General features: G+C 68.8%; 97 protein-coding genes, 2 tRNA genes, 2 rRNA genes and 1 pseudogene (1 of these 102 running past the window's edge). 66 read left to right on the top strand and 36 right to left on the bottom strand.

Features of this window, described 5'->3' with window-relative positions:
- From BMZ38_RS11335 to BMZ38_RS11350, 4 genes are all read right to left on the bottom strand, one after another.
- Nucleotides 1-641 (bottom strand): 23S ribosomal RNA (locus tag BMZ38_RS11335); the annotation flags it as partial.
- Nucleotides 642-874: 233 nt separating this feature from the next.
- A tRNA-Ala gene (locus BMZ38_RS11340) sits at nucleotides 875-950 on the bottom strand.
- A 12-nt stretch (nucleotides 951-962) separates the two neighbouring features.
- Nucleotides 963-1039, bottom strand: a tRNA-Ile gene (locus BMZ38_RS11345).
- Between the two features lie 111 nt (nucleotides 1040-1150).
- A 16S ribosomal RNA gene (locus BMZ38_RS11350) occupies nucleotides 1151-2689 on the bottom strand.
- Nucleotides 2690-3127: 438 nt separating this feature from the next.
- Here BMZ38_RS11350 and BMZ38_RS11355 point away from each other — a divergent pair.
- A complete protein-coding gene (locus BMZ38_RS11355) occupies nucleotides 3128-3577 on the top strand; it encodes a DUF192 domain-containing protein (RefSeq protein WP_091337513.1) in 450 nt (149 codons plus the stop codon).
- 207 nt (nucleotides 3578-3784) lie between these two features.
- Here BMZ38_RS11355 and BMZ38_RS11360 read toward each other — a convergent pair whose 3' ends face one another.
- Complete coding sequence (locus BMZ38_RS11360) at nucleotides 3785-3979, bottom strand: rubredoxin (protein ID WP_091337515.1); 195 nt, start codon at nucleotides 3977-3979, stop codon at nucleotides 3785-3787.
- A gap of 92 nt (nucleotides 3980-4071) precedes the next feature.
- Here BMZ38_RS11360 and thiE point away from each other — a divergent pair, with 92 nt between their 5' ends.
- Genes thiE through BMZ38_RS11375 form a run of 3 tightly spaced genes read left to right on the top strand, consistent with a single transcriptional unit; the run spans nucleotide 4072 to nucleotide 6610 of the window.
- Nucleotides 4072-4707: a thiamine phosphate synthase gene (gene thiE / locus BMZ38_RS11365; protein WP_091337517.1), complete on the top strand. Its 636-nt coding sequence runs from the start codon at nucleotides 4072-4074 to the stop codon at nucleotides 4705-4707.
- Complete coding sequence (gene hemL / locus BMZ38_RS11370; RefSeq protein ID WP_091337519.1) at nucleotides 4707-5996, top strand: glutamate-1-semialdehyde 2,1-aminomutase; 1290 nt, start codon at nucleotides 4707-4709, stop codon at nucleotides 5994-5996. The genes thiE and hemL overlap by 1 nt, the downstream gene beginning before the upstream one ends.
- Nucleotides 5993-6610 (top strand): HAD family hydrolase, encoded by a 618-nt coding sequence (locus tag BMZ38_RS11375; RefSeq protein WP_175483764.1) that lies wholly within the window; start codon nucleotides 5993-5995, stop codon nucleotides 6608-6610. Before hemL ends, BMZ38_RS11375 begins: the two co-directional genes overlap by 4 nt.
- A gap of 9 nt (nucleotides 6611-6619) precedes the next feature.
- On the opposite strand, the gene BMZ38_RS11380 is transcribed toward BMZ38_RS11375, so the two are convergent.
- Nucleotides 6620-7039, bottom strand: a complete 420-nt coding sequence (locus BMZ38_RS11380) for a VOC family protein (protein ID WP_091337524.1) — start codon at nucleotides 7037-7039, stop codon at nucleotides 6620-6622.
- Nucleotides 7036-8280 carry an acetylornithine/succinylornithine family transaminase gene (locus tag BMZ38_RS11385; RefSeq protein WP_091337526.1) on the bottom strand — a complete coding sequence of 415 codons (1245 nt, stop codon included), beginning with the start codon at nucleotides 8278-8280 and terminating at the stop codon, nucleotides 7036-7038. The genes BMZ38_RS11380 and BMZ38_RS11385 overlap by 4 nt, the downstream gene beginning before the upstream one ends.
- A 330-nt stretch (nucleotides 8281-8610) precedes the next feature.
- Between BMZ38_RS11385 and BMZ38_RS11390 the strand changes: the two genes are divergently transcribed.
- The 6 genes from BMZ38_RS11390 to BMZ38_RS11415 all read left to right on the top strand — a co-directional run bounded on the left by BMZ38_RS11390 (nucleotide 8611) and on the right by BMZ38_RS11415 (nucleotide 13751).
- On the top strand, nucleotides 8611-9111 hold the full coding sequence (locus BMZ38_RS11390) for a hypothetical protein (RefSeq protein WP_091337527.1): 501 nt from the start codon (nucleotides 8611-8613) through the stop codon (nucleotides 9109-9111).
- A 5-nt stretch (nucleotides 9112-9116) separates the two neighbouring features.
- Nucleotides 9117-9752: a hypothetical protein gene (locus BMZ38_RS11395; protein ID WP_091337529.1), complete on the top strand. Its 636-nt coding sequence runs from the start codon at nucleotides 9117-9119 to the stop codon at nucleotides 9750-9752.
- 28 nt (nucleotides 9753-9780) lie between these two features.
- Nucleotides 9781-10779 carry a hypothetical protein gene (locus BMZ38_RS11400; protein WP_139202441.1) on the top strand — a complete coding sequence of 333 codons (999 nt, stop codon included), beginning with the start codon at nucleotides 9781-9783 and terminating at the stop codon, nucleotides 10777-10779.
- A gap of 120 nt (nucleotides 10780-10899) precedes the next feature.
- On the top strand, nucleotides 10900-11601 hold the full coding sequence (locus BMZ38_RS11405) for a C39 family peptidase (RefSeq protein WP_091337532.1): 702 nt from the start codon (nucleotides 10900-10902) through the stop codon (nucleotides 11599-11601).
- A gap of 12 nt (nucleotides 11602-11613) precedes the next feature.
- Nucleotides 11614-12384, top strand: coding sequence for a hypothetical protein (locus BMZ38_RS11410; protein ID WP_091337534.1), 771 nt, complete (start codon nucleotides 11614-11616; stop codon nucleotides 12382-12384).
- Nucleotides 12385-12428: 44 nt separating this feature from the next.
- Nucleotides 12429-13751, top strand: a complete 1323-nt coding sequence (locus BMZ38_RS11415; protein WP_175483765.1) for a hypothetical protein — start codon at nucleotides 12429-12431, stop codon at nucleotides 13749-13751.
- A 166-nt stretch (nucleotides 13752-13917) separates the two neighbouring features.
- On the opposite strand, the gene BMZ38_RS11420 is transcribed toward BMZ38_RS11415, so the two are convergent.
- Together BMZ38_RS11420 and BMZ38_RS11425 are read right to left on the bottom strand one after the other, a co-directional pair.
- Complete coding sequence (locus BMZ38_RS11420) at nucleotides 13918-15255, bottom strand: sigma-54 dependent transcriptional regulator (RefSeq protein WP_245747263.1); 1338 nt, start codon at nucleotides 15253-15255, stop codon at nucleotides 13918-13920.
- A 152-nt stretch (nucleotides 15256-15407) separates the two neighbouring features.
- Entirely contained in the window at nucleotides 15408-16229 is an 822-nt protein-coding gene (locus tag BMZ38_RS11425) for an SDR family oxidoreductase (RefSeq protein ID WP_091337538.1), read from the bottom strand.
- A gap of 113 nt (nucleotides 16230-16342) precedes the next feature.
- Here BMZ38_RS11425 and BMZ38_RS11430 point away from each other — a divergent pair, with 113 nt between their 5' ends.
- Together BMZ38_RS11430 and BMZ38_RS11435 are read left to right on the top strand one after the other, a co-directional pair.
- Entirely contained in the window at nucleotides 16343-17266 is a 924-nt protein-coding gene (locus BMZ38_RS11430) for an ABC transporter ATP-binding protein (protein WP_091337540.1), read from the top strand.
- Nucleotides 17263-18666, top strand: coding sequence for a hypothetical protein (locus BMZ38_RS11435; RefSeq protein WP_091337542.1), 1404 nt, complete (start codon nucleotides 17263-17265; stop codon nucleotides 18664-18666). Before BMZ38_RS11430 ends, BMZ38_RS11435 begins: the two co-directional genes overlap by 4 nt.
- Nucleotides 18667-18698: 32 nt before the next feature.
- Here the strand turns inward: BMZ38_RS11435 and mpl are convergent, their stop codons facing one another.
- Nucleotides 18699-20069: a UDP-N-acetylmuramate:L-alanyl-gamma-D-glutamyl-meso-diaminopimelate ligase gene (gene mpl, locus BMZ38_RS11440; RefSeq protein WP_091337544.1), complete on the bottom strand. Its 1371-nt coding sequence runs from the start codon at nucleotides 20067-20069 to the stop codon at nucleotides 18699-18701.
- A gap of 164 nt (nucleotides 20070-20233) precedes the next feature.
- Complete coding sequence (locus tag BMZ38_RS11445) at nucleotides 20234-20818, bottom strand: adenylate kinase (RefSeq protein WP_091337546.1); 585 nt, start codon at nucleotides 20816-20818, stop codon at nucleotides 20234-20236.
- A 149-nt stretch (nucleotides 20819-20967) separates the two neighbouring features.
- Here BMZ38_RS11445 and BMZ38_RS11450 point away from each other — a divergent pair, with 149 nt between their 5' ends.
- The 6 genes from BMZ38_RS11450 (at nucleotide 20968) to ppa (ending at nucleotide 29128) form a co-directional block, all read left to right on the top strand.
- Nucleotides 20968-22224 (top strand): 6-phosphofructokinase, encoded by a 1257-nt coding sequence (locus BMZ38_RS11450; RefSeq protein WP_091337548.1) that lies wholly within the window; start codon nucleotides 20968-20970, stop codon nucleotides 22222-22224.
- 128 nt (nucleotides 22225-22352) lie between these two features.
- Nucleotides 22353-22742 carry an RcnB family protein gene (locus BMZ38_RS11455; protein WP_091337549.1) on the top strand — a complete coding sequence of 130 codons (390 nt, stop codon included), beginning with the start codon at nucleotides 22353-22355 and terminating at the stop codon, nucleotides 22740-22742.
- Between the two features lie 194 nt (nucleotides 22743-22936).
- A complete protein-coding gene (locus tag BMZ38_RS11460) occupies nucleotides 22937-24961 on the top strand; it encodes a sodium-translocating pyrophosphatase (RefSeq protein ID WP_245747283.1) in 2025 nt (674 codons plus the stop codon).
- Nucleotides 24962-25258: 297 nt separating this feature from the next.
- A complete protein-coding gene (locus tag BMZ38_RS11465; protein ID WP_091337553.1) occupies nucleotides 25259-27376 on the top strand; it encodes a prolyl oligopeptidase family serine peptidase in 2118 nt (705 codons plus the stop codon).
- A gap of 45 nt (nucleotides 27377-27421) precedes the next feature.
- Nucleotides 27422-28252, top strand: a complete 831-nt coding sequence (locus BMZ38_RS11470; protein WP_091337555.1) for a 2OG-Fe(II) oxygenase — start codon at nucleotides 27422-27424, stop codon at nucleotides 28250-28252.
- A 342-nt stretch (nucleotides 28253-28594) separates the two neighbouring features.
- Nucleotides 28595-29128 carry an inorganic diphosphatase gene (gene ppa, locus BMZ38_RS11475; RefSeq protein ID WP_091337556.1) on the top strand — a complete coding sequence of 178 codons (534 nt, stop codon included), beginning with the start codon at nucleotides 28595-28597 and terminating at the stop codon, nucleotides 29126-29128.
- A 48-nt stretch (nucleotides 29129-29176) separates the two neighbouring features.
- On the opposite strand, the gene BMZ38_RS11480 is transcribed toward ppa, so the two are convergent.
- Entirely contained in the window at nucleotides 29177-30097 is a 921-nt protein-coding gene (locus BMZ38_RS11480; protein WP_091337558.1) for a LysR family transcriptional regulator, read from the bottom strand.
- Between the two features lie 120 nt (nucleotides 30098-30217).
- Here BMZ38_RS11480 and BMZ38_RS11485 point away from each other — a divergent pair, with 120 nt between their 5' ends.
- From BMZ38_RS11485 to BMZ38_RS11495, 3 genes are read left to right on the top strand one after another with little or no spacing between them, the layout of a single operon-like run.
- Entirely contained in the window at nucleotides 30218-31393 is a 1176-nt protein-coding gene (locus BMZ38_RS11485; RefSeq protein ID WP_091337560.1) for an MFS transporter, read from the top strand.
- A gap of 28 nt (nucleotides 31394-31421) precedes the next feature.
- Nucleotides 31422-32486, top strand: a complete 1065-nt coding sequence (locus BMZ38_RS11490; protein WP_091337562.1) for an aldo/keto reductase — start codon at nucleotides 31422-31424, stop codon at nucleotides 32484-32486.
- Nucleotides 32483-33499: a zinc-binding alcohol dehydrogenase family protein gene (locus BMZ38_RS11495; RefSeq protein WP_091337564.1), complete on the top strand. Its 1017-nt coding sequence runs from the start codon at nucleotides 32483-32485 to the stop codon at nucleotides 33497-33499. Before BMZ38_RS11490 ends, BMZ38_RS11495 begins: the two co-directional genes overlap by 4 nt.
- Here the strand turns inward: BMZ38_RS11495 and BMZ38_RS11500 are convergent, their stop codons facing one another.
- Nucleotides 33500-34117, bottom strand: coding sequence for a ferritin-like domain-containing protein (locus tag BMZ38_RS11500; RefSeq protein WP_091337566.1), 618 nt, complete (start codon nucleotides 34115-34117; stop codon nucleotides 33500-33502). It abuts the gene before it with no gap.
- Nucleotides 34118-34257: 140 nt separating this feature from the next.
- Entirely contained in the window at nucleotides 34258-34908 is a 651-nt protein-coding gene (locus tag BMZ38_RS11505) for a TetR/AcrR family transcriptional regulator (RefSeq protein ID WP_091337568.1), read from the bottom strand.
- Nucleotides 34909-35285: 377 nt separating this feature from the next.
- Here BMZ38_RS11505 and BMZ38_RS11510 point away from each other — a divergent pair, with 377 nt between their 5' ends.
- The gene (locus BMZ38_RS11510) at nucleotides 35286-35945 is read left to right on the top strand and encodes a protein-L-isoaspartate O-methyltransferase family protein (protein ID WP_091337570.1); all 660 of its coding nucleotides are present in this window, start codon (nucleotides 35286-35288) and stop codon (nucleotides 35943-35945) included.
- A gap of 30 nt (nucleotides 35946-35975) precedes the next feature.
- Complete coding sequence (locus BMZ38_RS11515) at nucleotides 35976-37316, top strand: TolC family outer membrane protein (RefSeq protein WP_091337572.1); 1341 nt, start codon at nucleotides 35976-35978, stop codon at nucleotides 37314-37316.
- 41 nt (nucleotides 37317-37357) lie between these two features.
- Here BMZ38_RS11515 and waaA read toward each other — a convergent pair whose 3' ends face one another.
- Entirely contained in the window at nucleotides 37358-38620 is a 1263-nt protein-coding gene (gene waaA / locus BMZ38_RS11520) for a lipid IV(A) 3-deoxy-D-manno-octulosonic acid transferase (protein ID WP_091337574.1), read from the bottom strand.
- A gap of 208 nt (nucleotides 38621-38828) precedes the next feature.
- On the opposite strand from waaA, the gene lpxL reads away from it, so the two are divergent.
- On the top strand, nucleotides 38829-39740 hold the full coding sequence (lpxL, locus tag BMZ38_RS11525) for an LpxL/LpxP family Kdo(2)-lipid IV(A) lauroyl/palmitoleoyl acyltransferase (protein ID WP_091337576.1): 912 nt from the start codon (nucleotides 38829-38831) through the stop codon (nucleotides 39738-39740).
- Here the strand turns inward: lpxL and BMZ38_RS11530 are convergent.
- The 4 genes from BMZ38_RS11530 to BMZ38_RS11545 all read right to left on the bottom strand — a co-directional run bounded on the left by BMZ38_RS11530 (nucleotide 39731) and on the right by BMZ38_RS11545 (nucleotide 43306).
- Complete coding sequence (locus BMZ38_RS11530; protein WP_091337578.1) at nucleotides 39731-40510, bottom strand: glycosyltransferase family 2 protein; 780 nt, start codon at nucleotides 40508-40510, stop codon at nucleotides 39731-39733. The genes lpxL and BMZ38_RS11530 overlap by 10 nt on opposite strands.
- Nucleotides 40503-41759: an O-antigen ligase family protein gene (locus BMZ38_RS11535; RefSeq protein WP_091337580.1), complete on the bottom strand. Its 1257-nt coding sequence runs from the start codon at nucleotides 41757-41759 to the stop codon at nucleotides 40503-40505. Before BMZ38_RS11535 ends, BMZ38_RS11530 begins: the two co-directional genes overlap by 8 nt.
- A gap of 127 nt (nucleotides 41760-41886) precedes the next feature.
- A complete protein-coding gene (locus BMZ38_RS11540; protein WP_091338354.1) occupies nucleotides 41887-43011 on the bottom strand; it encodes a glycosyltransferase in 1125 nt (374 codons plus the stop codon).
- Nucleotides 43012-43099: 88 nt separating this feature from the next.
- Nucleotides 43100-43306, bottom strand: a complete 207-nt coding sequence (locus tag BMZ38_RS11545) for a zinc-finger domain-containing protein (protein ID WP_091337582.1) — start codon at nucleotides 43304-43306, stop codon at nucleotides 43100-43102.
- A 258-nt stretch (nucleotides 43307-43564) separates the two neighbouring features.
- Here BMZ38_RS11545 and BMZ38_RS11550 point away from each other — a divergent pair, with 258 nt between their 5' ends.
- Complete coding sequence (locus tag BMZ38_RS11550) at nucleotides 43565-44830, top strand: Yip1 family protein (RefSeq protein WP_091337584.1); 1266 nt, start codon at nucleotides 43565-43567, stop codon at nucleotides 44828-44830.
- Nucleotides 44831-44927: 97 nt separating this feature from the next.
- Here BMZ38_RS11550 and BMZ38_RS11555 read toward each other — a convergent pair whose 3' ends face one another.
- Together BMZ38_RS11555 and BMZ38_RS11560 are read right to left on the bottom strand one after the other, a co-directional pair.
- On the bottom strand, nucleotides 44928-45506 hold the full coding sequence (locus BMZ38_RS11555; protein WP_091337586.1) for a YceI family protein: 579 nt from the start codon (nucleotides 45504-45506) through the stop codon (nucleotides 44928-44930).
- A 19-nt stretch (nucleotides 45507-45525) separates the two neighbouring features.
- Nucleotides 45526-46131, bottom strand: a complete 606-nt coding sequence (locus tag BMZ38_RS11560; protein ID WP_091337588.1) for a malonic semialdehyde reductase — start codon at nucleotides 46129-46131, stop codon at nucleotides 45526-45528.
- Nucleotides 46132-46267: 136 nt separating this feature from the next.
- On the opposite strand from BMZ38_RS11560, the gene BMZ38_RS11565 reads away from it, so the two are divergent.
- A complete protein-coding gene (locus BMZ38_RS11565; RefSeq protein ID WP_091337590.1) occupies nucleotides 46268-47233 on the top strand; it encodes a mitochondrial fission ELM1 family protein in 966 nt (321 codons plus the stop codon).
- 29 nt (nucleotides 47234-47262) lie between these two features.
- Here BMZ38_RS11565 and glnE read toward each other — a convergent pair whose 3' ends face one another.
- Nucleotides 47263-50106 carry a bifunctional [glutamate--ammonia ligase]-adenylyl-L-tyrosine phosphorylase/[glutamate--ammonia-ligase] adenylyltransferase gene (gene glnE / locus BMZ38_RS11570; protein ID WP_091337592.1) on the bottom strand — a complete coding sequence of 948 codons (2844 nt, stop codon included), beginning with the start codon at nucleotides 50104-50106 and terminating at the stop codon, nucleotides 47263-47265.
- Between the two features lie 119 nt (nucleotides 50107-50225).
- Between glnE and BMZ38_RS11575 the strand changes: the two genes are divergently transcribed.
- The 5 genes from BMZ38_RS11575 to BMZ38_RS11595 all read left to right on the top strand — a co-directional run bounded on the left by BMZ38_RS11575 (nucleotide 50226) and on the right by BMZ38_RS11595 (nucleotide 59697).
- The gene (locus BMZ38_RS11575) at nucleotides 50226-52121 is read left to right on the top strand and encodes an LTA synthase family protein (protein WP_091337594.1); all 1896 of its coding nucleotides are present in this window, start codon (nucleotides 50226-50228) and stop codon (nucleotides 52119-52121) included.
- A gap of 169 nt (nucleotides 52122-52290) precedes the next feature.
- Complete coding sequence (locus tag BMZ38_RS11580; RefSeq protein ID WP_091337596.1) at nucleotides 52291-52815, top strand: hypothetical protein; 525 nt, start codon at nucleotides 52291-52293, stop codon at nucleotides 52813-52815.
- A gap of 331 nt (nucleotides 52816-53146) precedes the next feature.
- The gene (gene gltB, locus BMZ38_RS11585; RefSeq protein WP_091337598.1) at nucleotides 53147-57580 is read left to right on the top strand and encodes a glutamate synthase large subunit; all 4434 of its coding nucleotides are present in this window, start codon (nucleotides 53147-53149) and stop codon (nucleotides 57578-57580) included.
- A 181-nt stretch (nucleotides 57581-57761) separates the two neighbouring features.
- Nucleotides 57762-59192: an FAD-dependent oxidoreductase gene (locus BMZ38_RS11590; protein WP_091337600.1), complete on the top strand. Its 1431-nt coding sequence runs from the start codon at nucleotides 57762-57764 to the stop codon at nucleotides 59190-59192.
- A 163-nt stretch (nucleotides 59193-59355) separates the two neighbouring features.
- On the top strand, nucleotides 59356-59697 hold the full coding sequence (locus BMZ38_RS11595) for a hypothetical protein (RefSeq protein ID WP_091337601.1): 342 nt from the start codon (nucleotides 59356-59358) through the stop codon (nucleotides 59695-59697).
- A 92-nt stretch (nucleotides 59698-59789) separates the two neighbouring features.
- Here BMZ38_RS11595 and BMZ38_RS11600 read toward each other — a convergent pair whose 3' ends face one another.
- The 3 genes from BMZ38_RS11600 to groES all read right to left on the bottom strand — a co-directional run bounded on the left by BMZ38_RS11600 (nucleotide 59790) and on the right by groES (nucleotide 64254).
- The gene (locus BMZ38_RS11600; RefSeq protein WP_091337603.1) at nucleotides 59790-61634 is read right to left on the bottom strand and encodes an ABC transporter ATP-binding protein; all 1845 of its coding nucleotides are present in this window, start codon (nucleotides 61632-61634) and stop codon (nucleotides 59790-59792) included.
- A gap of 563 nt (nucleotides 61635-62197) precedes the next feature.
- Nucleotides 62198-63841: a chaperonin GroEL gene (gene groL / locus BMZ38_RS11605; protein ID WP_091337605.1), complete on the bottom strand. Its 1644-nt coding sequence runs from the start codon at nucleotides 63839-63841 to the stop codon at nucleotides 62198-62200.
- 119 nt (nucleotides 63842-63960) lie between these two features.
- Nucleotides 63961-64254, bottom strand: coding sequence for a co-chaperone GroES (gene groES / locus BMZ38_RS11610; RefSeq protein WP_049623107.1), 294 nt, complete (start codon nucleotides 64252-64254; stop codon nucleotides 63961-63963).
- 456 nt (nucleotides 64255-64710) lie between these two features.
- Here groES and cutA point away from each other — a divergent pair, with 456 nt between their 5' ends.
- From cutA to purH, 11 genes are all read left to right on the top strand, one after another.
- Complete coding sequence (cutA, locus tag BMZ38_RS11615) at nucleotides 64711-65055, top strand: divalent-cation tolerance protein CutA (protein ID WP_091337607.1); 345 nt, start codon at nucleotides 64711-64713, stop codon at nucleotides 65053-65055.
- Between the two features lie 57 nt (nucleotides 65056-65112).
- Entirely contained in the window at nucleotides 65113-66009 is an 897-nt protein-coding gene (locus BMZ38_RS11620) for a DMT family transporter (protein WP_091337609.1), read from the top strand.
- 72 nt (nucleotides 66010-66081) lie between these two features.
- Nucleotides 66082-68271, top strand: a complete 2190-nt coding sequence (locus tag BMZ38_RS11625) for a protein-disulfide reductase DsbD family protein (RefSeq protein ID WP_091337611.1) — start codon at nucleotides 66082-66084, stop codon at nucleotides 68269-68271.
- Nucleotide 68272: 1 nt separating this feature from the next.
- Nucleotides 68273-68800, top strand: coding sequence for a TlpA family protein disulfide reductase (locus BMZ38_RS11630; RefSeq protein WP_091337613.1), 528 nt, complete (start codon nucleotides 68273-68275; stop codon nucleotides 68798-68800).
- Nucleotides 68801-69014: 214 nt separating this feature from the next.
- Entirely contained in the window at nucleotides 69015-69452 is a 438-nt protein-coding gene (gene aroQ, locus BMZ38_RS11635; protein WP_091337615.1) for a type II 3-dehydroquinate dehydratase, read from the top strand.
- 50 nt (nucleotides 69453-69502) lie between these two features.
- On the top strand, nucleotides 69503-69967 hold the full coding sequence (gene accB / locus BMZ38_RS11640) for an acetyl-CoA carboxylase biotin carboxyl carrier protein (RefSeq protein ID WP_091337617.1): 465 nt from the start codon (nucleotides 69503-69505) through the stop codon (nucleotides 69965-69967).
- Between the two features lie 18 nt (nucleotides 69968-69985).
- On the top strand, nucleotides 69986-71353 hold the full coding sequence (accC, locus tag BMZ38_RS11645; protein WP_091337619.1) for an acetyl-CoA carboxylase biotin carboxylase subunit: 1368 nt from the start codon (nucleotides 69986-69988) through the stop codon (nucleotides 71351-71353).
- Nucleotides 71354-71439: 86 nt separating this feature from the next.
- Complete coding sequence (gene prmA, locus BMZ38_RS11650; RefSeq protein WP_091337622.1) at nucleotides 71440-72339, top strand: 50S ribosomal protein L11 methyltransferase; 900 nt, start codon at nucleotides 71440-71442, stop codon at nucleotides 72337-72339.
- Between the two features lie 236 nt (nucleotides 72340-72575).
- Nucleotides 72576-73352, top strand: a complete 777-nt coding sequence (locus BMZ38_RS11655; RefSeq protein WP_091337624.1) for a zinc-ribbon and DUF3426 domain-containing protein — start codon at nucleotides 72576-72578, stop codon at nucleotides 73350-73352.
- A gap of 152 nt (nucleotides 73353-73504) precedes the next feature.
- Nucleotides 73505-73795, top strand: coding sequence for a helix-turn-helix domain-containing protein (locus BMZ38_RS11660; protein WP_091337626.1), 291 nt, complete (start codon nucleotides 73505-73507; stop codon nucleotides 73793-73795).
- Nucleotides 73796-73897: 102 nt separating this feature from the next.
- The gene (gene purH, locus BMZ38_RS11665) at nucleotides 73898-75505 is read left to right on the top strand and encodes a bifunctional phosphoribosylaminoimidazolecarboxamide formyltransferase/IMP cyclohydrolase (RefSeq protein WP_091337628.1); all 1608 of its coding nucleotides are present in this window, start codon (nucleotides 73898-73900) and stop codon (nucleotides 75503-75505) included.
- Nucleotides 75506-75631: 126 nt separating this feature from the next.
- Here purH and BMZ38_RS11670 read toward each other — a convergent pair whose 3' ends face one another.
- Nucleotides 75632-75919, bottom strand: a complete 288-nt coding sequence (locus BMZ38_RS11670; protein WP_091337631.1) for a hypothetical protein — start codon at nucleotides 75917-75919, stop codon at nucleotides 75632-75634.
- Nucleotides 75920-75997: 78 nt separating this feature from the next.
- On the opposite strand from BMZ38_RS11670, the gene BMZ38_RS11675 reads away from it, so the two are divergent.
- A complete protein-coding gene (locus BMZ38_RS11675; protein ID WP_091337635.1) occupies nucleotides 75998-76711 on the top strand; it encodes a glutathione S-transferase in 714 nt (237 codons plus the stop codon).
- A 39-nt stretch (nucleotides 76712-76750) separates the two neighbouring features.
- Here BMZ38_RS11675 and BMZ38_RS11680 read toward each other — a convergent pair whose 3' ends face one another.
- Nucleotides 76751-77182 carry an EamA family transporter gene (locus tag BMZ38_RS11680; protein WP_091337637.1) on the bottom strand — a complete coding sequence of 144 codons (432 nt, stop codon included), beginning with the start codon at nucleotides 77180-77182 and terminating at the stop codon, nucleotides 76751-76753.
- 7 nt (nucleotides 77183-77189) lie between these two features.
- Complete coding sequence (locus BMZ38_RS11685; RefSeq protein WP_091337639.1) at nucleotides 77190-77654, bottom strand: DUF2782 domain-containing protein; 465 nt, start codon at nucleotides 77652-77654, stop codon at nucleotides 77190-77192.
- 94 nt (nucleotides 77655-77748) lie between these two features.
- Between BMZ38_RS11685 and polA the strand changes: the two genes are divergently transcribed.
- From polA to BMZ38_RS11700, 3 genes are all read left to right on the top strand, one after another.
- The gene (polA, locus tag BMZ38_RS11690) at nucleotides 77749-80475 is read left to right on the top strand and encodes a DNA polymerase I (protein WP_091337641.1); all 2727 of its coding nucleotides are present in this window, start codon (nucleotides 77749-77751) and stop codon (nucleotides 80473-80475) included.
- 320 nt (nucleotides 80476-80795) lie between these two features.
- On the top strand, nucleotides 80796-81014 hold the full coding sequence (locus BMZ38_RS11695; RefSeq protein WP_091337643.1) for a hypothetical protein: 219 nt from the start codon (nucleotides 80796-80798) through the stop codon (nucleotides 81012-81014).
- A 57-nt stretch (nucleotides 81015-81071) separates the two neighbouring features.
- Complete coding sequence (locus BMZ38_RS11700; protein WP_091337646.1) at nucleotides 81072-83357, top strand: DNA helicase II; 2286 nt, start codon at nucleotides 81072-81074, stop codon at nucleotides 83355-83357.
- 31 nt (nucleotides 83358-83388) lie between these two features.
- On the opposite strand, the gene BMZ38_RS11705 is transcribed toward BMZ38_RS11700, so the two are convergent.
- From BMZ38_RS11705 to BMZ38_RS11720, 4 genes are all read right to left on the bottom strand, one after another.
- Nucleotides 83389-84684, bottom strand: a complete 1296-nt coding sequence (locus tag BMZ38_RS11705) for a S8 family serine peptidase (protein ID WP_091337648.1) — start codon at nucleotides 84682-84684, stop codon at nucleotides 83389-83391.
- A 7-nt stretch (nucleotides 84685-84691) separates the two neighbouring features.
- A complete protein-coding gene (locus BMZ38_RS11710; RefSeq protein ID WP_091337650.1) occupies nucleotides 84692-85306 on the bottom strand; it encodes an anti-sigma factor family protein in 615 nt (204 codons plus the stop codon).
- Complete coding sequence (locus BMZ38_RS11715; protein WP_091337652.1) at nucleotides 85303-85887, bottom strand: RNA polymerase sigma factor; 585 nt, start codon at nucleotides 85885-85887, stop codon at nucleotides 85303-85305. The genes BMZ38_RS11710 and BMZ38_RS11715 overlap by 4 nt, the downstream gene beginning before the upstream one ends.
- Before the next feature lie 69 nt (nucleotides 85888-85956).
- A complete protein-coding gene (locus BMZ38_RS11720; protein WP_091337656.1) occupies nucleotides 85957-86781 on the bottom strand; it encodes a TorF family putative porin in 825 nt (274 codons plus the stop codon).
- A gap of 279 nt (nucleotides 86782-87060) precedes the next feature.
- On the opposite strand from BMZ38_RS11720, the gene BMZ38_RS11725 reads away from it, so the two are divergent.
- The 17 genes from BMZ38_RS11725 (at nucleotide 87061) to BMZ38_RS18225 (ending at nucleotide 104162) form a co-directional block, all read left to right on the top strand.
- Complete coding sequence (locus BMZ38_RS11725) at nucleotides 87061-87498, top strand: sugar 3,4-ketoisomerase (protein ID WP_091337658.1); 438 nt, start codon at nucleotides 87061-87063, stop codon at nucleotides 87496-87498.
- The gene (locus BMZ38_RS11730) at nucleotides 87483-88148 is read left to right on the top strand and encodes an acetyltransferase (protein ID WP_091337661.1); all 666 of its coding nucleotides are present in this window, start codon (nucleotides 87483-87485) and stop codon (nucleotides 88146-88148) included. Before BMZ38_RS11725 ends, BMZ38_RS11730 begins: the two co-directional genes overlap by 16 nt.
- A gap of 6 nt (nucleotides 88149-88154) precedes the next feature.
- Complete coding sequence (locus tag BMZ38_RS11735; protein ID WP_091337662.1) at nucleotides 88155-89108, top strand: glycoside hydrolase family protein; 954 nt, start codon at nucleotides 88155-88157, stop codon at nucleotides 89106-89108.
- Complete coding sequence (locus BMZ38_RS11740; RefSeq protein ID WP_091338356.1) at nucleotides 89095-90027, top strand: GNAT family N-acetyltransferase; 933 nt, start codon at nucleotides 89095-89097, stop codon at nucleotides 90025-90027. The genes BMZ38_RS11735 and BMZ38_RS11740 overlap by 14 nt, the downstream gene beginning before the upstream one ends.
- A 5-nt stretch (nucleotides 90028-90032) precedes the next feature.
- Complete coding sequence (locus tag BMZ38_RS11745; protein ID WP_281243901.1) at nucleotides 90033-91154, top strand: DegT/DnrJ/EryC1/StrS family aminotransferase; 1122 nt, start codon at nucleotides 90033-90035, stop codon at nucleotides 91152-91154.
- On the top strand, nucleotides 91151-92401 hold the full coding sequence (locus BMZ38_RS11750) for an O-antigen translocase (RefSeq protein WP_091337666.1): 1251 nt from the start codon (nucleotides 91151-91153) through the stop codon (nucleotides 92399-92401). Before BMZ38_RS11745 ends, BMZ38_RS11750 begins: the two co-directional genes overlap by 4 nt.
- Complete coding sequence (locus BMZ38_RS11755; RefSeq protein WP_091337668.1) at nucleotides 92398-93318, top strand: glycosyltransferase; 921 nt, start codon at nucleotides 92398-92400, stop codon at nucleotides 93316-93318. The genes BMZ38_RS11750 and BMZ38_RS11755 overlap by 4 nt, the downstream gene beginning before the upstream one ends.
- Nucleotides 93315-94448, top strand: a complete 1134-nt coding sequence (locus tag BMZ38_RS11760; protein WP_091337671.1) for a hypothetical protein — start codon at nucleotides 93315-93317, stop codon at nucleotides 94446-94448. The genes BMZ38_RS11755 and BMZ38_RS11760 overlap by 4 nt, the downstream gene beginning before the upstream one ends.
- 4 nt (nucleotides 94449-94452) lie before the next feature.
- On the top strand, nucleotides 94453-95379 hold the full coding sequence (locus BMZ38_RS11765) for a Wzz/FepE/Etk N-terminal domain-containing protein (protein WP_245747264.1): 927 nt from the start codon (nucleotides 94453-94455) through the stop codon (nucleotides 95377-95379).
- A 325-nt stretch (nucleotides 95380-95704) separates the two neighbouring features.
- On the top strand, nucleotides 95705-96508 hold the full coding sequence (locus tag BMZ38_RS11770; RefSeq protein WP_245747285.1) for a class I SAM-dependent methyltransferase: 804 nt from the start codon (nucleotides 95705-95707) through the stop codon (nucleotides 96506-96508).
- 3 nt (nucleotides 96509-96511) lie between these two features.
- Nucleotides 96512-97723, top strand: a complete 1212-nt coding sequence (locus BMZ38_RS11775) for an amidohydrolase family protein (protein ID WP_091337677.1) — start codon at nucleotides 96512-96514, stop codon at nucleotides 97721-97723.
- Nucleotides 97723-98424: a class I SAM-dependent methyltransferase gene (locus tag BMZ38_RS11780; RefSeq protein WP_091337678.1), complete on the top strand. Its 702-nt coding sequence runs from the start codon at nucleotides 97723-97725 to the stop codon at nucleotides 98422-98424. The genes BMZ38_RS11775 and BMZ38_RS11780 overlap by 1 nt, the downstream gene beginning before the upstream one ends.
- A 7-nt stretch (nucleotides 98425-98431) precedes the next feature.
- Entirely contained in the window at nucleotides 98432-99943 is a 1512-nt protein-coding gene (locus tag BMZ38_RS11785; protein ID WP_091337680.1) for a B12-binding domain-containing radical SAM protein, read from the top strand.
- Between the two features lie 3 nt (nucleotides 99944-99946).
- Nucleotides 99947-101113, top strand: coding sequence for a glycosyltransferase family 4 protein (locus tag BMZ38_RS11790; protein WP_091337682.1), 1167 nt, complete (start codon nucleotides 99947-99949; stop codon nucleotides 101111-101113).
- Nucleotides 101110-102237, top strand: coding sequence for a glycosyltransferase family 4 protein (locus tag BMZ38_RS11795; RefSeq protein WP_091337685.1), 1128 nt, complete (start codon nucleotides 101110-101112; stop codon nucleotides 102235-102237). The genes BMZ38_RS11790 and BMZ38_RS11795 overlap by 4 nt, the downstream gene beginning before the upstream one ends.
- Nucleotides 102238-102882: 645 nt before the next feature.
- Entirely contained in the window at nucleotides 102883-103704 is an 822-nt protein-coding gene (locus tag BMZ38_RS11800; protein WP_091337688.1) for a hypothetical protein, read from the top strand.
- 77 nt (nucleotides 103705-103781) lie between these two features.
- Nucleotides 103782-104162 carry a GFA family protein gene (locus BMZ38_RS18225; protein ID WP_091337691.1) on the top strand — a complete coding sequence of 127 codons (381 nt, stop codon included), beginning with the start codon at nucleotides 103782-103784 and terminating at the stop codon, nucleotides 104160-104162.
- A 220-nt stretch (nucleotides 104163-104382) separates the two neighbouring features.
- Here the strand turns inward: BMZ38_RS18225 and BMZ38_RS11810 are convergent, their stop codons facing one another.
- A complete protein-coding gene (locus tag BMZ38_RS11810; RefSeq protein ID WP_091337694.1) occupies nucleotides 104383-105606 on the bottom strand; it encodes a nucleotidyltransferase family protein in 1224 nt (407 codons plus the stop codon).
- Nucleotides 105599-107140, bottom strand: a complete 1542-nt coding sequence (locus BMZ38_RS11815) for a B12-binding domain-containing radical SAM protein (RefSeq protein ID WP_425431880.1) — start codon at nucleotides 107138-107140, stop codon at nucleotides 105599-105601. Before BMZ38_RS11815 ends, BMZ38_RS11810 begins: the two co-directional genes overlap by 8 nt.
- A gap of 234 nt (nucleotides 107141-107374) precedes the next feature.
- On the opposite strand from BMZ38_RS11815, the pseudogene BMZ38_RS11820 reads away from it, so the two are divergent.
- From BMZ38_RS11820 to BMZ38_RS11830, 3 genes and pseudogenes are all read left to right on the top strand, one after another.
- Nucleotides 107375-108385 (top strand): annotated as a pseudogene (locus BMZ38_RS11820) (serine kinase); the annotation flags it as partial.
- Between the two features lie 176 nt (nucleotides 108386-108561).
- Nucleotides 108562-110277 carry an ATP-binding cassette domain-containing protein gene (locus BMZ38_RS11825; protein WP_091338358.1) on the top strand — a complete coding sequence of 572 codons (1716 nt, stop codon included), beginning with the start codon at nucleotides 108562-108564 and terminating at the stop codon, nucleotides 110275-110277.
- Nucleotides 110278-110384: 107 nt separating this feature from the next.
- Nucleotides 110385-110720, top strand: coding sequence for a hypothetical protein (locus tag BMZ38_RS11830; protein WP_091337700.1), 336 nt, complete (start codon nucleotides 110385-110387; stop codon nucleotides 110718-110720).
- A 327-nt stretch (nucleotides 110721-111047) separates the two neighbouring features.
- On the opposite strand, the gene BMZ38_RS11840 is transcribed toward BMZ38_RS11830, so the two are convergent.
- Both BMZ38_RS11840 and BMZ38_RS11845 read right to left on the bottom strand, forming a co-directional pair.
- Nucleotides 111048-112304 (bottom strand): heme biosynthesis HemY N-terminal domain-containing protein, encoded by a 1257-nt coding sequence (locus BMZ38_RS11840; protein WP_091337706.1) that lies wholly within the window; start codon nucleotides 112302-112304, stop codon nucleotides 111048-111050.
- Nucleotides 112301-113165, bottom strand: partial view of a uroporphyrinogen-III C-methyltransferase gene (locus BMZ38_RS11845; protein ID WP_091338360.1) — the 3' portion only. Its footprint extends 230 nt past the window's final position; 865 of the gene's 1095 nt are visible here — the last part of the coding sequence; its start codon lies off the right edge, out of view; its stop codon occupies nucleotides 112301-112303. The genes BMZ38_RS11840 and BMZ38_RS11845 overlap by 4 nt, the downstream gene beginning before the upstream one ends.

Genomic DNA, 113165 nt, shown 5'->3' on the forward strand with positions numbered 1-113165 from the left:
GACTATGCGCCCTATTCAGACTCGGTTTCCCTTCGCCTCCCCTAGACGGTTAAGCTCGCCACTGACAGTAAGTCGCTGACCCATTATACAAAAGGTACGCAGTCACCCTTGCGGGCTTCCACTGCTTGTACGTATACGGTTTCAGGGTCTATTTCACTCCCCTCTCCGGGGTTCTTTTCGCCTTTCCCTCACGGTACTTGTTCGCTATCGGTCAGTCAGGAGTATTTAGCCTTGGAGGATGGTCCCCCCCATGTTCAGACAGGGTTTCTCGTGCCCCGCCCTACTCAATTTCACGCACGGTGCCCTTTCGCCTACCGGGCTATCACCGTCTATGGCGGACCTTTCCAGATCCTTTAGCTAAAACACTGTGCGCTTTTGGGCTGCTCCGCGTTCGCTCGTCGCTACTTACGGAATCTCGGTTGATTTCTTTTCCTCCGGGTACTTAGATATTTCAGTTCCCCGGGTTCGCTCCGTACACCTATGTATTCAGTGCACGGTACCGCCTAAGCGGTGGGTTTCCCCATTCGGACATTGCCGGATCAAAGCTTGTTGCCAGCTCCCCGACACTTTTCGCAGGCTGCCACGTCCTTCATCGCCTCTGACTGCCAAGGCATCCACCGTATACGCTTGGTCGCTTGACCATATAACCCCAAGTCGCCTCGGGGCATACTCCCTTTCCTCCTCAGGAACGGGATTCCGCCAAACAACGCTCGCTACCATTGCCTCAACGACACATCTCGGTTCGGTTTCGAACCAAAACGCTTGTCACTCGTTTACGTTTTCAAAGAACACCACGCCGGCCTCAGCGCCGGTTGGCTTCAATCAATCTTTGTGTGCGCGTGTTCTACACATCCGAAGCGGTCGTGCCAGGTACTGGTGGAGCCAGTCGGGATCGAACCGACGACCCCCTGCTTGCAAAGCAGGTGCTCTCCCAGCTGAGCTATGGCCCCGTAAAACCGTGGTGGTGGGTCTGGGAGGACTCGAACCACCGGCCTCACCCTTATCAGGGGTGCGCTCTAACCACCTGAGCTACAGACCCATAAGCTTCCCGGTCTAACGACCAAACACGCCTTGCGATCTGTCGATCGAAGCGTGTGGATGTGCAGGTGCCTTGTGTGGACGTCTTGCGGCAGCGGTGCTGCCTTTCTCGAAAGGAGGTGATCCAGCCGCACCTTCCGATACGGCTACCTTGTTACGACTTCACCCCAGTCATGAACCACTCCGTGGTCGTCGTCCCCCTTGCGGTTAGACTAACGGCTTCTGGAGCAACTCACTCCCATGGTGTGACGGGCGGTGTGTACAAGGCCCGGGAACGTATTCACCGCGGCATAGCTGATCCGCGATTACTAGCGATTCCGACTTCACGAAGTCGAGTTGCAGACTTCGATCCGGACTGGGATCGGCTTTCTGGGATTGGCTCCACCTCGCGGTATTGCAACCCTCTGTACCGACCATTGTAGTACGTGTGTAGCCCTGGCCGTAAGGGCCATGATGACTTGACGTCATCCCCACCTTCCTCCGGTTTGTCACCGGCAGTCTCCTTAGAGTTCCCACCATTACGTGCTGGCAACTAAGGACAAGGGTTGCGCTCGTTGCGGGACTTAACCCAACATCTCACGACACGAGCTGACGACAGCCATGCAGCACCTGTGTTCTGGTTCCCGAAGGCACTCCTCGATCTCTCAAGGATTCCAGACATGTCAAGGCCAGGTAAGGTTCTTCGCGTTGCATCGAATTAAACCACATACTCCACCGCTTGTGCGGGCCCCCGTCAATTCCTTTGAGTTTCAGTCTTGCGACCGTACTCCCCAGGCGGCGAACTTAACGCGTTAGCTTCGACACTGATCTCCGAGTTGAGACCAACATCCAGTTCGCATCGTTTAGGGCGTGGACTACCAGGGTATCTAATCCTGTTTGCTCCCCACGCTTTCGTGCCTCAGCGTCAGTGTTGTCCCAGATGGCCGCCTTCGCCACTGATGTTCCTCCCGATCTCTACGCATTTCACCGCTACACCGGGAATTCCACCATCCTCTGACACACTCTAGCCTCCCAGTATCCACTGCCATTCCCAGGTTGAGCCCGGGGATTTCACAGCAGACTTAAGAAACCGCCTACGCACGCTTTACGCCCAGTAATTCCGATTAACGCTTGCACCCTTCGTATTACCGCGGCTGCTGGCACGAAGTTAGCCGGTGCTTATTCCTCAGGTACCGTCAGTCCCGCCGGGTATTAACCGACAGTGTTTCGTTCCTGATAAAAGTGCTTTACAACCCGAAGGCCTTCTTCACACACGCGGCATTGCTGGATCAGGCTTGCGCCCATTGTCCAATATTCCCCACTGCTGCCTCCCGTAGGAGTCTGGGCCGTGTCTCAGTCCCAGTGTGGCTGATCATCCTCTCAGACCAGCTAGCGATCGTCGCCTTGGTGGGCCATTACCCCGCCAACTAGCTAATCGCACATCGGTCCATCCAACCGCGCAAGGCCCGAAGGTCCCCTGCTTTCTCCCGTAGGACGTATGCGGTATTAGCGTAAGTTTCCCTACGTTATCCCCCACGTCTGGGCAGGTCCCGATGCATTACTCACCCGTCCGCCACTCGCCGGCATCCCGAAGGACCCGCTGCCGTTCGACTTGCATGTGTTAGGCATGCCGCCAGCGTTCAATCTGAGCCAGGATCAAACTCTTCACTTAAGTTTTCGACCTGCCGAAGCAGATCTATCTTTCTGAAGCGTTGTCCTAACCGTAAAACGTCAAGCTTTTGAATTGACTCTTAGGTTAGACGCTTGCATTTGTGGACAGTCATCCATCCACCGCAAGGCGCCCACACAAGTCACCTGCGCACACTGTCAAAGATCAATCACTTGCGACCCGTTCTTCAGATCGCCCCGAGACGTTTCGTCCCGGGTGAGCCGCCCATTCTACATTCCCTTCCCGGTTCGTCAACACCCTTTTGCGAAGATCTTTGCTCGGGGGAAGAGAACCGCTTCGCGAGGGGCGCCTCGTCGAAGGGGGCGAGAATCATAGCGCCGACCGGGCATCCTGTGAAGGGGGCGTAGAGCTTTTTTCGGCGCCGTTCGGAGGCGGTTCAACCGCTACACTCGCTGGCCGACTCCCATGAGGACCCTCGCGATGAAACGACTGCTGCTCGCTTCGTTGTTGCTCACCGTTGCCGGCTGCGCCACGGCCACGCCACAGGCAACCTCGGCAGTGAGCCTGCACGGGCAGCGTTTCTCCGCCGAGCTGGCCACGGACGACGCCAGCCGCGAGCACGGCTTGATGATGCGCACGGAATTGGCGCCGGACCACAGCATGTTGTTCGTCTTCCCGGATACCCAGCCGCGCTGGTTCTGGATGAAGAACACGCTGATCCCGCTGGACATCCTCTACTTCGGCGCCGACCGCAAGCTGGTGTCCATGCAACTGGATGTCCCGCCCTGCAAGGCCGACCCGTGTCCAAGCTACCCCAGCGACGCGCCGGCCCGCTATGTCCTGGAGCTGCCTGCCGGCACGGCACGGCGCATCGGTGCAGAGGCCGGGGACGAGCTCACGGTCGAGGGCGAGATCGGCACGGTGCGCTGAGCAGCGCCGCGCTCACAGGGCAGGTCCACCTGGTAGGGCACCAGCCGTGACGCATCGAGCCGCTCCAAGACATCCCAATCGTCCTCGAAAGGAATGAACTGTTTCATGGCGTGCCTCCTGTGGCTCTGGTACGCAGATAGATAAACAAACGGCCCGGTCCGCACGATGACGGAACCGGGCCGTTTTATGACGACAGCAAGGCGCGCCTCAGTCGATCTCGACCATCTCGAAGTCGTCCTTGGTCGCACCGCAGTCAGGACAGGTCCACGTGTCGGGCACGTCCTCCCAGCGCGTGCCCGGCTCGATCTCCTCTTCGGGCAGGCCGAGCGCTTCGTCGTAGATGAAGCCGCACACCACGCACATCCATTTGCGGGTTGCAGGGGGTCGTGCATCGGTGCTCATCGGTTCTTGTCTTCGTCAGCAGTTGAATGGGGCATTCTCGCAACTCCCTCGCCCGAGCGAAAGCGCAAGGGACAATAGATGAAGGATTCTCCATGCCCGACTTCCCATCGCGCGGCCTTTACGCGATCACCGACGGCCCGCGCACCGACCTGCAGCACGTCGTGCAGGAGGCACTGGCAGGCGGTGTGCGATTGCTGCAGTACCGCGACCTGGGTGACGACCATCCGCGCCGCCGCGCCGAAGCCGAGGCGATCAAGCGCCTGTGTGACGAACGCGGCGTGCCACTGCTGATCAACGGCGATGCGGCGCTGGCACAGGCAGTGGGCGCAGCCGGCGTGCACCTGGGCGAGACCGCTGAAGACCTGGCGAGCGCGCGCGGTCGCCTTGGCCCACAGGCGATCATCGGCGTGTCCTGCTTCGCTTCCCTGGAGCGTGCCCGCGCGATGGTGGTCGCCGGCGCCACTTACGTTTCGTTCGGGGCGTTCTTTCCATCGCCAACGCTGCCGGATGCTGGACTTGCGTCGATCGACCTGCTGAGGCAGAGCGCCGCACTGGGGGTACCCCGGGTGGCGATCGGCGGCATCACGCCCGAGAATGGCGCGGCGCTGGTCGATGCTGGCGCCGATTACCTGGCCGCCATCTCGGCCGTCTTCGGTAACGCAGCCGTGCGCGCGGCCGCCCGGCGCTTGGCCGACCTCTACCGTTTTCCTATGAGCGAGTCCCCTTGATGAGCACCAATCACGAACTCTTTCAGCGCGCGCTGCAGCTGATGCCGGGCGGCGTCAATTCGCCCGTGCGCGCCTTCAAGTCGGTTGGCGGCGAGCCGTTCTTTACCGCACGCGCCGACGGCGCCTACCTGTGGGACGTGGAGGATACGCGTTACATCGACTACGTGGGTTCCTGGGGCCCGATGATCGTCGGCCACAACCACCCGCGCGTGCGCGAAGCGGTGGAGCGCGCGGTGCGCGACGGCCTCTCCTTTGGCACCCCTTCGCCTGCCGAGGTGACCATGGCCGAAACGATCACGCGACTGGTGCCCTCGGTTGAAATGGTGCGCATGGTCAACTCGGGCACCGAGGCGACCATGTCGGCGATCCGGCTGGCGCGCGGCGCCACCGGTCGAGACAAGATCGTCAAGTTCGAAGGTTGCTACCACGGCCACGGCGACAGCTTCCTGGTCAAGGCGGGTTCCGGCGCACTGACGTTCGGCGTGCCGACGTCGCCAGGCGTGCCCAAGGCGGCCGCCGACCTCACCCTGACGCTTCCCTACAACGACCTGGCCGCAGCCAAAACGCTATTTGCGAAGCATGGTGCAGAGATCGCCGGGCTGATCATCGAGCCAGTCGCCGGCAACATGAATTGCATCCCGCCAAAGGACGGCTACCTGCAGGGCTTGCGCGACCTGTGCACGCGCCACGGCGCGGTGTTGATCTTCGATGAGGTGATGACCGGGTTCCGCGTATCGCTGGGCGGCGCACAGGCGCACTACGGCGTAGTACCTGACCTGACCACCTTCGGCAAGGTGATCGGTGGCGGCATGCCGGTCGGTGCCTATGGCGGACGGCGCGAGCTGATGGAACAGGTCGCACCGTCAGGCCCGATCTACCAGGCCGGCACGCTTTCGGGCAATCCGGTGGCGATGGCGGCGGGCCTGGCCATGCTGGAACTGGTCCAGGCACCGGGATTCCACGATGCGCTCGGCGCACGCACGCGGTTGCTATGCGATGGCCTGCAGGCGGTGGCCGACGGCGAAGGCGTACCGTTGAGCACCAACCGCGTGGGCGGCATGTTCGGTCTGTTCTTTACTAGTGAGAAGGTACAGAGCTACGCACAGGCCACCGCAGCCGACACCGCCCTGTTCAACCGGTTTTTCCATGGCATGTTGAAGCGCGGCGTGTACCTGGCACCCAGTGCATTCGAGGCTGGGTTCCTCTCCAGCGCGCACAGCGAGCAGGACATCGCAGACACGCTGGAAGCCGCTCGCGGCGCCTTGCGCGAGGCCAGGCAGCACGCGTGACGGCAGCCATCCGCTGCGTGCTGTTCGACTTCGACGGGGTGCTCGCCGACTACGACCGCGACGTGCGCATCGGCCACCTTGCGCACTTCCTTGGTCGCCCTTCCCACGCAGTCCGCGCAGCGATCTATGCTTCCGGCGTCGAAGATGCGGCGGATGCCGGCCTGCTCGACGCAGACGCCTATCTGGAGGCACTGGGCCGCGAACTGGACTGCACGGTTCCTGCTGACGCTTGGGTCGATGCGCGACGCGCGGCGACCCATGAGAAACCGCCAATGCTGTCGCTTGCCAGCAAGCTACGTGCACGCGGGATCACGGTGGCCATGCTGAGCAACAACGGCCTATTGATGGCCCAATCGTGGCCCGCAATCGTGCCGGCGTTGTTCCCTTTGTTCAGTGGCCGCGCGTTCTGCTCCGCACAGTTGGGCGCCGCCAAGCCTTCTCCAGCCGCCTACCTTCGGTGCCTGGAAGCGCTGGCAATGCCGCCGCCGGCCACGCTGTTCGTCGATGACAACCCCGCCAACGTCGCCGGCGCGCGCGCGGCGGGCCTGGTGGGCCATTGCTTCGCCGGCATCACAGAACTGCAGCGCGCGCTGGAAGAGCACGGCCTGGCCTGAAGGTGAGTGCTACCAGCTACCGGTGTTGGGCATCGATGCCCACGGCTCCTGCGGCGGCAGGTGCCCGTCCTGCAAGAGCTCGATCGAGATCAGGTCGGGTGAGCGCACGAACGCCATGTGCCCGTCGCGCGGCGGGCGATAGATGGTGTAACCCATGTCCTTCAGCCGCTGGCAGGTGGAGTAGATGTCTTCCACGCGGAAGGCCAGGTGGCCGAAGTTGCGTGCCGAACCGTAGTCCTCGTCCGAGCCCCAGTTCCAGGTGAGCTCGATCTCCGCCTCCGGGCTGCCCGGCGCGGCCAGGAACACCAGGGTGTACTTGCCCTCGGGCACCTCCTTGCGGCGCATCTCGCGCAAACCCAGGCCTTCGCAATAGAACCGCAGCGAGGCGGGCAGATCGCGCACCCGGACCATCGTGTGCAGATATTTCATGGCATGTCTCCGGCAGAGTCGTCGAGGAAGGCCGCCAGCGCCGCGCGCAAACGGCCCAGGCCCTCAGCCACTTCCTCGTCGGTAATCGTCAACGGCGGCAACAGGCGCAGGACGTCGGGGCCGGCCTGTAGCAACAGCACGCCATGCGCGGCGGCAACGTCAAGCATGGCACCGGCCTTGCCACGGTGCGGCTCGGCCAGCGCCGCACCGAGCATCAGGCCGCGCCCGCGCACTTCGTCGAATAGCCCCAGTTCGCGGTCGATGGCCGCCAGGCCGGCACGCAGCTCGTTGGCCTGGCGCTCCACGTTCATCAGCACGGCTGCCGAGCCGAGCTTGGCCAGCGCCACGCGCGCCACCGCAGCTGCCAGCGGGTTGCCGCCGAACGTCGAGCCGTGCGCGCCCACCTGCATGACTTCGGCCACCTTCGCCCCGGCCAGCATGGCGCCGATCGGAAAGCCCGCACCAAGTGCCTTGGCCAGGGTCACGATGTCCGGCGTCACACCGTCCTGCGCATGCGCGAACAGCGTGCCGGTGCGCCCCATGCCGCACTGGATCTCGTCCAGGACCAGCAATGCACCGTGCCGATCGCATAGCTCGCGCGCATGTGCGAGGAAGCCCGCTGCGGCCGGACGTACGCCGCCTTCGCCCTGCACCGGCTCGACCATGACGGCGGCAACGTCGCCGTGGGCGAACGCTGCCTCCAATGCGGCAACGTCGTTGAAGTCGATGTAGCGGAAGCCGCCCGGAAGCGGCTCGTAGCCTTCCTGATACTTCGGCTGCGCCGTCGCCGTCACCGTGGCCAGGGTGCGGCCATGGAAGGACCCATGGAAGGTCACGATGGTGCGCCGGTCGGGCGCACGCCCCTGCGCCGCGGCCCAGCGGCGCACCAGCTTGATGGCTGCTTCGTTCGCCTCGGCGCCGGAATTGCACAGGAACACGCGCTCGGCAAAGCCCGAGGCCTCGACCAACTCCTGCGCCAGCTTCAATGGCGGCTCGGTATAAAAGACGTTGCTGCTGTGCCAGAGCTTGTGCGCCTGTGCAGTAAGAGCGGCAAGCAGGTCCGGATCCTGGTGGCCCAGGCCGTTCACCGCGATGCCGGCGCCGAAATCCACGTAGTCGCGGCCCTGTGTATCCCACAGCCGTGCGCCGCGGCCATGGTCGAGCACCAGCTCGCGCGGCCGGTACACCGGCAGCCAATAGCGCCGGGCCAGGTCGATCAGGGAAGCGTCTTGCGTGGACATGACCTCTCCGGCGGCGTTTGGCGCCGTCGCAACATGCAGGGGGACGACCGGGGCGTCGTCCGCACATGCTAGCACCGGCCACCTGGTCCGATGGCGGCAGCTGTAACAGCGACACAGGCTGTATCGCCCCTGTAACACCTTCGCGCCAGGCACGGTCCCATGCGGGTTGCGCCGGCCCGCACGCCGTCGGCCATCGCCGGCTGTAACACCGCCGGCCCGAGAGCCAGTTCGACCCATGCGGCGCGGACCGCGCCAGAGAGCGCTCCGGTGGGCATCGGGCGGCTTGGCACGGTGATTGCCATCAGGCACTCACCACGGAATCCACGGCCCATGCAATCCACAGTCGCCCAACTTCTGCACCGCTTTGCGTTCTGGCCGCTCTCGGCCGCGCTTGCCCTGGTGTTGGCCTCACCCGGACACGCGGCGGATGCGCATCGTGCGGTCCAGGCCCAGCCGGGCGACATCGTAGTGCTGCGCAACGTATCCACGCGCCCAGCCTATCGCTCGGCGCCGCCGGGCATGGCACTTATGGTGTCGCCCTCGCCGCGCCCCGAAATCACCGCTTCGCTCGGCACGCGCGAGTTGTCGGACGAAGACTTCGCGCGGCTGGATGCCGCGCCGTCGCAGGCCGCGCAACTACAGTCCACCGCCGTCGGCCGCACGCTCGACGCCGTGCTGCTGCGCGGTTCCGGCAGCGGCCCCACGGTGGCCGGCAATGGCGTCAGCAACACCGTTGCCGCACCGATCGGAGCGCTGGGCGATGCGACCCGCGGCATCGGCAACCAGGTGCAGGGCGCCCTCTCGCAACTGCCCTTCGGCGGCGGGCACTGAACGCCATGCGGCACGCCGCCTCCCTTGTCCTGATGCTTGCCACGCTGGCCATGCTCAGCCCCAGCGCCAGCGCGGGCGACGACGACTACGCCGCCATGCTCGGCTATCTCACCAGCAGCCGCCTGGACGACAACGTACTGCAGGGCGCCCAGGGCAACGTGGCGGTGAACCTGGCGGCAGGCGACCTCAACAGCCAGGCCAACCTGCGCGCCTTCGCCAGTGGAACGGCCGCGCAGGCGCGGATCGACGTCCGCCAGCGGCTGCAGGCAAACCGGGTGGACGCCCCACTGGAAGCCAGCGCCGTCATTGCCGGACACGTCCTTTCCGGCGCGCACGGACTCGTATCGATCAATCAGGTCAGCGGCAGCGCGAACACGCAGCTCAATGCGGTCGCCGCGGCGCTGGCCGACCAGGGCATACGCGAGACGACGGACGGATCCCTGTCCGCCGCCGTTTCGGCGTCGGCAGAAGTGCAGCCGGGAACGGAACCCGGTGTGCGGGGGGAAGGCACGCGAAGCGTAGCCGTCGCCGCGAACGCCATGCAGGGTTTCCGCGGTGTGCTGCAGCTCAACCAGACCGCGGGATCGGGCAACGCCACAGGCAACATCCTGTCGCTGTCCGTATCGGAGCTTCCGCGTTGACCACCATAAGAATCGGAGTGAGGACACCATGAACGCATCCATGAAGAAGACCCTGATCGCCCTGGCGGTCGCCACGCTGTTCGGCAGTTCGATGGCCTATGCCAACGACCATGGCCATGACCGTCCGAAAGTCGACTCGGCCGCGACTGCCTCGGTGGACAACGACCAGTCCATCTCGCGCAACTTCGCGACCAACGACAAGCTCACCAACAGCAGCTCGATCAGCGACAACACCGCCAGCCAGGCCTCCGGCAACATCGGCATGAACGTGGCCGCCGGCGACAACAACGCCCAGGACAACGCGGCGGCACTCGCTGCCACCGACGCGAGCTTCGCCTTCGGCGTGGCCGATTCGGACGTGGACGTCAACCAGGGAGGCTGGGGCAACCTGACCTTCAACCGGGGCGTGACCAACGATGCCAGCATCGGCGACAACGCCTTCCAGTATGCCTCCGGCAACATCGGCGCGAACGTCGCCTCAGGCAACAACAACGAGCAGAAGAACGCGCTGGCGGCCTCGGTTGCCACCACGGAATTCGCCCACGCCAACGTCGACGTCGACCAGAACTCGTCGCACAACGCCGTGAGCAACGCCGGCTTCGTGCAGAAGTACTACGACACTACCCGCGTGCACCTGAGCGGCACGGTACAGGGCTACAGCCTCGGCCTCGGCCTGGGCGGTTATGCCGGCAGCACCAGCAGCACCTCGCAGGGTACCGAGTCCGGTGGCGTGAGCGTGTTCGGCTATCCGATCGCCAGCTACGGCGGCACCACCAGCAGCACCTCGCAGGGCAGCGAGCAAGGCGGCCTGGGCTTTGTCGAGCTCTCCGCCAGTGACCTGTACGCCGACCTGTGCGGCACCGTGCAGACCGCGCGTTGGGTAGTGGTCGATGCGACCAACGACGCCAGCCTGTCGGGCAATGCGTTCCAGCATGCGACCGGCAACATCGGCGTGAACGTGGCCTCGGGCACCGGCAACCTGCAGGCCAACACCCTGTCGATGGCGGTGGCGCAACCCACCCCGTAACGGCTTCGGCCAAGGCAGGCCAACGAGGGCGGTACCCGGCTGCGTGCAGCCGGGTTCCTATGGACCCCCCCGGCCCGTCCCCTGCGGGCCGGGGGGTACTCCTTCCGATCAGGGACACCGATGCGAGCGATCCTCCCGACTCTTCTGCTCTGCTGCCTGGCACTGTGCGCCGTGCGGCCGGCGCATGCCGGCGAGGTGCGCTTCGGCGGCGTGCTGCCCAATGGCGGGCTGTACGTTCATCCGGTGGAGAGCATGCAGGAGGCGCGCTTCCGCAACCTGGTGCGTCAGCACACCGACTACAGCTGCGGCGCCGCCGCGCTGGCTACCATCCTTCGCTACGCCTACCACCTGGACGTGGACGAGGCAGTGGTGATCCAGGGCATGCTCGGTGTGGCCGACGAGAACCTGGTGAAACAGCGTGGCTTCTCGCTGCTGGACATCAAGCATTACGTGGAAGCGTTGGGCATGCGCGGCCGCGGTTACCGCATCGACGAGGCGCGCCTGCGCAGCCTGCGCGTGCCCGGACTGGTGTTGATGGACGTGCACGGCTTCCGCCATTTCGTGGTGCTCAAGCAGGTCCAGGGCGGCACCGTGGAACTGGCCGACCCGATGCTGGGCAACCGCAGCCTGTCGATTCCCGAATTCCTCCAGGCCTGGCCTTCGCGCGCCGTGTTCGTGGTGATCGGCAACGACTTCGATCGCCGCACCGTGCTGCTGCAGCCTACCGAGAAGGCCAGCGCCCGTGCCCTGTACGCCCGGCAGGGGCCGGTCACCGACGCCGAACTGCTGGATTTCGGCTTCAGCAATGCCGATCTTTTCTGAGGGACCTGCGCCATGTTCCGCCGTACATGCCTCTTCCTTGCCACTGCGCTGCTGCTGGTCCCCGCGCTGCAGGCACGCGCGGCCGAGGCCACCTCTGGGACCGGCATGCGGGAGCTTGACGACACCGAGCTCAACGCAATGCGCGGTCGCTTCACCATCGATGACCACACCGTCGCCTGGTTCGGCGTGCGCATGATCTCTACCTGGCAAACCTCCGCCGGTCAGCTGCTACAGGGCACGCTGGCGTTCGGCATGGATTTCCACAGCGGGAAAGGGCAGCCGACGCTGACCTTCACCCCCAGCGTGAGCATCACCAGCGCCGATGCGCCGATACCGATGCCCGCAAGCGGCGGCATCCGCCGCGTCGACGGCAGCGGCCTGGCCAACGTGGGTGGTTTGCTGCAGAGCGTGCAGGTCGCCGGCGACGGCAACCTGGCGAACAACGTGGCCCGGCTGTCCATCCGCAACGGCGATGCACCGCCTGCCCATGGCGCGGACGCCAGCACGGGCGGCGCCAGCCTCAGCAATGGCGCCGCCGACGTATCGGTCGGCTTCGACGGCCAGTCCGCCGGCGTGCGGCTGTCCATCGCAGGCCAGGGCGTGGTGCAGCAATGGATCCGTAACGGCAGCCTCGGCCAGAGCGTGCAGCTAGCCGCGGACGACCAGAGCGTGAGCAACCGGCTGGAGATCGACCTGGTACGCCAGGCGGCCTCGGCCAATGCACCGCTTGCGCAAAACGTGGCGCAGGCGATTGGCCTCACCCGAGGCATGGCAGGAAACTGAGGCACGCCACCGCCCGGTGTGCCCGGTTCAGGGGAAACGACATCATGCAAAAGACTCTGTTAGCCACCGCGGTGGCATGCGGGCTGCTCATTGGCCTGCCCTTCGACCTTGCCGCCCAGACGGCGCCCAGCCCGCAGGACCAGGCGCAGGTGCAGACCCTGCTGGCCCAGCTGCAGGCGTTGAAAGCCAGCTACGCGCAGCAGGTGCGCCAGCTACGCGAACTGGACATGCAGGTGCAGGCCCTGCAAGCGCGCCTGGCGGGCAAGACCGCGCCGGGGCCCCTGCCGGCACCGGCTAACGTGCCGCCGGCCCCGGAGCCCCAGGTGGCCCAGGCCGCCCCGCGCACGGACGAGGGTGGCCACGCCGGCAGCGTGGCGGAGGCGCAGGCGGCGCGCCAGGAGGCGCCCACGCGCAGCCTCAAGGACGCGCTGCAGCAGGAGCACGCCTTGTTCGACCGCCGATTCACGCTGGAAAACAGCATCAACTACGCCCGCTACGACCGCAGCCAGATCACGCTCAATGGCTTTCTGGCGCTGGATGCGATCTTCCTCGGCAACATCGCCATCGAAGACGTCAAGTCCGACTCGCTCACCTACGACCTGGCCGCGCGCTACGGAGTCAGCCCGCGCCTGACGCTGAACCTGGACGTGCCCTACCTCGGCCGCAAGACGGTCTACCAAAAGGGCGGCGCCGGCGGGTCGGCCGCGGCGATCGCCGAAGAGCAAACCACCGGCTCGGGCCTTGGCGACATCGCCCTGAGCGCCAACTACAAGCTGTTCGCCGAGACCGACACGCGGCCGGACACCGTGCTCACGCTGGGCATCACCGCACCGACCGGACAGGCGCCCTACGGCATCGACTGGAAGGTGATCGAGCGCGACGATGACCAGTACATCCGCTTCGCCGTGCCCGAAAAGCAGCCGACCGGCAACGGTGTCTGGCAGGCCAACCTGGGGCTGTCCGCGGTCAAGACGATGGATCCGGCGATCGTATTTGCCAACATCGGCTATATCTACTCGCGTCCGCGCGACTTCGGCGACATCAATACCGACCCGCAAACGGTCAACCCCGGGTCGGTGAAGCTGGGCAACACCTATTACTTCGGTGCCGGTGTGGCCTTCGCATTCAACGAGCGCACCAGCCTGAGCCTGTCCTTCAGCGACAAGCTGAGCGCAAAGGCCGCGCTCCGCTACAAGGGCTCGCCCTGGACCAAGGTGATCGGCTCGGATGCGAACGCAGCGACCTTCAACATGGGCGTGACCCATGCCCTGAGCCAGCACACCACGCTGGTTTCGATGCTCGGCATCGGCCTGACCCAGGATGCACCGGACTTCACGCTGAGCTTCAAGGTCCCTTACATGTTCTAGGAGCCCGGGCGGTAGAAACTTTCGAGGCGAAAAGGTCGCTGCGCAAGTCCAGCTTTTCGACGGTTCGCCGGCCCATAGTGGTTCTATGGGCCAAGAAATGGCGGAAAGACGGGCTTGTGCAGCGGGCTTTGCCCGGAAGATTTCTGCCGCCCCGGCTCCTAGCGGGTCAGCGCGCGGCCTGGGCCAGCTCGTCCAGCGCCAGGCCGTGCTTCTTGCACAGGCGATAGACGGTGACCCTCGCGATGCCCAGCCGGCGCGCGCATTCGCTGACGTTGAAGCGCGTCTCGCGCAGGCAGGCGACCAGCGCATCGCGTTCGGCCGATACGCGCGCGCGGTCCAGCCCGGCGACCGGCGACCGGCCGGGGCGCACGGGCAGGTCCAGGTCGCCCACGCCGATCAGCGTATCGTCCGCCACCACCGCGGCGCGCTGCACGCGGTTGACCAGCTCGCGTACGTTGCCCGGCCAGGGAAACTCGCGCAGCGCCCGTCGCGCCGCCACGTTGAAGGCACGCGCGTGGCAATCGTGATGCTCGCGAAACCCGTCCAGGAAATGCTGCGCCAGCAGCTCGACGTCGCCCTCGCGTTCGCGCAGCGCGGGTATCTGCACGCGCAGGACGTTGAGCCGGTAGTACAGATCCTGCCGGAAGCGGCCGGCAGCGACCGCCTTTTCCATGTCGACATGGGTGGCGGCCAGGACACGCACGTCCGCACGCAGGCTCTGGCTGCTGCCCACGCGCACGATGGTGCCTTCCTGCAGGAAACGCAGCAGGTTGGTCTGTGCGTCCAGCGGCAGGTCGCCGATCTCATCCAGGAATACGGTGCCGCCGCAGGCGCTTTCGATGTGCCCGATGCGCCGCGTGGTGGCCCCGGTGAAGGCGCCACGCTCGTGGCCGAACAGTTCGGACTGCACCAGGTTGCTCGGCAGGGCGCCGCAATTGATCGCCACGAACGGGCGTCCGGCCCGGGGCGAGAGCTGGTGTACCGCACGCGCCGCGACTTCCTTGCCGGTGCCGGTTTCGCCGGTGATCAGCACCGGCAGGTCGACCGGCGCGTATTTGCGTAGGCTGGTGCGAAGCGCCTGCATCGCCTGGCTGCTGCCGACCAGGCCGGGCATGTCCGGTTTGCTGCGCGCAGGCACGCCGCCCTGGCCCAGTCGGTCGAGGGCATCGCGCAGGCGCGGCAGGTCGATCGGACTGGTAAATACCGCCATGCAGTCGCGCAGGATCGAGGTCACCCGCGGTTCGTGTGCGGGTGTCTCGGGCGATACCAGCGCAATCCAGGGCACGCCCGGATGCTCGGCAACCATGCCCTCCATCGCCTGCAAGGTGGCGTCGTCCCCCTGGCGCAGGTCGGCCAGCGCAACGACCACGTCGCCGTTGCGCGCGCCCACACCGCTGGCCTGCACGTCGGCCACGCGGACGGGCCAACCCGAATGTTCCAGCTCGTCGCGTTCCGCGCCGGCAGGCCTGCCAAACCAGACGACGCAGCGCCTGGGTAATGCCATTGCCACAACCATCGCCACCTCCGCCCCTGAACGGATGCCCTGTGCCGATCAGCCGTCTTTTCCAGCCGATGCCGCCCGATCCCGGGGCGGCGGACTGTGATGAATATCACAAAAACGGGTGCAGGTCCTAATCACGGCCGCGCGGCCGCCGGTCAATCGAGGAACAGGTCCGGCAGCAGCGGCGCGCCCGGCTGGACGGCGTAACCATCGAAATCCTCCACGCCCTGCTCGCGCAGGATGTCCTCGTCCAAAGCAAAATGCCCGCTCCATGCCCGCGCCGGACGGGTCAGGATGGCATGGGCGGCATCGGCCACGATGCCGGGGCGCCGGCACTGTTCGGGTCGGACACCTTCGATCATCCCGATCGCCGCGGTGGCGATCACGGTCCGCGGCCAAAGCGCATTGACCGCTATGCCCAGAGGAGCGAACTCCGCGCTCATCCCCAGCACACACAGGCTCATGCCCATCTTGGCGATGGTGTAAGCGGTGTGCGGTGCGAACCACTTGGGATCCAGGCTGGGCGGCGGCGCCAGCATCAATACGTGCGGGTTGGCCGCGCGCTTGAGGTAGGGCAGGCACGCCTGGGTGACCAGGAAGGTACCGCGCGTATTCACCTGCTGCATGAGATCGAAACGCTTCGCTGGTGTCGCTTCCACCCCCGCCAGCCAGATCGCGCTGGCGTTGTTGACCACGATGTCGATGCCGCCGAAGTGCTCGACGGTCTGTGCGACCGCTGCCTGGATTTGCGCCTCCTCGCGGATATCGACCTTCAGCGCGAGCGCCCTGCCGCCGGCTTCCTCCACCGCGGCGGCCGCCGTATGGATGGTGCCCGGCAGCTTGGGATTGGGCACACCGCTTTTGGCGGCGATCGCCACGTTGGCGCCGTCACGCGCGGCGCGCATGGCGATCGCCAGGCCGATGCCGCGCGAGGCGCCGGTGATGAAGAGGGTCTTGCCGGCCAGCGTGTTGTCCATGGCGGTATCGGGCGTTCGGGGGGAAAAGGCAGCATACCGGCCCGGATGACAAGCATCACTGGACGCACGGCACGGTGGCCTCCACAGTGCGTCGTCAGCACCGGATCTCGCCGATGACCACGCTACTGTCGTTTCCCGCCCAGCCCGCCGCTCCAGTGAGCGAACCCGCGCCGGTCCTGCGTGTGCAGGGGCTGCGCAAGGCGTTCGAGGGACGCCAGGTGCTGTGCGGTGTCGACTGGACGGTTCCGGCCGGGCGCGTGATCGGCCTGCTCGGTCGCAACGGCGCCGGCAAGACCACGCTGCTGCGCTGCCTGCTCGGGCTCGCGCCGGTGGATGCCGGATCGATCGAGTTGTTCGGGGCGCCGATGACCGAGCCGGGTGGAGAGCGCCTGCACCGCGTCGGTTTCGTGCCGCAGGGCTTCGACCTGTTCCCGTGGATGAAGGTGCGCGCCTATCTGGACTTTACCGCCGCGTTCTACGCCCACTGGAACCACGCCCTCGCCGCGCGCCTGCTGGACGAGTGGCAGCTCGACTCGAAGCAGAAGATCGGCCGGCTCTCCCAAGGCCAACGGCAGAAGCTCGCGATCGTGCGCGCCATCGCGCCGGAGCCTGACCTGCTGGTGCTGGACGAGCCGGTGGCCAGTCTCGATCCGCAGGCGCGTCGCGCCTTCATGGGCGAGTTGCTGGCGCTGATGGGCGCACCGGGCAAGACGGTGATCTTCTCCACTCACATCACTGCGGACCTGGAGCGCGCCGACGCCGACATCGCGTTGCTGCGCGATGGCCGAATCCAGTTTGTCCGGCCGCTGGCAGAGCTGAAGTCCCGGCTTTGCCACGCGGTGCTGAGCCGTCCCGCCGGTTGGACCACTCCGCCGGCGATGCCCGGCGTGCTCAAGGCTCGCGTCGCCGGCGCCAGCCTGCACCTGCTGGTGGAGGACGTACCGACCGAACGGCTGCACCAGTTGGCCAAGGATGAGGAGGCCAGCCTGCGCATCGAGATGCCCACGCTGGAAGACCTGTTCGTGGAATTGGCGTGAGGGCGATCGCCCAGCTGTGGTTGCTGCCGAGCCGGCAGATGCCGCTGCTCGGTGCGCTGGTGCATCTGCTGTGGCTGGCCGCGCTGGCCTGCCTGGCACTGATCACCCCGCATGCCGAGGGCGCCGCGATCGGCGCCGGCCTGCTCGCGGTGGGCAGCTGGTTCTGGCACCTGGGCCTGGCGACCACGCTGCGCGGTGCATGCCAGCCCGAAACCTTCCTGCTGCCGGCGTTCCGCCGCCGCCTCGCTGCCTTCGGACTGGCCGACGCAGTGACCTGGGTCGGCCTGCCTGCGTTGCTGGCGCTGGCCATCGGCGTGCCCCATGCCGCACTGGGAGGCACGTTGCTGCTACTCGCTGCGGCGATGGGCTTCGCAATGGGCGTGGAACGTTGGATCAGCCTGCTGTTCTGGCCGCTGCTGGTGCTGGCCGGGTGGATGCCAGGACTGGCCAGCGCGGTCGTGCATAACGCCATTGAGTCACCATTGACGCTGCCGCTGCTCCTGCTCGTCGCGGTGTTGCTGCTGCGGCTTTCGCTGCACCCCATGTTGCAAATCACCGACAGGCCGCCGGATACCTCGCCGCTGGAAGGGCTGAGCGTGGGACGTGGCGCGACCACCGATGCGGCACCTCGGCGCAGCGCGCTGGGCCGCCGCTTGGAAGGCTGGTTCGACACGATCGCCCAGCGCGCGCTGGAGCAGGCCCTGACACGCTACCGCCAGCAGCCCACGGCCGCGCGCCGGCGGACGCTGGTGCGCCGCCTGTTGCTGCCGCACGACAATGCGCTGGCGATCCTGCTGCGCATGGCCATCATGGCCGTCTTCGCCACGCTGTACGTGGTAGTGGCGCTGCACCGCAGGCCCTTCCACGCCAGCGTCGTCGGCGCCTACGCGGTGCTGATCGCGCTGGCGCGCTTCCCGCAGATCGGCCGCGGCATGCAACGCATGCGCCCCAACCTGGCCGACCTCTATCTCACCCTCGCGCCCACCACCCGCACCCAGTACCAGCAGACCCTTGCCGACGCCCTGCTGGTGCTGGTGCCGACCGGCACTGCCAGCGCGCTGGCCTACACGGTGCTCGGCATCGTGCTCACCCATGCCACCCAGCCATGGCTGATGCTGCTGGTCACGCTGATCGTGGCTACCGGCGGCGGACTGGTGGCGCTGGCCGTGCACCTGATCGGTCCGCAGAACGCGGTCGGCCGACAATGGGTCAACGCGGCGGTGCTGACGGGCACGATGGCGATGTACTGGGCAGGCGTGGGGCTGGTCGATGCGCTCGGCTACGTGTTCGGCGGCGGCCTGCTGGCGCTGGTCGTGCTGGGCTTCGGGCTCGGCGTGTGGTTCGCTGCGCAGCGCGAATACCGGCGGCGCGAGCCGTGCTTCGACGCACCGTTGACCTAACCCGCCGTTCGCTCCACGGCGGGCCGGCAGCGTCAGCCCAGCGCCTCGGCGAAGCGCCTGGGCGCGTCCTCGAAACCGCCGTTGGACATGAACACCACATGGTCGCCCGGGCGGGCTTCGCTTCGCAGCGCCTCGATCAGCGCTGCCACGGTCGGCGCCGTGCGCCCGCGCCCTTGCAACGCCCCGGTGACGCGCCCGGCGTCCCACGGCAGCTCCGGCCGATGCAGGAATACCACCGCGTCGGCATCGGCCAGGGATGGCGCGAGTGCTGCCGCGTGCGCACCCAGCCGCATCGAATTCGAACGCGGCTCCAGCGCGACCAGGATGCGCGCCTCGCCTACCTTGGCGCGCAGGCCGGCCAGGGTGGTGGCGATCGCGGTCGGATGATGGGCGAAATCGTCATACACGCGCACGCCGTTGACTTCGCCGACCAGTTCCATGCGGCGCTTGACGCTGTTGAAGCTGGCGAACGCCGGCAGCAGCGCGCGTGGATCGGCGCCAGCGGCGGCAGCGGCCGCCAGCGCGGCCAGCGCGTTGAGTACGCTGTGGTTGCCCAGCAGCGACCAGCGCACCTCGCCGATCGCCTCGCCGTGACGCTGTACGGCAAACGCCGAGCCGTCCGCCTCGATCAGCCGCGCCTGCCAGTCGCCCTCGCCGATGCCGAAGGTTTCCACCGGCGTCCAGCAACCCATCGCCAGCACGTCGGCCAGGTTGGCATCGTGCGCGTTGACGATCAGCCGCCCATTGCCCGGCACGGTGCGCACCAGGTGGTGGAACTGGCGCTGGATCGCGGCCAGGTCCGGGAAGATGTCCGCGTGGTCGTACTCGAGGTTGTTGAGAATCGCGACGCGCGGCCGGTAGTGCACGAACTTCGAGCGCTTGTCGAAAAAGGCGGTGTCGTACTCGTCCGCCTCGATCACGAACGGCGAGGCCGCGTCGCCCAGCCGGGCGGACACGCCGAAGTTGCCGGGCACGCCGCCGACCAGGAAACCGGGCGCCAATCCCGCCTGACCTTCGGATGCATGGTCCAGCAGGTGCGCCAGCAGGCTGGTGGTGGTGGTCTTGCCGTGCGTGCCGGCCACTGCCAGCACCTCGCGTCCCGCCAACACGGTCTCCCCCAGCCATTGGGGGCCGGAGACGTAGCGAAGCTGCGCATCGAGCATGTATTCGATGGCCGGGTTGCCGCGTGTCATGGCATTGCCGACCACGACCAGATCCGGCGCAGGCTGCAGGTGTCCAGCCGCATAGCCGTCCATCAGGCGGATGCCGAGCGCCTCGAGCTGGGAGCTCATCGGCGGGTAGACGGCGGCGTCGGAGCCTTCCACGGTCAGTCCAAGCTCGCGCGCGAGCGCGGCGACGCCGCCCATGAAGGTGCCGCAGATGCCGAGGATGTGCAGACGCATGTTTTCGAAACCCTCCCTCTCGCCGTGGGACTCCCCTCTCCCGCCGGGAGAGGGGCTGGGGGTGAGGGTACGGGGATTTGCGGGACGGCGGCGGGTGGCTATCTTCGCCCTACCGACCGGTCACCCCAGCCCTCTCACCGCAGGGGAGAGGACGCACGTTGGTCTCAGCCGTTGGCCGCGGCCGACTCGCGCTCGAGCGCGCGCTTGATGCGGGCAGTGACCTCGTCCAGCTCGCCCACGCCATCGACCACCTGCAGCTTGCCGCGCTTGGCGTAGAAGTCGGCCACCGGGGCGGTCTGCTCGGCGTAGATGCCCAGGCGCCGGCGCACGGTATCGGGGTTGTCGTCGGCGCGGTTTTCGGCCTGAAAGCGGATCTGGCAGCGCCCGACGATCGCCTCGTTGGGTACTTCGAGCTTGACCACGGCGTCGAGCGGCTGGCCGATGCGGGCCAGCAGGTGATCCAGCGCGTCGGCCTGGGCCAGGTTGCGCGGATAGCCGTCGAGGATGAAGCCGTTGCGGGCATCGTCCTGCGCCAGGCGCTCTTCCAGCATGCCGAGCAGGATGTCGTCGGAGACGAGCTGGCCGGCGTCCATCACCGCCTTGGCCTTCAGCCCAAGCGGCGTGCCGGCCGCCACCGCGGCGCGCAGCATATCGCCGGTGGAGATGTGCGGTACGTTGAGGTCGGCCTTCAGCCGCGCCGCCTGCGTGCCTTTGCCCGAGCCGGGCGCACCGAGTAGGACGAGTCGCATAATGCTCCGGGGCGTAAGGTCCGCGCGCACGCTGCGGCGGTTCGCCAGATTTCACCCAAGGGGCGTCAAATTAGCGTCTGGGCCTTGCCCCGTCAAACCAAGGCGCCGTCAGATCGTCGCCAAACTACTGTTCCACAAGGAGATCACGCATGCCCTCACAGCCAGGTCGCCTGCTCTACGCGCAATCCGGTGGCGTCACCGCGGTGATCAACGCAACCGCTGCCGGCGTGATCGAGGCCGCGCGTGCAAAGGGGGTGCAGGTCTATGCGGCGCGCAACGGCATCCTCGGTGCATTGCGCGAGGACCTGATCGATACGTCCAGGGAATCGAAGGCCGCGATCGCCGCACTGCGCCACACGCCCGGCGGCGCCTTCGGGTCCTGTCGCTACAAGCTGAAGTCACTGGAAGCCAACCGTGCCGAATACGAGCGCCTGATCGAGGTGTTGCGCGCGCACGACATCCGCTGGTTCCTCTACAACGGCGGCAACGATTCGGCGGATACCGCGCTGAAGATCTCCCAGCTCGGCAAGGCGATGGGCTACGACATCCGCTGCATCGGCGTGCCCAAGACGGTGGACAACGACCTGGCGGTCACCGACTGCTGCCCCGGCTTCGGCTCGGTGGCCAAGTACACCGCCGTATCCGTGCTGGAGGCCAGCCTGGACGTCGCCTCGATGGCCGACACCTCGACCAAGGTATTCATCCTCGAGGTGATGGGACGCCACGCCGGCTGGATCGCGGCGGCCGCGGGTCTGGCTGGCGACGGCCCGGACGCGCCGCCGCACGTGATCCTGTTCCCCGAGAACGCGTTCGACGAAGGTGCATTCCTGGCCAAGGTGAAGGCGACGGTCGAGCGCGTCGGCTGGTGCACGGTGGTCGCCTCCGAGGGCGTGCGCGACGCGGCCGGACACTTCCTGGCCGAGGGAGGCACGCGCGACGCCTTCGGCCACGCACAGCTGGGCGGCGCGGCGGCGGTGCTGGCCCAACTGGTCAAGGACAGGCTCGACTACAAGGTGCACTGGGCGCTGCCCGATTACCTGCAACGATCGGCGCGGCACCTGGCCTCGGCCACCGACGTGCTGCAGGCATACGCGGTGGGCCGCGCGGCGGTGGAGTTCGCCCTGGCTGGCATGAATGCGGTGATGCCGGTCATCGTGCGCACCTCTGAATCGCCCTATCGCTGGAAGATCGAACCGGCGGAGCTGAGGAAGATCGCCAATCGCGAAAAGAAACTGCCCAAGGGGTTCATCCGCCGCGACGGTTTCGGCATCACGGCTGCCGCCCGGCGCTACCTGTCGCCACTGGTCCGCGGCGAGGCGCCTCCGCCCTATGGCAAGGATGGCCTGCCGGCCTACGCCAGCCTGCGCAACATGGCGGTAGCCAGGCGCTTGCCTGCCTTTCCCTGAGCCGACAGGCGCCGGTTTTCTTGCTGAGCGTCACGTGAAGGCCGAGTACACATCGCTACCATGCGTTCAGTCGCCGCTTCCTAGGCTGCGACCATCCGGGCCATGCGCCCGGCCAAGGGAGAGAGACGATGAAATTTCTGCTGAGCGCCCTGATCGCCCTGCCCCTGCTCGCCGCCAGCGGCGCAGCGCTGGCCGATCACGATCACGACCATCATGGTCACGGCAATGGTCATGCCTATGGCCACGACCACGACCGGCATGACGATGACGACCGTGGCTGGCGCGCCGACCACCGCGACTGGCGCGATGATGACGACCACGACCGGGGCTGGCATGGCCATGGCCGTCACTGGGAACGCGGCCGCCGCTACGACGGTCCGATCGTGATCGTGCGCGACTACGACCATTACCGCCTGCGCCCACCGCCGCGTGGCTACCACTGGGTGCGCGACGACGACGACAACTACGTGCTGGTCGCCGTTGCCACCGGCATCATCCTGGACGCGGTCTTCCACTAGGACCGCTTCCGCCGCTGGCCGCAACGGCCAGCGGCGCGGTTGGCGCTGCGGCGCACAACAATCAATCACATCTTCCCTGCCTATACTCGCCGAGGCCGCTGTTGCGGCGGCCAAGGGCGAGCTGCCCGTGAGGCAACCCGCCATCCGCGGTATCCACTCACCTGGGGAGGCACCGAATGCAGCAGCAGGACGGTATGTGGTTGTGGATCGCGCTGGGGTGCGCGGTCCTGGCGATACTCTATGGCCTGGTCTCGGTACGCTGGGTGCTCAGCCGCCCGGCGGGCAACGAGCGCATGCAGGCGATCGCCGCGGCCATCCAGGAAGGCGCACGCGCCTACCTCAATCGCCAGTACGGCACCATCGCGCTGGCGGGCATCGTCCTGCTGGTGCTCATCGGATTTTTTCTCAGCTGGTACACCGCCGTCGGCTTCCTGATCGGCGCGGTGCTGTCCGGCGCCACCGGCTACATCGGCATGAACGTTTCGGTGCGCGCCAACGTACGCACCGCCGAGGCGGCGCGCAGCGGCATGCGCGCGGCAATGGACGTGGCCTTCCGGGGCGGCGCCATCACCGGCATGCTGGTGGTCGGCCTGGCGTTGCTGGGCGTGACCGGCTACTGGCTGGTCCTGAACCACCTGGGCGTGCCCGATCCTCTGCACCCGCTGGTGGGCCTGGCCTTCGGCAGTTCGCTGATCTCCATTTTCGCGCGCCTGGGCGGCGGCATCTTCACCAAGGGTGCGGACGTCGGCGCCGACCTGGTCGGCAAGGTCGAGGCCGGCATTCCCGAAGACGACCCGCGCAACCCGGCGGTGATCGCCGACAACGTCGGCGACAACGTCGGCGACTGCGCCGGCATGGCGGCCGACCTGTTCGAGACCTACGCCGTGACGGTGATCGCCACCATGCTGCTGGGCGGGCTGATGTTCGCCGCCGACCCGCACGCTGTGCTCTACCCGCTGGTGCTCGGCGGTGTCTCGATCATCGCCTCGATCATCGCCACCTTCTTCGTCAAGGTGCGCGAAGGCGGCTCGATCATGGGCGCGCTGTACAAGGGCGTGATCGTCTCTGCGGTGCTTTCGGCGGTGGGCTTCTGGTTCGTCACCCGCGAACTGCTGCCGCAGGGCCTGGCGGGAGCCGACGGCGCCGTCGGCAGCATGGCGATCTTCTGGTGCGCACTGATCGGCCTGGTACTGACCGGCCTGATCGTATGGATCACCGAGTATTACACCGGCACGCAGTACAAGCCGGTGCAGCACATCGCGCAGGCGTCCACCACCGGCCACGGCACCAACATCATCGCAGGCCTAGGTGTCTCGATGAAGGCCACGGCGTGGCCGGTGATCGTGGTGTGCCTGGCGATCTGGGGCGCCTACCACCTGGGCGGCCTGTACGGCATCGCCATCGCCGCTACCGCCATGCTGTCGATGGCCGGCATGATCGTGGCGCTAGACGCCTACGGCCCGATCACCGACAACGCCGGCGGCATCGCCGAGATGGCCGACCTGCCGCCCGAAGTGCGCGGCATCACCGACCCGCTGGACGCGGTAGGCAACACCACCAAGGCGGTGACCAAGGGTTATGCGATCGGCTCGGCAGCGCTGGCAGCGCTGGTGTTGTTCGCCGACTACACGCACAACCTGGCGGCCAACAACGCGGGGCAAACCTTCGCTTTCGATCTTTCCGACCACATGGTGATCATCGGCCTGCTGCTGGGCGGCCTGATCCCCTATCTGTTCAGCGCGATGGCCATGGAAGCGGTCGGCCGTGCGGCCGGCGCGGTGGTGGAGGAAGTGCGCCGCCAGTTCCGCGACATCCCCGGGATCATGCAGGGCACCGGCAAGCCCCAGTACGACAAGGCGGTGGACATGCTCACCCGCTCGGCGATCCGCGAGATGATCGTGCCTTCGCTGCTGCCGGTGGCGGTGCCGATCGTGGTCGGCCTGCTGCTGGGACCGAAAGCGCTCGGCGGCGTGCTGATCGGCACCATCGTCACCGGCCTGTTCGTGGCCATCTCCATGACCACCGGCGGCGGCGCCTGGGACAACGCCAAAAAGTACATCGAGGACGGTCACCACGGCGGCAAGGGTTCGGAGGCGCACAAGGCTGCGGTCACCGGCGACACCGTGGGCGATCCCTACAAGGACACGGCCGGCCCGGCAGTCAATCCGCTGATCAAGATCATCAACATCGTGGCGCTCTTAATGATTCCGTTGTTGTAATCGTGGGGAGCAAACGGTTACGGCAGACCCGAGCAGGCGAACCGGCACAGCGCGATCGCCCCCTCTCCCTCCAGGGAGAGGGTTCGGGGTGAGGACCACACTTGCAACACACCGACCGAAGGCCCCTCGTGGGCCTTCGCTCTTGTTGGGCGCACGAGCGACAGTCCCGCCAGCCCCGACCCGTTACCCCAGCCCTCTCCCCAAGGTTGAGAAGAAGCAGAGCGCGCCCTGACTTCAGTCACAGGCACTCCACCACCCGACCGGCCACACTCGGCCGTTCCACAGGGGAACAACGGCATGAACCACAACGCACGCTGGCTCGCGCTCGCGCTGGGCCTCACACTGGCAGGCATGACACACGCACACAGCTTCGCACCAGCCACCGGCGCACGCGCCCCGGATGACACCTATCTCTGGCTCGAGGACATCGACGGCAACCGCGCGATGGACTGGGTCAAGCAGCAGGACGCCACCACGGTCGGCGACTACGCGCAGTCGCCCGCGTTCAAGCAGCTCGACGCGCGCCTGCTCGAGGTACTCGACTCCAACGCACGCATCCCCTTCGTGCAGAAGCTGGGCGACTACTACTACAACTTCTGGCGCGACAAGGCCCATCCCAAGGGCCTGTGGCGGCGCACTACCCTGGCCGAGTACCGCAAGCCCGAGCCAGCCTGGGAGACGGTGCTGGACATCGACGCTCTGGCCGCGGCCGAACACGAGAACTGGGTCTGGCACGGCGCACAATGCCTCAAGCCCGAGTACCGCCGGTGCCTGGTCTCGCTGTCGCGCGGCGGCGCCGACGCCGACGTGGTGCGCGAGTTCGATCTTGCCGACAAGGCCTTCGTCAAGGGCGGCTTCGAACTGCCGGAAGCCAAGAGCCAGGTCGCCTGGGCCGACCAGGACCACATCTTCGTCGGCACCGATTTCGGCCCGGGCTCGATGACCGAATCGAGCTATCCGCGGATCGCCAAGCTATGGACCCGCGACACGCCGCTCGCCGACGCGACGACGGTCTACGAAGGCAAGCCCAAGGACCTCGCGATCAGCGCCTACCGCGACCTCACGCCCGGCTATGAGCGCAGCTTCGTGCAGCGCGCGCTGGCCTTCTACGACAGCGAAAGCTACCTGCTGGGCAAGGACGGCAAGCTGACCCGCATCGACGTGCCCGACGACGCCGAGAGCAGCGTCGAGCGCGAATGGTTGCTGGTCGAGCCCCGCAGCGATTGGCAGGTCGGCGGCAAGACCTATAAGGCCGGTTCGCTGCTGGCGGCCAACTTCGACGACTACATGGCGGGCAAGCGCGAAATCACCGTGCTGTTCGAGCCCACCGAAAGCACCGCCCTGGCAGGCTATTCCTGGACGCGCCAGCACCTGATCCTCAACGTGATGGACGACGTGGTGAACAAGCTGGAGGTGCTCACCCCCACCCCGGGCGCGTGGAAGCGCCAGCCGCTCGGCGGCGCACCGGCACTGTCCTCGATCGACGCCGGCGGTATCGACGAGGACGACAGCGACGACTACTTCCTTACCGTCACCGGCTTCCTGCAGCCGACCACGCTGTACTACGGCACGCTCGGCAAGGGCGATGCCGAGGCGATCAAGCACAGCCCTGCTTTCTTCGACGCGTCGAAGTACCAGGTCAGCCAGCACTTCGTGCGCTCGAAGGACGGCACCCGCGTGCCGTATTTCGAGATCGCCCCGAAGCAGCTGACGCTCGATGGAACGAACCCGACCCTGCAGTATGGCTACGGCGGCTTCGAGATCGCCCTGCTCCCCAGCTACAGCGGCAGCATCGGCCGGGCCTGGCTGGAGCAGGGCGGCGTCTACGTGATCGCCAACATCCGCGGCGGTGGCGAGTATGGCCCGCGCTGGCACAAGGCCGCGCTCAAGGCCCACCGCCTGCGCGCGTACGAGGATTTCGCCGCGGTCTCGGAGGACCTGGTCAGGCGCAGGGTCACGTCACCCAAGCACCTGGCCGCGATGGGCGGCAGCAACGGCGGCCTGCTGATGGGCAACATGCTCACGCTCTATCCGCATCTCTACGGCGCGATAGTGAGCCAGGTGCCGCTCCTGGACATGAAGCGCTACACGCACCTGTCCGCCGGTGCCTCGTGGATGGCCGAGTACGGCGATCCGGACAAGCCGGCCGAATGGGCCTGGATCAGGAGCTTCTCGCCCTACCAGAACGTGCAGCCCGGCGAGCACTATCCGCCGGTGCTTTTTACCACCTCCACCCGCGATGACCGCGTCGGCCCGGCGCACGCACGCAAGATGGCGGCGAAGATGCAGGCGATGGGCTACGACGCCGACTTCTATGAAAACATCGAGGGCGGCCATGGCGGCGCGGCGGACAACAAGCAGTCGGCCTTCATGCACGCGCTCGAATACACCTGGCTTTGGCAGCACGTAAAATGAGGCCTCCGGCGGCCACCCGGCCGCCCTCGCCACCGCATCCGACGCATGAGAGCTTCTTCCGGCAGCATCAACCCGCAGTTGCGCGAGTGGATCCTCGCCACCGCGCGCGCCGGCCACGGCGTGCCGGAGGTGCTCAAGCTGCTCAAGGATGCCGGCTACCCGCCGGCACAATGCCGCAGCGCGGTGGCCGAAGTGCTGAAGATCCCGCTGAGCTCGATCAACGCCAACACGCCCAGCGGCCGGCGCACCCGCGCGCCGGTGGCGCCACGCACGATCGTCGACGGCCGCGAGGTGCGCGTGAGCGCGGGCATGGAAGCGCCGATCGTGCGCGTGCTCGACGGGTTGCTTGATAAGGGCGAATGTGCCGCGCTGATCGACGCCGCGCGGCCGCGGCTGGATCGTGCCATGACCGTGGCCGAAGACGGCAAGCACCAGGTGGACGAACGGCGCACCAGCGCCGGGATGTTCTTCAAGCTGGGCGAGACACCGCTGGTGCGCACGATCGAACAACGGCTGGCCACGCTGCTCGACGTGCCGGTCGAGCACGGCGAGGGCCTGCAGGTGCTGCACTACCTGCCCGGCCAGGAATACGAGCCGCACTACGACTGGTTCGATCCCACCCAGCCGGGCTTCGCCGCGGTGACCGCCCGCGGCGGCCAGCGCATCGCCAGCGTGGTGATGTATCTCAACACGCCCGAAGAGGGCGGCGGCACCGGCTTTCCGAACGTCGGCCTGACGGTTACGGCTCTTGCCGGTTCGGCCGTCTATTTCGCCTACGAGGGTGGCGACACCAGCTCGCTGCACGCAGGCCTGCCGGTGGTCCGCGGCGAGAAGTGGATCGCCACGAAGTGGTTGCGCGAGCGGCCGTTGCGCTGACCGCACTCTCCTCCCGACACTGTTCGCACCGAGCGTGGGCGCATGGCGCCGAAGTCGAGGCGCCTTCCTCAAGCCACACGACCGAGCCCCTCTCCCTCCGGGCGAGGGTGCCGACAGGCGGGTGGGGGTTCGGGCGGAGCGAGGCATCCGGCGGTACCGGACCCTCACCCCAACCCTCTCCGGGGGGGGAAAGGGGCTCAAGCCCGCATCTCTGCGGCGACCGATTTTGTCCATGCCCAGATAGCCGCCGGCTAAACATCCACCCGCGATCTACGCTGCATTGCAGCAGCGTTTGCCGTATCCTTTCGCGCCTCGCTTTTTCGTTTCCCCCGAAGGATTCCCATGGGTCTGCATCACGTCTCCGCCGGCCGCAACGTGCCGGACGAAATCAACGTCGTCATCGAAATTCCCAAGGATGCCGAGCCGGTCAAGTACGAAGTGGACAAGGAAAGCGACGCGATCTTCGTCGACCGCATCCTGTCCACGCCGATGCGCTATCCGTGCAACTACGGCTACGTGCCCGGCACCCTCGGCGGCGACGGCGATCCGCTGGACGCGCTGGTCATCCTGCCGCTGCCGCTGATTCCCGCCTCGGTCATTCGCTGCATTCCCGTGGGCATGCTCAAGATGACCGACGAGGCCGGCAGCGACGAGAAGCTGATCGTGATCCCTGCGCCCAAGATCTTCCCGGGCTACGCACACATCAGCGACATCAAGGGCGTCTCGCCCCATTGGCTCGAGCGCATCGGCCACTTCTTCGAGCACTACAAGGATCTGGAGAAGGGCAAGTGGGTCAAGGTCGAGGGCTGGGTCGGCGCCGACGAGGCCAAGGCCGAGATCCTGGCCGGCGTCGAGCGCTACAAGGTTTCCAAGTAGCCAGCGTTCCTGCCCGGGCGCGCCGCCGGCGATGGCGGCGCGCCTTTTTCATGCCCGCGCGCCGCGCTCCCACGGCGGTACCCCGCCCAGTCGCTCGCCGAGGAAGTCGATGAACGCGCGCACCCGTGGCGGCACCAGCCGGCGTTGCGGCATGACCGCGTAGATGCCGCTTTCGGGCAGCGAGTAGTCGGGCAACACCACTTCCAGCCGCCCCGTGCGCAGCTCCTCGTGGGTGTGCCAGTGCGAATGCATTGCGATGCCCTGGCCGGCCAGTGCCGCATCCCGGACCAGCTCGCCCAGTGTGGTTTCGAAGCGGCCCTGCACACGCACGACGTGTTCGCGACCACGGCGGTCGGTGAGCCGCCAGGTGTCCTGGCGTCCGTCGCGGCCGGTCAGCAACACGCACTCGTGGTGTGCCAGCTCGGCCGGCGTATGCGGGTGACCATGCCGGCGCAGGTAGTCCGGCGAGGCGCACAACATCCGTCGGTTCGCAGCGAGCCGGCGGGCGACCAGCGTGGAATCACCCAGCGTGCCGATGCGGATGGCCAGGTCGTAGCCCTCGCCGACCAGATCTTGCCGTTCGTCGCTCAGGTGCGCGAAGAGGCGCAGCTTCGGATAGCGCGCCAGGAACTCAGGCAGCAACGGCGAGATGTACTGGCGGCCGAACGCCGCCGACAGCGTCATGCGCAGCGTGCCTGACACGCTGTCGGCGCTCTGGCGCAGATCGGTGGTCAGCGCATCGAGATCCTCGACCAGCACGCGGCCCTGCTCGGCCAGCAGGCGCCCCTCCGGCGTCGGGTGCAGGCGCCGCGTGGTCCGTTGCAGCAGGCGCACGCCCAGGCCGCGTTCGAGCCGCTTCAGGCGCTGGCTGGCCACCGCGACGGAAAGGTCCAGGCTGCGCGCAGCGGCGCTGATCGAGCCCAGGTCCAGCACGCGCAGGAACAGGGCGAGGTCGTCGAGGCGGTCCATGATTATCAATAGTTCGTTGAAACCGATTCGTCATCCTGATGGTTTCCGACGAAAGTGCAAGCGCCTAGCCTGCGTGTTTTCCGAGCCGGAATCCCAGCCGTGGCATCTCCTTCCTCCCGCATGCCCCTGGCGCTCTACGCGCTGGCCGCCGGCGCCTTCGGCATCGGCACGACCGAATTCGTGATCATGGGCCTGCTGCTCCAGGTCGGCCGCGACCTGCACGTGGATATCGCCGCCGCCGGCCTGCTGATTTCCGGCTACGCGCTGGGTGTGTTCGTCGGTGCACCACTACTCACCGTGGCCAGCGGGCGACTGCCGCGCAAGACCGTGCTGCTGGGGCTGATGGCCATCTTCACGCTCGGCAACCTGGCCTGTGCACTGGCGCCGGACTACGGGTGGCTGATGGCAGCGCGGGTGGTCACCTCGCTCGCGCACGGCACCTTCTTCGGCGTGAGTTCGGTGGTGGCCGCCGGACTGGTCGCGCCCGACCGGCGCGCCTCGGCGATCTCGCTGATGTTCACCGGCCTGACGTTGGCCACGTTGCTGGGCGTGCCTGTCGGCACCTGGCTGGGGCACCTCGCCGGCTGGCGCGCGACGTTCTTGGCAGTGGCCGCCATCGGCGTGGCGGCGCTCATCGTGATCGCGGCGCTTGTGCCGGCCCACGACGCCCGCCACGAGGCGCTGCCGCTGCGCACGGAGTTGCGCGCCGTCGCCCAGCCGGCAGTGCTGCTCGGCCTGGCCACGACCGTGCTCGGCTTTGCCGGCGTATTCACCGTGTTCACCTACGTCCAGCCGTTGCTCACCCGAGTGAGCGGCTACGCGGATGCGGCGGTATCGCCGATCCTGCTGCTGGTCGGCGTGGGCCTGGTGCTCGGCAACCTGCTCGGCGGACGGGCCGCCGACCGGCGGTTGGCGCCGGCGCTGGTGGGTACGCTGCTGGCGCTCGCCGCCACGCTGGTGTTCACCGGCGTGGCGCTGCACGCCCGCCTGCCGGCCGTGCTGGCGATGCTGCTGTTCGGCATCGCGGCCTTCGCCACCGTCGCGCCGCTGCAGCTGTGGGTGCTGCAGAAGGCCGCCGGCGCACCCAATCTCGCCTCGAGCCTGAACATCGGCGCATTCAACCTCGGCAATGCGCTCGGCGCATGGCTCGGCGGCACGGTAATCGAGCGCGGCGCCGGCCTGGCCGTCGTGCCGTATGCCGGCGCACTGGTCACCCTGGCCGGTGCGGCGGTGGCGATGGCCGGCCTGCGCGCGGCACGCCCCGCGCCGGCGCGACTCGCTGCCTGCGAGCGTTGATCGTTTTCCCACCCCAAGGACCCACATCATGGAATACCGCTTCCTCGGCGCCGCCGGCTTCAAGGTGCCCGCGCTCGGCTTCGGCGCCGGCACTTTCGGCGGCAAGGGCCCGCTGTTCAGCGCCTGGGGCGCGACCGGCACCGCCGAGGCGCGGCGCCTGGTCGACCTTTGCCTGGAGGCCGGCGCCCACCTGTTCGACACCGCGGACGTCTATTCCGACGGTGCCTCGGAAACCATCCTCGGCGCCGCACTGAAAGGCCGGCGCGAGCAGGCGATCCTTTCGACCAAGCTGACGCTGCGCGCCGGCGACGGACCGAACGACGTCGGCGCTTCACGTCACCACCTGGTCGGCGGTGTGGAACGCGCGCTCAGGCGGCTGGGCACCGACTACATCGACCTGTTGCAGCTGCATCACTTCGATGCGATGACGCCGGTGGACGAGGTCATGGGTACGCTCGACGACCTGGTGCGCGCAGGCAAGGTGCGCTACCTGGGCGCGTCCAATTTCTCCGGCTGGCAGTTGATGAAATCGCAGGCGGCGGCCGACCGCCACGGTCGCGTGCGCTTCGTGGCCAACCAGGCCTACTACTCGCTGATCGGCCGCGACTACGAATGGGAGCTGATGCCGCTGGGCATGGACCAGGGCCTGGGCGCGGTGGTGTGGAGCCCTCTGGGCTGGGGCCGGCTCACCGGCAGGATTCGCCGCGGCCAGCCATTGCCGCCGGGCAGCCGGCTGCACGAGACCGCGCAGTTCGCGCCGCCGGTGGACGAGGAGCGCCTGTACCGTGTGGTCGACGCGCTCGATGCGGTCGCCGCCGAGACCGGCCGCAGCGTCCCGCAGGTCGCCATCCGCTGGCTGCTGCAGCGCCCGACGGTCGCGACCGTGCTGATCGGCGCGCGCAACGAAGCGCAGCTGCAGGACAACCTCGGCGCGGTCGGCTGGTCGCTGGATGCCTCCCAGATGGCACGGCTGGATGCCGCCAGCGCGGTGATGCCGCCCTACCCCTACTACCCGTACTGGAACGGCATGTTCGCCGAGCGTAACCCGCCGCCGGTGCCAGCCAGCCTGCCCGCCGAAGGCGGCGTCGCATGAAAGCCGTCGCGCTGACCCGCCATCTGCCGATCGACGACCCGCAGTCGCTCGTCGACCTCGACCTGCCGCTACCCGCCCATGGCGAATGCGACCTGCGCGTACGCGTGGAAGCGGTGTCGGTCAATCCCGTGGACACCAAGCTGCGGGCGTCGGGAGCGGCGGCGGAAATGGCTCCGCGTGTGCTCGGTTTCGATGCGGCCGGCGTAGTGGACGCGGTCGGCGCCCGCGTGGCCGCTTTTACGCCGGGCGACCGCGTGTACTACGCCGGCGATGCCACCCGCCCAGGCAGCAACGCGCAGTTTCAGGCAGTCGATGCACGCCTGGTCGCGCCTGCACCGCGCACGCTCGACGCGGCGCAGGCGGCCGCCCTCCCGCTGGTCTCGCTCACCGCCTGGGAACTGCTGTTCGAGCGCATGCCGTTCGACAGCGAGCACGGCGGTGGCGGCCGCACGCTGCTGGTGATCGGCGGCGCCGGCGGCGTGGGCTCGATGGCGATCCAGCTCGCCCGGCGTGCCGGCTTCCGCGTCATCGCCACCGCCTCGCGCCCGGAAACTGCCGCGTGGTGCCGCGACCTCGGTGCCGCCGAGGTGGTCGACCACCGCCAGCCACTGGCCGCGCAACTGGCGGCGATAGGCGTGAACCAGCTGGACGCAGCGGTCAACCTGGCCGACACCGACCGCTACTGGGAGGTGCTGGGCGACCTGCTCGCGCCACAGGGCCATGTCGGCCTGATCGTCGAGCCGCGTGGCCCGCTGCCGCTGGGCGGCACGTACAAGGCCAAGTCGATCGGCATCCACTGGGAATCGATGTTCACCCGCTCGCGCGCCGGCACCGCCGACCTTGACGAGCAAGGTCGCATCCTGGCGCGCGTGGCCGAGCTGGTCGATGCGGGCGAACTGCGCGGGATCGTCCGCGAAGCGCTTGTGCCGATCAACGCCGCCAACCTGCGCGAAGCGCACCGGCGCATCGAGGCCGGAAGCAGCATCGGCAAGCTGGTGCTCGCCGGCTGGTAATCAGTGCTGCCAGCCGGACCCGGCGTTCGGCGACGGCTTCGCGGCCGGCTGGGCCCGCGCAGGCTGCGCGGGCTCGCCCTGCTGGCCCAGTTGCGCCAGCAGCGTCGACATGTCCTCGGCGTGCTCCTCCTCCTGCGCCAGCACCTCTTCCATGATGCGGCGGGTGGTCGGGTCGTCGGCACCGATGTATTCGATGATCGCGCGGTAGGTGTCGATCGCGATGCGCTCGGCGATCAGGTCTTCCTTGATCATGTCGACCAGGTCGGCGCCTTCGGCGTAATCGGCGTGCGCGCGGCTGAGCAGGCCGTCCGGATTGAAGTTCGGCTTGCCGTCCAGCTGCGTGATGCGCTCGGCGATGCGATCGGCATGTTCCTGCTCCTGCTGCGCGTGCTCGAGGAACTCGGCCTTGACCGCCTGCGAGTGGATCCCCGAGGCCATGTAGTAGTGGTACTTGTAGCGCAGCGTGCAGACGATCTCGGTGGCCAGCGCTTCGTTGAGCAGCTTGATCACGGTCTCGCGGTCGGCGCTGTAGCCGGCCGTGATCGCGCCCTGGTCGATGTGCTCGCGGGCGCGCTTGCGGATGGCTTCGATGTCGGTCAGGAACGGCTTGCTTGCCATGTCTGTCCCTCGGTGTGGGTATCGAGGGAACGCTAGTGGAGGCAGCGCGAAACCGTGGTGAAGCGCGGGCGGCGGGGCGACTCAGGCCACCGAACCGCTTTGCTGGAAAGACCTGTGGCAGGCTGAAGCCCGCCCGTGGTTCAGCGCGGCAGGTAGGCGCGCAGGAACATCTTCACGCCGGCGCGGGCGGTGGCCTCGATCTCGGCGGCGTAGCTGTCCGGGCATTCGCAGCAGCCGAACATCTGCCGCATCATCAGGTTGCCCTTGATCAGCGTGAGGAACTGCACGCAGGCGCGCGGCACGTCGTCGATCTGAAGCTTGCCGGCGTCAACGGCCTGCTGCAGCAGGCGTTCCATCAACCCATGCGTGCGCGTGGCGCCCTCCTCCCACATCAGCCGGCCGTAGCGGGGATTGCCCTGGCGGCAGTCGGAGAGGATCGCGCGGAAGGTGCCCACGGTCTCGGCGTTGCAGTCCAGCCGCGCGTGGGTCAGCGCCACGCGAAGGAGCGTGTCGGCGATGTTCTCGCGCGGGTCGAAGTGATAGGTCTCCTCCGGCAGCAGGTCCTGCACCCGGGCCCGGATCACTTCGCGGAAAAGATTGTCCTTGTCGCCGAAGTGGCTGTAGACGGTCAGCTTGGACACGCCCGCCTCGGCTGCCACGGCGTCCATGCTGGTGCCGGCGAACGCGTTGCGGATGAACAGCGCCTTGGCCGCCTCCAGGATCGCCGCACGCTTCTCCATGTCCTTCGGACGACCGGGACCGGGAGCCTTGGCATGGGCGGGACAATTCATGGTGACACCTTGAGCGGGAGCAGCTTCACAAGAGGACGGAAGAAATTTATTATACGGATCGGTTTACTTATTTCCAGTTCCCTTGGAAGCGAGCATGTCTTCGACCGCCTCGCGGCATTCCTTGAGCGCAGTGTACCGCCACGGACGCCCCTTGCCGGGCGCGGCTGGCCGAAACAGGCGCGGACCGGCGCCTGCGAAGCCTGCCTCGCAATGCAAGTGTCCGCGGACAGCGCGCCACGCATGACTTCCGTCAATCCGGCGCGATGACTTCCGGCACTTCGGGTGCCCGCCTCCAGGCCGCAGGCTAAACGCACTGTCGCGACGGCCTCCGAACGCTTATCCTTTTGATCTTTTTTGATTCTTGCGGACGTAAGACCATGGCGATGAATTTCGAACAGGCACGGCAGAACATGGTCGAGAACCAGGTACGCCCCTGGGATGTGCTCGATGTACGCGTGCTCGATGCGCTGGCGCAGGTGCGCCGCGAGGATTTCGTGGCGCCGGCGCACCGCCGGCTGGCGTTCGCCGACGTGTGCCTGCCGATGGGCCATGGCCAGGTCATGATGAAACCGGTGATCGAAGGCCGCGTGCTGCAGGCGCTGGACCTGAAGCCGACCGATCGCGTGCTGCAGATCGGTACCGGCTCCGGGTTCCTCGCCGCCTGCATGGCCAAGCTGGCCGCGCACGTGACCAGCGTGGACGTGCATGGCGACTTCACCGCCGCCGCGCAGTCGCGCCTGGAGGCAGCCGGCATCGCGAACGCAAGCCTGGTCACCGCCGACGCGGTGCAGGATTGGCAGCCGCAGGACAGGTTCGACGCCATCGTGGTGACCGGCGCGGTGTGGCAGGTTCCGCAGCGCTTCCTCGGCTGGCTCAAGCCGTGTGGCCGCTTGCTGGCGATCCGCGGCGAGTCGCCCGCGCAGCAGGCCGTGCTGCTGACCCAGACCGGCGCTGGCGGTTTTCGCGAGGAATACCTGTTCGAGACCGACCTGCCGTACCTGGCCCACGCCGAGCCGCCCCGCCGTTTCGTTTTCTAATCTTCCAATCGATTGCATGAGGCAACCCCGATGCGCTTGAAGCTTCTGACCCTGGCCCTGGCCCTGTCGGCGACCTCGCTGCCCGGCCACGGCGAGGACCTGATGGATGCCTATCGCCAAGCGCGCGCCAACGACCCGGTGCTGGCGCAGGCCGAGGCGACACGCCTGTCGGTCGGCGAAGGCGTGACCCAGACCCGTGCGCTGCTGCTGCCGCAGCTGTCCGGCCGCGCCACCTTCAGCCAGTCCAGCGGATCCAGCGCGCAGACGACCACGCTCGGTGGCGCGCCGATCAACGCCGGCCACCTGCGCAGCCGCGACGAATCGCTGGAACTGAGCCAGACCATCCTGGACCTCAGCAAGATCGCCGACCTGCACGCGGCCGAATCGCAATCCGACTCGCAGAACGCGCAGTACAACGCGTCGTTGCAGGAGCTGTTCGTGCGCGTGACGGCCGCCTACTTCGGCGTGCTTACCAGCCAGGACGAGCTGGCCTACGCCAAGGCCAACGAAGACGCTTTCCGGCAGTCCTACGAGCAGGCCGAGCAGCGCTTCAACGTGGGCCTGTCGGCGGTGACCGACGTCTACCAGGCGAAGTCCTATTACGAGCTGGCCAAGGCGCAGACCGTCGCCGCCAACAATGCGCTCAACGACGCCCGCGAAGCGCTGGCGCAGATCACCGGCAAGCCGGTCGGCAACCTCAAGCAGCTGCGGGACGACCTGCCGATGGTGGCGCCCAAGCCGGCCGACCCGAACGCCTGGGTGAGCGAAGCGCTCAAGAACAATCCCAACGTGGCCGCCCAGCAGTACAACGTGGAAGCGGCTTCGCACAGCGTCAACTCCGCGCGTGCCGGTCACCTGCCGACGATCAACGCCTCGGTCAGCCGCGGCACCTCGGCCAACTGGCTGGAAAACATGGGCGGTGCTTTCGCCGACCGCAACGGACGCTACGGCACCACCGTGGGCATTACGCTGACGGTGCCGATCTTCTCCGGCTTCGCCACGCAATCGCGCGTGCGCCAGTCGATCTACCAGCGCGACGCGGCTGAGGATTCGCTCGAGGCCCAGCGCCGCCAGGTCACCCGCGACACGCTGAACTTCTACCGCTCGGTGATCGCCGGCATCAGCCAGGTGGAGGCCAACAAGGCCTCGGTCGAGTCCGGCCAGAAGGCGCTGGAAGCGACCCGCGCCGGCTTCGACGTGGGCACGCAGACCATGCTCAACGTGCTCAACGCGATCCAGACCCTGACGCAGGCCGAGAGCAGCTACTCGCAGTCGCGTCACGCGCTGATCCTGGACCAGCTGCAGCTCAAGCAGGCGGCCGGCACGATCGACATCAAGGACATCGAGGCAGTCAACTCGCTGCTCGAATAAGCGGGCACCTCCATCCCCCGGCACAGCCGGGGGATGGACGGCTACTCCTCCAGTACCCGGTCGACCAGATCCATCACCCGTCCCACGGCGCCGCGCTCGCTGTCGAACACGCGCCGCGCCTGCCGCCCCATCCGTTCGCGCTGTCGTTCATCGCGCAACAGGCCGAGCACGTCATGGCCGAGTTGGTCCACGTGCGCCACGCGGCTGGCACCGCCCTCGCGGATCAGCGTGAGGGTGATCTCTTCGAAGTTGAACGTATGCGGTCCTACCAGGACCGGCCGCGCCAGCGCCGCCGGCTCCAGCACGTTGTGCCCACCGATCGGCACCAGGCTGCCGCCGACGAAGGCCAGGTCCGCGGACGCGTAGAACGGCATCAATTCGCCCATTGCGTCGATCACGAATACCTGGTGCGCGCCCGGCACCCGCTCGACGCTGCGCGTGGCCACGGAAAAGCCCAGGCTGCGCGCCGAATGCTCCACCAGCTTGAAGCGCTCCGGGTGGCGCGGCGCGATCAGCAACAGCGCATCGGGCAGGCGCCGCAGTACGTCGAGGTGGGCTTCGAGTACGGCCAGCTCCTCACCCTCGTGCGTACTGGCGGCGATCCAGACGGGTCGGCGCGGCCCCCACTGCGCGCGCAACGCGGCGCCCTTGTCCACCGCACCATCGGGCACCGGCATGTCGAACTTCAAGTTGCCGCTGACGACCAGCTGCGAAGGTTCGGCGCCGAGCAACCGGTAACGGGCCGCGTCGGTGCGCGATTGCGCGGCGATCTGGCGCACGCTGCGCAGCGCCGCGCGCACCATGGAACGCAGCGGGCGATAGCCGCGCATCGAGCGCTCGGACAGCCGCGCGTTGACGATCATCAGCGGAATACCGCGGCGCCGGCAGGCGAAATACAGGTTCGGCCAGATTTCCGTTTCCACGATCAGCGCCAGCCGCGGTCGCACCCGCTTGAGGAATCGGTGCACCGCGAACGGCAGGTCGTAGGGCAGGTAGACGTGGAACACGCTGTCGCCGAACAACTGGTGCACGCGCGCCGAACCGGTCGGCGTCACCGTGGTGACCACCAGCGGCGCATTGGGGTAGTCGCTCTTGAGCGCCTTGATCAGCGGCTCGGCCGCGTTGACCTCGCCCACCGATACCGCGTGCACCCACAGGCTGCCGCTGAACTGCGGTTTCTGGAACAGCCCGAAACGCTCCGGCCAGCGTCGGTGGTAGTTGCCATAGCGCGCGCCACGGATCAGCAGGCGCAGCACGATCAGCGGCGTCGCCAGGTACATCACGAAGGTGTAGAGGTAGCGCAACGGGAGGCCAGCCGGAAGTGATGGCGGGAATTATAGGCCGTGCCGTTACTCCCTCTCCCCTCAGGGGGAAGGGGCGGGTTGAGGGATCAAGGCTTGCGGGGGAATGCCCATGCAGCTTGGCTCTGATGGCATTTCCGGCAAGCGGCCCGCCCGCTCAGAGAAGGACGCATCAACCCCGCATCCCCGTACAATCGCCCGGATGCCCGGCATGCCCCGCCCTTCCTTCGATCCCTCGCTCCTTGCCCCGCGCCACTGGCCGGCCTGGCTGGGCGTGGCCGTCATCTGGCTGATCGCGCGCCTGCCCTATCCGCTGCTGATGAGCCTGGGCCGGCTGCTCGGCACGCTGATCCGCCACGTGCCCTCGCGCCGGCGCCGCGTCGCCGAGGCGAACATCGCGCTGTGCTTTCCCGAACTCGATGCGCAGGAACAGGCCGCACTGGTCGACGCGCACCTGACCGACATCGGCCTGATGCTGGTGGAGTTCGCGCTGGGCTGGATGGGCTCCGACCGCGCCATCGCGCGCATCCCCACGCGCGTCGAAGGCCTGGAGCACCTGGAGGCCGCGCGCGCGCAGGGCCAGGGCGTGCTGCTGGTCGGTGGGCACTTTTCGCACCTCGAGTTGTGCGCGCGGCTGATCTCGCGGCGCATCCCGATCGCCGGGATGTACCGGCGCATGGACTCGCCGGTGTTCGAGTGGACCGTGCTGCGCGCGCGGCTGCACTACGCGGCGGCGATGTTCGAGAAGGACGACATCCGCGGCACCGTGAAATACCTGCGCAGCGGCGGCACCGTGTGGTACGCGCCCGACCAGGACATGCGCAGCAAGGACAGCGTATTCGTGCCGTTCTTCGGTGTGCCTGCAGCGACCATCACCGCCACCCACCACCTGGCGCGCATGGGCCAGGCGCAGGTAATCCCCTTCTTCCACCACCGGCTGGCGGAGGGTGGCTACGCGATGCGCCTGGGCGCGCCGCTTCCCATGGGCGGCGACGCGGCGGCCGACACCGCGGTGGTCAACGCCAGCGTCGAGCAGATGGTGCGCGCGGCGCCGGCGCAGTACCTGTGGGTGCACAAGCGCTTCAAGAGCCGCCCGCCCGGCGCGCCGGAGGTCTACCGCTGACGCGGATGGCGCGGCGTGCCCTGCGCGGCGCGCACCCGTGCCTCATGCAGCTTGGCGTACTTGAGGAAGGCGTAGAACGCGTGCACGCGCGCGGCGATGAAGCCCGCCCAGCCGGCGCGCCAGTGCCCGCGCAACAGGTAGTAGCGCAGGAAGGCGATCGTCGGGTAGGCCACCAGCCGCCAGCCCAGCCAGGCGCGCTGCCGGCGCGCATCTTCGGCCCCCTGCAGCGAGGAGTAGCGGTTGGCCTTGTCCACCCGACCGGCGATGTCCGGTTCGCCGTAGTGATCCAGCACCACGTCCAGGCGGCCGACCGGTCCATCCACCTGCACCGTTTCGTGCACGCTGTGACCGCTCATGCGGGCACGCTCGCGGTCGAACAGCCGCACGTAGTGGTTGAGCCGCGCGCGCGGCGACTGCCAGCGCCAGAAAACCCATTCGCGCCGCCAGAGCTGGTAGCCCGCGCAGCAGGGTGACTCGAGCACCCGCTGCACGGCAGCGGCAGCATCGGCCGGCAGTGCCTCATCCGAATCCAGCAGCAGCACCCAGCGATGCCGGGCCAGGTCGATCGCCGCCTGCTTCTGTGCGCTGTAACCGGCAAATGGCTGCGTGTGCAGACTCGCGCCGTGGCGTTGCGCGATGTCGATGGTGGCGTCGGAGGAGCCGGAGTCCAGCACTACGATCTCGTCGGCCCAAGCCGCCGACGCCAGGCAGGCTCCGAGCGTGTCCTCGCTGTTGTACGTGGTGACCACCACCGAGAGCGATTCACGCATCGCCATCCTCCACCAGGTTCAGGGCCGCGCACCACAGCCCCAGCAGCCAGGCGAACAGCAGGCCCCACCAGGCCGAGTAGAAGGCCAGATGGGTGTTGAGCGGAAACAGCATCACGACCAGCGCCACCGTCACCGGGAAGGCATGCGCGCGTGCCGGTGGCCGCTGTCGATGCCATGCCCAGAAGGCCAGCACGGTCCCGGCCAGCCACAGCAACAGACCGATCAGGCCGGTCTCGCTCAACACTTCCAGCACAAGTTGGTGCGCATGGCAGGCCCCCTCGCCCACGCCACAGGCTTCCGCGACCAGGAAGTGGTCGTTGGCCGGGGCGTAGTCGGGATAGGCGTAGCGGAAGCCGCGCACGCCGACGCCGTTCCACGGATGGTCGGCAACCATCCGCACACTGGCGCGCCAGATGGCCGGCCGCCCGGTCAGTGCCTCGTTCAGGCCCTGGGGGCTATCGGTGAACACGGCAAGGGTGCGTTCCATCCTGTCGTGGAAACGGTCCGAGGTTCGCCAGGCCAGCGCGCCGGCCAGTGCCACCAGCACCGCACCCAGGCCGCACCAGAGCAGCAAGCGACGGGCCGAGCCGGCTTCGCGCCAGGCAAAGGCGAGCCCGGCCAGGCCATAACAGAGCCAGCCCGCCCGCGAGCCCGCCAGCAGCACCGGACCCAGCATCGCCGCGAAGGCGAGCACCAGGCCGATGCGCCCCCAGCGCTCGCGCGCCGCCCACAACGGAAACGCCGCCAGCACGGCCAGGGTGGGGCCGAGCTTGAGGTTGTCCGCGCCGAAGATGCCGGAGATACGCTCGGCCTGTGCATGACCGCCCAGGCTCCAGCCGGTGAGCGCCTGCAGCCAGGCGTCGATGGACCAGATCGCCACTACGGCCGCCACGGCGACGTACAGCGCGCGCAGCCTGCCCTCGCGACGGATCGCAAAACAGGCATACAGACCCAGCGGTGCGTAGCGGAGCAAGCCCGCGGTCGTGCTCCAGCTCTTGCCCGGCGCCACCGCATCGACGGCCGACAGCAGCGCCGCTCCAACGTAGCACGCCAGCAACGCCAGCAGCAGGCGCGCGCCGGCATGCTCGCGCAGCGCGCCCGGGTGGCGTACGAACAACAGAACCGTGCCGATCAGGCACAGCAGCGTGCCCAGTTCCGAGCTGCGCCCGAACGGCAGCAGCGCGATCACCAGCCAGAACGGCAGCAGCGGTGAGCGCAGGGCATTGGCCAGCGGGCGGATGAGGCGCATCCGGGCATTGTAGGGGACGGCCACGGCAGTCCCGGCATCCCTGCGAGGGCAGCCCTCAACCGGATTCCCCAGGGAGAAAAGCCCGCAGGCACGCGCCCAACGAACGCGAGCGGCTAGGACCAGCTGCTCAGCCCGCGACTTCGGCGTACAGCGCCAGCACCGCCTGCTGCATGTCCGACAGCCGGTAGCTCTGCAGCATCGGGATGGGCGGAGCCACCCGCAGCAGCTCGGCCGCGCGTTCGACCAGCTTCTCGCGATCGCCAAGCGGCACACGGCCTGCCGGGTACAGTTCGGCCAGCAGTTCGCCGACGCCGCCGTGCGCATAGCCGAGCACCGGGCGGCACAGCGAAAGCGCCTCCACTACCGTGCGCCCGAACGACTCGGGCCGGGTCGACAACTGCAGGACCAGCGCCGAAACGGCGTAGATGTCGCGCATGTCGTTGCGCGGCGCAGTCAACACCACCTGCGCATCCAGGCCGCGCTCGCGGATCAGCCGGCGGAGTTCCTCCACGTAGGCCTCGCGGCCCGGTTCGATTACGCCCAGCAGCAGCAACCGGGCTTCGATGCCGCGGCGCTTGAGCTCGGCGATCAGTTCGATCGCCTCGTGGTGGCCCTTCAATCGCGTGCCGCGGGCCGGCAGGGTCAGCAACGGCGCCCCGACCAGCTGCGGGTATTCGGCGAAGAAGGCCTTCTGCCAGGAATCGTCCGGGCGATGGCCATAGGGGAACGCGTCCGGGTCGATACCGCGCGGAATCACCCGTACGCGCGCCGGGTCAAGCCACTTGTAGTGGCTGAGCACGTAGTCGCGCATGGTCTGCGACACGGCGATCACCCGCTCCCCGCGCAGCATGATGCCGCTGTAGAGGCCGGGCGAGTTGAGCCCGTGCACGGTGGTGATGAAATGCGGCCGCGGCGAAAGCCCCCGCAACGCCCACCAGCCCAGCCACGCCGGCAGCCGCGAACGGGCGTGCACGATGTCTGGCTGCAGCTCGCGCAACCGCCGGTGCAAGGCGCCCAGGCGCAACAGCGTGCGCGGCGACTTGCTGCCGATATCCAGGCTGATGTGCTCGCTGCCCTCGGCCTCCAGTTGGGCCACCAGGCGGCCGCCGGCGGAGACCACGACCGAGCGGTGACCCGCCGCCACCAGCGCGCGGGCAACCTCCAGCGTGGAACGCTCCGCCCCTCCCGTATGCAGCGCCGGGATCAGCTGGACGACGACCAGACGCCGGGGGGAGGTGACGACGGCAGACATGAGGGGTTGCTGGGTGGCCTTCATCCACAGAACCAAGCAGCGATCGTGCCGATCGCCGCTCGTTCAGGGCCCGCTGGCAGGCCGCCGGCTAGTCGCGCAGGACGTAATGCGCGCCGCAGTAGGGACAGACGGACTCGCCGCCGTCCTCGACGATTGGCAGATAGACCTTCGGATGCGAATTCCACAGCGACATGGCCGGCATCGGACAGGACAAGGGCAGGTCCCTGCGCGTCACTTCGTAACGATTTTCGGCATTCGCCGGGATCGGCGCGGCCTCGGACAGGGGGCGCGACATGGCAGGCTCCAGGAAGGGCATCGAAACCGTGCATGGTAGCAGGGCGCCCCACCGGAACGTGCCCGGGCGGCCCCGGCGAACCCGGCGGGACGCACTGGACTTCCCCGCGCAGTTGGCCTCAACTGTACGCCGGCGGCGTCCGAAGGGGCGGGCGGCGCCATGGGGGGACGACCGTGGATGGGCAGGCCGCCAGGCTGACGGCCGTGGCCTGGCCGACGGCATCCGTCGCCAATTCATCCTGTCGCAAGGGGAATTTCAATGGACTTCGGAAAAACCATCGCGCGCGCCAAAGCCATCCTCGTCACGCCGCGGACCGAATGGCCGATCGCCGCCGCCGAGCCGGCCAGCGTCGGCAGCCTGTATGCCGGCTACATCATCTGGATCGCCGCGCTTCCCGCCATCGCCACGTTCATCAAGCAGAGCCTGATCGGCACGGGCTTCCTCGGCGTGGTCGTGCGCATGCCGATCGCCACCGGCCTCGGCGCCATGGTGCTCAGGTACGTGCTGTCGCTGGCGGTGGCTTACGTGGTGGCGCTGATCATCAACGTGCTGGCCGGTACCTTCAACGGCCAGAAGGACATGGTGCAGGCGCTCAAGACCGTGGCCTACGCGTGGACCGCGGCATGGATCGCCGGCATCGCCGTGATCATCCCGTGGATCGGCTGGCTGATCGCCATCGCCGGCGCCGTCTATGGCATCTACCTGCTGTACCTGGGCCTGCCCTTCACCATGAAGTGTCCGTCCGAGAAAGCCGGCGGCTACACCGCGCTGACCGTGATCATCGCCATCGTGCTGAGCTGGATCGTCAGCTTGATCGTCGTCGGCGTGATCGGCACCGCCGCGTATACCGGCGCCGCCATGACCGGCACGCACCTGGGCAGCACCAGCGGCGACAACGTCACCGTCGACCCCAACAGTGCCTTGGGCAGGCTGGCGGCGATGGGCGAGCGTGCCGAGCAGGCCAGCAAGGAAATGGAAGCCGCGCAGAAGTCCGGCGACAGCGCCGCCCAGCAGGCCGCGATGGGCAGGATGATGGGTGCGGCGATGGGCAACGACGGCAGCGTGCAGGCGCTGTCCACCGAGCAGGTCAAGGCGTTCCTGCCCGAGACCCTGCTCGGCCTCAAGCGCACCAGCAGCTCGGCCCAGCGCAGTAACGCGATGGGCATGCAGGTGACCGAGGCACACGCCGAGTACGGCGACGGCAGCGGCCGCAACGTCACCCTGGAGGTCACCGACATGGGCACGGCCAAGGGCCTGATGGCGATGGCCGGTGCCATGGCGCCCGAGGAGGAACGCAGCACCGATCATGGCTACGACAAGACCTACACCGCCGGCGGCCGGCTGACCCATGAAGCGTGGGACGACCAGTCCAAGAGCGGTGAATACAGCGTCGTGGTCGGTCAGCGTTTCACGGTCAAGGCGCAGGGAGGGGCCGCCAGCATCGACGACCTCAAGCAGGCCGTGGCGAGCGTCGACCTGGGCAAGCTGGAGTCGATGCGCGAGGAAGGCGTGACACGGCACTGACAGCCCCGCACGCCCGTACCGATGGGGCCGGCATCCCCGAATGACGAAGCCCGCGCCATGGTGGCGCGGGCTTCCCTTTCCATCCGAACAGTGAGCCCTACTTCACCACCGAACCTTCGGTGGTGATGTGCAGGCTGATCTCGTCGCTTACGTTGGGCACGTATGCCGAGACGCCGAAATCCGAGCGCTTGAGCGTGCCGGTGGCGTCGAAGCCGATCGACGGCGTGCCGCTCATCGGATGCTTGCCGATCCTGTTGAGCATGGCGTCGAGCACGACCGGCCTGGTCACCCCGTGCACGGTGAGGTCGCCAGTGATGCGGAAATGGTCACTGCCCAGCGGCTCGACCTTGGTGCTCTTGTAGGTGACCTGCGGGTACCTGGCCACATCGAAGAAATCCGGCTTGGCCAGGTGCTCGTTGAGCGCCGGCACGTGCGTGTCCAGCCCGGACATCGGCAAGGTCACCTCCACCCGCGCCTGCTCCGGATGCTGTGGATCGAACACCAGCGTGCCCTGTCCCAGGCCCAGTTCGGCGGTGGGATGGGAGAAGCCGAAATGGCTCCAGCTGAACAGCACCATCGTGTGGTGCGGGTCGAGCGTGTAGGTGGCCGGCGCAGCCTGGGCGAGCGCCGCGGCGCCGAGCAGGCCGGTCAAGAGAAGTGCTTTGAACGTACGCATGCGTAACTCCTGTGGGGATTCAGACGATGCGGCAGGCTTCGTCGAACGTGAAGCGGTCCTCGCGCGGACGCAGCACGGCAGGGTTGCCGTAGCCGATGTTGATGAGGAAGTTGGAGCGCACCTGCGAGCCGGGGAAGAAGGTCTCGTCCAGCAGCACGTTGTTGAAGCCGGACATCGGGCCGCAGTCCAGTCCCAGCGCGCGCGCGGCCATGATCAGATAGGCGCCCTGCAGACTGGAGTTGCGGAAGGCGGTCGCCTCGATGGCGGCCGGCTTGCCGGCGAACCAGCCGATCGCATCCGGCGACTCCTTGTACAGTCGCGGCAGATGTTCGTAGAAGGCGTGGTCGGCGGCGACGATCACCGTCACCGGCGCGGCCATCGTCTGCGCGAGGTTGCCCCGGTCCAGCGCCGGCTCCAGCCTTGCCTTCCCCTCGGGCGAGCGCACGAACACGAAGCGCGCCGGCGAGGAATTGGCGCTGGTCGGCGCGAGCCTGGCCAGGTCGTAGATCGCACGCAGCTGGGCGTCGCTGACCGGCTTGTCCAGCCAGGCCTCGGCCGAGCGGCGATAGGTGCGCGCATCGCGGAACAGCTGGTCGAGGGCGGCCTCGGAAAGCACTTCGCTCATGGGTATCCTTTGCGGTCATGGCGCGCCGTCCGGCGCGGGCGATCTGCAAGTGTAAGCCCAAGGGCGTGGATGGTCGGGTGTGGAACGGGGAACCCAGCGTGCAGAAATCGCCAACAATCGCCAAGGGTCGCGTCACGTGAACGCACTGCGCGAGGAATGCTGGGCGATCACCGACCAGGCTGCCGGCAACCAGCGCCAAGCCCTGGCGCTGGCCGAGCGACTGGGCCTGCCGGTGCGACCGCTGCTGCTCGAGCCGCGCGGACCGTGGGCATGGCTGGCGCCGCGGCTGGTGCTCGGCGGCGAAATGGCGCTGGTGCGAGCCGACCGCACGCGGCTCGCGGCGCCGTGGCCGCGCGTGGCGATCGGCTGCGGACGCGCCGCGGCGCTGTTCACGCGAATGCTGCGGACGTGGTCGGACGGCGTCACCCGTACCGTGCAGATTCTCGATCCGCGCATCGATCCGAAGCACTGGGACGTCGTGGTCGCGCCGCGCCATGACGGGCTGGCCGGGGCCAATGTGCTCACGCCACTGGGCTCGCTCAACCCGGTCGACGAGGAATGGCTCTCCGACGCGCGCGATGCCTGGCCGCAGCTGGCCGAACTACCGGCGCCGCGCATCGGCGTGCTGCTCGGCGGCCCGCGCCGTGGCCTCGCGATGGACAATGCCTGGACGCAGGCTTTCGTCAACGGCCTGCGCGCGATGCACCGGCGCCGCGGTGGCAGCCTGCTCGTGCTGGCCTCGCGCCGCACGCCACCCCGGTTGGCCGGCGCACTCCGCAACGCCACGGACGACATTCCCGGCCTGCGCTGGGCAGGACCCGCCGACGGCCCCAATCCCTACCCCGGCGTGCTCGCCTGGGCCGACCGCCTGGTCGTCACCGCCGATTCGGTCAACATGCTTTCCGAAGCCTGCGCCGTCGGCTGCGCGGTACATACCTTCGCCCCCGACCCGCTGCCGGGCAAACACGCCCGCTTCCACCACACCCTGCGCGAGGCCGGCCTGCTGCATCCGCTGGACGCGGATGCACCCGACCGGCAGCCGCCCTTGCGCGAAACCGAGCGCATCGCGGCGACCGTGCGGCAACGGCTCGGACTGCGGTAACGCGGGGCGGGCCGCTCTTCCCGGAGACCCTAGGCGAAGTCGAAACCGAGGGCGGTGGTCACTTCGCGCACCTCGGCGCACATCGCTTCCAGCGCCGGTTCGCGTGGTGCAATGCGCGGGCGCAGGTCGAGCGTGCAGGCCAGCGCGCGCTTCAGCAGTTCGGCGTGGACGCGGGCCAGGATATTGGCCTGGCCTTCGTCGAGCAGGGCGAAGCGATGGCACGCGTCGATCAGGGATGCATTGGCAGTCTGGGCCAGCAACCCAGGATGGGCCGCGGCATGCGCAAGCACGAGCCCCTGCAGCGCGAATTCGATATCCAGCAAACCACCCTGCCCCTGCTTGAGGTCGAACCGCGCCGCGTCCGAACGATCCCGTTCGGCCCGCCAGCGCTGGCGCATCTGGCTGACCTCGGCGAGCACCGCCGCGCGTGCGCGCGGCACTGCGAGGACCTCGCGGCGCACCTCGCCCAACGCCTGGCCGAGCGCTGCGTCGCCGGCCACCGTGCGTGCGCGCAACAGCGCCTGGTGTTCCCAGGTCCAGGCACGGCTGCGCTGGTAGGCATCGAACGCTTCCAGGCTGCTCACCAGAAGGCCCTTGGAGCCATCCGGACGCAGTCGCGTATCGACCTCGTACAGTCGCCCCGCACGGGTGAGGATGGTCAGCCAGTTCATCACGCGCTGGGCCAGGCGCTGGTACCAGCGCGCGCCATCGATCGACCGCGCGCCGTCGCTGCCCAGCTGCGTGCGCGCGCCATCGAACACGAACACCAGGTCCAGATCAGAAGCGAAGCCCAGCTCCTCGCCGCCGAGGCTGCCGTAACCGAGCACGGCGAAACCCGAACCTTCGCCAGGCAGGCGGCCGTGTTGCGCGATGAGTTCGCGCTCGGCCAGCGCAGTGACCGCCTCGACCACCGAGCCGGCCAGTGCGGCCAGGCGTCGCGCGGTGGCCACCGCGTCGGCGCGCCCATCGTTGAAGGCCAGGCCCAGGCGAAAGGCGATGCTCGCCTTGAACTCGTTGATGCGCTCGAGCTCGGCCTCCGCCTCGCGTTCGTCCAGCGTGGCCAGCACGCGGCTGATCTCGGCGCTGATGTCGGCGCGCTTGAGCGGCAGCTGGTCGATGCGCGGGTCGAGCACGTCGTCCAGCAGCAACGGCTGGGCGATCACCCGCTCGGCCAGGAAGGCGCTGTCGGCGAACAGTCGCGCGAGTCGCCCGCGTGCGGCGGGCTGTTCCTCCAGCAGCGCGAGGTAGGCCGAACGGCGCGCCACCGCCTGCACCAGCCGGCACAGGCGCAGCAGGCACGGCAGCGGCGCGGCGCTGGCACGGGCGGCGGCGATCAGGTGCGGCATCAGGTGATCCAGCCGCTCACGCGAGCGCGGCGACATGGCACGCACCGAGGCCGCCTGCGGCAGCTTGGCGAGCGCCTCGGCGGCCTCGATGCCGGGCACGAAGCCGGCTGCCTCCAGCCCCTCGGCCTCCGGGGTGCCGTTGCAGGCCTGTTGCCACAGCGTCGTGTCGGCCACGGCCACGCGCGAGGCGCGGCCCCCGGCGGGCATCAGCACGCTGGCGAATTCCTCGCTGACGATGCCGCGGTGGCGCACCAGCTCGCCTTCCAGCGCCTCCCAGTGTTCATGCCCCAGGCCGCGGGCGATGCGTTCGCGGCTGAGCGCGTCGTCGGGTATGTCGTGGGTCTGTGCGTCGCGCAGCATCTGCACGCGGTTCTCGACACGGCGCAGGCAACGGTAGGCCTCGCGCAGGGCCTTGGCGCGCGCGGCGCCGATGTGGCCACGCGCCTCGCAGGCGGCCAGCGCCGGCAGCAGGCCGCGCACGCGCAAGCTGGGCTCGCGCCCGCCGCGGATCAGCTGCTCCAGCTGCACGATGAACTCGATTTCGCGGATGCCCCCCGGACCGAGCTTGAGGTTGTCGGCCAGGTCCTTGCGCGCGACCTCCGCGTCGATCAGTGCCTTCATCTCGCGCAGGCCGGCGAAGGCCGTGTAGTCGAGGTACCTCCGGTAGACGAACGGGCGCAGCAGTTCCTGCAGCTGCTTGCCTGCGGCGCGGTCGCCGGCCACCGGTCGCGCCTTGATCCAGGCGTAGCGTTCCCAGTCACGGCCCTCCACCTGGTAGTACTGCTCCATCGCCGCGAAGGAGAGCGCCAGGCGCCCGGCATTGCCGAACGGGCGCAGCCGCAGGTCCACCCGCGCACAGATGCCCTCGTCGGTCGGTTCGTTGAGCAGGCGCACGAGCTGGCGGCCCAGGCGCACGAAGTACTCGCTGTTGTCCAGCGGTCGCGCGCCGTCGCTGTGACCACCGTGCGGGTAGGCCAACACCAGGTCGATGTCGGAGGAAAAGTTGAGCTCGGCGCCACCGAGCTTGCCGAAGCCGATGACCACCAGCCGCTGCAGCGCGCCCTCGTCGTTGCGCGCCTGCCCATAGCGCGCGGCCAGCGCGCGCTCGGACCAGCCCAGCGCTGCGCCCAGCAAAGCCTCGTAGAGCACGCTGGTGGCCGATAGGGTCTCGGCCAGGTCGTCCAGCCCATTGACGTCGCGGAATACCAGCCGCAGCGCCTCGGCCTGGCGGAACCGGCGCAGCGTGGCCAACGTCGCGCCTTCATCGTCCGGCAACGCCAGCGCGCCGACGCGTGCGCCGGCGTCGCCGGCCGCGCGCAGACGCTCCAGCCCGGCCGGTGCGAGCAGTTGCGGCTGGCGCCGCCAGGCCTCGAATGCGAAATCGCTGGCAGCGAGCGTGCGGCGGATGCGCTCGGCCACGCCGGCGTCGTCGTGCAGCGCGATGCCGGCGGCGCGGCAGCGAGCGGCCAGCTCGGCGTAGCGGTCGTCGATCAGCGCACGTAGCGCGGGGCTTTCAGGGGCACTCATCCGGCCATTGTGCCGCAGCCCGGCGGCGCATGAACCGCCAGCTACCGCCATCGGCCGGCCCAACACACGATTCATTTCCGGCCGATTACAGTGGCTTCCCCTCCCCAGCCAGACATCCCATGCGTTACTCGGACCGCTCCTCGACACCGCACTGGCGCCCGTTCGCCGCGCGCGCGGCAGCCGTCGTGCTGATGAGCCTGGCTTTCGTGCTGTTGACCGGGCTGATCGACGGCGGCGTGGGCGTGACGCCGCTGCGCTTTTTCGACCAGGCGCGCTATCCCCTTGCCAACGCCCTGCCGGGCCTGCTGGCCGCCTGGCTGCTGCTCGCGCTGACGCGCCGGCTGGTGTTCTCCTTCGGCCTGGTGTTGCTCTTCGAGGGGCTGCTCTACCAGATCAATGCGCTGAAGGTGGCCAATCTGGGCAATCCGCTGATGCCGGCGGATTTCCAGATGGTCGACCAGCTGCGCAAGGGCGGCGCGCACCTGCTGGTGGGCTACCTGCCGCATAGTCCCTGGCCGTACCTCGGATTGCTGGCAGGCATGGCGCTGATCGTCGCCTTGTGGCGGCTGGAGCCGCCGCTGTTCGCCCGCCGCACGCGCGGCAAGCGCCTGGTTGCCGGCACCGTCACGCTGGTGCTGCTGGCCAGCCTGCTCGCCGGGATGGGCGCATGGGCCAAGCTGTACAACGCGCGCGTGCTGTGGCTGGAGCCGTGGTCGGCCTCCACCACGGCCAACCATTCGGGCCTGGTCAGCTCGCTGATGCTGTACCACCTGCAATACGGGCACGGCCAGCACAAGGCAGACCCCGCCGCCGCCAAGACACTGATCGCGCAGAGCCGCGACGCGCTGCGCCAGCACCTGGCGGCCTCCTCGCCCGACGGCGAACGGCCCGACATCGTGGTCGTGCAGAGCGAATCGTTCTTCGATCCCCGCATCATGCGCGGCTACCAGGACAGCCATTTCACGCCGAACCTCGACCGGCTTGCCACGCATGGCGTGAGCGGCCCGCTGCACGTACCGACCTTTGGCGGCGGCACCATCCGCACCGAGTTCGAGGTGCTCACCGGACTGTCGCTGCGCTATTTCGACGAACTGCAGTTTCCCTACCTCACGCTCAACCAGAAGGTGGTGCCGAGCCTGGTGCGCACGTTGCGCACGCATGGCTACGCGACGACCGCGATCCACGGCAACGACCCGGCCTTCTGGAACCGCACGGCCGCGTTCAAGGCCATCGGCTTCGACCGTTTCGTATCGCAATCGTCCTTCCCGAAGAACGCGCCCAACGACGGCAAGTACATGGCCGACAGCGCGATGACCGACGAGATCATGGCGCAGCTGAAGGACGCCGGCCCGCCGCAGTTCCTGTTCGCGATCAGCATCGAGGCGCACGGGCCCTACGACGTGCCGCCGGCGGACGTCGCCGCGCGCGACGCTATTCCGGTGCCCGCCGGCATCACCGGCAGGGACCGGCAGGAGCTGCAGACCTACCTCTACCACGCCGAACATGCTGACGCCGAACTCGGCCGCCTGGCAAAGCTGCTCGCCGCGCGCGGACGGCCGACGCTGCTGCTTTTCTACGGCGACCACCTGCCTGCGCTGACCAACAGTTTCAACGTCACCGGTTTCGTCGACGGCGGCGACATGCTCAGCGAACCCGGCGTGTGGCTGCTGCTCGATCCGCGCAATCCGAGTCCGGCCAAGCGCGAAAGCCTTGCCGCGTGGATGCTGCCGGGCAAGCTGCTGGAGACGGCCGGCATCCATGGCGATCCCTACTTCGCACTGACCCAGGTCCTGGCACCGCAACTGGCCGAACTCACCCTTGCGCCCGGCGCTCCGCAGCCGGAACTGACCGCCGAACAGCAGACTATCGACCACGACATGGCCAGCGTGGCCGTGTTGCGCATGAAGGGCAAGCTGGACGCCTTGATGCCTCCGCCGCTGGTGGCAGCGAACCATGCCGACCCGCACGGTCGGCCACCGCAGGCGACGGCCGGCGCCTACGGTGCGCATCCCTGACGCCCAGGGCGTCCACGAGGCATTCACCCCGCCTGGACAGATCGGCATTCAGCCATCTGTCCGTCCGCTTAAGCGGACACCGGCGTATTCAGATTGGGGTCGGCAAGGCCTCCTTAGGGTCGGGTTGACCGCGAACGCGTTTGCGGTTTCCCAAGACTGGAGGCATTCCATGCATAAGACTCTGCTTGCTGCTCTGATTGGCGCCAGCGTGTTCGCCGTCCTGCCTGCACTGGCCCAGGTCAGCCTTGGCGGTGCAGGCCAGGTCGGCGCGGGTCTGGCTGCCGGCGCGAACGGGACCCTGCCCGCGCCGGGCCAGCTTACCCGGCACGCGGACCAGGCACTGCCACGCACCGAGCGTCACGCGCGCCACGCCACCGGCCACGCCCGCGACACGTTCGACCGCCACGGCAGAACCGACGCAGAAGTCGGCGCGAAGGGCTCGGCCGATGCGCAGGGGAGCAACCGCACCCATGCGGACACCGGCGTCCGCGCAGGCGCCAGCGTCGATGCAGGAACGGCTGTCGACCGCGCCGCCGGCACCGCGCAAGGCGTTGGCGACCGGGTCGACGATAGTGCGCACGCAGCCATTGATCGCACTGGACACGCGAGCGACGCTGCCGGACGCACGGCCACGGAAACCTCGGTCGGCGCTGACGCGAACGTCCGAGCCCGGGCGGACGCACACGGCCACTGACGCTTACCGCTCAAGCGAGCAAACGAAGAGCCCCGCCCAGGGGCTCTTTTTTTGTGCACCTGCACAGCACCATCCACCGACCCAAAAAAGTTCTTCACCTCTTTGCCGCACACGATGATAAGCGCACGGGCAGGTGCTTGCCGTTCCTGCTTCTTGGCCCTCAATGCACGGGATGGCTCCTCCCTTTCACTCGACCTGCTCATCGAGCCACTTGGCCGTCTATCCGTCCGCGTTTGACGCATCGCATCATTTATGCTCAAGTGGAGTCGTTCGCGCATGCCCACGAGTTTGACCACGCATGCGTGCCCTATTGCCGGGCCGAGCAGGTGCCATGCCAGGGTCTCGCGTCACCTCCCTTTACGATCCCTCCTTCGAGCACGACAGCTGTGGCTTTGGCCTGGTCGCGCAGATCGACGGCCGCGCCAGCGCCACCCTGGTCGACACCGCCTTCACCGCGCTGGCGCGGCTTTCGCATCGCGGTGGGGTCAATGCCGACGGCATCAGCGGCGACGGTTGCGGCGTGCTCATCCGTCAACCGGCCGCCTGGCTGCGCGCCTTGGCGGCGGAAGCGGGACTCGCGCCGACCACGCTCTTCGCCGCTGGCCTGGTGTTCCTCGACCCGGCTGACGCACAGGGTGCGGACGTGCTGGAAGCGCATGTGACCGCCGAGGGGCTGCACGTCGCCGGATGGCGCGAAGTGCCGGTTGAACCGGGGGCCTGCGGCCCGCTCGCCGCTGCAGCGCAGCCGCGGGTGCGCCAGCTGTTCGTGGATGCCGCGCCGGAGATGGCCGCAGACGCGTTCGAACGCGCCCTGTTCCGCGCACGCCGACGCGCCGAGCTGGTCCTGGCTGGCGACCCGCATTTCTACGTGGTCAGCCTGTCCGCACAGGTGATCGGCTACAAGGCGATGGCTGCGCCAGGGCGCTTGCGCGAGGTGTACGCCGATCTTCGCCATCCGGCGTTGGCCAGCGATGCGGTGGTCTTCCACCAGCGCTTCTCCACCAACACCATGCCGCAGTGGCGGCTCGCCCAGCCGTTCCGCCTGCTCGCGCACAACGGCGAGATCAACACGATCCGCGGCAACCGCCGCTGGATGCAGGCGCGCGCGGCGGTGCTGCGCTCGCCGTTGCTCGATCTGTCGGACCTCGGCCCGCTGGTGCGCCAGGACGGCTCGGACTCCGAAAGCCTGGACAACGCGCTGGAGGTGCTGCTGGCCGGCGGGCTGGATCTGCTGGCCGCGATGCGCGTGCTGGTGCCGCCGGCATTCGCCGCGCGCGAGAACCTGGACGAGGACCTGGCCGGCTTCTACGAGTACTACGCGTTGCACAGCGAGCCCTGGGACGGCCCCGCCGGCCTGGTCATGTGCGATGGCCGCCATGCCGCCTGCACGCTGGACCGCAACGGCCTGCGGCCCGCGCGCTGGGCGCTGTCGGACGACAACCACCTGATCGTCGCCTCCGAGGCCGGGCTGTGGGATCTGCCCGCCTCGCGCATCGTGGCCAAGGGGCGCCTGGGTCCGGGCGAGATGCTCGCGGTGGACTTTGTGGAGCGCCGCCTGCTGCGCGATGCCGACATAGATGCCATCAACCGCTCACGCGCGCCGTTCCGCGACTGGCTGCGCGCCAGGGTGAGCTACCTCGAATCGGACCTGATCGACCCCTCGCTCGCCGCCGAGCCACTGCCGCCAGAGGAGCTGCATCGCTATCAGAAGCTCTACGGCCTGACCCGCGAAGAGCGCGAAAGCGTGCTCAAGGTGATCGCCGAACTGGAAGCCGAAGCCACCGGTTCGATGGGCGACGACACGCCGATCGCCGCCATGTCGCATCAGGTGCGTCCGCTGTTCGACCGCTTCCGCCAGGCCTTCGCGCAGGTCACCAATCCGCCGATCGACTCGTTGCGCGAGAAGCTGGTGATGTCGCTGGTGACCCAGTTCGGGCCCGAGGGCAACGTGCTGGAACTCAAGCCCGGGAATGCGCGACAGGTGCTGGTCAACTCGCCGATCCTCTCGCAGCGCAAGCTGCGCCAGTTGCTGGCGCTGCCGCAGTACGAAGGCACGCCACGCTTCGACCTCATGTACGCGCCCGGGGAAGGCCTGGAAGCGGCGCTGCGCCGGCTCTGCCGCGAGACCGCCGCGTCGGTGCGCGTCGGACACGCGCTGGTATTCCTGAGCGACCGTTATCCTGCCCGCGACACGCTGCCGATCCACGCCCTGCTCGCCGTCGGCGCGGTGCACGCGTACCTGGTCGAACACGGCCTGCGCTGCCAGTGCAACCTGCTGGTGGAAACCGCCACGCCGCGGGACCCGCACCAGTTCGCCTGCCTGGTCGGGTTCGGCGCCACCGCGATCTACCCGTGGCTCGCCTACCAGAGCCTGTTCGAACTGGGCCACGAGGGCCGCATCGGCGCCGACCGGCAGGAGATCGGCCGCAGCTACCGCCGCGGCATCCGCAAGGGACTTTTGAAGATCCTCTCCAAGATGGGCATCTCCACCATCGCCGGCTATCGCGGCGCGCAGCTGTTCGAAATCGTGGGCCTGTCGCGCGAGGTGGTGGACCTGTGCTTTCCCGGCACGGCCTCGCGCATCGGCGGCGCCGGCTTCGCCGAGCTGGAGGCCGACCAGCGGGTACTCGCCGCCGAGGCGTGGGAACAGGCGCGCCCGCTGCGCATGGGCGGGCTGTACAAGTTCGTCCACGGCGGCGAGTACCACATGTACAACCCGGACGTGATCGGCACGCTGCAGAAGGCGGTGCGCAGCGGCCGAACGGAGCACTGGCGCGCGTATGCCGACGCGGTCGACCACCGCCCGCCCTCGGCATTGCGCGACCTGCTCGCGCCGCAGCCACTGGGCACGCCGCTTCCGCTCGACGAGGTCGAGCCGGCCGCGGTCATCCTCAAGCGCTTCGACTCGGCCGGCATGTCGCTGGGCGCGCTCTCGCCGGAGGCGCACGAAGCGCTGGCGATCGCGATGAACCGGCTCGGAGCGCGCAGCAACTCCGGCGAAGGGGGCGAGGATCCCGCGCGCTACGGCACCGAGAAGATGTCCAAGATCAAGCAGGTCGCCTCCGGCCGCTTCGGGGTGACGCCGGCGTACCTGGTCAATGCCGAGGTGCTGCAGATCAAGATCGCCCAGGGCGCCAAGCCCGGCGAGGGCGGCCAGCTGCCCGGCCACAAGGTCGACGCCACCATCGCGCGGCTGCGCTACGCCAAGCCGGGCATCGGCCTTATCTCGCCGCCGCCGCACCACGACATCTATTCGATCGAGGACCTTGCGCAGCTGATCCACGACCTGAAGGAGGTCAATCCGCACGCGCTGGTCTCGGTGAAACTGGTCAGCCATGCGGGCGTGGGCACGGTGGCGGCCGGGGTGGTCAAGGCCGGCGCGGACCTGATCACCGTCAGCGGGCATGACGGTGGCACCGGTGCCAGCCCGCTCAGCTCGATCAAGTACGCCGGCACGCCGTGGGAGCTGGGCCTGGCCGAGACGCAGCAGACCTTGCGCCGCAATGACCTGCGCGGCCGCGTGCGCCTGCAGACCGACGGCGGCCTGAAGACCGGGCTGGACGTCGTCAAGGCGGCGCTGCTCGGCGCCGAAAGCTTCGGCTTCGGCACCGGGCCGATGGTGGCTCTGGGCTGCAGGTACCTGCGCCTGTGCCACCTCAACAACTGCGCCACCGGCGTGGCCACGCAGCATCCGGTGCTGCGGGCGGAACACTTCACCGGGCTGCCGGAGATGGTGGCGAACTACTTCCGGCTGCTCGCCGAGGACGTGCGTGCGCACCTGGCGCGGCTCGGTGCGCGGTCCTTGAGCGAGATCGTCGGGCGAACCGACCTGCTCGCACAGCTGGAAGGCCATACGCCGGTGCAGCGGCGACTGGATCTCGCGCCCTTGCTCGGTGAACTGGGTGCCGGCGTGGACAGCGCCTGCGTGCTGCCGCGCAATCCGCAGCGCGGCGACGCCACGCTCGCGCGACAGATCGAGGCCGACACCGCGCCGCTGGTCGAACTGGGTGCGGGCGGCTGCTTCAGGTATGCCATCGCCAACACCGACCGCGCCGTCGGCGCACGCCTGTCCGGTGCCATCGCGCGGCGCTGGGGCGATGCGGGGCTTGCCGAACCCATCACACTGGAACTGGAGGGCAGCGCCGGGCAGAGCCTGGGCGCATGGAACGCCCACGGCCTGCACCTCGCGCTGACCGGCGAGGCCAACGACGGCGTCGGCAAGGGCATGGCCGGTGGGCGCATCGTGGTGCGGCCACCGGCCGATGCGGCGTTCGCCAGCCAGGACGCGGTGATCATCGGCAACACCTGCCTGTACGGCGCCACCGACGGCGAGCTGTTCGCCGCCGGCCGCGCCGGTGAGCGCTTCGCCGTGCGCAACTCCGGCGCGCTGGCGGTGGTGGAAGGCGCCGGTGACCACTGCTGCGAGTACATGACCGGCGGCGTGGTCGTGGTGCTGGGCAAGGCCGGCCTCAACTTCGGAGCTGGCATGACCGGCGGCTTCGCCTATGTGCTGGACATCGAGCGCGATTTCGTCGACTGCTACAACCATGAACTGGTGGACCTGCTGCGCATCTCGCCCGAAGGCATGGAGCACCATATGCAGCACCTGCGCCGGCTGATCGAACGGCACGTGACGCATACCGGCAGCGCCTGGGGCGAACGCATCCTGCGCGACTTCCGCGGGCTGCAGTACAAGTTCTGGCTGGTCAAGCCCAAGGCCGCGACCCTGGCCGCGCTGGCCGACGAACTACGGAGCGCGGCATGAGCCCGCTCTGGTCGAATGGCGGCTCTCTGCGTTCGCCTCCTCTCACTCGTCACTCATCAAGGATGGGGGAGAGGATTGAGGTGAGGGGCCGGGGCTCGCCACGATGCTCCCCGGCCCTTCATCACCATCGTCGGCCTGCGCGAGTCGGCAACACCGGTACCGGCACAAAGTCGAGCATCGCATGACCGACAAGCTCTTCCAGTTCCTCGATCTCCCCCGCGAGCCGCCGCGCACCCTGCCGGTGACCATCCGCGTGCTCGGCTATGGCGAGATCGCCGGCGATTTCGCGCCGCCCGGGGCGGCCGGCCAGGCCGGCCGCTGCATCGACTGCGGCAACCCGTACTGCGCGCACGCCTGTCCGGTGCACAACCACATCCCGCAGTGGCTCAAGCTGGTACAGGAAGGCCGCATCCTCGATGCGGCCACGCTGATGTACGAGACCAACCCGCTGCCGGAGATCTGCGGCCGCGTCTGCCCGCAGGATCGCCTGTGCGAAGGCGCCTGCACGCTGGAGCAGACCGCCTTCGGCGCGGTGACCATCGGCGGCGTGGAACGCTGGGTCACCGACGAGGCCTTGCGCCTGGGTTGGCGGCCCGATCTTTCGCACGTGCGAGAGCGCGGCCATCGGGTGGCGGTAGTCGGCGCCGGACCGGCCGGACTTGCCTGCGCCGACCGACTGCGCCGCAGCGGCGTGGCCGTGGACGTGTTCGATCGCCAGCGCGAGATCGGCGGCCTGCTCACCTTCGGCATTCCGCCGTTCAAGCTGGACAAGGAAGTCGTGCGCAAGCGACGCGCACTACTCGAAGGCATGGGCGTGCGCTTCCACCTCGGCGTGGAGATCGGCGCCGGTATTCCCTTCGGCGAACTGCTGGCGGACTACGACGCGGTGTTCCTCGGCACCGGCGCCTACGCGTTCGTCGACGGCGCGCTGCCCGGCCGCGAACTGGTCGGCGTGCACGACGCGCTGCCGTTCCTGGTCGCCAACGTCGAACGCCTGCTCGACGACGCCCCGCCGCCCGCCGCGCTGGACCTGTCCGGCAAGCACGTGGTGGTGCTCGGCGGCGGCGATACCGGCATGGACTGCAACCGCACTGCGCTGCGCCTGGGCGCGGCCTCGGTCAGCTGCATCTACCGGCGCGACGAGGCCAGCATGCCCGGCTCCGCGCGCGAGGTCGGCTACAGCCGCGAGGAGGGCGTCCGCTTTCTGTTCCAGCGCCAGCCGGTAGCGCTGCTGGGCGAAGCCGGGCGCGTGCGTGCGGTGCGAGTGATCGCCACCGAACTGGCCGACGATGGCCGCGGGCGGCTGTCACCGCGCAACCTGCCGGGCACGGAAACCGAGCTGCGCGCCGATGTGGTGATCCAGGCCTTCGGCTTTCGCCCCAGCCCGCCTGCGTGGACCGCGGCACACGGGCTGCAGTTGCATGGCGACGGCCGGCTGGCGGTCGGCGGCGAAGGGCGGCTGCCGTTCCAGTGCACGCACCCGCGCGTGTTCGCTGGCGGCGACAACGTGCGAGGGGCTGATCTGGTGGTGCGTGCAGTGCATGACGGCCGGGAAGCGGCGGCGGCCATCGTGCAGGCGCTGACTGCCGAGGCGGCATGCGCCATCGCCTGAGCACGAACCTCAGACCAGGAAACTCGCGGATGCCACTTCACCTCCCGTCGACATCCGCAGGTTCAGTGATCTGTCCGCCCGCTTAAGCGGTGCCGGGCGGATTCAGAATGCGCTCGGGCACCGCGGCCTAGTGTCGGGCATCCCCCATTCGCCGGAGCCTCCCATGCGCACGATCCCGTTTGCCGCTATTGCAGCCGCCTGCGTATTTGCCTTCCCGGCCTTCGCCCAGGTCACCCCGACCGGCGCCGGCAACGGCGTCCGGGGCTGGGCACAGGCCGGCGTGTCCACCACGGGCGCACCCTCGAACACAGGCATGGGCATGGGCACGACCGCCGATGCCGCCACCGCCGGCGATGCCAGCAGCACGTCGAACCTCGGCCTCGGTGGCCTGCTCAAGCAGACCCAAGCCGGCGACTCTGCGGCCAGCCTGGACGGCAGCGCCAGCCTGACCGGCTCGTCCGATGCCAGGGCGCTTGTGAAGAAGGCCCGCGCGCACGGGCACTGAGCTTTCGAGGCAGGTACCCAACCACCGGTGCCGGCACCTTCCGGTCGGCGGAAGCCGGCCGGCCAGGCTCCCGGGAGCTGCGCGCGACGCGCTCAGGCCAGCGCGTCCTCCGCCGCCACGAAACCGCCCGTCTGGCGCTCCCACAACCGCGCGTACAGACCGCCGTGTGCGATCAGCTGCGCATGGGTCCCACTCTCCACGATGCGGCCCCGGTCCAGCACCACCAGCCGGTCCATCCTCGCGATGGTCGATAGGCGGTGCGCGATGGCGATCACCGTCTTGCCCTGCATCAGCAGGTCCAGGCTTTCCTGAATCGCCGCCTCGGCTTCCGAATCGAGCGCGCTGGTCGCCTCGTCCAGCACCAGGATCGGCGCATCCTTGAGCAGCACGCGGGCGATGGCGATGCGCTGGCGCTGGCCGCCAGAGAGCTTGACCCCGCGCTCGCCCACGTAGGCGTCATACCCCTGCCGGCCCTCGCCATCGGAGAGCGTGGGGATGAATTCGTCCGCGCGCGCCTTGCGCACCGCTTCGGCGATCTGCGCTTCGGTCGCGTCCGGGCGACCATAGAGCAGGTTGTCACGGATCGAGCGGTGCAGCAGCGAGGTGTCCTGGGTGACCACGCCGATCTGCGAGCGCAGGCTTTCCTGGGTAACGCGGGCGATGTCTTGCCCGTCGATCAGGATGCGCCCGCCCTCCAGGTCGTACAGCCGTAGCAGCACGTTGACCAGCGTGGATTTGCCCGCACCGGAAGGTCCGACCAGGCCGATCTTCTCGCCCGCATGCACGGTGAGGTCGAGCCCCGCGATCACACCCCCCGCCTTGCCGTAGTGGAAGTGGATGTCCTGGAAGCGCACGTCACCTCGCGTGACGGCCAGCGGCATGGCATCGGGCGCATCCTGCACCGTGCGCGGCTGCGCAATGGTTTCCATACCGTCCTGCACCGTGCCGATGTTCTCGAAGATGCCGTTGACCACCCACATGATCCAGCCGGACATGTTGTTGATGCGGATCACCAGCCCGGTCGACAGGGCGATCGCGCCGACCGTGACCTGCCCATGGCTCCACAGCCATAACGCCAGGCCCGAGGTGCCCACGATCAGGAAGCCGTTGAGCGTGGTGATGGTGGCGTCCATCGCAGTGGTCTGGCGGGTCATCGCGCGCGTCTTGTCGACCTGCTCGTGCAGTGCTTCGGCCACGTAAATTTCCTCGCGCCGCGTGTGCGCGAACAGCTTGAGCGTGAGCACGTTGCTGTAGCCGTCGACGATGCGCCCCATCAGCTTCGAACGCGCCTCGGAGGCCTTCCACGAACGCTGCCGCGTGCGCGGGATGAAGAACGCCAGCGTGGCGACGTAGAGCAGCAGCCACAGCACCAGCGGCGCGGCCAGCCAGGCGTCGGCCTTGGCGAACATCACGATGGCGCTGCCGGTGTAGATCGCCACGTACCAGATCGCATCGACGATCTGCACTGCCGATTCGCGCAGCGAGCTGCCGGTCTGCATGATGCGGTTGGCAATGCGCCCGGCGAAATCGTTCTGGAAGAACGAAAGGCTCTGGCGGATCACGTAACGGTGGTTCTGCCAGCGGATGCGCGCCGTCACGTTCGGCACGATCGCCTGGTTGACCAGCAGGTCGTGCAGCGAGTTGAACACCGGCCGCGCGATCAGCGCCACGAACGCCATCCACATGAGCTCGCGGCCGTGCTGACGAAAGAACGCTGCGCCCTCGGCGACCTTGGCCATATCCACCAGGCGGCCGATGAAGGCGAACAGCGACACCTCGATGATCGAGACGAAAAAGCCGACCACCAGCACCGCCACGAACATCGGCCACACCTGTCGCAGGTAGAACAGGTAGAAGCGCCCGACCGGCCGCGGCGGCATGGTATCGGCCGGCTCCTTGAACGGGTCGATCAGCGATTCGAACCAGCGAAAGAGCATGGGAGAGCGTCGCCTTCGGGGAGCGGGCATTGTGGACCAGCCACCGGCACGGTTGCAGTGAATAGCCGTTTCTCGCAGGCATCTCCGCGAGCCCCGGTCCCTCACCCCAACCCTTTCCCTGGCGGGGAGAGGGAGCGCACACCCCGCGTTTCCAGCGCGCGCGGCTCGCCCATATAAACGAACACTCCCTTGCCTCAGCTCCCGAGCGCCCGCGGTATAGCCGCTGCAGCTCCTCCAAGAGCAACAGACCGACCCATCAAGGCGCAGAGGCGCCTAGCTCTTTTCCCGCCCCGGGCTGAAGACAGGCCATTTCTTTGGGTACTTTCTTTGGTCCAGCAAAGAAAAGTGACCCGAGCGCCGGCAGGCGATCGGAAGCCCGCCGCAGGCGAGCCAAGTCGCGCGGAGCCCACGCCAGAGCAATTCCGTAACCATCGACGGAGCCAATCATCCCCAGCGCGGGAAGCTTCCGGTCGCCCACAAGATGCGCTCCTGCGTTTCCTGACGCAAAAAAGAAAACCCCGCGCAAGGCGGGGTTTTCTTGGTACTGCGGGGGAAGCGGGGACTTAGAAGTCCATGCCGCCCATGCCACCCATGCCGCCGGGGGCGCCGCCGTGGTTGTGCTCTTCCTTCTTCGGAAGCTCGGCCACGATCGCCTCGGTGGTGATCGCCAGGCCGGCGACCGACGCAGCGTGCTGCAGCGCGGTGCGGGTGACCTTGGTCGGGTCCAGGATGCCCATGCCGACCATGTCGCCGAACTCGCCGGTGGCCGCGTTGTAGCCGAAGTTGCCCTGGCCGTCCTTGACCTTGTTGAGAATGACCGAGGGCTCCTCGCCGGCATTGGCGACGATCGCGCGCAGCGGCGCTTCCAGCGCGCGGCGGGTGATCGCGATGCCGAGATTCTGGTCCTCGTTGTCACCCTTGAGGCCTTCGACGGCCTTGAGCGCACGGATCAGGGCGACGCCGCCGCCCGGCACCACGCCTTCCTCGACGGCCGCACGGGTCGCGTGCAGGGCGTCTTCGACGCGGGCCTTCTTCTCCTTCATCTCGACCTCGGTGGCGGCGCCGACCTTGATGACGGCCACGCCGCCGGCCAGCTTGGCCACGCGCTCCTGCAGCTTCTCGCGGTCGTAGTCGGAGGAGGTCTCCTCGATCTGCGCCTTGATCTGGCTGATGCGCGACTGGATGCGCTCGGCTTCGCCTGCGCCGTCGATGATGGTGGTGTTTTCCTTGGTGATCACCACGCGCTTGGCGCGGCCCAGGTCGTTGATGGTGGCCTTCTCCAGCTGCAGGCCCACTTCCTCGGAGATCACCTGGCCGTTGGTCAGGATCGCGATGTCCTCGAGGATCGCCTTGCGGCGGTCACCGAAGCCCGGCGCCTTGACGGCGGCGACCTTGACGATGCCACGGATGGTGTTGACCACCAGCGTGGCCAGCGCCTCGCCCTCGACTTCCTCGGCAACGATCAGCAGCGGCTTGCCGGCCTTGGCGACGGCCTCCAGCACGGGCAGCAGCTCGCGGACGTTCGACACCTTCTTGTCGTGGATCAGGATGTACGGATCGTCCAGCTCGACCTGCTGGCTGGCCTGGTTGTTGATGAAGTACGGCGACAGGTAGCCGCGATCGAACTGCATGCCCTCGACCACGTCGAGCTCGTTCTCCAGGCCCGAGCCTTCCTCGACCGTGATCACGCCTTCCTTGCCGACCTTCTTCATCGCGGTGGCGATGATGTCGCCGATGTTCGAATCGGAGTTGGCCGAGATGGTGCCGACCTGCGCGATCGCCTTGTCGTCGGCGGTCGGGTTGGAGAGCTTCTTCAGCTCGCCCACGGCCGCGATCACGGCCTTGTCGATGCCGCGCTTCAGGTCCATCGGGTTCATGCCGGCGGCGACCGCCTTGAGGCCTTCCTGGATGAACGCCTGCGCCAGCACGGTGGCGGTGGTGGTGCCGTCACCGGCGACGTCGGAGGTCTTGGAGGCGGCTTCCTTGACGATCTGCGCGCCAAGGTTCTCGTACTTGTCGGCCAGCTCGATCTCCTTGGCCACGGACACGCCGTCCTTGGTGATCGTCGGGGCGCCGAAGCTCTTCTCGAGCACGACGTTGCGGCCCTTCGGGCCGAGGGTGACCTTGACCGCGTTGGCCAGGGTGTTCACGCCCTTGAGGATGCGCGAGCGGGCGTCTTCGCCGAAGCGGACTTCTTTGGCTGCCATAAAATTTTTGCCTCAAAAATTTTGAATAGGTACGGAAAATTCCGCGGGATGCTGCAAGAAGGAGCCGAAGGCGACTGGCGTGCGCGCTTTGCTTCCGCGCTCACCAATCAGAGCCAGACTCAGCCCTCGATCACGGCCACGATGTCGTCTTCCTTCAGGAAGACCAGCTCTTCGCCGTCGATCTTGATTTCCTGGCCGGCGTACTTGCCGAACAGCACCACGTCGCCTTCCTTCAGGCTCATCGGACGGACGTTGCCGTCTTCCAGGATGCGGCCGGTGCCGGCGGCGATGACCTTGCCGCGGGTCGGCTTCTCGGTGGCGCTGTCGGGGATGACGATGCCGCCGGCGGAGACGCGCTCCTCTTCCAGGCGCTTGACGATGACGCGATCGTGCAGCGGACGCAGTTTGCTCATGGACGGAACTCCATCTAGTTCGGGTTGAAAGAAGGTGAGGATCGCCGAGACGTTGTTAGCACTCGGTGACGGTGAGTGCCAATTCTAGCGCCGCGATCAGCCCCTGCAAGAGGCTGGAACGCGAATGGCTCAGCAGGTGGGGTGGTGCGGACGTGGTTTCAAGGGCTGCGGGCGCGGATGGCGGCCCTTCGACTCCGCCCTGCGGGCTACGCTCAGGAAGAACGCCTTTTGGGGCGGGCCCGCAGCGTTTTTCCAGCCGTCCTCCACTCGATATCCGGCCGCGTTGGGGAGCCCCCCGGAGGGCGGGCGGAGTGCCGCCAAGATCGGATCGGACCCTCTCCCTTCATCACAAGGTGCCGACAGGCGGATGAGGTTCGGCGGAACGCGCCGTCCGGCCATCCCGAACCCTATCCCCAACCCCTCTTCCGGGAGGCAGAGGGGCTACCATCCCGCCGCATGGCCGACACCGACCCCGTCCTCCTTTGCTACTGCACCTGCCCTGATGAGGGCAGCGCCCGGCACATTGCCGAGACACTGGTGGCCGACCGCCTGGCGGCCTGCGTGAACCGCCTGCCAGGCATCGCATCGACCTACCGCTGGCGGGGTGACGTCACCACCGACAGCGAGCACCTGCTCCTCATCAAGACCACTGCCACCCGCTTCGAGGCGCTGCGCACGCGCCTGCTGGCGCTGCATCCGTACGACCTGCCCGAGCTCATCGCCGTGCCCGTCGAGCACGCCCACGCGCCCTACCTGGCCTGGGTCCGCGAGGCCACGGACGACGCGCCGCAAGACTGCTGACAGCCTTTGTCAGTGGCGCTGCCTCAAGCTTGTACCTCCCTCCCCGCCCCTCCCGAAATGAAAAAGATCGACTACGCCGTCCTGCTCTCGCTGGGCGCCCTGTGGGGCGGCTCATTCCTGTTCATGCGCATGGGCGCGGGCGCCTTCGGTGCGCTGCCGCTGGCTGGCCTGCGCGCGATCGGCGCGGCGCTGTGCTTCCTGCCCCTGCTGGCTTCGCGCAAGCGGCTGGCCGAATGGCGCGCGCACTGGTGGCCGATCGCCGTGGTCGGGCTGACCAATTCGGCGCTGCCGTTCCTGTTGTTCACCTTCGCCACACGCAGCCTGCCGGCGGGGCTGGCCTCGATCATCGACGGCATGACGCCCATGTTCGCCGCGCTGATCGGCTGGTTGTGGTTGGGCCAGCGACTGGACATCTGGCGCGGCGCCGGACTCGCCGCCGGTTTTGCCGGCATCGTCTGGCTGGCCGAGGGCAGCCTGGCGCTGGGATCGGGTGCCGGCCTCGCGCTGCTCGCCTGCGTGGCCGCCACCGTGCTGTACGGTTATGCGGTGCATTACACGCACCTGCGCCTGGCAGACGTGACGCCGCTGGTGGTGACCGTCGGCAGCCACATGGTCGCCGCGCTGCTGCTGCTGCCGACGACGCTGCTGGCCTGGCCGGCCAAGGCGCCGCCGCTGCAGGCGTGGCTGGCCGCGGCCGGACTGGCCGTGCTGTGCACCGCGCTCGCCTATGTGCTGTTCTTCTGGGTGCTCGCACGGGTCGGTGCGGTGCGGATCATGGTGATTCCCTACCTGATCCCGGCCTTCGGCGTGCTGTGGGGCGCGCTACTGCTCCATGAGCCGGTGACCGGCCGCATGCTTGGCGGCTGCGCGGTGATCCTGCTGGGCACGGCGCTTACCACCGGGCTGGTCCGCCCACGGCGCGCCGCACCGGCGCTGGCCGTCGGAAAGACATAAGGCCGCAACGAACCGGGCTCCGGTCCGCGTGGTCCATAATGGCTTTCCCGCCACGGTGCCGCTGGAGTCGCGATGTGCCCGATCACCGGCCGCCTGGCCGCCCGCCTGCCGTTCCTGATGCTGGTGTTGCTATGCCTGGCCGCACTGGCACAACCGCTGTGCGCACAGGAAGACGACGGCCTGCTGCCGGTCACCGCGGCCTACAGGCTTTCCGCTGACGCCTCCACTCCCGGCGTGCTCAAGTTGCACTGGGAAATCGCACCGGACTACTACCTCTATCGCGGGCGCATGAAGTTCAAGCCGGCCGAAGGCGTGACGCTCGGCGAGGCGGCGTTCCCCGACGGCGAGAGACACCACGACGAATACCTCGGCGACGTGGAGATCTACCACCACGCGATCGATGCCAGCGTGCCCTACACGGTGGCGCCGGGAACCACGCGGCTGCGCCTGGGCGTGCAGTTCCAAGGCTGCCACGAGGTCGACCCGAAGATCTGCTACCCGCCGCATACCGAGCAGCTCGACCTGCCGCTGCCACCGACCGGCACGGTCGGGGCCCGCCCCGGTTCGCTCGGCGCCGCCTTGCAGCAACTCGGCAGCAGTAGCCGCACCGGGGGCAGCGACGTGCCGCTTCCCGCGGAGCAGGCCTTCCGGCTCGATGCGCTGGCGCAGGATCCGCACCACCTGCTGTTGCGCTGGACGATGCCGCCTGGCTATTACCTCTATCGCGACCAGACGAAGCTGCACCTGCGCGATGGCCGGGGACTCACGCTCACGCCGCGGTGGCCAGCCGGTACGCGCAAGGATGATCCGCATTTCGGCAGCGTCACTGTGTACTTCAACGAGTTGGATCTGCCGGTAGCGGTCGGAGGCGACCTTGCCGGGCGCACCCGCCTGACGCTGGAGACGAGCTTCCAGGGCTGCGAAGACGGCGGCCTGTGCTATCCGGTGATGACGCGCGCACTGGACGTGGACCTGGCCAACGCGACGCCGGCAACCGGCACTCCCGCCATGGCCGCACCCGAGGCACCACCGGTCTCCGCGCAGGGGCCGCTGCAGACCAGCCTGTGGGCTGCGCTGCTGCTCGCGCTCGGCGGCGGCCTGGTGCTCAACCTGATGCCGTGCGTGCTGCCGGTGCTGTCGATCAAGGCGGTCGGCCTGCTGGAAAGCGGCGAGAGCCCGGCCCGGGCGCGTGCCCATGCGCTGGCTTACACCGCGGGCGTGCTGGCGAGTTTCGTGGCGCTGGGGCTGGGCATCCTCGCCCTGCGCTCGGCCGGCCATGCGCTGGGCTGGGGTACGCAGCTGCAGCAGCCGCTGCTGGTCGGGGGGCTGGCGCTGGTGATGCTGGCCGTGGGCCTGTCGATGTCCGGGCTGGTTCAATTCGGCGCGTCGCTGGGCAACACCGGCGCAGGACTGGCCGCACGTGGCGGCGCGGCCGGCGACTTCTTCACCGGCGTGCTGGCAGTCGTGGTGGCCAGCCCCTGCACGGCGCCGTTCATGGGCAGCGCGCTGGCTTACGCCTTCGCCGCGCCCGCGGCATCGGCATTGATGGTGTTCGTGGCGCTCGGACTTGGGCTGGCGTTGCCGTTCCTGATGGTGGGTTTCGTGCCGGCGCTGGCGCGGCGCTTGCCCCGGCCCGGCCGCTGGATGGAAACGCTCAAACAGCTGCTGGCCTTCCCGATGTACCTCAGCGCCGCGTGGCTGGCCTGGGTGCTGGCCAACCAGCGTGGCGCCGACGCCATCGGCCTGCTGCTGGTCTCTGCAGTGTTCCTGGCGCTGACCCTGTGGTGGTTCGAACGCAGCCGCGGCCGCGCCGGCCTGGTGCGCGCACCGGTGCTGCTGGCCTTGCTGGCGACCGCGGTGCCGCTGTACGGGCTGGCTCAACTGCCGACGCCGGTGCGCGCGGCGCAGGCGGACACTGGCGTGGTCGCCTACAGCCCGGAGAAGCTCGCCGAGCTGCGCGCCTCGGGCACGCCCGTGTTCGTCGACATGACCGCCGACTGGTGCGTCACCTGCAAGGCCAACGAGCACACGGTGCTGGACACGGCCGCCTTCCGCGCCCTGCTGCTGCGCACCGGTGCGGTCTACATGAAAGGCGACTGGACCGACGTGAACCCCACCATCGCCGCCTTCCTGGAGCAGTACCACTCGCCGGGCGTGCCGCTGTACGTGGTGTTTCCGCGCGGCGGCGGCGCCGGCCGCAAGCTGCCGACCGTGCTCACCTCGAGCCTGGTCGCGCGGGCGCTGACCGAAGCGGCGCGCTGACATGATGACCCGTGCGAGCTGGCTGATCCTCGCCCTGGCGGTGCTCGCCGCCGCCGCGGGCGGCTGGCTGCAGCATGCCTCGCGCGAGCGGCACGGGCAGGACCTGGTCGGGCGGCCGGCGCCGGTGATGCAGCTGTCCGACCTCGACGAGCACGCGCATGTGCTGTCCGACTACGCCGGCCGCCGTGTACTGGTCAACCTGTGGGCCAGCTGGTGCGGGCCATGCAGGAAGGAAATGCCGGCGCTGGTAGCGGCGCAGGCGCGGTTCGGCGGTGACCGCCCGGCGGTCATCGGCATCGCCATGGATACACCGGAGAACGTGCGCGCCTACCTGAAGGCGCACCCGGTGAACTACCCGATCCTGCTCGGCCGGCTGGACGACCCCGACAGCGCGCGACAGCTGGGTGACGGCGCCGGCGTGCTGCCGTACAGCGTGCTGCTCGATGCCGACGGCAAGGTGCTGGCCAGCCACGTCGGAACGCTGCATGCGGCCACGCTGGAACGCTGGCTCGACAAGGATTCCCCGTAGCGCACATGGCAAGGGGCGGAGGCCCGCGCGCCGTAAATTCCGCGGTCACGCGCAGGCTGGACTTTCCCAGAGCCTGGCCACATACGCCTACGCACGGTTTGTGTCGCGGTTCTCCGCCAAACATCGCCGAACTGCGCCGAAGTGGACAACATCGACCGGGGCGCGCACACTTCGCTCCCTTGCCGGACCGCTCCGGCTGGCTGCATGGTGTCGCGTGGCGAAACTGCTGGTCCTGCACGGGCCCAACCTCAACCTGCTGGGCTCGCGCGAGCCGGAGGTCTACGGGCGTGACACGCTCGCGGACATCGACGCGCGGCTGACCTCGCAGGCGCAGGCCGCCGGGCACCAGCTGTCGAGCTTCCAGTCCAACGCCGAGCACGCCCTTGTCGACCGCGTGCAGCAGGCGCGCGCCGAGGGCATCGACTGGATACTGATCAACCCGGCTGCCTTCACCCATACCAGCATCGCCCTGCGCGACGCTCTGGCGGCGGTGGCGATCCCGTTCATCGAGGTGCACCTGTCCAACGTGCACGCACGCGAGCCCTTCCGCCGGCATTCCTACCTGTCCGACCTGGCGGTGGGCGTGGTCTGCGGCTTCGGCGCCGAGAGCTACGCGCTGGCGCTGGATGCGGCGCTGCACCGGCTGACCTGATTCCCTTGAACCCGTGCCGCCTTGGCGGCCCCTGAAACAAAGGCACTCCCATGGATCTGCGCAAGATCAAGAAGCTGATCGACCTGCTCGAGGAATCCAACCTCGCGGAACTGGAAATCAAGGAAGGCGAGGAAGTGGTACGCCTGTCGCGCGTGCCCAAGGGTGGCGTGACGATGGCCGCACCGGTCGCCCTGCAGGCAGCGCCGGTCGCGCCCGCCGCTGCCGCACCGGCCGTGGCGCCGGCTGCCGACGCCGCACCCGCGGCCAATGCGCTGCCCGCTGGCCACGTGGTCAAGGCGCCGATGGTCGGCACCTTCTACGCCTCGGCCACGCCGGGCGCGGCCGCCTTCGTCAAGGTCGGCCAGCAGGTCAAGGCCGGCGAGACGCTGGGCATCATCGAGGCGATGAAGATGTTCAACCAGATCGAGGCCGACGTCGCCGGCACCGTGCAGGCGATCCTGGTCGAGAACGGCCAGCCGGTCGAATTCGACCAGCCGATGTTCGTGATTGCCTGATCCGGCGGGACTTATCCGATGCTAGAAAAAGTCGTCATTGCCAACCGCGGTGAAATTGCGCTGCGCGTGCTGCGCGCGTGCCACAGCCTTGGCATCAAGACGGTCGCGGTGCACTCCACCGCCGACCGCAACCTCAAGCACGTAGGCCTGGCCGACGAGGCAATCTGCATCGGCCCGGCACCGTCGGTCGACAGCTACCTCAACATCCCGCGCATCATCGCGGCGGCCGAGATCACCGACGCGCAGGCGATCCACCCGGGCTACGGCTTCCTTTCGGAGCGTGCCGACTTCGCCGAGCAGGTCGAGCAGTCCGGCTTCATCTTCATCGGCCCGACCGCCGACGTGATCCGCCTGATGGGCGACAAGGTCGAGGCGATCCGCGCGATGAAGGCTGCCGGCGTGCCTTGCGTGCCCGGTTCCGGCGGGCCGCTCGGCGACGACATCGAGGCCAACCTGAAGATCGCCCGCGAGATCGGCTATCCGGTGATCATCAAGGCCGCCGGCGGCGGGGGTGGCCGTGGCATGCGCGTGGTGCGCACCGAGGCGCACCTGGCCAACGCCATCACCATGACCAAGCAGGAGGCCAAGGCGGCCTTCGGCAACGATCAGGTGTACATGGAGAAGTTCCTGGAGAACCCGCGCCACGTGGAGATCCAGGTACTCGCCGACGGCCAGGGCAACGCGATCCACCTGGGCGAGCGCGACTGCTCGATGCAGCGCCGCCACCAGAAGGTGGTCGAGGAAGCGCCCGCGCCGGGCATCACGCCCGAGCAGCGCGCGCAGATCGGCAAGGTCTGCGTGGATGCCTGCATCCGCATCGGCTACCGCGGCGCCGGCACGTTCGAGTTCCTCTACGAGAACGGCCGCTTCTACTTCATCGAGATGAACACCCGCATCCAGGTAGAGCATCCCGTGACCGAGCTGATCACTGGCATCGACCTGGTGCGCGAGCAGCTGCTGATCGCCGGCGGCGAGAAGCTCTCGATCAGGCAGGATGACGTGCAGATCCGCGGCCACGCCATCGAGTGCCGCATCAACGCCGAGGATCCGGACACCTTCATGCCGAGCCCGGGCGTAGTGAAGCGCTTCGAGGCGCCGGGCGGCCCGGGCGTGCGCGTGGACACGCACCTGTACGACGGCTACCGCATCCCGCCCAACTATGACTCGATGATCGGCAAGCTGATCGTCTACGGGCCCGACCGCGAGACGGCGATCTGCCGCATGCGCCTGGCCCTGGCCGAGACGGTGATCGAAGGCGTCAAGTGCAACGTCCCGCTGCAGCAGCGCATCATGGCCGACGCCGGCTTCCAGCACGGCGGCCAGAACATCCATTACCTGGAAAAGCGCATGGCCGAGCAGAAGGAACAGAAGGCCAGCGGCGAATAACCGCCCACCGCGCGCGCCACAGGGGCCGCAGGCGATGCCGTTGCAGCAGCGCCTGCGGCTCCACGTCGAACGGATGACCGAACGCTATGCCCTGGCTTGAACTCGCCCTCACCCTCCGCGCCGAGCAGCAGCCTCGCGTGGAGGAAGCCCTCGACGACCTGGGCGCCCTGTCGATCACCCTGCGCGACGCCGACGCCGAGACGCCTGACGAACAGGCGATCTTCGAGCCGGGCGTGGGCGAGCTGCCGCTGTGGCCGACGATCACGCTCGATGCGCTGTTCGAGGCCGGCACCGACCGCCGCGGCCTGGTCGAAGCGCTGGGCGAACTGCTGCCCTGGCTGGAGCCGGACCAGCTCGCCTTCCGCGACATCGCCGACGAGGACTGGGAGCGCGCTTGGATGGACCAGTTCAAGCCGATGCCGTTCGGCCGGCGGTTGTGGATCTATCCGTGGAACATCGAGCCGCCCGGCGGCGAGGACCTCGTGGTCGTTCGGCTGGACCCCGGGCTGGCCTTTGGCAGCGGCACCCATCCGACCACCGCGCTGTGCCTGGAGTGGCTCGACGGGCTGGACCTCGCCGGCAAGCGTGTGACCGACTACGGCTGCGGTTCGGGCATCCTCGCCATCGCCGCGCTCAAGCTCGGCGCCGCGAGCGCAACCGGCGTGGATAACGATCCGCAGGCGTTGATCGCCACCGGTGACAACGCCGAACGCAACGGCGTGGCCGATCGGCTCGAGGTGTTCCTGCCGGGCGCAGAACCGAAGGCTCCCGCCGACGTATTCGTCGCCAACATCCTGGCCGGCCCGCTGGCTGAACTCGCGCCCACCTTCGCCGCTGCCTGCAAGGGCGGCGCGCCCTTCGCCATCTCCGGCATCCTGGCCGGCCAGCAGGACGAACTGCTCGCGCGCTACGCCGAATGGTTCGACGACCTGCGCGTCGACACGCGCGAGGACTGGGTGCGCATCAGCGGACACCGCCGCGCCTGATCCTTGCGGGGTGTGTGTGATCCCTCCCCGCCAGGGGGGAAGGAGCCCGAAGCGCGGATTGGGCAAAACCTTGCGACGGTCCCGCCCAGGCCTTGCGCCCAGGAGCGCCCGCGGGGGAAGGCCTGGGATCGGGGCATTGCGGCGACACATGAGGGAAAGGCGTTCACAGGACACCGCGTCGGGCAACGTGCGCCGGCGCTCCGACAAACGCCGGCTTTCGCTTTACTCTTGCGCCCATGTACGCCCAATGCCCCGACTGCCGCACCGTCTTCTCGCTCGACGCGAGCGTGCTGGCGCAGGCGCGCGGGGCAGTGATCTGCGGCAACTGCGAAACCCTGTTCGACGCGCTGGATACCCTGTCCGAGCAGTTGCCGCCGGAACCGTTCCGGCTGTTGCCCGGCAACGCCCGTTCGGAGGAGGCGCCCAGGCTCGAGCTGGCGGTCTATCGTCCGCGCGAGGACGTGCCGGCCATCGCCGAGACGGCGCCCGCCTCGCCCGCTTTCACCCCACGCTTCGCGCACGACCGCCGTGCACCGCGCCAACGGCCGCGGCGCTGGCCCTGGGTGGCGACCTGTGCGCTGCTGGCGCTGCTGCTGGCGGCGCAGGTCGCCTGGGCCAAGCGCGACCTGCTGGTCGCCGACCCGACCACCGGCGCCTGGCTGCGCCAGGCCTGCGCTTCGCTGGGTTGCCGCCTGCCACTGGTGCGCGACGTACACCAGCTGCATCTGGTCGCGCGCGACGTGCAGGCGCATCCAAGCGTGCCCGGCGCGTTGATGATCAGCGCCACCGTGCGCAACGATGCCCCGTTCGCCCAACCCTACCCGGTGGTCTCGCTGATCCTGGCCGACGCCGACGGCCATCGTGTGGCGATGCGCCGGCTGCATCCGTCCGAATACCTCGACGACAATGCCGCACTGCATGCCGGGCTGGCGCCAGGCGCCAGCGCCGCCGTGCTGATCGAGGTGGCCGATCCCGGCAATCGCGCGGTGGCCTTCGAATTCGGTTTCGAGTGAAACAAAACGCCAGCACTTAATTTTGTCGGCGCGCGCCGGTACACTCGCCCTCTCGCGCATGCGCCTCATCGCATGCCAAGCGCGCCAAGCCGGCGCACATCTGCCATAACCATTGCAGCGGCCCACGCAGCCGCCGCGTCGCTCGTGAGGTACTGCCTGTGAACGCCGTCCGATTGCCTGTCACCGAGGCCGTCCGGGAGACCCAGTCGTCGCAGAGCGCGCTGGGCGAGTGCGTCGGCCGTACCGTGCGCCGCTATCTCGCCGACATCGGCGATACCGAGTGCGCCGAGGGCCTGCACGCGCTGGTGATCCGCGAGGTCGAAGGCCCGCTGCTGCGCGAGGTGCTGGCGTTCCACGACGGCAATCAGAGCCGCGCGGCGGCTGTGCTCGGCATCAACCGCGCCACGCTGCGCAAGAAACTGGCTACGCACGGCCTGCTGTAGCCGTCGCTCTCGGCAACTTCCGCACTTGGCCGTCTGGCCGTCCAAACGATCGGGCTCCGGGCTCGGGTTATAATCGTCGGCTTCCCCACCCTGGAAGCTGCCATGTCCGCCGCCCTCACGCCCATCCGCCGCGCCCTGCTCAGCGTCTCCGACAAGACCGGGCTGATCGACCTGGGCCGGCGTCTTGCTGCCAGGGGCGTGGGGCTGCTTTCCACCGGCGGCAGCGCCAAAGCGCTGCGCGAGGCTGGCATCGCGGTGACCGACGTCAGCGAACTCACCGGCTTTCCCGAGATCATGGACGGCCGCGTCAAGACGCTGCACCCGAAAGTGCACGGCGGCCTGCTCGGCCGGCGCGGTACCGACGACCCGATCATGGCCGAGCTCGGCATAGCGCCGATCGACCTGCTGGTGCTCAACCTGTACCCGTTCGAACAGACCGTCGCCAGGCCCGACTGCACGCTGGAACAGGCAATCGAGAACATCGACATCGGTGGCCCGGCGATGTTGCGCTCGGCGGCGAAGAACTGGGCGGACGTGGCGGTGCTCACCTCGCCGGACCAGTACGAAGACGCGCTCGCCGAGATCGAACGTGACGGCGGCATCGCGCGCGCCACCCGCTTCAGGCTCGCGGTGGCAGCGTTCAACCGTGTGTCCGACTACGACGGCGCGATCAGCGACTATCTGTCGGGCCTCAAGCTCAACGAGGCGCATGACGCCATCGCCGGCCACGAAACCTTCGGCGGCCAGGCCAACGGCCGCTTCGTCAAGCTGATGGACCTGCGCTACGGCGAGAACCCGCACCAGCAGGCCGCGTTCTACCGCGACCTGCACCCGGCGCCGGGCACGCTGGCGACCTTCCGCCAGTTGCAGGGCAAGGAGCTGTCCTTCAACAACATCGCCGATGCCGACGCGGCGTGGGAATGCGTGCGCAGCTTCGTCAAGCCGGCCTGCGTGATCGTCAAGCACGCCAATCCCTGCGGCGTGGCGGTGAGTCTCGAAGGCATCGCCAAGGCGTACGACCTGGCCTTCCAGACTGACCCCACGTCGGCCTTCGGCGGCATCATCGCGTTCAACCGCCCGGTCGACGGCGCCACCGCGCGCGCCATCGTCGAGCGCCAGTTCGTCGAGGTCGTGCTCGCGCCGGGCTACGCCGACGATGCGCTGAAGGCCTTCGACAGGAAGGGCAACGTGCGCGTGCTGGAAATCCCGCCGCCGCCGGACGGCGACCTGCGCTCACCGCACCCGGGGATGAACGTCAAGCGCGTGGGCTCCGGCCTGCTGATCCAGACCGCCGACACCGGCATGATCAGTGCCGCCGACCTCAAGGTGGTCACCAGGCGCGCACCCACGCCCGAGCAGATCGACGACCTGATCTTCGCCTGGAAGGTGGCCAAGTTCGTCAAGTCCAACGCCATCGTCTACGCGAAGCATCGCCAGACCATCGGCATCGGCGCGGGCCAGATGAGTCGCGTCTACAGCGCGAAGGTCGCGGGCATCAAGGCGGCCGACGAGAAGCTGGAAGTTCGCGGCTCGGTGATGGCCAGCGACGCCTTTTTCCCGTTCCGCGACGGCATCGATGCCGCGGCCGAGGCGGGCATCGCGGCAGTGATCCAGCCAGGCGGCTCGATGCGCGATGCCGAGGTGATCGCCGCCGCCGACGAGCACGACATGGCGATGGTGTTCACCGGCATGCGCCACTTCCGCCATTGAACCGGAGGCCGCTCTCCCTCCAGGAGAGCGGTTGGAGTGAGGGTTCGTAGCGTGCAGCCTTCCGGCCGGACCGGCCCCTCATCCGTCGCCGCGCGCCACCTTCTCCGGAGCGAAAAGGAACGAGCGCTATACGAAGCGTTCCAGCAGCTGCCGCCATTCGGCCTCGATGGACTCGTGGCAGAACGGCACGCCGGCACGCCGATACCAGTACCGGGCGTTGTCCAGGTCGCCTTCGAGCCGGTGCACGTGCGCATGGATTGCGGCCGCGCCGGCATCGTCCAGCAGCTGGACCAGGTGGTGCGCCCGTTCGGGCTGGCCGTGGCGCAGCCACCACAACGCCTGCAGGTGGTCGGACAACCCGTCCGGCGGCCGCGTGCCGGCGAGCGACGTTTCGAACTGGGCGAATCGGTCCATACGGCAGCCGATTCTGCGCCCTCACGGCGCCTTGTGGTGTCGATTGCGAGGCTTGGTGGGTCACGCGGAGCGCGAGCCATGACCTACGAGCTTTACTACTGGACCGGCATCCAGGGGCGCGGCGAATTCGTGCGCCTGGCGCTGGAGGATGCCGGCGCCGACTACGTGGATGTCGCCCGCAATCGCGGCGACGCGGTGCTGGACCCCTTCCTGGCCGGCGACAGCAGCGAGGACGCGCTGCCGTTCGCCCCGCCCATCCTGCGCGCCGGCCACCTGCTGATCGCTCAGACCGCCGCCATCCTGGCCTACCTGGGCCAGCACCTGCGGCTGGTGCCCGAGGGCGAGGCGCGGCGCATCTACGCCAACCAGTTGCAGCTGACCGTCGCCGACCTGGTCGCCGAGGTGCACGACAGCCATCACCCGATCGCGGCCAGCCTGTACTACGAGGACCAGCGGCTGGAGGCGCAACGCCGCGCCGCGGACCTGCGCGCGCACCGCCTGCCCAAGTACCTCGGCTACTTCGAGCAGGTGCTCGCGCGCTCCGACGGTCGCCACGCGCTGGGCGAGCACTCCTACGTCGATCTGTCGCTGTTCCAGTTGATGGCCGGCCTGGATTACGCGTTCCCCAACGCCATGCGGCGGCTGGGCAAGGACATGCGGCGGCTACGCGCGCTGGCTGGAGAGGTCGCCCAGCGCCCGCGCATCGCTGCCTACCTCGACTCGCCGCGCCGCCTGCCGTTCAACGAGAACGGCATTTTCCGCCATTACCCGGAGCTGGACGACCCCGCCTGACGTACCGGCCAAACCGGGGCGGCCTGGCGCCGGCGGGACTCAGAACAGCGCGATGACGATCGCACCGGCGACGATCAGGCCGCCGCCCACCAGCAGCGGCACGCTCGGCTTCTCGCCCAGGAACACCAGCCCCAGCACGATGACGATCGCCACGCTGAGCTTGTCGATCGGGGCCACCTTGCTCACCGGCCCCAACTGCAGCGCGCGGTAGTAGCAAAGCCAGGACAGGCCGGTGGCGATCCCGGAAAGCACCAGGAACAGCCAGCTGTGCCAGGGCAAGCCGGCGGGCCGCGCCCACTCGCTGCGCAGGCTCAGGATCCCCGCGGTGATGGCGAGGATCACCAGCGTGCGGATGAAGGTGGCCAGGTTGGAATTGATCCCGGCCACGCCCAGCTTGCCGAACAACGCGGTGAGCGCGGCGAAGAACGCCGAGCCCAGCGCGAACAGCAGCCAGCTCTGGCGCAGGTCCATGGCTTGCTCAGTCGCCGGAGGAGGACGCCGGCGCAGGCTTGGACTTGCCCCATTCCAGGATCTTGTACATCACCGGCCGCGTCGGCTTCTGGCCGTGCTCGTCGACCAACCGCCCGCTCGGGTCGACCATGTAGGTCTGCGCGATGCCGTTGGGGGGCGTGACCACCACCATGTAGAGCTGGCCGTTGCGGCGGTATTCCTGCACCGTGTTTTCGCCCTGCTTGTGCACGCTGATCTCGGGCATCGGCTGGCCCGAACGGATCGGCTCGGGCGTGCGCGGCAGCAGCGAGGTGCTGCCCTGCGCAGGCGCCGCCGTGGGTGCCCGTGCGGGCGTCGCCGCCGCGGCGCTTGCCTTGACCCCGGGATCGTCCATGCCCGGCGGCGGTGGCACGTTCACCGGCGGCTTGGACTGTGCGAAGGCAGGCGCGGCAAGCAGGGCGGGCACGAGGACGAACGCGGCAGAAAGCTTCATGGCGGGCTCCGGCGATTTGGGCTACGAGCATAGCAGCGGCCCCCGCGCCGCCTGGTGAACCGCGGCCTCATGGCACGCATGCGAGAATGCCCCGATGGCACAGCTCATCCTGATCGACGGCTCCTCCTACCTCTACCGCGCCTTCCATGCGCTGCCGCCGCTGACCAACGCGCGCGGCGAGCCCACCGGCGCACTGTTCGGCGTGGTCAACATGCTGCGCGCCACGTTGAAGGCGCAGCCGGAGTACCTGGCCTTCGTCTGCGACGCGCCCGGGCGCACCTTCCGCGACGACATCTACACCGAATACAAGGCCAACCGCCCGCCGATGCCCGACGACCTGCGCGCGCAGGTCGAACCGATGATGGCTATCGTCGGCGCGCTGGGCTTCCCGATCCTGTGCATCCCCGGCGTCGAGGCCGACGACGTGATCGGCACGCTGGCCCGTGCAGCCGCGGCGCAAGGCATCGACGTGACGATCTCCACCGGCGACAAGGACCTGGCCCAGCTGGTCGACCCGCGGGTGACGCTGGTCAACACCATGACCAACACCACGCTGGACATCGCCGGGGTGACCGAGAAGTTCGGCGTACCACCGGAGCGCATCGTCGACTTCCTCTCCCTCACCGGCGACAGCATCGACAACGTGCCGGGCGTGACCAAGTGCGGCCCCAAGACGGCCGCCAAGTGGCTGGCCGAATACGGCTCGCTCGATGGCGTGATCGCCAACGCGGACAAGGTCGGCGGCAAGATCGGCGAGTACCTGCGCGAGGCGCTGCCCACGCTGCCGCTTTCGCGCGAGCTGGTGACCATCCGCACCGACGTGGAGCTGGAACACGGCCCCACCGACCTCAGCCTGCGCGATCGCGACACCGCCACGCTGCGCGAGCTGTTCACCCGCTACGAGTTCAAGGCGGCGCTGAAGGAACTGGACGCCGAGACCCTCGGCGAACCGGGCCCCGCGCCCGTCGCCGCGGTCGCTCCCGCGCCGGTCACACCCGCGCCGGCCGCCGCACGGGCGGGCGAGTACGAGCTGGTCACCACGCCGGAGCGCTTCGAGCACTGGCTGGCACAACTGCGCAAGGCGCCGCTGATCGCCTTCGACACCGAGACCAGCGACATCGACGCCATGCGCGCCGAACTGATCGGCCTGTCCTTCGCTGTCGAATCCGGCAGGGCCTGCTACATCCCGGTCGCGCACGACTACCCCGGCGCGCCCTGGCAGCTGGATCGCGACCAGGTGCTGCATGCGCTCAAGCCGCTGTTCGAGGACCCAGGCATCGCCAAGCTCGGCCAGCACGCCAAGTACGACATCAACGTGCTGTCGCACTACGGTATCGGCGTACAGGGCCTCAAGCACGATTCCATGCTCGCCTCCTACGTCTGGAACGCCACCGCCACTCGCCACGACATGGACTCGCTGGCCAGCCGCTACCTCGGTTACCAGACCATCAAGTACGAGGACGTGGCGGGCAAGGGCGCCAGACAGATCCCGTTCTCGCAGGTGGACCTGGACACCGCCTGCCGCTATGCCGCCGAGGATGCCGACATCACCCTGCGCCTGCACGAAGCGCTGCAGCCGATGCTCGAGACCGTCCCTGCGCTCAAGCGCGTGTACGAAGAGATCGAAGTGCCGCTGATACCGATCCTCGCCGGCATGGAGCGCAAGGGCGTGCTGATCGACGTCGGCGAATTGCGCAGGCAGAGCCAGGAGCTGGGCAAGCGCATGCTCGAACTGCAGCAGCAGGCCTACGCGCACGCCGGGCGCGACTTCAGCCTCGACTCGCCCAAGCAGCTGCAGACGATCCTGTTCGACGAGCTGGGCCTGGCGGCCAAGCTGAAGACGCCCAAGGGCCAGCCCTCGACCAACGAAGAAGCGCTGGAGGCGATTGCCGACGACCACGCGCTGCCGCGGCTGATCCTCGACTACCGCGGGCTGGCCAAGCTGCGCTCCACCTACACGGACAAGCTGGCGCAGATGGTCAATCCGCGCACCGGCCGCGTGCACACCTGCTACCACCAGGCGTCGGTGGCGACCGGGCGCATTTCCTCGTCGGACCCGAACCTGCAGAACATCCCGGTGCGCACCGACGAGGGCCGGCGCATCCGCGCCGCCTTCGTCGCGCCGCCCGGCTGGGTGGTGATGGCCGCCGACTACTCGCAGATCGAGCTGCGCATCATGGCGCACCTGTCCGGCGACGAGGCGCTGCTGCGCGCGTTCAAGAGCGGCGGCGACGTGCACCGCGCCACCGCCGCCGAAGTGTTCGGCGTGGCGCCGGAGGAGATCACGCTCAACCAGCGCCGCGCGGCCAAGGCGATCAACTTCGGCCTGATGTACGGCATGAGCGCGTTCGGCCTGGCCCGGCAACTGGGCATCGATCGCGGGGAAGCGAGCGACTACATGGCGCGCTACTTCTCGCGCTTCGCCGGCGTGCGCGCCTTCATGGACGCCACCCGCGAGCAGGCGCACCGCGACGGCTACGTCGAAACCATCTTCGGCCGCCGGCTGTACCTGGAGAACCTCAAGGCGCGCAACCAGGCGCTGCGCGCTGGCGCCGAGCGTGCCGCGGTCAACGCGCCGATGCAGGGCAGCGCGGCGGACATCATCAAGCGCGCGATGATCGCGATGGGCTCCTACCTGTGCCAACGCACCGACGCGCACATGCTGATGCAGGTGCACGACGAACTGGTGTTCGAGGTGCAGGAGGACGCGGTGGATGCCCTGCGCCAGGCGGTGACCGAGCGGATGGCCGGCGCCGCGGAGCTCGCCGTGCCGCTGGTGGTGGACGTGGGCGTCGGGGCGAACTGGGAGCAGGCGCACTAGTTCTCGCCTTCGCGGGCGAAAATTTTCGTTACGCGCAAGCGGCAAGTTCGTGCGGATGAACGAACCCTGACCTGTTCCGGTGGTCTCGAACGCCTCCCTTGAAACTTTCCTCCCTCATCCGCATCCAAGGTTCCGGATGCACGCAACGGCATCCACGACCCGTCCACCTCCCTGAGCGGGTCACCAAGGATGCGAACCTCTCCCCTGGGCTTCGCATCCACCCCGGCCCCGAAGGTTCCCCCTAGCCTTCGGGGCTTTTTTTCGCCCTTCACCGCCGCGCTCGCTATGATCGGGGCGCACCCCAACCGAGGAGACGGCTCATGCGTGCAGGACTCATCGTCGTCGGCATCATCCTGTTGATCGCCGGTATCTGGGTAACCCTGGGCAACGGCAGCTACAAGAAGACCGATACCGTGGCCCAGCTTGGCCCGGCCAAGATCGAAGCCACCCACGACAAGGCGGTGCCGCAATGGATCGGCATCGCCGGCATCGTGGTCGGCGGCCTGCTGACCATTGGCGGGTTCGTCAAGAAAAGTTGACCTTCGGCCGCGCCGCGTTCGCGCGGCGCGGTTGACATGCACCGGTACAATCGGTGGATGGATGTTTCGTACCTGATCGACTCGCTCAACGACGCGCAGCGCGAAGCCGTCTGCGCCCCGCCCGGCCACTACCTCGTGCTGGCCGGCGCCGGTTCCGGCAAGACCCGCGTACTGACCCACCGCATCGGCTGGCTGACCCAGGTCGAGCGGGTGCCGCCGTGGGCGATCCTGGCGGTTACCTTTACCAACAAGGCCGCCGGCGAGATGCGCGCGCGGCTGGATTCGCTGATCCCTGGCGGCACCACCGGCCTTACCGTCGGCACCTTCCACGGCATCGCCCATCGCCTGCTGCGCCGGCACTGGCGCGAGGCCGGGTTGCCAGAGGGCTTCCAGATCCTCGATGCGGACGACCAGCAGCGCCTGGTCAAGCGCGTGGTGGCCGGATTGGGGCTCGACGAGGCACGTTTCCCGCCACGCCAGGCCACCTGGCAGATCAACGGCTGGAAGGACGAAGGCAAGCGCCCGGACGCCATCGAACACGGCAACCACCCGGTCACCCGTACGCTGGTGCAGATCTACACCGCCTACGAGGAGGCCTGCCGCCGCGCCGGCCTGGTCGACTTCGCCGAACTGCTGTTGCGCGCGCACGAGCTATGGCTGAAGAACCCGGCCGTGCTGGAGCATTACCAGCAGCGCTGGCGGCACCTGCTGATCGACGAGTTCCAGGACACCAACGCGCTGCAGTACGCCTGGATCCGCGTGCTCGCCGGCAGCGTCGGCAAGGTGTTCGCCGTGGGCGACGACGACCAGTCGATCTACGGGTGGCGCGGTGCCAAGGTGGAGAACATGCAGCAGTTCCTGCGTGACTTCCCCGGCGCGCGCACGATCAAGCTGGAGCAGAACTACCGCTCCACCGCCACCATCCTGAAGGCCGCCAACAGCGTGATCGCGCGCAACGGTGGCCGCCTGGGCAAGCAGTTGTGGACCGCCGGCGAGGCGGGCGAGCGCATCGCGCTGTACGCCGCCTACAACGAGCAGGACGAGGCGCGTTTCGTCATCGAGCGCATCCGCGAATACGTCAACGAGCACGGCAGCGCCAAGGACTGCGCGATCCTCTACCGCTCCAATGCGCAGTCGCGCAACTTCGAGGAACAGCTCAGCCAGCGCAGCATCCCTTATCGCGTCTACGGCGGCCTGCGCTTCTTCGAGCGCGCCGAGATCAAGGACGCGCTGGCCTACCTGCGGCTGACCGCCAATCGCCACGACGACGCCGCCTTCGAGCGGGCGGTGAACACGCCGCCGCGCGGCATCGGCGACCGCACGCTGGACGTCCTGCGCCGGCGGGCGCGGGCCGAGGGCAGCTCGATGTGGGAGGCGGCGCTGGGCGAGTTGACTGACGGGCGCGAGCTGGCCGGCCGTGCGAAGAATGCGGTGAAGACGTTCCTGGCGCTGATCGACCAGATGGCCCGCGACTTTCAGCCGCTCTCCCCCCGGGAGAGGGGTTGGGGTGAGGGTTCGGGTGCGCCGGAGGCTCCTGCTCCGACCGAACCCTCACCCCCAGCCCCTCTCCCGGCGGGAGAGGAGAGCCAAAGCCTCACCCTCGCCGAACAGATGGACCACGCCATCACCCACACCGGCCTGCGCGACCACTACGAAAAGGACAGCCGCGGCAACGGCGAAGCACGCGTGGAAAACCTCGACGAGCTGGTCAACGTCGCCAGCCGTTTCGCCATGACGCCGGAGGATGTCGAAGCCGGCCTTACCGAACTTTCCGCGTTCCTCTCGCATGCCGCGCTCGAGGCCGGCGAAGGCCAGGGCGAGGCCTGGGACGACTGCGTGCAGCTGATGACGCTGCATTCGGCCAAGGGCCTGGAGTTCCCGCTGGTATTCCTGGTCGGCATGGAGGAAGGCCTGTTTCCCAGCCAGCGTTCGACCGAGGACGAGAGCCGGCTGGAGGAAGAACGCCGCCTGGCCTACGTCGGCATCACCCGCGCGCGCGAGCGGCTGGTGGTCACCCATGCCGAATCGCGCCGCATGCACGGCACCGAGATGCTCGCCCGTCCGTCGCGCTTCCTCGCCGAGATGCCGGCCGAGCTGATCGACGAGGTGCGCCCGCGCGTGCAGGTCAGCCGTCCGCTCTACGCCGGCCGCCATGCCGACACCGCCTCGCTGCAGGAAGAGCTGCCGGTCAAGCTGGGCCAGCGCGTCAGCCATCCGAGCTTCGGCGAAGGCGTCGTGGTCAGCGCCGAGGGCAGCGGTGCGCACACGCGGCTGCAGGTGAACTTCTCCGGCGCGGGCAGCAAGTGGCTGGTGGCCGCCTACGCCAACCTGACGCCGCTGTAGCCACCGTTGGCGAGATAAGCGGAGGCTCGCCTCAGCGCGTCGCCAGGGCAACGCGCTGCAGCCGCGCGACGGCCGCGGCCGCGTCGACCTGCAAGCCGCCGGCGGTGCGCTTGCTGCTCGCCAGCAGGAGCCGTCGCACCTCGTCCGCACTCAGCCGCGGGTCCAGCGACAGCAGCAACGCGACGATGCCGCTCACGTGCGCGGCCGCCATCGACGAGCCCGAGCTGAAATCGTAGCCCCCGCCCGGCTCGGTGCTGAGGATGTCGTGCCCGGGTGCGCTCAGCACGCCGGGTGGCGCGGCCGTATCGGCGGTCATGCGGACCACCAGGACGCCCGGCTTGCTGTCGGGAAAGCCGCCCAGGCTGCCACCGGGCGGCAAGGCCGCGACGACGATGCGCCCCTGCTCCAGCAGCTGCCCGAGCAGCTGCCCCAGCAACGGATCGGCCGGCCCGCCCAGGCTCAGGTTGACGATGCGCGCGTCGGTGTCCAGGACCGCCGCCAGCGCCTTGGCCAGGGTGAAGGAGTTGCAGCGCGCGCCGCGGGCGTCCGTCGCGGCGTACCAGCAGGCCTTGTACACACCGATCGCCGCATCGGGCGCGATGCCGACGATACCCTGGTGGTTGTTGCCGGTGGCGGCGATGATGCCCGCCACCTCGGTGCCGTGGCGGTCGCCGCGGAACGTCCGCGTATCCTCGTCGACCAGGTTCTGCACGGCGCGGATGTGCCCCTGGAGTTCCGGGTGGGCGACATCGACGCCGGTATCGACCACCGCGATCCGCGCGCCCTGCCCCTGGCTGAGGCTGTGCGCGAGCGCCGCGTCGGTTTCGACGAAGCCGCGCTGCAACTGCGCATAGGGATCGTTGTAGTGCTGTGCACGCGGTGGCGGGTCCGCATAGGTGTCGTATTCGTGCAAAGGCTCGGCCAGCGCCACGCGGGCATCCCTGCCCAACGCCTGGAGCATCGCCTCGCGGCTGGTGCCCGGCGGCGGCCGCAACACGATGCAGTAGAGCTTGAGCGCCTTGATCGGCCAGCCGGCGACCTCGCGCCAGCCGTAGTGCTGCCGGAGCGCATCGAGCGTGGTGGCGGCAAGACGGCCGGCGCCGTAATGGGCCGGCGCCGCGTAACCGAGCAGGCTGGAACCGGCATGCATCGCCGGCGGCTCGATCGGGTTGGCGACCGCGAGCACGATGTCGCGCCCGCTGTCCATCGAGGCCACGTCCGTTTTTGCCGTGCCGCTGGCGGCCGCCTGCGCCACCGTCGGACGCACCGGCGCGCACGCGGCCAGGCCGAGCGCGAACACGACCAGCAGGAGTGCCGCGGCCTTCATCGCGCCCTCATGGATGGTCTTCGGCGGGCTCGGCCAGGCGGATGCCCTGCGCGGCGCGCAGGTGCTCGAGCGTGTCCTGCGCGCCACTCCTCGCGACCAGGGTATAGGCGCCGACGTCGTTGGGCCCGTCGACCACCTGAAGATCCAGGCGCCGCAGCAGCGCGTTCCAATCGGCCAGTTTCATGGTCGCGTCGGGTACCACGTGGATGGCGCCCCGCACTGCCGGGGCGGCTTCCTGGCTCAACGTGCGGTAGGCCGGCGCAGGGTTCTCCGACCACAGCCTGGCGCCGAGGATGCCGATGCCGATCGCCTGTACCAGCACCGCGACGGCCAGCGCCCGGCTCAGCCACGGGCTGGCCCGTGCCGGCTGCGGCGCCTCCACCGGTTCGGGCTCATCCAGCCTTGCCATCAACCGGTCCAGGCCGGCGTTCGGGTCGAGCCCGACGTCGGCCGGCAACGACAGCGCCAGCCGCAGCCGGCTCTGCTGCTCGAATTCGGTGCGGCACGCTTCGCACTGCGCCAGGTGCTGCGTCAGCCATTCGTTGTCTTGCGGCGTTGCGGTGCCCTGCAAAACCCAGGGCATGGCCTCCCAGGCACGGGCGCACCTGTTCGGTAGTGTCATGGCACGTTCTCTCGATGCGAGATGGATTCGCCGGCCAGCGCCGGCAACACATTGCGCAGCTTGACCCGCGCATAGAACAGACGCGCCTTCACCGTCCCTACCGGGCATTGCATGATGACCGCCACGTCGTCGAGGCTGTGGCCCACGCCGTAGACCAGCTCGACCACCACGCGCTGGTCGACCGACAGCCGCTCCAGGCCCTTGGCGAGCCAGTCGCGCAGTTCGCGGTCTTCGCCCGGGTCGTGCGCCGAGCTGCGCTCGTCGCGTACCGGATCGTCCTCGATCGGCTCGGCGCCGTGCTGGCGCAGCGCCTTGAGCCCGCAGCGATAGGCGATGCCCATGATCCAGGTCGACACGCGCGAGTCGCCGCGGAAACTGCCGGCCTTCTGCCAGGCGATCCAGAAGCAGTCGTTGATGACTTCCTCGATCACGTCCGGCCGCCGCGTCAGCCGCGACAGAAAGCGGCACAGCCGCCCGTGGTAGCTGCGATAGAGCACCGCCAGCGCACCGCGATCGCCCGCGGCCATGCGCTGGAGCAACATGCGGTCGGTGTCGTCGTCGTGGGTGTCGGCGTCGTTCATGGGACTGTCGTCAAGGCGACCATTTGCGCGGTATGTGCCCGTCGGCGCGGAAAAGGTTTTGCTCCAGGATCAGAAGGACCAGGAAACCGAGACCAGCCAGGGCGACAGGCCATCGCTCCCGCGCCGGGCCGGCGGTGCGCCGCGGGTGGCGATGCGGTCGAGCTCGACGTGCCAGCGGCCCGCGCTCCACGCCAGCGCGGCCTGGCCGTAACGGTAGTACTCCGAATACCGCTCGCCGTAGTAGCCGTAGGAGCCGCGCTGGAACCGCGCCACACCCACGCCCGCCAGCAGCGAGAGATGGCCGGTCAGCGGCCAGCGCAGGTTGGCCTCGGCCGCGGGGTTGGTGTGGCCGTCGCGGCTGCCGAGGGGACGCAGTGCGGCCAGGTTGAGCGTGAAGACGTCGCGGTAGATCCACGCCAGGTCCGCTTCGGCGCGCCGGTAGGGTCGTGCGCGGCCACGCCGGGGTACGGCGTAGTAGAGCAGGCTTGCCTGCATCTGCCAGGTGTCCGACAACGGCCAGGAATACGCCGCGTGCAGCATGCCCTCGGCCAGCCGCGGCGAGTGCAGCTCGCTGGCACCGGCCGAGCCCAGCGACCAGCCGGCAGGCGAATCCCAGCGCAGTTCGGCCTGCAGGACCGGCGTCGTGGAGGTGATGGGCAAGCCGCGGTCGACCAGCTGCGACGTCAGCGCCACGGAGCCGCCGAACGGGGCGGCCTGGGCATGCAGCGGGCCCTGCAGGCAGGCCAGGGCGAACAGGACCAGGACGATGCGCGGGCTGTGTACGCGCGAGCGGGCGTACCGTGGGAACGGTCCACCCGAATGCCCGGCTCCGTCACTGCAACGTGCCCGGCAAACCGACGAGATCGTCTCGCTCTCGAGCATCATCCAGCCCATCGTATGTCATCCGCGCGCCGGGACCGGCCTGTCCGGCCGGCTGCGACAAGTACCACCGCAGCTTCCCCGGCGTCCATAGCCGGCCGGTCCGCTGGGGGTGCCCGCGCAGTATTCGGGCGGCACCCCGAGATCGACGGGCGGACGCAAGCGCCCCGATCCCCCCTCCGCCCTGGCAGGGCGCGACGCGAGCGGCCGCCGTCGGAACCCACCCAACCTTCGGCCCATCGCCCGGCACTCAGCCAGGTGAGTCGTCCACGACGCATCCCTCGGCCGAAGGACATGGACATCAAGCGCATCCAGTTGCAGTCGCACGGGGACCAGCGGGGCATGCTCATCGCCCTGGAGCCGGAGCGGAACGTGCCGTTCCCGATCCGCCGCGTGTACTACCTGTTCGCCACCCGGCAGAAGGTGCACCGCGGACGCCACGCGCACCGCCATCTCAACCAGCTGGCGATCAGCGTGCGCGGTTCGGTGACGTTCCTGCTCGACGACGGCAACGGCCCGACCGAAGTGGTTCTCGACGATCCCTCGCAGGGCTTGCTGCTAGGCCGCATGGTCTGGCGCGAGCTGTATGACTTCAGTGACGACTGCGTGCTGATGGTGCTGGCCGACCAGCCCTATGACCCGGGCGACTACATCACCGACTACGACCTCTTCCTCAAAGAGGTCCACGCCGAGCTCTACCCGGCGGGGCTGGTCGCATGCCTCGACCGCTAGTCATCGTCGGCGCCGGCGAGTTCGCCCAGATCGCCTGCGAATATTTCCAGCACGACAGCGACTACGACGTGCTCGCCTTCAGCGTGGAGCGCGCGTACCTGACGCAGCCGCAGCTGGCCGACCGCCCGGTGCTGCCGTGGGAAACGCTGGAGCAACACTACGCGCCCGGCGAGGTGGAACTGTTCGTGGCGATTCCCGCCAGCCAGCTCAACCGGCTGCGGCGGCGCTTCTACCTGGACGCCAGGCGCCGCGGCTACCGGCTGGCCAGCTACGTCAGTTCGCGCGCGTTCGTGTGGCGCAACGCCGCGATCGGCGAGCACTGCTTCATCTTCGAGAACAACGTGATCCAGCCGTTCGTGCAGGTCGGCGACAACTGCGTGCTGTGGAGCGGCAACCACGTCGGCCACCGCACGGTCATCGAGGACCACGTGTTCGTTTCCTCCCATGCGGTGATCTCCGGCTATTGCCGCATCGGCGAAGGCAGCTTCATCGGCGTCAACGCCACCTTCAACGACGGCGTGAAGGTGGCGCCTTACAACGTCATCGGCGCCGGTGCGCTGGTCACCCGCGACACCGAGCCGGGGCGCGTCTACGTCGGCTCGCCGGCCAAGCCCCTGCCCAACCGCGCCAGCTTCGGCGTGAGGTTGTGAACCGCCATGTTCGCCTGGCACAAGAGGGGCCTGGTGTTCGACACCGCACGGCACAGCGCGGGCGCCTGGATGCGCCACTCCGCGCTGACCCCCACGCCCGTCGCGCTGGATGACCAGCGCATCCGCGTCTATGCCGGCTTTCGCGACGCCGAAGGCGTCAGCCGCATCGGTTACGTCGACGTGCGCGCGGACGACCCGACCGCGGTCACCGGGGTCAGCCGCGAACCGGTGCTCGACCTCGGCCGTGGCGGCTGCTTTGACGACAACGGCATGATCCTGGGCGACGTCACCGCGGGCCCGGACGGCCTGTACCTGTTCTACGTCGGCTTCCAGAAGGTCGCCCGCGCCAAGTTCCTGGCCTTCACCGGCCTGGCCGTGTCCAACGACGGCGGCGAGCACTTCCGCCGCGTGCAGGAGACCCCGATCCTCGACCGCGCGCCCGGCCGCAGCACCATCGCCGCGGTGCACTCGGCGCACTACGAACAGGGCCGCTGGCGGCTGTGGTACGCCGCCGGCGACGATTGGGAGAACATCGGCGGCAAGCCGTTCCCGCGCTACCACATCCGCCACGCAGAAACGGCCAGCCTGGATGCGATCCCGCGCGCCGACCACGCCTGCCTGCTGCCGCGCGGCAACGAGTACCGCATCGGCCGGCCGCGGGTATACCGGCTGGACGGCCGCTACGTCATGTACTTCACCCGCGGCAACCGCAACGGCGAATACTTCCCCGGCCTGGCGGTGAGCGACGACGGCCTCGCCTGGGAGCGGCGCGACGAGAGCCTCGGCCTGGCGCTCTCCGAGCGCGGCTGGGACTCGCGCACGATCTGCTACCCCGCGCTGCTGGCCCAACGCGACCGGCTGTTGATGTTCTACAACGGCAACGACATGGGCGTGGACGGTTTCGGCGTCGCCGAGGCGCGCCTGCATGCACCGCAAGGGGCCGTCCATGCTCACGCTTAGGCCTTACGTGCCGGCCGATGCGGCCGCGTGGGATGCGCTGGTGGCCCGCTCGCGCACCGGCAACCTGCTGCACCGGCGCGGCTACATGGACTACCACGCCGACCGCTTCACCGATTGCTCGCTGATGGTCGAGCGCGAGGGCGAGCCGGTGGCGGTCTTTCCCGCCAGCCGCAACGGTCGCGTGGTGACCAGCCACGGCGGCCTCACCTACGCGGGCCTGCTGTCGACCTCGGCCCTGCGTGCCGAGACCACGCTGGAAGTTTTCACGCAGATGGCCGCCCACTATCGCGCCGCCGGCATACGCCGGGTGCTGTACAAGGCCGTGCCGCGGGTCTTCCACGCCTACCCGGCCGAGGAAGACCTGTACGCGCTGCACCGGCTCGGCGCGCGGCTGGTGCGACGCGACCTGTCCTCGGTGGTCGCGCTGCGCGAGGGCTACCGCCTCGCTGCCGAGCGCCGGCGCGATATCCGCCACGCGCGCCAGGCCGGCGTGCACGTCGAAACCGGCGGCGACCTGGCCGCCTTCCACGCGCTGCTCACCGAGGTGCTCAGGCGGCACGAGGCGACACCCACGCACAGCCTCGAGGAGCTGCGCCTGCTGCAGGCGCGCTTTCCACAGCAGATCGTGCTGCACACCGCGCACGTGGCGGGCACGCTGCAGGCCGGCGCGCTGGTCTACGACTTCGGCCACGCGGTGCACACGCAATACCTGGCCGCGTCGGACGAGGGCCGGCGTTGCGACGCGCTGAGCCTGCTGCTGGGCGAACTGATCGGCAGCGTCTACGCCGACCGGCACTACTTCAGCTTCGGCATCTCCACCGAACAGGAAGGCCGTGTGCTCAATGGCGGCCTGGTGACGCAGAAGGAACGGTTCGGCGCGCGCGCCGTGGTGCACGACTTCTACGAGTGGGCGCTGTGATGGAGATGCCACGGGTGGATGTGCCCTTCCTCAGCCTGAAGGCGGTCAACGCCCGGCATGCCGACGAGCTCAAGGCAGCGGCGGCGCGGGTGATCGATTCGGGCTGGTACGTGCTGGGCGAGGAACTGGCCGCGTTCGAAGCCGAGTTCGCCGCCTGGTGCGGCGTGCGCCATGCCATCGGCGTGGGCAACGGGCTGGACGCGCTGGCGCTGCTGCTGCGCGGCTACATGGAGCTGGGCCGGATCGCCGAGGGCGATGAGGTGATCGTGCCCGGCAACACCTTCATCGCCAGCTTCCTGGCGATCACCACCAACCGGCTGGTGCCGGTGCCGGTGGAACCGGACCCGGCCAGCTTCAACCTCGATCCGGCCCGCGTCGAAGCGGCGATCGGCCGGCGCACGCGCGCCATCATGGCAGTGCACCTGTACGGCCAGCTGGCGGACATGCCGGGCTTGCACACGGTGGCCCGCGAGCACGGCCTGCTGCTGGTCGAGGACGCTGCGCAGGCGCACGGCGCCGCCTGGGACGGCCGGCGCGCCGGCAGTCTCGGCGACGCCGCAGGCTTCAGCTTCTTCCCGGCCAAGAACCTGGGCGCGCTCGGCGACGCGGGCGCGGTGACCACCGGCGACGAGGCGCTGGCGCAGTGCGTGCGCGCGCTGCGCAACTACGGATCGGAGGTGAAGTACCAGCACCGCCTGCGCGGCACCAACTCGCGCCTGGACGAACTGCAGGCCGCACTGCTGCGGGTCAAGCTGAAATACGTCGAGGAAGACACCCGCCTGCGCCGCCGCGTGGCGATGCGCTACCTCGATGGCATCCGCCATCCACACATCGGGTTGCCCTTCGCCATGCGCGAGGAGGCGCACGTCTGGCACCTGTTCGTGCTGCGCTGCCGCCATCGCGAGGCGCTGCAGCGCCACCTGGCGGCCTGCGGCATCCAGACCCAGGTGCACTACCCGCTGCCGCCGCACCGGCAACCGGCCTACGCGGGACGACTGACCGCCCGGCTGCCGCTGACCGAACGCCTGCACGGGGAAGTGCTCAGCCTGCCGATCGGCCCGGCCCTGGCCGATGCCGACGTCGAGCGCGTGATTGCCGCGGTCAACGCGTTCCGGAGTCCGGCATGAACTTCGCACGCGCCAGCGTCTATTCCACCGCCGCCACCGCGGCGCGGCTGCTCGCGGCGCTGGTGGTGGTCAAGCTGGTGGCCTCGTTCGCCGGGCCCGCAGGCATCGGCAAGCTCGGCCAGTTCATGAGCCTGATGTCGCTGCTGGCGGTGCTGGCCGGTGGCGGCATCAGCGCCGGGCTGGTGAAGTACGTGGCCGAGTACCGCGAGGACCCGGCCAAGCTCTCGCGCCTGCTCGCCTCGGCGTTGTGGTACGCGCTGTGCGCCTCGTGCCTGATCGGCTGCCTGGCCTTGCTGTGCAGCCGGCCGCTCGCGCTGTGGCTGCTGGACGATGCGCGCTACCAGGGCCTGATCCGCACGCTGGCGGTGGCGCAGCTGGGCATCGCGCTGGTCAATTACCTGCTCGCCGTGATCAACGGCTTCATGGACGTACGCCGGCTGGCGCTGGTGCAGGTGCTCGGCTCGGCGACCAGCATCACCGTGGCCCTGGTGTTGTCCGCGTGGCTGCACCTGTACGGCGCGCTGCTGGCGCTGATCCTGGGCCAGGTGCTGTGGCTGGCGATCGGGCTGCCGGTGTTCCGGCGCAGCCCCTACTTCCGCCCCGGCATGTGGAAGGCGCGCTTCGACGGCGAGATGACCGCACGCCTGGCGACCTTCTCGATCATGACGCTCAGCTCGGCGGTGCTCTCGCCGCTGGTCAACATCGCCGTGCGCCAGCACCTGGCCGGGCACTTCGGCTGGACCGAGGTCGGCTACTGGCAGGCGGTGACGCGGGTTTCGGATGCCTACCTGCTGTTTCTCACCGCGGCGCTCAACATCTATTTCCTGCCCAAGCTGGCCGCCACGCATGGGCGGGCGGCGCTGGCGCACGAGCTGGGCCAGGGCTGGCGTTTCCTGATGCCCGCGGTGATGGCGCTGGCTGGCGCGATCTGGCTGGCGCGCGGCTGGATCACGCGCTTGCTGTTCACCAGCGACTTCGCGCTGGCCAACGCGCTGTACGGGCCGCAGCTGATCGGCGACGTGATCAAGATCGCTTCGTTCGTGCCCTCCTACGTGATGCTGGCCAAGGCGATGACGCGGCTGTTCGTCGCCTCCGAGTGCGTGTTCGCATTCACTTACCTGCTGCTGGTGCACCTGCTCACCGCGCGCTTCGGACTGGTCGGCGCGGTGTATGCCTTCAGCGCCAACTACACGCTGTACCTGGGCTTCACCCTGGTGGTGGCGCGGCGCTACCTGGAGCGCCTATGAACGCACCGCTGGTCTCGATCCTGATTCCCGCGTTCAACCACGAGCGTTTCGTGCGGCGTTGCCTGGACAGCGTGCTCGACGACCCGTGGCCGGCCAAGGAACTGGTGATCATCGACGACGGCTCGACCGACGCCACCGGCGAGCGCATCGCGGCCTGGATGGCCGAGCACGAAGGCGAGATTCCCGTGCGCATCCGGCGCCGGCCCAACCGGGGCGTGGCGGCCACGCTCAATGAGCTCGCCGCGCTGGCGCAGGGGGAGTTCCTGCGGCTGGGTGCCAGCGACGACTACTTCCTGCCCGGCGGCCTGCAGGCGCAGGTGCGCTACCTGCAGGCGCACCCGCACAAGCAGGCGGTAGTCGGCGACTCGATCGTGGTCGATCCGCAGGACCGGCTCCTGCACAACAGCGGCATGTGTGGCCTGCACCGCGCCGACAAGCGCCTCTACCGCAGCGACGCCGGCATCCGCCGCGCGGTGATCGGGCAATGGGCGGTCGGCGGTCCGGTGGCGCTGTTGCGCCGCGGCGCGCTGGAGCGGGTCGGCGGCTGGAGCGAAGGCCTGCGCATCGACGACTGGGACTTCTTCCTGCGCCTGGCCGCGCGCGACGCGCTGGGCTTCATCGACGTGCGCGTGTGCGCCTACCGCGTGCACGAGGGCAACCTCAGCAAGACCCGGCACGTGGCCACGCGGGTGATGCACCTGAACGAATCGCGCCGCGTCGCGATGCGTCGTGCGGCGCTTTTCGAGGGCACCGACCGCACCCTGCTGCGGGCGCAGGTGCACTACATCCGCGCCAAGATCGCCTTCCTGCGCCGGCGCCCCCTGGCGCTGGCAAGGCACATGGCCGCCTACCTCACCCTGGCCGCGCTGGCGCGCACCGGCCTGCCATCGCCGCCGATCTTCGCGAGGCACGCATGACCCTGCTGCGCCTTCCTTCGACCTGGCTGGTGTTGCCGCTGCTGTTCGCCTGCACGGTGACGTTGCTTACCTACGACCTGCCGGACGGCTACGGCGAGGGCCTCGTGCTGCTGGCCAGCTGCGCCGGCGCCGTGCTGCTGCTGGACGTGCTGGCCGGCAAGCGGCTGCCGCCACTGGCGCGCTTCCGCGCCCGCCAGTACGCCGGCACGCGCGAGGGGTTCGTCGCGCTGGCCTTCGCCCTGGCGGTGCTGGCGTTCTGCCTGCTGGATCTCGCGCTGTTCCCGGTCGCACTGGTGGACGATCCGCACGCCTACGCCACGATGGAAGGCGGGCGCGAGCACATCCGGCATATCTCCGACATGTGCTGGGTGATGCCACCGATCGGCCTGCTGTGCGCGCGCCACCGCGGACTGCGCTGGTCGCTGGTGGCCGCGGGCCTGGTGTTCCCGGTGCTGGTGATCGACCGCAACCGGCTGCTCAACGGGCTGTTCGCGCTGGCGCTGGTGATCGTGCTGCGCCGCGATGCGCGCGCGCCGCTGCCGTGGAAGCGAATCGCGCTGATCGCGCTGGTTGGCGCCAGCGTGTTCTCCGTGCTTGGCGTGCTGCGCTCCGGACCGCTGGCTGGCTTGACGCTGCCGTTCAGCGCGCTCTATCGCGCCGCGCCGCAGGGCATCAAATGGCTGCTGCTTTACGTCAGCGCCGGGCCTTACAACTTCGGTGCGATCGAGTCCAGGCATTACCACGACGCCAGCTTCCTGATTCACCAGGTGGTGCCGCTCAGCGGCTCGGTCGCCACCGCGGGCACCGGCATTCCGCTCGATTCGCCGACGGTCAACGTGGGCACCGAGTTCTTTCCCTTCCTGATGGCGTGGGGCCCGGTGGGCGCCGCGGCCGCGGTGTTCGCACTGTACCTGTGGCTGCACTGGAGCGTGCGCCGGCTATGGCCGAACGTGCCGCTGTTCGGCCTGCTGATCTTCCTGCGCATGGCCTACGTCTGCCTGATGGCGCCGTTCGCGCCGCAGGCGTTCATCTGGACCAACGTCGACTTCATCGCGCTGTGCCTGTTGCTGCAGCTGTTCGCCGCGTGGCTGCCTGCACGCGCGCCCACGCTTTCCATCCACCCGACCTGAGTGCATGCCCATGGAACACGACGAGATCTACCTGATCGACCTGTGGCGGGTCCTGCGCCGGGAGTGGCGCTGGTTCGTCGCCGTGCTGGTGGTGGTGCTGGGCCTGGCGATCTTCTTCGCGCAGGCGGCGCACTCGCGCTGGGAGGCGGTGGCGTGGATCCGGCCCGGCCAGCTGGGACCGGCGCCCGCGGGCGAAGACCCGCGCGTGGAGCCGTTCCAGCGCGTGATCGAACGCATGCAGACGGTGGAGTTCCAGGAGGGCGTGCTGCACGACCTTGGCATTTCGCCGCGCTCGCGCGAAGGGCATCTGTACCGCGGCAGTTTCGATCTCTCTCCGTCGCCCTACGCCGGGCTGCTCAAGCTCACCTTGCGTGGATATTCGCCGCAGCAGGCGCGGCGCTTCGTGCAGGCCACGTTCGACCATCTCCAGCGGCTGCACGAAGGCCTGATGGCCGAACCGCTGGGCCTGGCGCAGGCGCGCCTGCGCCAGGCCCAGGCGCAGCTGCGCGATGCCACCGCCGAGCGCGATCGCCTGCGCGATGCGGTCGCGCCCGCGCACAGCACGGCTGCGCCGAACCGGCAGGACTTGCTGCTAGCCAGCATGGTGCTGAGCAGCAGCAACCAGGAGGTGCGCGGGCTGCAGCAGGTGGTCGGCGAGCTGGAGGCAAGGCTTACGGCGAGCTACTCCTACGAGACCCAGATGGCCTGGCCGGTGTACGTACCCGACCACGCGGTCTATCCCAACCGCTTGCTGATCTGGGGCGCTGGCCTGGTGCTCGGCCTGGGGCTGGGGCTCGTGGCGGCGGTCGCGCGCAATGCGTATCGGCGGCGGGCGGCGGGCGTGTGGGGTGCGGCCCCTTCGACTCCGGCGCTGCGGGCCTACGCTCAGGGTGAACGGAGTTCCTGCGAGCGCTCGCCGGCACCACGGTGATCGCGACCCCATCGCCATCCCTGCACCCGTTCGCGCTGCGCGTAGCCCGCAAGCGCCTGCCTCAGACCTCGTCCCCGAACCGCTCTTCCTGCGGGAGAGGGGCCCGAAAGGGCGGGTGAGGGTTCGGGCGAAGCGCGCCGCACGGCCCTTCCGAGTCCCCGGTGGAAGAGGCCCTGTTCAACCGCATTGCCATCACCCGGCACTCACCGATCGAACCCCTGGAACGCCGGCGCGGCGCCGCCGCTTGCCACGCGAGGACTGCATGAACCGGCCACACCCGCTCGACCTGCACGATGGCCCCGCGTCCCGTGTACCGCGCCCCGCGCTGAGCGATGCGCAACTGCTCGACACCCAGCGCGCCTTCGACAGCGTGGCAGGCGACTACGACGGCCCGCGCGGCAACAACGAGCTGATCCAGCGCATGCGCGCGAATCTGTGGGACGCCGTACAGCGGGAGGTCCCCGTCGGCTCGCGTCTGCTGGACCTCGGCTGCGGCACCGGCCTCGACGCGGTGGAATTCGCCCGCCGCGGCTACGGCGTGCTGGCCACCGACTGGTCGCCGCAAATGGTCGAACGCACGCGCAACCGCGCCACCCTCAGCGGCCTGGCAGGCCGCATCGCCACCACCCACCTGGGCGTGCAGCAACTGGACCGCCTGAGCGGCGAATTCGACGGCATCTACTCCAACTTCGGTCCCCTCAACTGCGCGCCAGACCTGCACTCGGTCGCCACCGAATGCGCCCGCCTGCTGCGCCCCGGCGGCAAGCTGCTGTTCTCCGTGATCGGCCGCGTCTGTCCCTGGGAGCTGGCCCACTACATCCTGCGAGGCCGCTTCCGCCGTGCCGCGGTGCGCTGGGCGCGCGAACCGATGGCGGTAGGCATGAACCGCCACACGATCTGGACACGCTACTACCTGCCGCGCGAGTTCCATCGCGCCTTCGCCGCGCAATTCACCCTGTCCTCGCACCGCGCGCTGGGGCTGTTCCTGCCGCCGCCCTACCTGGTCGCGTTCTACCGCCGCCACCCGCGCTGGTGCGAACGGCTCGGCCGTCTCGACGACCGCCTCGGCCACTGGCCGCTGCTGCGCGACATGGGCGATCACTTCCTGATCGTGATGCAACGGCGCTGAGCGATGGACGCGCGCCGCGACACGCTGCTGCTCGGCGCCGGCTGGTGGACCGGCAGCGGCATCGCGCGTGGCACGCTGGCGGTCCATGACGACCGCATGGCGCCGGCTGCCTGGTCGCCCGCGCTGCGCATCGACCTGCACGACCACCTGGTGTTCCCGGGCCTGATCAACGCCCACGACCACCTGCACGTCAACGCCGTACCGCCGCTGCGCGCAGGCGCAGCGTTTCCCAGCAGCTACGCCTGGATCGAGGCCTTCCGCGCGCATTTCGCCGCGCCGGAAGTCATCGCCGCGCTGGCCCTGCCCAAGGCCCTGCGCCTGCGTCACGGCGCGCTGAAGAACCTGCTCGCCGGCAGCACCTGCGTGGCGCACCACGACCCTTGGCACGCCGCGCTCGACGCGCCGGACTTTCCGGTCGCCCTGCTGCGCGACTTCGGCTGGAGCTACGCGCTGGCCGGTCCCGGCTACGGTCCCCCGGTGCGCGCGAGCTTCCTCGGCACGGCGCCCCACCGGCCGTGGATCATCCACCTGGCCGAAGGCACCGATGCCACCGCCCGCGCAGAGCTGGCCGAACTGGACCGGCTCGGCTGCCTGGCCGCCAACAGCGTGCTGGTGCATGGCGTGGGCCTGACGCCACGCGACATCGAGCGCGTCATCGGCGCCGGTGCGGCGGTCGTGTGGTGCCCCGGCAGCAACCGCGCCTTGCTCGGCCGCACGCTCGATCCACGCCGACTGTGCGAAGCGGGCCGGCTGCTGCTGGGCAGCGACTCGCGCCTGAGCGGCGAGCGCGACCTGATGGAGGAACTGCGCCTGGCCCTCGACCGCAATGGGCTCACGCCGACGCAACTGCTCGGCCTGGTCACGCGTGACGCCGCGCGCATCCTCGGCCTGCCCGGGCGCGGCCGCCTGTCGCCCGGCGCGCACGCGGACCTGCTCATCGTCGAGGACCGTGGCGACGACCCGGTGCGCAGCCTGCTGGGGATCAGCCGCAGCGACATCCGCGCCGTGGTGCGCGACGGCCGGCCGCAGATCGCCGATCCGGACTTCGCCCACTGGTTCGCCGCCTCGGGTCTCGACACCGTGCCGGTCACGCTGGATGGCCGTCCCAAATTGCTCGACCGGCGCCTGGCCGACGCAGCGCTGCTTTCGCTCGAACCCGGTCTCGCCTCGGACGCCACCGCCGATGCGCTCCTCGCTGCCGCCGGAGCCGCCTGATGTCACTGCCGCCCGTGCTCGATCCACTGGCCGCCTACGCCCTGTGGGCACCGGCATATCCCGCCCAGGCGCACAACCCGGTGATGCAGGCCGAGGAGCGCGCGATGCTCGATCTGATGCCCGCCAGCCTGGCCGGCACGATGGTGCTCGACGCCGGCTGCGGCAGCGGCCGCTACATGCATCACGCGCTGCGCCGCGGCGCAGCGCGCGTGGCCGGCATCGACCTCTCCCCGGCGATGCTGCACCGCGCCGCCGCCGCGTCCCGTGCCGGCGCACCGCTGCAGCTGGCGCAGGCGCAGCTCACCGCGCTGCCCTTCCCCGACGCGTTCGCCGACCTCACCGTCTGCGGCCTGGTCATCGGCCACCTGGAGGCGCTCGGGCCCGCACTGAAGGAACTGCGCCGCGTGACCCGCCCCGGCGGCGCACTGCTGATCAGCGACATCCACCCGATCGGCCCGGCGCTCGGCTGGCTGCGCGACTTCAAGGCCGACGGCCAGCGCTACGCCGTGCGCCACACGCAGCACCTGTACAGCCACTGGCACGCCGCCTGTGCGGCGCTCGACCTGGCCATCGAGGCAGTGCGCGAGCCGATGCTCGATCCCACCGGCATTCCCGACGGCGCGCACTTCGATCCTGTCGCGCTCGAGGTGCCGGTGGCGCTGGTGTTCCGGTTGCGCCGGCGCCCTGACCTCCCACGGTGACCGTGCCATGACCCGCCCGCCGCGTACGTTGCTGATCAACCCGACCATCGCCTCGCGCCACAGCGCGCGCTTCCCGCTGCCGTTGCTGAACCTGGCCGCCGCGCTGGACCAGCATGGCCAGAGCCGCATTCTTGACGGCAACATCGAGCGCGACACCGTGCCCGAAGTGCTGCGTGCGCTGGACCACGAGAGCTTCGACGCGGTCGGCATGACCGTGATGGGCGGCCCGCACGTGCCTGAGGCGATCAAGCTCTCCAGGGCCATCCGCGAGCACTCGCCCGGGCTGCCGATCATCTGGGGCAGCTACTTCCCCACGCTGTTCACCGACGCCGCCCTGAACGCGCCCTACGTCGACTACGCCGTACGCGGGCAGGGCGAGGAAACCCTGGTCGAACTGGTCTGCGCACTGACCGGACAAGGGCCGCCGCTGGCTGCCATCGCCGGGCTCTCATGGAAGGACGGCGATCGCATCGTGCACAACCCGGCGCGGCGCTTCTCGCGCGGCAACCCGCCGCCGCTGCTGCCGTACGAAAAGCTGGGCGATCCGCGCAAGTACCTCGCGCGCACCTTCCTCGGCCAGCGCACCGTCGCCCACCAGGCCGCGCTCGGTTGCCGCTACCACTGCACCTTCTGCGGCGTGGCGGCGATGTTCGGCGGCGCCACCGCGCTGCCGGCCGCGGCGCGGCTGGAGCGCGAGCTCGGCTACCTCAAGCACGAGCTCGGCGCCGACTCGGTGCAGTTCTTCGACCACAACTTCTTCGACCGCGAGGCGGAGATGGTGCCGCTGCTGGAAGTGCTGGCGCGACTGGAGCTGCCCTGGTGGTGCTTTGCGCGCGCCGACGCACTGGTCAACCTGTCCGAGGCGAACTGGAAGCTGGTACGTAAGAGTCGCCTGCGCATGGCCTACATCGGCGCCGAATCGCCGGACGGGCAGATGCTCAGGGAGATCCGCAAGGGCACGCGCCCCGACCAGACGCTGCAGGTGGCGGAGGTATGCCGACGCCACGGCGTGATCCCGGAGTTTTCCTTCATGGTCGCGCCGCCGACGCACACCGAGGAGGAAACCGAGCAGACCTTCGAGTTCATCCGCCAACTCAAGCGCGTCAACCCGGCCTGCGAGATCGTCATCTACATCTACACGCCACTGCCGGAAAACGCGATGCACGAGAAGGACCGTGGCCGCCACCGCGCGACGCCGCTCATCGATCTGCACGGCGCGCCGGTGGTGTTCCCTTCCTCGCCCGACGAATGGGCGCAGCCGCAATGGGTGAACTACGCCTGCCACGCCGACGCGCCCTGGCTGGACGAGCGCCTGCGCCGGCGCATCGACGACTTCGTCACCGTGCTGCGCTGCCGCTATCCCACCGTGCAGGACATGCGCGCGCCGCACTGGGCCAAGCGGACGCTGAGCGCGATGGCCGCCTGGCGCTACCGCATCGGCCACTACGACCGGCCGTGGGAACTGCGCCTGGCCAACCGCTTCGTGCAACTGCGCCTGCCACAGGTGCAGGGGCTGTAGCCGATGTCCCCGCACGTGGCGCAGGTCAGCTTCCTGCCGGCGCCGGCCGGACTCAGCGGTGCCCAGGTGCTGGAGCGCTGGCCCTCGCTGGCCGACATCGCCGAGGCGGCGGCCAGCGCCGGCACGCGCATCACGGTGGTGCAGGCCGCTGCACACGCCGAGGGACTGACCCGCAACGGGGTCGACTACCTCTTCGTCGACGTGCGCGGCATGCGCCGCCGCGAACGCGGCCGGCACGTCGGCGACCTGCTCGGCACGCTCGGGGTGGACCTGGCGCACGTGCACGGCCTGGGCTTTCCCGAGGAGTCGTTCGCCCTGTCGCAACGCCTGCCGCGGCTGCCGGTGCTGTTCCAGGACCACGCCGACCGCGCGCCACGGCGCTGGTGGCGGCGTTGGCAATGGCGTCATCGCTACCGCGAACTCAAGGGCGTCGCGTTCACCGCGCCGGAGCTGGCCTGGCCGTTCGCCGCCGCCGGCGTGCTGCAGCCATCGACGCGGCTGTTCGCGATCCCCGAATCCAGCAGCCGCTTCCAGCGGGGCGACCGCGCGCGGGCGCGCATCGAGACCGGCCTGCATGGGCACCCCGCGGTGCTGTGGGTGGGCCATCTGCAGGACGGCAAGGACCCACTCACTGCGCTCGACGGCATCGCGCTGGCCGCGCAGCGCCTGCCCGGCCTGCAGCTGTGGTGCGCCTACGGCCGCGCACCGATGATGGCCAGGCTGCGCGCGCGCATCGAGCGCGACCCGTGGCTTGCCGGTCGCGTGCACCTGCTGGGCCAGGTCCCGCACGCGCGTATCGAGACGCTGATGCAGGCGGCCGACCTGTTCGTCTCGGCCAGCCGCCGCGAAGGTAGCGGCTATTCCGCCATAGAAGCGATCGCCTGCGGCACCGTGCCGGTGCTCACCGACATCCCGGCCTTCCGCGCCCTCGCCGGCGATGCGCGGATCGGCCGCCTATGGCCCTGCGGCGACGCCCGCGCGCTGGCCGATGCGCTGGTCGCCGCCACGCTCGAGCAGATGCCGGCCGAACAGGTGCGCGCGCACTTCGACGCCACGCTGTCGTTCACCGCGGTCGGCGGCCGCTGGCGCGAGGCCTACCTGCAACTGCTGCAGGGCCGCGGCGATGCCTACGCGCAGGCGCTCGCCAGCCGGCCCGGGAGCCTGGCGTGAAACTCGCCCTCGTCGTACCCGGCGGCGTCGACCGCGGCGGCGAACGCCGCGTCATTCCTGCCTTGCTGCACCTCATCGCACGGCTGGCGCAGTCGCACGAGGTACATGTCTTCGCGCTGCGCCAGGAAGCCCGACCCGCCTGCTGGCCCCTCGCCGGCGCCACCATCCACAACGTCGGCGACGGCGGGACGCGCCTGCGCGCGATCCGCGCCATCGCACTGGAAAACCGCCGCGCTCCGTTCGACCGCATCCACGCCATCTTCTCCGGGCCCTGCGGCCAGGTGGCCGTCGCCGCGGGCCTGTGGCTGCACTGCCCGACCCTGGTGCACATCGCCGGGGGCGAACTCGTCGCGCTGCGGGACATCCACTACGGCGGCCGCCAGAACTGGCGCGGCCGCCTGTGCGAAGCGCTGGTACTTCGCTGCGCCGACCAGGTGACCGCCGCCAGCGCGCCGATCATCGACACCCTGCACCACCTTGGCATCGACGCCCAGCGCGTACCGCTCGGCGTCGACCTGGCGTCCTGGCCGCCACAACCACCGCGTCGGCGCGGACCGGGCCCGGCACGCCTGATCCATGTCGCCAGCCTCAACCGGGTCAAGGACCAGCCCACCCTGCTGCGCGCCCTCGCCGCGTTGCAGGAACGAGGCATCGACTACCGCATGGAGATCGTCGGGGTCGATACCCTCGGCGGCGAGATCCAGCGCCTCGCCACCACGCTCGGCCTCGACGGACGCGTCCATTTCCTCGGCTTCCGCACCCAGCACGAACTGCGCCCGCTCATGTACGCCGCGCAGCTGCTGGTGATGTCCTCCCGCCACGAAGCCGGCCCGCTGGTGCTGCTGGAAGCCGCCGTCGCGGGCGTCCCCACCGTCGGCACTGCCGTCGGCCACCTCGCCGAATGGGCGCCCAACGCGGCACTCACCGTCCCGCCAGGGGACTGGACCGCACTGGCCGACGCCATCGAACACGTCCTCACCGACGAAGACCTGCGCCTGCAACTGGCCTGGTCCGCCCAGCGCCGCGCCATGCGCGAAGATGCCGACCACACCGCCCGGGCGTTCGAAGCCCTGTACCTCTCGGTACGCGACGCACCGGCGTTGCCCGTCAGGCTTCGGCGCTAGACTGCAGGCAATGGACCCGGCCATACCGGCACCGCGTACACACCTCGCGTCACCGGGCAAATAATCCGGCCGCGAAAAGACCGCCCGATTAGGCTGCAGGATTAGACTGCGCGCGCGGAGGTAAGCTGTTGTTTAAGGCAGCGCAAAGACCCAGGCAAGCGCGGAGCCACCTGGATAGGCTGCCGGATTAGACCCCATAATCGAACCTACTTTGAGTTAGGCAGCAAAGCATGAATCGCTCAATCTCAGTGCAGGAGGCACAGATTCTGGAGCGCGCGCTCGCGGTGGGCGCGACAGAGCGCATAGTTCCAGCGACTATTGCATCCATCAAAGACCTCCGCGTCACAGCCACTTGTAGATGTGGCTGCGCTACAGTTTGGTTTGGTCCCAACGGTGACTCTGCCAACGGCCGTAGGCTGGCCGATGCGCGCGCCACGTCACATGGTCAAGACGTAGACGTTCTAGTCTGGGCAATCGATGACACAATCGTGGGCTTAGAGTTTGTAGGTGCTCATCCAACTGCGCTGCCAGATCCTGAGTCTGTGCGCGGCTACGGAGATGCCTAACATCTCGTTCAAGGCGGACGCGCTGGCGCGCGCCGCTTAACTCCAGCGTTAGGCCGCTAACGTGATTTCGAGGCTCGTGATGGATTGGTTCCCGGCAATCTCAACTAGCACGCTCTTACTTGTTGTCGCTTGGCTGAGCCGCAATCTGATTGCCACTCGGCTAACGCGAAGCGTTCAACATGAATTCGACGAGAAAATCGGCAAGCTCCGCTCAGACCTGCGAAAGAGCGAAGACGAGTTTCGTTCGGCGCTCACCGCGCGCCAATCGGAAATCGACGCCCTACGTACCGGCGCTCTCTCAAACGTCCCGCAGAGGCAGGCCTTGCTTCTACAACGGCGCCTTGAAGCCATTGAGCAGCTCTGGACCTCGGCTGCTTCACTAAGCAAGACGAAGATTTTGGCGGGGTACCTCGCCGCCTTCAATGTAGAAGCGATGACTGAGGCCGTCAGAAAGCAAGAGCGCGCGGCTCAGGTGCTAGAAATGATTTCGTCGGGATTTGATCCCAAGGAACTTGACCACATCAGTGCAACCAAGGCTCGTCCGTTCGTCTCTGCAATGGCTTGGGCAATATATGCAGCCATGCGAGCCGTGGCCGCTCATACAATGATCCGTTGGCAAGCCATGAAAAGCGGCATGGAAGCAAAAGGACTCATGGATGAGGAGAAGATAAAGCAGCTGATAAAGGCGGCACTTCCCCACTACTCAGATTACTTGGACACGCACGGCGGGGTGGTTTTCCATTACACGCTCGAGGCGCTAGAAACGCGCCTGTTGGAAGAGCTTGACCGCATGCTGGACGGCTCCGAAGCCGATGCGGCGAGTGTTGCGCAAGCGGCAAAGATTGTGCGGCAAGCAAACGAAGTCATGAAGGCCAGCGCAGATTCGGCGGTCGCGGCCTAACGATTCGTCCAAGCCGACGCCGCTTCGCGGCGCGGCTTAACTCAGGTGTTAGGCCGCACAGGAAGCGAGACGCGTCGGTGAATGAAGAAAAGCCTCTTTCGTTGAGCGGTTCTTGCCACTGCGGAGCCATCCGCCTCAGTCTGCCGGCGGCGCCCGAAACCGCCACGAGTTGCAACTGCTCCTTGTGCCGGCGCACGGGAGGCATCTGGGCTTACTACGAACTCGGTAGCGTCTCTATCCAAGGCCATCCGGAGAACACGGAGAGCTACGTGTGGGGTGATCGCAGCCTGAGCAATTTCCGCTGCAAGACCTGCGGCATTGCCACGCATTGGGAGCCCATAAGACCCGAGCCCGGCGCTCGCCACGGCGTGAACCTCCGCAACTTTGAGCCGGCGCTGGTAGCCGCAGTCCCTGCCCGGCGGTTTGATGGCGCAGATACGTGGGAGTTCCTGGATTGAACCCGTCCGGCTTCTCGCAGGTGGCGCCTAACAATTCCGTAGAAGGCTCCGGGGTAGTTCCCACGGTTTGGTGGACACCTGATGTAACTTTTCAGGATCGCCCCATGCCCAAGCCAGGCCCAAGAACGACCGCTCGCTCGGCTCGCATCCACTTGCCGGTCTCCCGCGAGCCCCGGCCACTCACCCAAACCCTCGCCCCGGAGGGAGCGGGCTCTTTACCCTAAGGCGTCGAGGCTTGCGCCAGAGCCGCGCGCACCACGTACAAGGTGTCCATCCTCGGCACCGGCCGCGTGAGCCAGGCCAGGACGCGCCGGCGTTGCGGCGAGGTCACCCAGCTCTGCCCCTGCAGCCACAGTTGAGTGCGCACCATGTCGGCACGTTCGCGGCGCGCCTCGTCGGTGGGGCGCAGGCGGTTGTGCAGGTAGTGCATGGCCTCCCCGGGCGAGCGGCACCATTCGATGCCGGCCAGCCCGTGCAGCCAGAGATCCGAACAGGAGACCGCGCTCAGCGTCCAGCGACGCGAAAGCGTCCGCAGCAGCGGCGGACATTCCTGCTCCAGCCGGGCGAGCACGGCATCGGGTACCGCGTGGCGGTAGTAGCGAGCCACCAGGCACAGCGGCGGCAGCGCCCACCACGACGATCCACCGGCGAGGACATCGCACAGCACGTTCCAGTCGCGCCGGGTCAGCCGCGTGGCCAGCAGCGAGATGTCGTTGAGGTGCAGCAGGCGCAGGCTGCGACCGCACACATTGCCGGCCGCGTGCAGCAGCAGGTGGCCCATCAGCGCCGCGTGCGAGGGATAGGCGTTGAGGCCCGGTTGCGCGTCGTGCGGATACACCATCGCGCTGAGCTCGACGGTGGCCAGCGGCAGGCGCTCGTGGATGTGCGTGTGCAGCTCGATGTTGACCGGCGTGTCGCGGTGCTCGCCCAGTGCATGCACCGGCGCTGCGCAGGCCGGCTTGAACACCTGGTGTTTCCACTGCGCGAAGGAGGCCTCGTAGCCAAGCTCGTGCAGCAGGCTTGCCGCACGACGGGCATCGCCCGGATGCACCAGCAAGTCGATGTCGGCCATCGGGCGCTCGCCGGGCGCGTAAAGGCCGAGCGCATGCAGCGCCGCGCCCTTGAGCGGCACCAGCGCCACGCCGGCGTCGCGTGCGGTGGCGTCCAGGCGACACAGCAGATCCACGATGCGCTGGTGCCGCTGCTCGACGTGCTCGCGCTGGCTGGCCAGGAAGTGCCGCCAGTCCGCGTGCTGCCAGCCGGGGCTGCGGTCGAGCAGCGGCGAGACGCCGTGCGCGGCGGCGGCGGCCATGGCCAGACGCCATTCCAGCGGGCTCCAGTCGGGCGTCACGCCGCCGGGGCGCGCCAGCTCGGCGGCGAGCGCTTCGGTGGCCCGGCGCAGGCCGGCGCGCACGGTGCGCAACGGTGGCAGGGGGTCAGGCATGGCTGAGCGTCGCCGTGATCGGCAGGCGCGTAGGTTCGGTGCGATGCGCCTGTTCGCTGGCGATCAGCGCGTTCCAGCGCGCATCCAGCGCCGCACGTGCCAGCTGATGGTGTTCGGCCGATAGCTGCGCCGACTGCTGCAGTTCGACTTGGGCGTGCAGCAGGTCGCGCACGTGGCGGTAGAAGTCCGAATCGTAGGCGCCGCGGAACATCATCGCCAAGTCGTCGCTGTCTTCCCAGTGGGTCTTGCGGCCGAGCTGGGCCTTCACCTTCTCGTAGAACCGGGTGCCTGGCAGCGGGTAGGACACGCTGACGCCGATGTCGTCCGGCGCCGCCCGCGCGATCAGTTCGCGCGTGGCCAGCAGATCCTCCAGCTCCTCGCCGAGGTAGCCCAGCTGCACGAAGAAGCCGACGCGGATGCCGTGGCGGCCGAGCCGCTCGCGCGCACCGGTGAGGTCGGCCACGCGGGTGCCCTTGGTCATCGCGTCGAGCACGCGCTGGCTGCCGCTCTCGGCGCCGATCCACACCTCGACGCACCCGGCCTCGGCCAGCGCCTGCGCCATCGCCTCGCTGCACAGGTCGGCGCGGGCCTGGATGGTGAAGGGCACCGGGCCGGCGCCCTCGCGCAGATGGCCGGCGAAGGTTTTCACCCATGCCACGTAGAAGCCGAAGATGTCGTCGGCCATCCAGATGTGGTCCGGCGCGAAAGCGTGCTTGAGATGGCTCATCTCCGCGGCCACGTCGGCCGCCTCGCGCTGGCGGTAGTGGTTGCCCCAGATCGGCTTGGCGCACCAGTTGCAGCGGAACGGGCAGCCGCGCGAGGCGGCCATGTTGAGGCTGAAGTAGCCGTGCCGTTGCTTCCAGAACGCGCGGTAGCGTTCGATGTCGACCAGATCCCAGGCTGGGTGGCCGACCAGCCGCGCGTCCGGCGGCTGGATGCCGATGCGCTGCAGCTGCGTTTGGCCATCCACACGTACGGCCACCCCGGCAAGACCCGCCGTCCAGTCGAGGTTGTCGGCGGCATGGCCGCGATCGAGCCGCTCCACCAGCGCCGCCAGCGCCGCCACGCCTTCGCCGAGCAGCACCACGTCGGCGCCCGCGGCAAGGAAGGCGTCCGGCTGGTCGGAGGCGTCGGAGCCGGCGACGATCACCCGCGCGCCGCTGGCGTGCGCCTCGCCGATCATCTGGCAGGCCGCTTCGCGCATGCGGCTCAGGCACATCTTGGTGAGGAAGTTGAAGTTGTCCTCGTACAGCACCACCAGGGTCGGTGCGGTGGCGTGCAGGGCTTCGGCATAGGCCTCCACGCCCTCGGCGAGCATTGCGTCGAATAGCGTGACCCGGTGCCCGTGCTGGCGCAGGAAGGCGGCCACCTGGATCGTCGCCAGCGGTGGATAGGGCTTGCCACGCTCCCACTGCTTGCGGTCGTACTGCAGGAAGTAGGAGTGGCTGACCTGGATCTTGAGCATGGGTGTCGGGCCCGGCCATGGCGGATGAGGGCCGCGCAGGGCGGCCATGCAGTGCCCTTGGGCGTGCATGCGGGTATGTGCCGGGTCGCAGGGTTGAGGTTGCGCGTCTTGATTGGTCTTTCGAAGGAAGAGGGAACAAGGCGACGGCGTAGACGAGGCTGCGTCATCTGAAGCCCTCCCATCCGGGAAGAGGGTCGGTTGAGGGTCACGGCAGGCACAACCTCTGCGTTGCGCGGGAGCACTCACGCTGCAACCGGGAAGTGCGTCGGTGCGCCACCCCACCTGCGAGGCTTCCGTTCCGCGATGGCCCTGCCCTCCCTCCTGCCCGCATCGGCCACGGTCGCCGACCCCTTCGGCGAACGCATCGCCTGCAACCTCGTGCTGCAACGGACGGTGCTGGGTGGCCGCTTCCACTTCGCCAGCAACAGCGGAGCGCTGCTGCAGCTGGCCGAGGCCGCCTATGGCCGGTTGCCGCCATGCGAGTGGCCTGAAGCACGCGACTTCCACATCGAGTTGCGCCTGCTGAGCGCTCGCATGGAACGCCGCGGCGAGCCACCGCCTGTACGCCAGCACGCGGGCGCCGGGTTGCTCTGCGGGGTGATGGACGAGTGCAACTACGCCGTGCTCGACCCGGCCGGTCGGCGCGCATTGGTGACCGCCTCGCAGGACATGCTCGGGCATCCCTACCACCTGCGATACGAGCTGATCGAGTTCGCGGTGTTCACCCTGGCCGCCCGCGGCATGGGCCTGGTGCCATTGCACGGGGCATGCCTGGGACATCGCGGTCGTGGCGTGCTGTTGCTTGGCGAAAGCGGCGCGGGCAAGTCGACGTTGGCGCTGCACGGTCTGCTGCGCGGGCTGGATTTCCTGGCCGAGGACGCCGTGTTCGTGCACCCGGACAGCCTGCTGGCGATGGGCGTGCCGAACTTCCTGCACGTGCGCCCGGATGCGCCGGGGTTGCTCGCGGACGGCCACCTGCGCGAGTGGCTGGAACGATCGCCGCGCATCATCAGGCGCAGCGGCGTGGAAAAGATCGAGGCCGACCTGCGTCTGGGCATCGGCCGGCTGGCCGGCGAGCCGCTGGCACTGGTCGGCGCCGTGCAGGTATCGCCAGAGCCGGCCGGCCACCGCGAGAGCCTGCTGCTCCCTGTGGCGGCCGAGCAAGCCGCAGCATGGCTGGCATCCAACCAGCCGTATGCGTCGGGCCAGCCGGGCTGGCAGCCGTTCGTGCGGGCGCTGGTGCAGCGCGGCGTCCACCGGCTGCGGCGCGGCCGCGATCCGCAAGCGGCCATCGATGCGCTGTGCAGGCTGCTCGACGGACACGCGCCGTGGCCACGCTCCCTGGTGGGGACACACACCAGCGGGACAACCTTTCCCACGGTGCCCTGCACTCAGGAGAGATGAGCACGATCCCCGGCAAAGACGCCACGCTGGAGCGCCCCGACGGATTGCCGCGGAGCGCGGGTCCATGGCATCGGCGCGCGCTGGCCATGCTCGTCCGCGCCCTGCCCGTGGCGAACTTTTCGCAGGCGTTCGCATCCACCCTCGCGCGCCGCGACCTGCTGCAGATCGTCGCCTACGTGGTGCTGTCGCTGGGCGCGGCGCTGGCCGGCAGCATCGCAGCGATCTGCCTGGTGCCGCTGGTGCAACCCGGGCCGTCGCAAGCCTTCAGCCGCTACGACAGCGTCGAGATGCAGGCGCTGGCGTTCGGCGTGGCCACCGGCAGCTTCGCGCTGTTGCGCTGGCAGGCGGCGCGGCTGGGCGCGGCCCTGGCCAGCCGCTGCGGCATGAACCTGCGGCGGATGGTGCATGCCCGACTGATCGACGCGCCGCTGGGCGAACTGGCCGACACCAGTTCGGCCGAGATCGCCAACCTGCTGACCTACAACATCGAGATCCTGGTGCAGGGCTTCGGCGCGCTGCTGCAGCTGGCGATCATCGGCGTCACTACGGCGGTGAGCCTGGCGTTCGTGTTCTGGGTGTCGCCGACGCTGATGCTGGTGTCGCCGGCGCTGCTGGGCATGGGGCTGCTCGCCGCGCGTGCCTGGGGCCGCGAGCAATCGACGGTGAGCCGGCAGTACGTGGCCGACATGACGCGGCTGTTCTGGCTGAGCGAGGACTTTCCACGGCGCCTGCGCTACGTGCGCTCGTTCGAGCGGGAGGGCGCGGAGAAGGCCGGCTACGGCGCGATCGCCGCACAACTGGGATTGGGCTATCGGCGCCAACTGGAACTGGTCGCCGCCGGCCGTCTGGTGCTGGAGCTGGCCGCCGCGGCGGGCATTGCCGGCGCGTTCGTGCTGGCCCACCGCTGGCACGGCATCGACAGCGCCTCGCTGATCGCGGTCAGCCTGCTGCTCGGTCGCCTGCTGCCGTACCTGGTGTCGACCCGGCAGAGCTGCCAGCAATTGCGCTCGGCGGCGCCTGCGCTGGAACTGTGGAAACGCCACATGCGGCATCGGCGCGATGCGCTTTCAGCCGTGTCGGCACGCGCGCTGGCGATGGGCGACGTGCTGGCCATCGGTCGCCTGCGCCTGCGCGCGCCGCTCGGCGGCCTGTGCGTGCGCGACCTGGTGCTGGCGCCCGGCGAGCTGACCCTGGTCTCGGGGGATTCGGGGATCGGCAAGAGCAGCCTGGTCGACGTGCTGGCCGGAATGACGCTGCCCGCCGACTTCACCGCCGGCGTCGGTGGGCAGTCCATCGGCTTCGACGACTATCGCGCCCTGGTGCGCAACGGTGCCTACGTCAGCCAGAGCGTACGGCCGTGGCAGCACACGGTGCGCGAGTGCCTGGCCTGGGCCGCCCCGGCTGCGGGTGAGGAAACCATGCTCGGCGTGCTGGAAGACGTCGGCCTCGGCCGTTGGCTCGGGGCCACGCGCGAAGGACTGGACGCGGCGCTCTACGGCAGCGCCAGCCGCCTGTCCGGCGGCGAACTGCAGCGGCTGATGCTGGCCCAGGTGATCCTGCGCCAGCCGTTGCTGGCGGTGCTCGACGAGGCCACCGGTGCGCTCGATGCGTCCTCCGAACTGGCGGTGCTCGCCGCGCTCAAGCGGCGGTTGCCGCGCTCCATCCTGATCGTGGTCTCGCATCGCGCAAGCGTCGCGACAATGGCCGAACAGCACCTGGAGATCGGCCGCGACCTGGCCAGCACCGTGGTGCGTTATGCGACCACCGGCCGGTCCGCGCCCGGCGACGCCACGTTCGGCTGAACCGCGAGCATCCGCGAAGCGGAACGGACGGCCGTGTCCCGCGCGTCCGGGCACCCGCCGGGGGCGCCGGGGTCTAGAGTCCGCCTACCCGAGACGGAACCGGCCCCATGAACAACGCACCGCTCCGCAGGACGCTCGACCAGGACATCTGCGTACACATCTTCACCGCGTCCGCCGCGATGGTGGGCGTGTGCATCACGGTCATCGGCCTCCTGCGCGTCGTCATCACGCTCCGCCGCGCCGACCTCATCGGCGACGACCTGCTCGCGATCAACGCCATGCTCTACCTGGTCACCTGCCTGCTTTCCTACTGGGCATTGCGGACCCGGAACCAGCAGCGCAACCACACGCTGGAACGCATCTCCGACACGCTGTTCCTGCTGGCGCTGACGCTCACCACGCTCAACGCCGGATTCATCACGTGGGCGATGTCCGTGACCTGAGCGGACCCGGCGCCGGCTACCGCAACGCCGCCCGCAGAAGCGGCATCGCGAACCATGCCATGAGGCTCGCAGCGGTTGCGAACACAAGGTGCAGGGGGCGCACCGCGCGCAGGTCCCGTCGCCTCGCCCGTGCCGGCATGGAGACTGGCGACAGCCCGAGCACGCACCCCAGCAGACTCAAGTACCTGATGGCGTAGCGCGTATCCGCACGGTCCGTCCCCAAGCCGGCTTTCGCAAGGCAGTGCAGGATGCAGACGCTCGCCAGGGCTGATGCAAAGCAGACCGCGCCGAGGGCGTCCATGATGTGCCTGGCGCCGGACCCGGACCTCAGTTCCGCAGCCGCGGCATGCCGTGCTCGTCGCGTTCCTCCACCGCCAGCGAGCGCGTGTCCGGGTGCGACAGGCGACTGTCGCGCGGCAACTCGACGGTGGCATCGCCGCGGGTGAGCGCCAGCGCGTTGCGGTAGCAGCGCTGGGCAAGCGGGATGTCGCCCTGGCCGACGCAGACGTCCCCCAACGCTTCCCAGGCACCCGGGCTGGGCCCGACCGCGAGCGAGCGCTCAAGGTAGGTGCGTGCCTTGCCCCACAGCTGCTGGCGCACGCACATGCGGCCCAGCGCCAGCAGCAGGCCGGGATCGTTGGGATGGGCGTCCAGCCAGCCTTCGGCGCGGCGCAGGCGGGCGTCCAGGTCGTCACCGTCGAGCCTGCCCCAGGTTTCGGCCAGTTGCGGCGACCACTCGCGGCGCAGGGCCGATTCGAGCTCGTCCATCGCCGGCAGCACGAGACCGAATGCGGCGGCACGGCGGGCGTAGGCATCGACGACCGCGGGTGCGCGGCGCTGACCCTTGGGCAGTTGCGACCACAGCGCGTTGAGCGCCTGGCCGTCCGCAGCGGCGTTCACCGCCGCGACCAGCACCTGCGACTCCAGTGCGGCGTAGCGCTGGGTACCGAGCGAGCCGCTTTTCTGCAGCGGCTCGAGTGCGGCCAGTGCGCGACGCGGTTCGCCTGCGGCGAGCGCGGCCAGCGCGAGTTCATGCCAGCCGCCGGGCGTAAGGCTGCCGCTTTCGGCTTCCGGACCAAGCAGCGCGAGCGCTTCGGCCGGCTTGCCGTCGCGACGCAGCACGCGCGCGCGCAGCACGCGGGCGGCCTGCGGCGAGGCCTGGCCGGCGCGGTTGAGCGCTTCCAGCGCACGCGCCGATTCACCGCGCCGCGAGGCCGCCTCGGCGGAAGCGAGCAAGGCCGGTCCACGCAGTTCGTCCAGCCGCGCGGCACGCTCCAGGTCGCGCTCGGCTTCGCCGTGGCGGCCTTCCATAAGCGCGACCATGCCGCTGCCCAGGCGCTGCCGGCTGACCCGGCGATGCCGCCGCGTCATCGCGCCGAACGGCCAGCGCACCAGGCGCCACAGGCCGGTGAGGACGGCCCACGCCAGCAGCACGATGACCAGGGCCGCGACCACGGTGGTTTCCACCCGCCAGCCGCGCAGGCGCACCAGGACGTAGCCGGGATCTTCGGCGACTCCGTGCCAGCCGAAGGCGGCCAGCGCCGCGACCGCGATCAGCAGCAGCAGCCAGCGCCACGGCTTCACGGACGGCGCTCGGTGCTGGCCGCGCGGGCCGGGGTGGCGTCGACCGCCTTGAGCGCGTGTACCGCGCGCAGGTTGCGCAGTTCGGCCAATGCGGCGCCCAGCTGTACCGGCGTGGTCGGCTTGAGCGTGCCGGCGAGGCTCGCCAGTTGCGCCTGTGCATGGGCGACGGCCGGGTCGGCGGTGTCGAACTGCGCGGCCAGGCTCGCCTGCGCGCGGACGATGGCAGCGCGCGCGGCGTCGACGTCGGCGGCCAGCAGCGCGGCCTGCGCCTGGGCGAGGTCGAGCGCGGCCAGTTCGCGGGCGAAGCGCGCATCGGCCACCGCCAGCGGCGCGCCGTTGTCGCGCTGCACGCTGACCACGCTGCCGAGTGCATGGCGGATGCGTGCCCAGGCGCCGGCGTTGGCCTGGCCGGCCGGCGTGTCCTGCGGCTTGAGCGGGAAGGTTTCCAGCGCGCCGCGCAGCTGCTGCAAGGCGTCGATCGCATGGGCGTGCGGCTCGCTCTGCTGCAGCGCCTCGCGCTCGGCGGCGATGCTCTGGCGCACACCGGAGAAGGCGCCGTCGTTCACCGCGGCCAGCGCCTGGTCGGCCAGGCCGTAGGCGGCCGCCGCACCCTGCGCATCGTGGAACAGCACATAGCGCTGCTGGCCCATGCGCAGCAGCGTCTCGGTCTCGTCGAGCAGCATCGCGTCATGGCCGGAGAGGCTCTTCTCCGACAGCTTGGCGACCGCGTCCTCCAGGTTGCGCAGCCGCTCGCCCTGGCCCAGCAGTTCCTCGCGCAGGCCGCGGTTGACCTGTTCGGCATCGCCCAGGCGCTGGCGCAGCAGGGTGCGCTCGTCGCCGAGGGTGCCGAGCGTGTCTTCC

This window comes from Frateuria terrea, from assembly GCF_900115705.1.
In the GTDB taxonomy this organism is placed as follows: Bacteria; Pseudomonadota; Gammaproteobacteria; order Xanthomonadales; family Rhodanobacteraceae; genus Frateuria_A; species Frateuria_A terrea.

Bases quoted from the DNA above. Each gene is read 5' to 3' on its own strand.
- mpl (WP_091337544.1), bottom strand. From the start codon at position 20,069: ATGCGTCTGCACATCCTCGGCATCTGCGGCACCTTCATGGGCGGCGTC.
- BMZ38_RS11710 (WP_091337650.1), bottom strand. From the start codon at position 85,306: ATGACACTACCGAACAGGTGCGCCCGTGCCTGGGAGGCCATGCCCTGG.
- BMZ38_RS11760 (WP_091337671.1), top strand. From the start codon at position 93,315: ATGACCCTGCTGCGCCTTCCTTCGACCTGGCTGGTGTTGCCGCTGCTG.
- BMZ38_RS11625 (WP_091337611.1), top strand. From the start codon at position 66,082: ATGTGCCCGATCACCGGCCGCCTGGCCGCCCGCCTGCCGTTCCTGATG.
- BMZ38_RS11810 (WP_091337694.1), bottom strand. From the start codon at position 105,606: ATGCCTGACCCCCTGCCACCGTTGCGCACCGTGCGCGCCGGCCTGCGC.
- BMZ38_RS11535 (WP_091337580.1), bottom strand. From the start codon at position 41,759: ATGCGCCTCATCCGCCCGCTGGCCAATGCCCTGCGCTCACCGCTGCTG.
- polA (WP_091337641.1), top strand. From the start codon at position 77,749: ATGGCACAGCTCATCCTGATCGACGGCTCCTCCTACCTCTACCGCGCC.
- BMZ38_RS11400 (WP_139202441.1), top strand. From the start codon at position 9,781: ATGAACGCATCCATGAAGAAGACCCTGATCGCCCTGGCGGTCGCCACG.
- BMZ38_RS11830 (WP_091337700.1), top strand. From the start codon at position 110,385: ATGAACAACGCACCGCTCCGCAGGACGCTCGACCAGGACATCTGCGTA.
- BMZ38_RS11485 (WP_091337560.1), top strand. From the start codon at position 30,218: ATGCCCCTGGCGCTCTACGCGCTGGCCGCCGGCGCCTTCGGCATCGGC.
- BMZ38_RS11465 (WP_091337553.1), top strand. From the start codon at position 25,259: ATGAACCACAACGCACGCTGGCTCGCGCTCGCGCTGGGCCTCACACTG.
- BMZ38_RS11390 (WP_091337527.1), top strand. From the start codon at position 8,611: ATGCAATCCACAGTCGCCCAACTTCTGCACCGCTTTGCGTTCTGGCCG.
- groES (WP_049623107.1), bottom strand. From the start codon at position 64,254: ATGAGCAAACTGCGTCCGCTGCACGATCGCGTCATCGTCAAGCGCCTG.
- BMZ38_RS11385 (WP_091337526.1), bottom strand. From the start codon at position 8,280: ATGTCCACGCAAGACGCTTCCCTGATCGACCTGGCCCGGCGCTATTGG.
- purH (WP_091337628.1), top strand. From the start codon at position 73,898: ATGTCCGCCGCCCTCACGCCCATCCGCCGCGCCCTGCTCAGCGTCTCC.
- BMZ38_RS11630 (WP_091337613.1), top strand. From the start codon at position 68,273: ATGATGACCCGTGCGAGCTGGCTGATCCTCGCCCTGGCGGTGCTCGCC.
- BMZ38_RS11505 (WP_091337568.1), bottom strand. From the start codon at position 34,908: ATGAATTGTCCCGCCCATGCCAAGGCTCCCGGTCCCGGTCGTCCGAAG.
- BMZ38_RS11780 (WP_091337678.1), top strand. From the start codon at position 97,723: ATGTCACTGCCGCCCGTGCTCGATCCACTGGCCGCCTACGCCCTGTGG.
- BMZ38_RS11705 (WP_091337648.1), bottom strand. From the start codon at position 84,684: ATGAAGGCCGCGGCACTCCTGCTGGTCGTGTTCGCGCTCGGCCTGGCC.
- BMZ38_RS11750 (WP_091337666.1), top strand. From the start codon at position 91,151: ATGAACTTCGCACGCGCCAGCGTCTATTCCACCGCCGCCACCGCGGCG.
- BMZ38_RS11425 (WP_091337538.1), bottom strand. From the start codon at position 16,229: ATGGACAACACGCTGGCCGGCAAGACCCTCTTCATCACCGGCGCCTCG.
- BMZ38_RS11540 (WP_091338354.1), bottom strand. From the start codon at position 43,011: ATGTCTGCCGTCGTCACCTCCCCCCGGCGTCTGGTCGTCGTCCAGCTG.
- BMZ38_RS11405 (WP_091337532.1), top strand. From the start codon at position 10,900: ATGCGAGCGATCCTCCCGACTCTTCTGCTCTGCTGCCTGGCACTGTGC.
- BMZ38_RS11410 (WP_091337534.1), top strand. From the start codon at position 11,614: ATGTTCCGCCGTACATGCCTCTTCCTTGCCACTGCGCTGCTGCTGGTC.
- gltB (WP_091337598.1), top strand. From the start codon at position 53,147: ATGCCAGGGTCTCGCGTCACCTCCCTTTACGATCCCTCCTTCGAGCAC.
- groL (WP_091337605.1), bottom strand. From the start codon at position 63,841: ATGGCAGCCAAAGAAGTCCGCTTCGGCGAAGACGCCCGCTCGCGCATC.
- hemL (WP_091337519.1), top strand. From the start codon at position 4,707: ATGAGCACCAATCACGAACTCTTTCAGCGCGCGCTGCAGCTGATGCCG.
- BMZ38_RS11740 (WP_091338356.1), top strand. From the start codon at position 89,095: ATGCTCACGCTTAGGCCTTACGTGCCGGCCGATGCGGCCGCGTGGGAT.
- cutA (WP_091337607.1), top strand. From the start codon at position 64,711: ATGGCCGACACCGACCCCGTCCTCCTTTGCTACTGCACCTGCCCTGAT.
- BMZ38_RS11550 (WP_091337584.1), top strand. From the start codon at position 43,565: ATGGACTTCGGAAAAACCATCGCGCGCGCCAAAGCCATCCTCGTCACG.
- BMZ38_RS11575 (WP_091337594.1), top strand. From the start codon at position 50,226: ATGCGTTACTCGGACCGCTCCTCGACACCGCACTGGCGCCCGTTCGCC.
- BMZ38_RS11530 (WP_091337578.1), bottom strand. From the start codon at position 40,510: ATGCGTGAATCGCTCTCGGTGGTGGTCACCACGTACAACAGCGAGGAC.
- BMZ38_RS11420 (WP_245747263.1), bottom strand. From the start codon at position 15,255: ATGGCATTACCCAGGCGCTGCGTCGTCTGGTTTGGCAGGCCTGCCGGC.
- BMZ38_RS11355 (WP_091337513.1), top strand. From the start codon at position 3,128: ATGAAACGACTGCTGCTCGCTTCGTTGTTGCTCACCGTTGCCGGCTGC.
- BMZ38_RS11430 (WP_091337540.1), top strand. From the start codon at position 16,343: ATGACCACGCTACTGTCGTTTCCCGCCCAGCCCGCCGCTCCAGTGAGC.
- BMZ38_RS11620 (WP_091337609.1), top strand. From the start codon at position 65,113: ATGAAAAAGATCGACTACGCCGTCCTGCTCTCGCTGGGCGCCCTGTGG.
- BMZ38_RS11500 (WP_091337566.1), bottom strand. From the start codon at position 34,117: ATGGCAAGCAAGCCGTTCCTGACCGACATCGAAGCCATCCGCAAGCGC.
- BMZ38_RS11730 (WP_091337661.1), top strand. From the start codon at position 87,483: ATGCCTCGACCGCTAGTCATCGTCGGCGCCGGCGAGTTCGCCCAGATC.
- BMZ38_RS11380 (WP_091337524.1), bottom strand. From the start codon at position 7,039: ATGAAATATCTGCACACGATGGTCCGGGTGCGCGATCTGCCCGCCTCG.
- BMZ38_RS11495 (WP_091337564.1), top strand. From the start codon at position 32,483: ATGAAAGCCGTCGCGCTGACCCGCCATCTGCCGATCGACGACCCGCAG.
- BMZ38_RS11560 (WP_091337588.1), bottom strand. From the start codon at position 46,131: ATGAGCGAAGTGCTTTCCGAGGCCGCCCTCGACCAGCTGTTCCGCGAT.
- BMZ38_RS11395 (WP_091337529.1), top strand. From the start codon at position 9,117: ATGCGGCACGCCGCCTCCCTTGTCCTGATGCTTGCCACGCTGGCCATG.
- BMZ38_RS11490 (WP_091337562.1), top strand. From the start codon at position 31,422: ATGGAATACCGCTTCCTCGGCGCCGCCGGCTTCAAGGTGCCCGCGCTC.
- BMZ38_RS11695 (WP_091337643.1), top strand. From the start codon at position 80,796: ATGCGTGCAGGACTCATCGTCGTCGGCATCATCCTGTTGATCGCCGGT.
- BMZ38_RS11555 (WP_091337586.1), bottom strand. From the start codon at position 45,506: ATGCGTACGTTCAAAGCACTTCTCTTGACCGGCCTGCTCGGCGCCGCG.
- BMZ38_RS11600 (WP_091337603.1), bottom strand. From the start codon at position 61,634: ATGCTCTTTCGCTGGTTCGAATCGCTGATCGACCCGTTCAAGGAGCCG.
- BMZ38_RS11360 (WP_091337515.1), bottom strand. From the start codon at position 3,979: ATGAGCACCGATGCACGACCCCCTGCAACCCGCAAATGGATGTGCGTG.
- BMZ38_RS11510 (WP_091337570.1), top strand. From the start codon at position 35,286: ATGGCGATGAATTTCGAACAGGCACGGCAGAACATGGTCGAGAACCAG.
- BMZ38_RS11765 (WP_245747264.1), top strand. From the start codon at position 94,453: ATGCCCATGGAACACGACGAGATCTACCTGATCGACCTGTGGCGGGTC.
- BMZ38_RS11515 (WP_091337572.1), top strand. From the start codon at position 35,976: ATGCGCTTGAAGCTTCTGACCCTGGCCCTGGCCCTGTCGGCGACCTCG.
- BMZ38_RS11415 (WP_175483765.1), top strand. From the start codon at position 12,429: ATGCAAAAGACTCTGTTAGCCACCGCGGTGGCATGCGGGCTGCTCATT.
- BMZ38_RS11460 (WP_245747283.1), top strand. From the start codon at position 22,937: ATGTGGTTGTGGATCGCGCTGGGGTGCGCGGTCCTGGCGATACTCTAT.
- glnE (WP_091337592.1), bottom strand. From the start codon at position 50,106: ATGAGTGCCCCTGAAAGCCCCGCGCTACGTGCGCTGATCGACGACCGC.
- BMZ38_RS11670 (WP_091337631.1), bottom strand. From the start codon at position 75,919: ATGGACCGATTCGCCCAGTTCGAAACGTCGCTCGCCGGCACGCGGCCG.
- BMZ38_RS11685 (WP_091337639.1), bottom strand. From the start codon at position 77,654: ATGAAGCTTTCTGCCGCGTTCGTCCTCGTGCCCGCCCTGCTTGCCGCG.
- BMZ38_RS11455 (WP_091337549.1), top strand. From the start codon at position 22,353: ATGAAATTTCTGCTGAGCGCCCTGATCGCCCTGCCCCTGCTCGCCGCC.
- BMZ38_RS11725 (WP_091337658.1), top strand. From the start codon at position 87,061: ATGGACATCAAGCGCATCCAGTTGCAGTCGCACGGGGACCAGCGGGGC.
- BMZ38_RS11675 (WP_091337635.1), top strand. From the start codon at position 75,998: ATGACCTACGAGCTTTACTACTGGACCGGCATCCAGGGGCGCGGCGAA.
- BMZ38_RS11655 (WP_091337624.1), top strand. From the start codon at position 72,576: ATGTACGCCCAATGCCCCGACTGCCGCACCGTCTTCTCGCTCGACGCG.
- thiE (WP_091337517.1), top strand. From the start codon at position 4,072: ATGCCCGACTTCCCATCGCGCGGCCTTTACGCGATCACCGACGGCCCG.
- BMZ38_RS11755 (WP_091337668.1), top strand. From the start codon at position 92,398: ATGAACGCACCGCTGGTCTCGATCCTGATTCCCGCGTTCAACCACGAG.
- BMZ38_RS11445 (WP_091337546.1), bottom strand. From the start codon at position 20,818: ATGCGACTCGTCCTACTCGGTGCGCCCGGCTCGGGCAAAGGCACGCAG.
- BMZ38_RS11745 (WP_281243901.1), top strand. From the start codon at position 90,033: ATGCCACGGGTGGATGTGCCCTTCCTCAGCCTGAAGGCGGTCAACGCC.
- BMZ38_RS11595 (WP_091337601.1), top strand. From the start codon at position 59,356: ATGCGCACGATCCCGTTTGCCGCTATTGCAGCCGCCTGCGTATTTGCC.
- BMZ38_RS11590 (WP_091337600.1), top strand. From the start codon at position 57,762: ATGACCGACAAGCTCTTCCAGTTCCTCGATCTCCCCCGCGAGCCGCCG.
- accB (WP_091337617.1), top strand. From the start codon at position 69,503: ATGGATCTGCGCAAGATCAAGAAGCTGATCGACCTGCTCGAGGAATCC.
- BMZ38_RS11450 (WP_091337548.1), top strand. From the start codon at position 20,968: ATGCCCTCACAGCCAGGTCGCCTGCTCTACGCGCAATCCGGTGGCGTC.
- BMZ38_RS11715 (WP_091337652.1), bottom strand. From the start codon at position 85,887: ATGAACGACGCCGACACCCACGACGACGACACCGACCGCATGTTGCTC.
- BMZ38_RS11775 (WP_091337677.1), top strand. From the start codon at position 96,512: ATGGACGCGCGCCGCGACACGCTGCTGCTCGGCGCCGGCTGGTGGACC.
- BMZ38_RS11480 (WP_091337558.1), bottom strand. From the start codon at position 30,097: ATGGACCGCCTCGACGACCTCGCCCTGTTCCTGCGCGTGCTGGACCTG.
- BMZ38_RS11815 (WP_425431880.1), bottom strand. From the start codon at position 107,140: ATGCACGCCCAAGGGCACTGCATGGCCGCCCTGCGCGGCCCTCATCCG.
- ppa (WP_091337556.1), top strand. From the start codon at position 28,595: ATGGGTCTGCATCACGTCTCCGCCGGCCGCAACGTGCCGGACGAAATC.
- BMZ38_RS11545 (WP_091337582.1), bottom strand. From the start codon at position 43,306: ATGTCGCGCCCCCTGTCCGAGGCCGCGCCGATCCCGGCGAATGCCGAA.
- BMZ38_RS11790 (WP_091337682.1), top strand. From the start codon at position 99,947: ATGTCCCCGCACGTGGCGCAGGTCAGCTTCCTGCCGGCGCCGGCCGGA.
- lpxL (WP_091337576.1), top strand. From the start codon at position 38,829: ATGCCCCGCCCTTCCTTCGATCCCTCGCTCCTTGCCCCGCGCCACTGG.
- BMZ38_RS11785 (WP_091337680.1), top strand. From the start codon at position 98,432: ATGACCCGCCCGCCGCGTACGTTGCTGATCAACCCGACCATCGCCTCG.
- BMZ38_RS11470 (WP_091337555.1), top strand. From the start codon at position 27,422: ATGAGAGCTTCTTCCGGCAGCATCAACCCGCAGTTGCGCGAGTGGATC.
- BMZ38_RS11680 (WP_091337637.1), bottom strand. From the start codon at position 77,182: ATGGACCTGCGCCAGAGCTGGCTGCTGTTCGCGCTGGGCTCGGCGTTC.
- prmA (WP_091337622.1), top strand. From the start codon at position 71,440: ATGCCCTGGCTTGAACTCGCCCTCACCCTCCGCGCCGAGCAGCAGCCT.
- BMZ38_RS11825 (WP_091338358.1), top strand. From the start codon at position 108,562: ATGCTCGTCCGCGCCCTGCCCGTGGCGAACTTTTCGCAGGCGTTCGCA.
- BMZ38_RS11720 (WP_091337656.1), bottom strand. From the start codon at position 86,781: ATGGGCTGGATGATGCTCGAGAGCGAGACGATCTCGTCGGTTTGCCGG.
- BMZ38_RS11800 (WP_091337688.1), top strand. From the start codon at position 102,883: ATGGATTGGTTCCCGGCAATCTCAACTAGCACGCTCTTACTTGTTGTC.
- BMZ38_RS11735 (WP_091337662.1), top strand. From the start codon at position 88,155: ATGTTCGCCTGGCACAAGAGGGGCCTGGTGTTCGACACCGCACGGCAC.
- accC (WP_091337619.1), top strand. From the start codon at position 69,986: ATGCTAGAAAAAGTCGTCATTGCCAACCGCGGTGAAATTGCGCTGCGC.
- BMZ38_RS11580 (WP_091337596.1), top strand. From the start codon at position 52,291: ATGCATAAGACTCTGCTTGCTGCTCTGATTGGCGCCAGCGTGTTCGCC.
- BMZ38_RS11700 (WP_091337646.1), top strand. From the start codon at position 81,072: ATGGATGTTTCGTACCTGATCGACTCGCTCAACGACGCGCAGCGCGAA.